Source organism: Nocardioides daejeonensis (genome assembly GCF_003194585.1).
Classification (GTDB): Bacteria; Actinomycetota; Actinomycetes; order Propionibacteriales; family Nocardioidaceae; genus Nocardioides; species Nocardioides daejeonensis.
The window spans coordinates 55,099-169,255 of sequence record NZ_QHKZ01000001.1 but is presented as its reverse complement, the minus strand read 5'-3'; the positions used below and the strand labels follow the sequence as shown (position 1 = coordinate 169,255).

At 69.9% G+C, this 114,157-nt stretch carries 103 protein-coding genes (2 of these 103 running past the window's edge); 26 read left to right on the top strand and 77 right to left on the bottom strand.

Annotation, left to right across the window (positions count from 1 at the left end; genetic code table 11):
* Both ctaD and ctaC read right to left on the bottom strand, forming a co-directional pair.
* Positions 1-1,226: the 5' portion of an aa3-type cytochrome oxidase subunit I gene (gene ctaD, locus DNK54_RS00800; RefSeq protein ID WP_110205742.1), read on the bottom strand. Its footprint begins 460 nt before the window's first position; only the first 1,226 of its 1,686 coding nucleotides appear in the window; the start codon lies at positions 1,224-1,226; the stop codon falls past the left edge of the window.
* Between the two features lie 62 nt (positions 1,227-1,288).
* Entirely contained in the window at positions 1,289-2,155 is an 867-nt protein-coding gene (gene ctaC, locus DNK54_RS00795) for an aa3-type cytochrome oxidase subunit II (RefSeq protein WP_476739113.1), read from the bottom strand.
* Positions 2,156-2,280: 125 nt separating this feature from the next.
* Here ctaC and DNK54_RS00790 point away from each other — a divergent pair, with 125 nt between their 5' ends.
* Together DNK54_RS00790 and DNK54_RS00785 are read left to right on the top strand one after the other, a co-directional pair.
* A complete protein-coding gene (locus DNK54_RS00790) occupies positions 2,281-3,420 on the top strand; it encodes a cysteine desulfurase family protein (protein ID WP_239459836.1) in 1,140 nt (379 codons plus the stop codon).
* On the top strand, positions 3,417-3,656 hold the full coding sequence (locus DNK54_RS00785) for a sulfurtransferase TusA family protein (RefSeq protein ID WP_239459835.1): 240 nt from the start codon (positions 3,417-3,419) through the stop codon (positions 3,654-3,656). The genes DNK54_RS00790 and DNK54_RS00785 overlap by 4 nt, the downstream gene beginning before the upstream one ends.
* Positions 3,657-3,669: 13 nt before the next feature.
* Here the strand turns inward: DNK54_RS00785 and DNK54_RS00780 are convergent, their stop codons facing one another.
* Positions 3,670-4,656, bottom strand: a complete 987-nt coding sequence (locus DNK54_RS00780) for a carbohydrate kinase family protein (RefSeq protein ID WP_110205738.1) — start codon at positions 4,654-4,656, stop codon at positions 3,670-3,672.
* Between the two features lie 64 nt (positions 4,657-4,720).
* On the opposite strand from DNK54_RS00780, the gene DNK54_RS00775 reads away from it, so the two are divergent.
* The gene (locus DNK54_RS00775; RefSeq protein WP_110205063.1) at positions 4,721-4,939 is read left to right on the top strand and encodes a hypothetical protein; all 219 of its coding nucleotides are present in this window, start codon (positions 4,721-4,723) and stop codon (positions 4,937-4,939) included.
* A 76-nt stretch (positions 4,940-5,015) separates the two neighbouring features.
* Here the strand turns inward: DNK54_RS00775 and DNK54_RS00770 are convergent, their stop codons facing one another.
* Both DNK54_RS00770 and DNK54_RS00765 read right to left on the bottom strand, forming a co-directional pair.
* Complete coding sequence (locus DNK54_RS00770) at positions 5,016-5,369, bottom strand: HesB/IscA family protein (protein WP_110205062.1); 354 nt, start codon at positions 5,367-5,369, stop codon at positions 5,016-5,018.
* Between the two features lie 108 nt (positions 5,370-5,477).
* Positions 5,478-6,587 carry a glycerate kinase family protein gene (locus DNK54_RS00765; protein WP_110205061.1) on the bottom strand — a complete coding sequence of 370 codons (1,110 nt, stop codon included), beginning with the start codon at positions 6,585-6,587 and terminating at the stop codon, positions 5,478-5,480.
* 98 nt (positions 6,588-6,685) lie between these two features.
* Here DNK54_RS00765 and DNK54_RS00760 point away from each other — a divergent pair, with 98 nt between their 5' ends.
* Positions 6,686-7,594 (top strand): GNAT family N-acetyltransferase, encoded by a 909-nt coding sequence (locus DNK54_RS00760; protein WP_110205060.1) that lies wholly within the window; start codon positions 6,686-6,688, stop codon positions 7,592-7,594.
* An 89-nt stretch (positions 7,595-7,683) separates the two neighbouring features.
* On the top strand, positions 7,684-8,862 hold the full coding sequence (nadA, locus tag DNK54_RS00755) for a quinolinate synthase NadA (protein ID WP_110205737.1): 1,179 nt from the start codon (positions 7,684-7,686) through the stop codon (positions 8,860-8,862).
* A gap of 93 nt (positions 8,863-8,955) precedes the next feature.
* Here the strand turns inward: nadA and DNK54_RS00750 are convergent, their stop codons facing one another.
* From DNK54_RS00750 to DNK54_RS00725, 6 genes are all read right to left on the bottom strand, one after another.
* Positions 8,956-10,482 carry a flotillin family protein gene (locus tag DNK54_RS00750; protein WP_110205059.1) on the bottom strand — a complete coding sequence of 509 codons (1,527 nt, stop codon included), beginning with the start codon at positions 10,480-10,482 and terminating at the stop codon, positions 8,956-8,958.
* A 35-nt stretch (positions 10,483-10,517) separates the two neighbouring features.
* Positions 10,518-11,006, bottom strand: a complete 489-nt coding sequence (locus tag DNK54_RS00745; RefSeq protein WP_110205058.1) for a hypothetical protein — start codon at positions 11,004-11,006, stop codon at positions 10,518-10,520.
* Between the two features lie 75 nt (positions 11,007-11,081).
* Positions 11,082-11,654, bottom strand: a complete 573-nt coding sequence (pspAB, locus tag DNK54_RS00740; protein WP_110205057.1) for a PspA-associated protein PspAB — start codon at positions 11,652-11,654, stop codon at positions 11,082-11,084.
* Positions 11,654-12,574 (bottom strand): zinc metalloprotease HtpX, encoded by a 921-nt coding sequence (htpX, locus tag DNK54_RS00735; protein WP_110205056.1) that lies wholly within the window; start codon positions 12,572-12,574, stop codon positions 11,654-11,656. The genes pspAB and htpX overlap by 1 nt, the downstream gene beginning before the upstream one ends.
* A gap of 9 nt (positions 12,575-12,583) precedes the next feature.
* Entirely contained in the window at positions 12,584-12,862 is a 279-nt protein-coding gene (gene pspAA / locus DNK54_RS00730) for a PspA-associated protein PspAA (RefSeq protein ID WP_110205055.1), read from the bottom strand.
* Positions 12,859-13,632, bottom strand: a complete 774-nt coding sequence (locus DNK54_RS00725; protein ID WP_110205054.1) for a PspA/IM30 family protein — start codon at positions 13,630-13,632, stop codon at positions 12,859-12,861. The genes pspAA and DNK54_RS00725 overlap by 4 nt, the downstream gene beginning before the upstream one ends.
* Before the next feature lie 149 nt (positions 13,633-13,781).
* Here DNK54_RS00725 and DNK54_RS00720 point away from each other — a divergent pair, with 149 nt between their 5' ends.
* Complete coding sequence (locus DNK54_RS00720) at positions 13,782-14,366, top strand: DUF3043 domain-containing protein (RefSeq protein ID WP_110205053.1); 585 nt, start codon at positions 13,782-13,784, stop codon at positions 14,364-14,366.
* A gap of 25 nt (positions 14,367-14,391) precedes the next feature.
* Here DNK54_RS00720 and DNK54_RS00715 read toward each other — a convergent pair whose 3' ends face one another.
* A complete protein-coding gene (locus tag DNK54_RS00715; RefSeq protein WP_162602254.1) occupies positions 14,392-14,838 on the bottom strand; it encodes a hypothetical protein in 447 nt (148 codons plus the stop codon).
* 72 nt (positions 14,839-14,910) lie between these two features.
* Here DNK54_RS00715 and DNK54_RS00710 point away from each other — a divergent pair, with 72 nt between their 5' ends.
* The gene (locus DNK54_RS00710; protein ID WP_110205051.1) at positions 14,911-15,456 is read left to right on the top strand and encodes a GNAT family N-acetyltransferase; all 546 of its coding nucleotides are present in this window, start codon (positions 14,911-14,913) and stop codon (positions 15,454-15,456) included.
* Between the two features lie 16 nt (positions 15,457-15,472).
* Here DNK54_RS00710 and DNK54_RS00705 read toward each other — a convergent pair whose 3' ends face one another.
* On the bottom strand, positions 15,473-17,065 hold the full coding sequence (locus DNK54_RS00705; protein ID WP_110205050.1) for a M4 family metallopeptidase: 1,593 nt from the start codon (positions 17,063-17,065) through the stop codon (positions 15,473-15,475).
* Between the two features lie 136 nt (positions 17,066-17,201).
* Positions 17,202-17,960, bottom strand: coding sequence for a 4-hydroxy-tetrahydrodipicolinate reductase (gene dapB, locus DNK54_RS00700; RefSeq protein WP_110205049.1), 759 nt, complete (start codon positions 17,958-17,960; stop codon positions 17,202-17,204).
* 80 nt (positions 17,961-18,040) lie between these two features.
* Here dapB and DNK54_RS00695 point away from each other — a divergent pair, with 80 nt between their 5' ends.
* Entirely contained in the window at positions 18,041-18,556 is a 516-nt protein-coding gene (locus DNK54_RS00695; RefSeq protein ID WP_110205048.1) for a class I SAM-dependent methyltransferase, read from the top strand.
* 68 nt (positions 18,557-18,624) lie between these two features.
* Here the strand turns inward: DNK54_RS00695 and DNK54_RS00690 are convergent, their stop codons facing one another.
* The 4 genes from DNK54_RS00690 to DNK54_RS00675 all read right to left on the bottom strand — a co-directional run bounded on the left by DNK54_RS00690 (position 18,625) and on the right by DNK54_RS00675 (position 25,140).
* Positions 18,625-19,998: a M16 family metallopeptidase gene (locus DNK54_RS00690; protein WP_239459834.1), complete on the bottom strand. Its 1,374-nt coding sequence runs from the start codon at positions 19,996-19,998 to the stop codon at positions 18,625-18,627.
* A 3-nt stretch (positions 19,999-20,001) separates the two neighbouring features.
* Positions 20,002-22,245, bottom strand: coding sequence for a polyribonucleotide nucleotidyltransferase (locus DNK54_RS00685; protein WP_110205047.1), 2,244 nt, complete (start codon positions 22,243-22,245; stop codon positions 20,002-20,004).
* A gap of 321 nt (positions 22,246-22,566) precedes the next feature.
* Positions 22,567-22,842, bottom strand: coding sequence for a 30S ribosomal protein S15 (gene rpsO, locus DNK54_RS00680; protein ID WP_110205046.1), 276 nt, complete (start codon positions 22,840-22,842; stop codon positions 22,567-22,569).
* A gap of 147 nt (positions 22,843-22,989) precedes the next feature.
* Positions 22,990-25,140, bottom strand: coding sequence for an MMPL family transporter (locus tag DNK54_RS00675; RefSeq protein WP_239459833.1), 2,151 nt, complete (start codon positions 25,138-25,140; stop codon positions 22,990-22,992).
* Positions 25,141-25,345: 205 nt separating this feature from the next.
* Here DNK54_RS00675 and DNK54_RS00670 point away from each other — a divergent pair, with 205 nt between their 5' ends.
* Both DNK54_RS00670 and DNK54_RS00665 read left to right on the top strand, forming a co-directional pair.
* A complete protein-coding gene (locus DNK54_RS00670; RefSeq protein ID WP_162602253.1) occupies positions 25,346-26,461 on the top strand; it encodes a sensor histidine kinase in 1,116 nt (371 codons plus the stop codon).
* A complete protein-coding gene (locus tag DNK54_RS00665; protein ID WP_110205043.1) occupies positions 26,446-27,090 on the top strand; it encodes a LuxR C-terminal-related transcriptional regulator in 645 nt (214 codons plus the stop codon). Before DNK54_RS00670 ends, DNK54_RS00665 begins: the two co-directional genes overlap by 16 nt.
* A gap of 2 nt (positions 27,091-27,092) precedes the next feature.
* On the opposite strand, the gene DNK54_RS00660 is transcribed toward DNK54_RS00665, so the two are convergent.
* The 9 genes from DNK54_RS00660 to rimP form a co-directional block, all read right to left on the bottom strand.
* Positions 27,093-28,448 carry a cryptochrome/photolyase family protein gene (locus tag DNK54_RS00660; protein WP_110205042.1) on the bottom strand — a complete coding sequence of 452 codons (1,356 nt, stop codon included), beginning with the start codon at positions 28,446-28,448 and terminating at the stop codon, positions 27,093-27,095.
* Entirely contained in the window at positions 28,445-29,389 is a 945-nt protein-coding gene (locus DNK54_RS00655) for a bifunctional riboflavin kinase/FAD synthetase (protein ID WP_110205041.1), read from the bottom strand. Before DNK54_RS00655 ends, DNK54_RS00660 begins: the two co-directional genes overlap by 4 nt.
* Positions 29,390-29,466: 77 nt before the next feature.
* Entirely contained in the window at positions 29,467-37,995 is an 8,529-nt protein-coding gene (locus DNK54_RS00650; RefSeq protein WP_110205040.1) for an isopeptide-forming domain-containing fimbrial protein, read from the bottom strand.
* Positions 37,996-38,209: 214 nt separating this feature from the next.
* Positions 38,210-39,082, bottom strand: a complete 873-nt coding sequence (gene truB, locus DNK54_RS00645) for a tRNA pseudouridine(55) synthase TruB (RefSeq protein WP_110205039.1) — start codon at positions 39,080-39,082, stop codon at positions 38,210-38,212.
* Positions 39,079-39,540 carry a 30S ribosome-binding factor RbfA gene (rbfA, locus tag DNK54_RS00640; RefSeq protein WP_110205038.1) on the bottom strand — a complete coding sequence of 154 codons (462 nt, stop codon included), beginning with the start codon at positions 39,538-39,540 and terminating at the stop codon, positions 39,079-39,081. Before rbfA ends, truB begins: the two co-directional genes overlap by 4 nt.
* A gap of 122 nt (positions 39,541-39,662) precedes the next feature.
* Positions 39,663-42,524, bottom strand: coding sequence for a translation initiation factor IF-2 (gene infB, locus DNK54_RS00635; RefSeq protein WP_110205037.1), 2,862 nt, complete (start codon positions 42,522-42,524; stop codon positions 39,663-39,665).
* A gap of 142 nt (positions 42,525-42,666) precedes the next feature.
* Positions 42,667-42,981, bottom strand: coding sequence for a YlxR family protein (locus tag DNK54_RS00630; protein ID WP_110205036.1), 315 nt, complete (start codon positions 42,979-42,981; stop codon positions 42,667-42,669).
* A 56-nt stretch (positions 42,982-43,037) separates the two neighbouring features.
* On the bottom strand, positions 43,038-44,015 hold the full coding sequence (gene nusA, locus DNK54_RS00625) for a transcription termination factor NusA (RefSeq protein WP_110205035.1): 978 nt from the start codon (positions 44,013-44,015) through the stop codon (positions 43,038-43,040).
* Positions 44,015-44,497, bottom strand: coding sequence for a ribosome maturation factor RimP (gene rimP, locus DNK54_RS00620; protein WP_110205034.1), 483 nt, complete (start codon positions 44,495-44,497; stop codon positions 44,015-44,017). Before rimP ends, nusA begins: the two co-directional genes overlap by 1 nt.
* 115 nt (positions 44,498-44,612) lie before the next feature.
* On the opposite strand from rimP, the gene DNK54_RS20985 reads away from it, so the two are divergent.
* The 3 genes from DNK54_RS20985 (at position 44,613) to DNK54_RS00605 (ending at position 46,280) form a co-directional block, all read left to right on the top strand.
* Positions 44,613-45,128, top strand: coding sequence for a hypothetical protein (locus DNK54_RS20985; protein WP_162602252.1), 516 nt, complete (start codon positions 44,613-44,615; stop codon positions 45,126-45,128).
* The gene (locus DNK54_RS00610) at positions 45,125-45,541 is read left to right on the top strand and encodes a ferritin-like domain-containing protein (protein ID WP_110205032.1); all 417 of its coding nucleotides are present in this window, start codon (positions 45,125-45,127) and stop codon (positions 45,539-45,541) included. Before DNK54_RS20985 ends, DNK54_RS00610 begins: the two co-directional genes overlap by 4 nt.
* 217 nt (positions 45,542-45,758) lie before the next feature.
* On the top strand, positions 45,759-46,280 hold the full coding sequence (locus tag DNK54_RS00605; protein ID WP_110205031.1) for a GNAT family N-acetyltransferase: 522 nt from the start codon (positions 45,759-45,761) through the stop codon (positions 46,278-46,280).
* A gap of 32 nt (positions 46,281-46,312) precedes the next feature.
* Here the strand turns inward: DNK54_RS00605 and DNK54_RS00600 are convergent, their stop codons facing one another.
* Positions 46,313-48,088, bottom strand: coding sequence for a proline--tRNA ligase (locus DNK54_RS00600; protein ID WP_239459831.1), 1,776 nt, complete (start codon positions 48,086-48,088; stop codon positions 46,313-46,315).
* A gap of 72 nt (positions 48,089-48,160) precedes the next feature.
* Here DNK54_RS00600 and DNK54_RS00595 point away from each other — a divergent pair, with 72 nt between their 5' ends.
* Positions 48,161-48,658, top strand: a complete 498-nt coding sequence (locus DNK54_RS00595; protein WP_110205029.1) for an ASCH domain-containing protein — start codon at positions 48,161-48,163, stop codon at positions 48,656-48,658.
* A 1-nt stretch (position 48,659) separates the two neighbouring features.
* Here DNK54_RS00595 and DNK54_RS00590 read toward each other — a convergent pair whose 3' ends face one another.
* From DNK54_RS00590 to dxr, 5 genes are read right to left on the bottom strand one after another with little or no spacing between them, the layout of a single operon-like run.
* A complete protein-coding gene (locus DNK54_RS00590; RefSeq protein ID WP_110205028.1) occupies positions 48,660-49,499 on the bottom strand; it encodes a GNAT family N-acetyltransferase in 840 nt (279 codons plus the stop codon).
* A gap of 41 nt (positions 49,500-49,540) precedes the next feature.
* Positions 49,541-50,692 (bottom strand): flavodoxin-dependent (E)-4-hydroxy-3-methylbut-2-enyl-diphosphate synthase, encoded by a 1,152-nt coding sequence (gene ispG, locus DNK54_RS00585; protein ID WP_110205027.1) that lies wholly within the window; start codon positions 50,690-50,692, stop codon positions 49,541-49,543.
* Between the two features lie 9 nt (positions 50,693-50,701).
* Positions 50,702-51,901, bottom strand: coding sequence for an MFS transporter (locus DNK54_RS00580; RefSeq protein WP_110205026.1), 1,200 nt, complete (start codon positions 51,899-51,901; stop codon positions 50,702-50,704).
* Positions 51,901-53,202, bottom strand: coding sequence for a M50 family metallopeptidase (locus tag DNK54_RS00575; protein ID WP_110205025.1), 1,302 nt, complete (start codon positions 53,200-53,202; stop codon positions 51,901-51,903). Before DNK54_RS00575 ends, DNK54_RS00580 begins: the two co-directional genes overlap by 1 nt.
* The gene (dxr, locus tag DNK54_RS00570; RefSeq protein ID WP_204164373.1) at positions 53,199-54,311 is read right to left on the bottom strand and encodes a 1-deoxy-D-xylulose-5-phosphate reductoisomerase; all 1,113 of its coding nucleotides are present in this window, start codon (positions 54,309-54,311) and stop codon (positions 53,199-53,201) included. Before dxr ends, DNK54_RS00575 begins: the two co-directional genes overlap by 4 nt.
* Positions 54,312-54,394: 83 nt before the next feature.
* Between dxr and DNK54_RS00565 the strand changes: the two genes are divergently transcribed.
* Positions 54,395-55,099, top strand: a complete 705-nt coding sequence (locus DNK54_RS00565) for a lysoplasmalogenase family protein (protein WP_110205024.1) — start codon at positions 54,395-54,397, stop codon at positions 55,097-55,099.
* On the opposite strand, the gene DNK54_RS00560 is transcribed toward DNK54_RS00565, so the two are convergent.
* Positions 55,048-55,602: an acyl-CoA synthetase family protein gene (locus DNK54_RS00560; protein WP_110205023.1), complete on the bottom strand. Its 555-nt coding sequence runs from the start codon at positions 55,600-55,602 to the stop codon at positions 55,048-55,050. The two genes, DNK54_RS00565 and DNK54_RS00560, sit on opposite strands and share 52 nt — an antisense overlap.
* A gap of 182 nt (positions 55,603-55,784) precedes the next feature.
* On the opposite strand from DNK54_RS00560, the gene DNK54_RS00555 reads away from it, so the two are divergent.
* From DNK54_RS00555 to DNK54_RS00545, 3 genes are all read left to right on the top strand, one after another.
* Positions 55,785-56,639: a serine protein kinase RIO gene (locus DNK54_RS00555; RefSeq protein WP_110205022.1), complete on the top strand. Its 855-nt coding sequence runs from the start codon at positions 55,785-55,787 to the stop codon at positions 56,637-56,639.
* 44 nt (positions 56,640-56,683) lie between these two features.
* On the top strand, positions 56,684-57,550 hold the full coding sequence (locus tag DNK54_RS00550) for an LOG family protein (RefSeq protein WP_162602251.1): 867 nt from the start codon (positions 56,684-56,686) through the stop codon (positions 57,548-57,550).
* Positions 57,551-57,618: 68 nt separating this feature from the next.
* The gene (locus DNK54_RS00545) at positions 57,619-58,062 is read left to right on the top strand and encodes a nuclear transport factor 2 family protein (RefSeq protein ID WP_110205020.1); all 444 of its coding nucleotides are present in this window, start codon (positions 57,619-57,621) and stop codon (positions 58,060-58,062) included.
* Here the strand turns inward: DNK54_RS00545 and DNK54_RS00540 are convergent.
* Both DNK54_RS00540 and DNK54_RS00535 read right to left on the bottom strand, forming a co-directional pair.
* Positions 58,043-59,407, bottom strand: coding sequence for a UDP-glucose dehydrogenase family protein (locus tag DNK54_RS00540; RefSeq protein ID WP_110205019.1), 1,365 nt, complete (start codon positions 59,405-59,407; stop codon positions 58,043-58,045). The genes DNK54_RS00545 and DNK54_RS00540 overlap by 20 nt on opposite strands.
* A 1-nt stretch (position 59,408) precedes the next feature.
* The gene (locus DNK54_RS00535) at positions 59,409-60,563 is read right to left on the bottom strand and encodes a glycosyltransferase family 4 protein (RefSeq protein ID WP_110205018.1); all 1,155 of its coding nucleotides are present in this window, start codon (positions 60,561-60,563) and stop codon (positions 59,409-59,411) included.
* Between the two features lie 136 nt (positions 60,564-60,699).
* On the opposite strand from DNK54_RS00535, the gene DNK54_RS00530 reads away from it, so the two are divergent.
* Positions 60,700-61,347, top strand: a complete 648-nt coding sequence (locus tag DNK54_RS00530; protein ID WP_204164372.1) for an NAD(P)H-binding protein — start codon at positions 60,700-60,702, stop codon at positions 61,345-61,347.
* Between the two features lie 30 nt (positions 61,348-61,377).
* Here the strand turns inward: DNK54_RS00530 and rlmN are convergent, their stop codons facing one another.
* Together rlmN and DNK54_RS00520 are read right to left on the bottom strand one after the other, a co-directional pair.
* The gene (gene rlmN / locus DNK54_RS00525; RefSeq protein ID WP_110205017.1) at positions 61,378-62,499 is read right to left on the bottom strand and encodes a dual-specificity RNA methyltransferase RlmN; all 1,122 of its coding nucleotides are present in this window, start codon (positions 62,497-62,499) and stop codon (positions 61,378-61,380) included.
* 36 nt (positions 62,500-62,535) lie between these two features.
* Entirely contained in the window at positions 62,536-63,357 is an 822-nt protein-coding gene (locus tag DNK54_RS00520) for an META domain-containing protein (protein ID WP_110205016.1), read from the bottom strand.
* Between the two features lie 97 nt (positions 63,358-63,454).
* Between DNK54_RS00520 and DNK54_RS00515 the strand changes: the two genes are divergently transcribed.
* On the top strand, positions 63,455-63,877 hold the full coding sequence (locus DNK54_RS00515; protein WP_110205015.1) for a hypothetical protein: 423 nt from the start codon (positions 63,455-63,457) through the stop codon (positions 63,875-63,877).
* Position 63,878: 1 nt separating this feature from the next.
* On the opposite strand, the gene DNK54_RS00510 is transcribed toward DNK54_RS00515, so the two are convergent.
* The 5 genes from DNK54_RS00510 to rpsB form a co-directional block, all read right to left on the bottom strand.
* A complete protein-coding gene (locus DNK54_RS00510) occupies positions 63,879-64,754 on the bottom strand; it encodes a phosphatidate cytidylyltransferase (protein ID WP_110205014.1) in 876 nt (291 codons plus the stop codon).
* Between the two features lie 27 nt (positions 64,755-64,781).
* Positions 64,782-65,336 carry a ribosome recycling factor gene (frr, locus tag DNK54_RS00505; protein WP_204164413.1) on the bottom strand — a complete coding sequence of 185 codons (555 nt, stop codon included), beginning with the start codon at positions 65,334-65,336 and terminating at the stop codon, positions 64,782-64,784.
* Between the two features lie 67 nt (positions 65,337-65,403).
* Entirely contained in the window at positions 65,404-66,117 is a 714-nt protein-coding gene (gene pyrH, locus DNK54_RS00500) for a UMP kinase (protein WP_110205012.1), read from the bottom strand.
* Positions 66,118-66,206: 89 nt separating this feature from the next.
* Positions 66,207-67,019 carry a translation elongation factor Ts gene (gene tsf / locus DNK54_RS00495; protein ID WP_110205011.1) on the bottom strand — a complete coding sequence of 271 codons (813 nt, stop codon included), beginning with the start codon at positions 67,017-67,019 and terminating at the stop codon, positions 66,207-66,209.
* 103 nt (positions 67,020-67,122) lie between these two features.
* Positions 67,123-68,025 carry a 30S ribosomal protein S2 gene (gene rpsB / locus DNK54_RS00490; RefSeq protein WP_110205010.1) on the bottom strand — a complete coding sequence of 301 codons (903 nt, stop codon included), beginning with the start codon at positions 68,023-68,025 and terminating at the stop codon, positions 67,123-67,125.
* A 411-nt stretch (positions 68,026-68,436) separates the two neighbouring features.
* Between rpsB and DNK54_RS00485 the strand changes: the two genes are divergently transcribed.
* A complete protein-coding gene (locus DNK54_RS00485; protein WP_239459830.1) occupies positions 68,437-69,051 on the top strand; it encodes a M23 family metallopeptidase in 615 nt (204 codons plus the stop codon).
* A 1-nt stretch (position 69,052) separates the two neighbouring features.
* Here DNK54_RS00485 and DNK54_RS00480 read toward each other — a convergent pair whose 3' ends face one another.
* From DNK54_RS00480 to rplS, 15 genes are all read right to left on the bottom strand, one after another.
* Positions 69,053-70,000 carry a tyrosine recombinase XerC gene (locus DNK54_RS00480; RefSeq protein ID WP_110205732.1) on the bottom strand — a complete coding sequence of 316 codons (948 nt, stop codon included), beginning with the start codon at positions 69,998-70,000 and terminating at the stop codon, positions 69,053-69,055.
* Positions 70,001-70,125: 125 nt separating this feature from the next.
* Positions 70,126-71,595: an HNH endonuclease gene (locus DNK54_RS00475; protein ID WP_110205009.1), complete on the bottom strand. Its 1,470-nt coding sequence runs from the start codon at positions 71,593-71,595 to the stop codon at positions 70,126-70,128.
* A 127-nt stretch (positions 71,596-71,722) separates the two neighbouring features.
* A complete protein-coding gene (locus DNK54_RS00470; protein WP_110205008.1) occupies positions 71,723-72,181 on the bottom strand; it encodes a hypothetical protein in 459 nt (152 codons plus the stop codon).
* Between the two features lie 362 nt (positions 72,182-72,543).
* On the bottom strand, positions 72,544-72,957 hold the full coding sequence (locus DNK54_RS21785) for a DUF6318 family protein (RefSeq protein ID WP_420846355.1): 414 nt from the start codon (positions 72,955-72,957) through the stop codon (positions 72,544-72,546).
* 304 nt (positions 72,958-73,261) lie between these two features.
* Positions 73,262-74,392, bottom strand: a complete 1,131-nt coding sequence (gene dprA / locus DNK54_RS00465) for a DNA-processing protein DprA (RefSeq protein WP_110205731.1) — start codon at positions 74,390-74,392, stop codon at positions 73,262-73,264.
* Positions 74,389-75,981 carry a YifB family Mg chelatase-like AAA ATPase gene (locus DNK54_RS00460; protein WP_110205007.1) on the bottom strand — a complete coding sequence of 531 codons (1,593 nt, stop codon included), beginning with the start codon at positions 75,979-75,981 and terminating at the stop codon, positions 74,389-74,391. The genes dprA and DNK54_RS00460 overlap by 4 nt, the downstream gene beginning before the upstream one ends.
* The gene (locus DNK54_RS00455; RefSeq protein WP_110205006.1) at positions 75,981-76,334 is read right to left on the bottom strand and encodes a YraN family protein; all 354 of its coding nucleotides are present in this window, start codon (positions 76,332-76,334) and stop codon (positions 75,981-75,983) included. Before DNK54_RS00455 ends, DNK54_RS00460 begins: the two co-directional genes overlap by 1 nt.
* A gap of 113 nt (positions 76,335-76,447) precedes the next feature.
* Positions 76,448-77,437, bottom strand: coding sequence for an NYN domain-containing protein (locus DNK54_RS00450; protein ID WP_110205005.1), 990 nt, complete (start codon positions 77,435-77,437; stop codon positions 76,448-76,450).
* A 29-nt stretch (positions 77,438-77,466) separates the two neighbouring features.
* On the bottom strand, positions 77,467-79,101 hold the full coding sequence (locus tag DNK54_RS00445) for a pilus assembly protein TadG-related protein (protein WP_110205004.1): 1,635 nt from the start codon (positions 79,099-79,101) through the stop codon (positions 77,467-77,469).
* A gap of 80 nt (positions 79,102-79,181) precedes the next feature.
* The gene (locus tag DNK54_RS00440) at positions 79,182-81,008 is read right to left on the bottom strand and encodes a Tad domain-containing protein (protein ID WP_110205003.1); all 1,827 of its coding nucleotides are present in this window, start codon (positions 81,006-81,008) and stop codon (positions 79,182-79,184) included.
* Entirely contained in the window at positions 81,008-81,436 is a 429-nt protein-coding gene (locus tag DNK54_RS00435; RefSeq protein ID WP_162602249.1) for a TadE/TadG family type IV pilus assembly protein, read from the bottom strand. The genes DNK54_RS00440 and DNK54_RS00435 overlap by 1 nt, the downstream gene beginning before the upstream one ends.
* Positions 81,437-81,603: 167 nt before the next feature.
* Positions 81,604-81,912: a DUF2469 domain-containing protein gene (locus DNK54_RS00430; RefSeq protein WP_110205001.1), complete on the bottom strand. Its 309-nt coding sequence runs from the start codon at positions 81,910-81,912 to the stop codon at positions 81,604-81,606.
* Complete coding sequence (locus tag DNK54_RS00425) at positions 81,909-82,697, bottom strand: ribonuclease HII (protein ID WP_110205000.1); 789 nt, start codon at positions 82,695-82,697, stop codon at positions 81,909-81,911. Before DNK54_RS00425 ends, DNK54_RS00430 begins: the two co-directional genes overlap by 4 nt.
* Complete coding sequence (gene lepB / locus DNK54_RS00420) at positions 82,697-83,488, bottom strand: signal peptidase I (protein WP_110204999.1); 792 nt, start codon at positions 83,486-83,488, stop codon at positions 82,697-82,699. Before lepB ends, DNK54_RS00425 begins: the two co-directional genes overlap by 1 nt.
* 54 nt (positions 83,489-83,542) lie before the next feature.
* On the bottom strand, positions 83,543-83,893 hold the full coding sequence (gene rplS / locus DNK54_RS00415) for a 50S ribosomal protein L19 (protein WP_110204998.1): 351 nt from the start codon (positions 83,891-83,893) through the stop codon (positions 83,543-83,545).
* Between the two features lie 296 nt (positions 83,894-84,189).
* On the opposite strand from rplS, the gene DNK54_RS00410 reads away from it, so the two are divergent.
* On the top strand, positions 84,190-86,709 hold the full coding sequence (locus DNK54_RS00410) for a tetratricopeptide repeat protein (protein WP_110204997.1): 2,520 nt from the start codon (positions 84,190-84,192) through the stop codon (positions 86,707-86,709).
* A 49-nt stretch (positions 86,710-86,758) separates the two neighbouring features.
* Here the strand turns inward: DNK54_RS00410 and trmD are convergent, their stop codons facing one another.
* From trmD to DNK54_RS00380, 6 genes are all read right to left on the bottom strand, one after another.
* Positions 86,759-87,949 (bottom strand): tRNA (guanosine(37)-N1)-methyltransferase TrmD, encoded by a 1,191-nt coding sequence (gene trmD, locus DNK54_RS00405; protein WP_110204996.1) that lies wholly within the window; start codon positions 87,947-87,949, stop codon positions 86,759-86,761.
* A complete protein-coding gene (rimM, locus tag DNK54_RS00400; protein WP_204164370.1) occupies positions 87,946-88,494 on the bottom strand; it encodes a ribosome maturation factor RimM in 549 nt (182 codons plus the stop codon). Before rimM ends, trmD begins: the two co-directional genes overlap by 4 nt.
* Before the next feature lie 98 nt (positions 88,495-88,592).
* Complete coding sequence (locus DNK54_RS00395) at positions 88,593-88,832, bottom strand: RNA-binding protein (RefSeq protein ID WP_110204995.1); 240 nt, start codon at positions 88,830-88,832, stop codon at positions 88,593-88,595.
* A 1-nt stretch (position 88,833) separates the two neighbouring features.
* Positions 88,834-89,328, bottom strand: a complete 495-nt coding sequence (rpsP, locus tag DNK54_RS00390) for a 30S ribosomal protein S16 (protein ID WP_110204994.1) — start codon at positions 89,326-89,328, stop codon at positions 88,834-88,836.
* Positions 89,329-89,495: 167 nt separating this feature from the next.
* Positions 89,496-89,984: a glutathione peroxidase gene (locus DNK54_RS00385; protein WP_110204993.1), complete on the bottom strand. Its 489-nt coding sequence runs from the start codon at positions 89,982-89,984 to the stop codon at positions 89,496-89,498.
* 20 nt (positions 89,985-90,004) lie between these two features.
* Positions 90,005-91,075 (bottom strand): amidohydrolase family protein, encoded by a 1,071-nt coding sequence (locus tag DNK54_RS00380; protein WP_110204992.1) that lies wholly within the window; start codon positions 91,073-91,075, stop codon positions 90,005-90,007.
* Between the two features lie 104 nt (positions 91,076-91,179).
* Between DNK54_RS00380 and DNK54_RS00375 the strand changes: the two genes are divergently transcribed.
* A complete protein-coding gene (locus DNK54_RS00375; protein WP_162602248.1) occupies positions 91,180-92,328 on the top strand; it encodes a ScyD/ScyE family protein in 1,149 nt (382 codons plus the stop codon).
* Here the strand turns inward: DNK54_RS00375 and DNK54_RS00370 are convergent, their stop codons facing one another.
* Complete coding sequence (locus DNK54_RS00370; protein ID WP_110204990.1) at positions 92,329-92,697, bottom strand: PIN domain-containing protein; 369 nt, start codon at positions 92,695-92,697, stop codon at positions 92,329-92,331.
* A gap of 70 nt (positions 92,698-92,767) precedes the next feature.
* On the opposite strand from DNK54_RS00370, the gene DNK54_RS00365 reads away from it, so the two are divergent.
* Complete coding sequence (locus DNK54_RS00365) at positions 92,768-93,763, top strand: hypothetical protein (protein ID WP_162602247.1); 996 nt, start codon at positions 92,768-92,770, stop codon at positions 93,761-93,763.
* Positions 93,764-93,821: 58 nt separating this feature from the next.
* Here the strand turns inward: DNK54_RS00365 and ffh are convergent, their stop codons facing one another.
* From ffh to DNK54_RS00310, 11 genes are all read right to left on the bottom strand, one after another.
* The gene (ffh, locus tag DNK54_RS00360; protein ID WP_110204988.1) at positions 93,822-95,378 is read right to left on the bottom strand and encodes a signal recognition particle protein; all 1,557 of its coding nucleotides are present in this window, start codon (positions 95,376-95,378) and stop codon (positions 93,822-93,824) included.
* Positions 95,379-95,447: 69 nt separating this feature from the next.
* The gene (locus DNK54_RS00355; protein ID WP_110204987.1) at positions 95,448-97,745 is read right to left on the bottom strand and encodes a [protein-PII] uridylyltransferase; all 2,298 of its coding nucleotides are present in this window, start codon (positions 97,743-97,745) and stop codon (positions 95,448-95,450) included.
* 107 nt (positions 97,746-97,852) lie between these two features.
* On the bottom strand, positions 97,853-98,191 hold the full coding sequence (locus tag DNK54_RS00350; RefSeq protein WP_110204986.1) for a P-II family nitrogen regulator: 339 nt from the start codon (positions 98,189-98,191) through the stop codon (positions 97,853-97,855).
* Positions 98,188-99,543, bottom strand: coding sequence for an ammonium transporter (locus DNK54_RS00345; RefSeq protein ID WP_239459829.1), 1,356 nt, complete (start codon positions 99,541-99,543; stop codon positions 98,188-98,190). The genes DNK54_RS00350 and DNK54_RS00345 overlap by 4 nt, the downstream gene beginning before the upstream one ends.
* 185 nt (positions 99,544-99,728) lie before the next feature.
* Positions 99,729-100,886, bottom strand: coding sequence for a signal recognition particle-docking protein FtsY (gene ftsY / locus DNK54_RS00340; RefSeq protein ID WP_110204985.1), 1,158 nt, complete (start codon positions 100,884-100,886; stop codon positions 99,729-99,731).
* A 65-nt stretch (positions 100,887-100,951) separates the two neighbouring features.
* Positions 100,952-101,404, bottom strand: coding sequence for an acyl-CoA thioesterase (locus DNK54_RS00335; protein WP_110204984.1), 453 nt, complete (start codon positions 101,402-101,404; stop codon positions 100,952-100,954).
* Complete coding sequence (gene smc / locus DNK54_RS00330) at positions 101,401-105,000, bottom strand: chromosome segregation protein SMC (protein WP_110204983.1); 3,600 nt, start codon at positions 104,998-105,000, stop codon at positions 101,401-101,403. The genes DNK54_RS00335 and smc overlap by 4 nt, the downstream gene beginning before the upstream one ends.
* A gap of 80 nt (positions 105,001-105,080) precedes the next feature.
* Positions 105,081-107,372 carry a ComEC/Rec2 family competence protein gene (locus tag DNK54_RS00325; RefSeq protein ID WP_110204982.1) on the bottom strand — a complete coding sequence of 764 codons (2,292 nt, stop codon included), beginning with the start codon at positions 107,370-107,372 and terminating at the stop codon, positions 105,081-105,083.
* Positions 107,369-108,274: a ComEA family DNA-binding protein gene (locus DNK54_RS00320; RefSeq protein ID WP_110205728.1), complete on the bottom strand. Its 906-nt coding sequence runs from the start codon at positions 108,272-108,274 to the stop codon at positions 107,369-107,371. The genes DNK54_RS00325 and DNK54_RS00320 overlap by 4 nt, the downstream gene beginning before the upstream one ends.
* Positions 108,275-108,340: 66 nt before the next feature.
* Complete coding sequence (locus DNK54_RS00315; protein ID WP_110204981.1) at positions 108,341-109,252, bottom strand: DegV family protein; 912 nt, start codon at positions 109,250-109,252, stop codon at positions 108,341-108,343.
* 30 nt (positions 109,253-109,282) lie between these two features.
* Complete coding sequence (locus DNK54_RS00310; RefSeq protein ID WP_239459828.1) at positions 109,283-109,975, bottom strand: response regulator transcription factor; 693 nt, start codon at positions 109,973-109,975, stop codon at positions 109,283-109,285.
* A 107-nt stretch (positions 109,976-110,082) separates the two neighbouring features.
* Here DNK54_RS00310 and DNK54_RS00305 point away from each other — a divergent pair, with 107 nt between their 5' ends.
* Positions 110,083-111,135 (top strand): hypothetical protein, encoded by a 1,053-nt coding sequence (locus tag DNK54_RS00305; RefSeq protein ID WP_110204980.1) that lies wholly within the window; start codon positions 110,083-110,085, stop codon positions 111,133-111,135.
* 27 nt (positions 111,136-111,162) lie between these two features.
* Here the strand turns inward: DNK54_RS00305 and DNK54_RS00300 are convergent, their stop codons facing one another.
* Entirely contained in the window at positions 111,163-112,983 is a 1,821-nt protein-coding gene (locus DNK54_RS00300; protein ID WP_239459908.1) for a sensor histidine kinase, read from the bottom strand.
* Positions 112,984-113,174: 191 nt separating this feature from the next.
* Between DNK54_RS00300 and DNK54_RS00295 the strand changes: the two genes are divergently transcribed.
* A protein-coding gene (locus DNK54_RS00295; RefSeq protein ID WP_110204978.1) for a permuted SH3 domain-containing protein crosses the window boundary here: on the top strand, positions 113,175-114,157 show its 5' portion. The gene runs 73 nt beyond the window's last position; only the first 983 of its 1,056 coding nucleotides appear in the window; its start codon is at positions 113,175-113,177; the stop codon falls past the right edge of the window.

Genomic DNA, 114,157 nt, shown 5'->3' with positions numbered 1-114,157 from the left:
AGCCAGAAGTGGATCTTGCCGAGACGCTCGTCGAGCATCCGCCCGGTCATCTTCGGCCACCAGAAGTAGAAGCCGGCGAACATCGCGAACACCACGGTGCCGAAGACCACGTAGTGGAAGTGCGCCACCACGAAGTAGGAGTCGGAGACGTGGAAGTCCAGCGGCGGGCTCGCCAGGATCACACCGGTCAGACCACCGAAGAGGAAGGTGGTGAGGAAGCCGATCGACCAGAGCATCGGGGTGTCGAACGAGAGGGATCCACCCCACATCGTGCCGATCCAGTTGAAGAACTTCACCCCTGTCGGCACAGCGATCAGGAACGTCATGCCGGAGAAGAACGGCAGATTGACCTCACCGGTGACGAACATGTGGTGGGCCCACACGGCGATCGACAGGGTGGCGATGGCCAGGGTGGCGCCGACCAAGCCGACGTAGCCGAAGATCGGCTTGCGGCTGAAGACCGGCAGGATCTCGGTCACGATGCCGAAGAACGGCAGCGCGATGATGTAGACCTCAGGGTGCCCGAAGAACCAGAAGAGGTGCTGCCAGAGGATCGCGCCACCATGCTGCGCGTCGAAGATCCGGGCATCGAAGAGACGGTCGGCCTCCAGCGACAGCAGCGCACCACCGAGGATCGGGAAGGCGATCAGGACCAGGATGCTGGTGATCAGCGTGTTCCACACGAAGATCGGCATCCGGAACATGGTCATGCCGGGGGCCCGCATGCAGATGATCGTGGTGATGAAGTTGACCGCACCGAGGATGGTTCCGATACCGGCCATCCACAGACCCATGATCCACAGGTCGCCGCCGATGCCCGGGGAGCGCAACGAGCTCGACAGCGGCGCGTAGCCGAACCAGCCGAAGCTGGCCGCACCCTGGGGGGTGAGGAAGCCGGAGGCGGCGATCAGACCACCGAAGAGGAACAGCCAGTAGCTGAACATGTTCAGCCGCGGGAACGCGACATCGGGCGAGCCGATCTGGATCGGCATGATCACGTTGGCGAACCCGAAGAAGAGCGGGGTCGCGAACAGCAGCAGCATGATCGTGCCGTGCATCGTGAACAGCTGGTTGTAGGTCTCGTCGCTGACGATCTGGTTGCCCGGGAAGGCCAGCTCGGAGCGGATCACCAGCGCCATCAGGCCGCCCAGTAGGAACCAGACGAACGAGGTGACGAGGTACATCTTGCCGATCAGCTTGTGATCGGTGGTGGTCAGCAGGCGCATGACCTGCTGACCGAGCGGCTTGCGACCGGTGAGCTCACTGGTCGCAGGAGTAGCCGTGGCGGTCACTTCTCGCCTCCGTCACTGTGGTGGGACAAGGCCTCGGCCAGACCCTTCTGCGTGGCCGCATCGGCACCGCCGAGCAGCGGCTGCTCCGCGAAGTGGCCCTGGGCCTTCTGGTCTTCGAGGTACTTCTGGTAGTCAGCCTGGCTGACGACCTCGACGTTGAAGAGCATGCGTGCGTGGTAGGTGCCGCAGAGCTCGGCACACTTGCCCATGAACGTGCCCTCCTTGGTGGTGGTCACCTGGAAGGAGTTGCGATCCTCACCGGACTGGCCGGGGATGACGTCCATCTTCATCAGGAAGCCGGGGATCCAGAAGGAGTGGATCACGTCGGGCGAGGAGAGCTTGAACTCGATGGTCTGGTCGACCGGCAGCACGAGCGTGGGGATCTTGGAGGCGGTACCCGCCTCGTAGACGACCTCACCGCCGGGCTCGGCGTCACCGTAGGAATGGTTGAAGGTCCACGACCACTGCTGGGCGGTGACCTCGACCATCACGTCCGGGTTGTCGACCTCATCCAGGACCTTGTCCTGCACGGTGACGGTCCAGTAGAAGAACACGACCACGGCGAAGATCGGCACGATGGTGTAGAGCACCTCGAGCGGCAGGTTGTAGCGCGTCTGGACCGGGATCTCGTCCTCGCTGCGGCGCCGGTAGCGGCCGGCGACCCAGAAGATCAGGCCCCAGACGAGGACACCGGTGACCAGGAGGGCGACCCACGCCCACTTCCACAGGTCGGCGATGTGCTCAGCCTGTTCGGTGCCCGGCGAATTCGCCGGCATGGCCCAACGCTTGGCCTGAGCCTTGTCCTCGGCGTTACAGGCGCCGAGCAAAAGTAGGGTGAGACCAAGCGCCAAACCCAGGCCCACACGTTGGGCACGCTTGGGGAGTTGCAGACCCACGAACGAGCCTCTCTCTCGAACTGCACGGATGAACCGAACATTAGCGGACGCCGGGCCCGGTGTCCGTGGCAGGTGCCCGGTAGGTTCCAGCTGTGATCTTTCCCTCGGCGTCCGCGCCGGTCCATCTGGACGCGGCGGCGGGCGAGCCACTCCACCCGGCCGCACGCGAGACCCTGCTCGCCGCCCTGGACGCGGGGTACGCCGATCCACGCCGTCTGCACCGCGCCGGACGGCAGGCCCGCCTCCTCCTCGACAACGCCCGCGAGGTGGTCGCGCAGTGTCTCGAGGTGCGGCCCGACGAGGTCGTCTTCACACCGAGCGGCACCCACGCCGTACATCTGGGCGTCCTCGGGCTGCTTGCTGGACGGGCGCGGGTCTCCGACCTGCTGCTGCACGGCGCCGTCGAGCACTCCTCGGTGATGCACGCCGCCCAGTGGCACGAGGGCCGCGGCGGTCGGGCAGCAGCACTGCCGGTCGACCGCCTCGGTCGGGTCATCGCGGAGACGCCCGCGGAGCTGGCGGACGTCGTACCGGCCGTGGTCGCCGTGCAGGCCGCGAACCACGAGGTCGGAACCGTGCAGCCCGTCGCCGAGGTGGCGGCGCGGTGGGATGCGCCGCTCTTCATGGACGCCTGCGCCTCCGCCGGACGGCTGCCGTTGCCACCGGGCTGGGCCGCGGCAGCCGTCTCGGCGCACAAGTGGGGCGGTCCAGCCGGGGTGGGCGCCCTCCTCCTCCGCAAGGGCGCTCGCTGGCGGCCGCCCTTCCCCGGTGACGACCGGGTCGACGAGCGGGCCACCGGCTTCGAGAACGTGCCGGCAGCGCTCGCCGCCGCAGCCGCCCTGCAAGCCGTGACCGAGACACGGGATGCAGAGATCGCCTGGCAGCACACCCTCATCGACCGGGTACGCCGCGAGGTCGCCCGGATCCCCGACGTCGAGGTGGTGGGAGATCCCGACGACCGCCTCCCCCACCTGGTCACCTTCTCCTGCCTCTACGTCGACGGCGAGGCGCTGGTCACGGAGCTGGACCGGCTCGGCTTCGAGATCTCCTCGGGCTCCGCCTGCACCGCCTCGACCCTGGAACCGAGCCATGTGCTGGCCGCGATGGGCGTGCTCACCCACGGCAACGTCCGGCTCTCCCTCACCAGGAGCACCACCGAGGCCGAGATCGACGCGTTCCTGTCGGCGTTGCCCGGTGTCGTCGAGCGGCTCCGCGCGGAGGTGGGCATGTGACCGCGCTGGAGGGCCGGATCCTCGACTGCCGGGGCATGCGTTGCCCTGCACCGATCATCCACCTGGGCCGGGCACTGCCCGATGTGGCGATCGGCGAGTACCTCGGGGTCGCGGCCACCGACGTCGCCGCGCGGGTCGACGTACCGGCGTTCGCGCGTATGCGCGGTCAGACGTACGCCGGGGAGACCGTCGCAGACGACGGCGTCCCGGTGTACTGGGTACGCCGGGACGCCTGAGCGGGCGGGCAGGTCAGACGCGCAGGGTGACCAGGTGCGGCTCCACGTCGGCGCGCGCCTCGGGGCCGTACGTCTTCTCGAGCCGGGTCAGGAACGCCTCGCGGGTGAGGGCGTACTCCTGGGTGCCGACCTGCTCGACGACGTGCACGGCGAGGAGGCAGCCGAGCTGCGCGGCGCGGGTGAGGTCCAGGCCCCACGTGGTGGCGGCCAGGAAGCCGGCGCGGAAGGCGTCGCCGACGCCGGTGGGCTCCACGGCAACGACATCGGGGACGGCTGGGACGAAGATCTCCTCCGCGCCCTTCTGCTCGATCCGGACGCCCTTCTCACCGAGGGTGACCACCCAGATCCCGACCCGGTCGAGCACCTCCTCGCGGCTCCAGCCCGTCTTCTGGGTGATCAGGGAGGCCTCGTACTCATTGGAGACGAGGATGGCCGCGCCCTCGATGAGCTGACGGATCAGCGGTCCCTCGCCGAAGGCGAGCTGCTGGGAGGGGTCGGCGACGAAACGGTAGCCCCGCTGTCGGCACTCGTCGGTGTGGCGGAGCATGCCCTCGGGGTCGTCGGGGCCGATCAGCACGTAGTCGGGCTCGCCGACACGGTCGACGATCGGCTTCAGCTCGATCTCGCGCGACTCGCTCATCGCCCCGGCGTAGAAGGAGGCGATCTGGGCCATCGACGCGTCGTTGGTGCAGACGAAGCGAGCCGTGTGCTTGGTCTCCGAGACATGCACGGAGTCGCAGTCGACGTTGTGCCGCTCCAACCAGGCTCGATAGTCGGCGAAGTCCTCGCCGACAGCGCCCACGAGCACCGGGCGGAGACCCAGGTTGCCCAGGCCGAAGGAGATGTTGGCGGCACAGCCGCCGCGGCGTACCTCCAGATCCTCGACGAGGAAGGAGACGCTGATCTTGTCGAGCTGGTCGACCACGAGGGAGTCGGCGAACTTGCCCGGGAACGACATCAGATGGTCGGTCGCGATGCTGCCGGCGATGAGGAGGGACATGTTGCCGAACACTACCGCTCAGTACCGCTCGGAGTACCTGTCAGTAACGCTTAACGTCGAAGACATGAGCCTCACGCAGACCCCTCGACTCCCCTACGCCGACGCCGAGACACCGCATGAGATGTACGCCGACTGCTGCGCCGCGGGTGCCAACCTGCGGGTCCCGCTCCCCCGCGACCACGCCTCCCTGGAGACCGGGCGGCGGCACGGCGTCACCACCTCCTTCCAGGTCTCCGAGGAGGCGGCTCGCCTCGCCGGCAGCCTGCACCTGCACCTGAACTGAGCCAACGCAGCTGCTCAGACGCGAAGGAGCCCCGGCCGATCGGCCGGGGCTCCTTGTCGTCGGTCCTCGCTCGGACTCAGTGGAACGAGTCGCCGCAGGCGCAGGAGCCGGTGGCGTTGGGGTTGTCGATGGTGAAGCCCTGCTTCTCGATGGTGTCGACGAAGTCGATGACCGCGCCGTTGAGGTAGGGGACGCTCATCCGGTCGACGACCACGTTGACGCCGTCGAAGTCGGTGACCACGTCACCGTCGAGCGTGCGCTCGTCGAAGAAGAGCTGGTAGCGCAGACCGGAGCAGCCACCCGGCTGCACGGAGATGCGCAGAGCGAGGTCGTCGCGCCCCTCCTGCTCGAGGAGGCTCGTCACCTTGGCCGCGGCGACCGGCGACAGGTTGATCTGGTCGGAACGCGTCTCGAAGGCCTGCTCGGTCATGCTGAACTCCTGGTCATGGGTGAGGCGGTGTCACTAGCACCAATGGTCGCACACTCGCGGTTATTCCCCACCTGCTCGCCTGGCGACCGGTGGCGCGCCCGGTCGGACTCAGTCGAGCACCCAGCTGCGGGCCACCCGCTCGGCGAGCTCGCTGAGCGCCGCGTAGGGCTCGGCGACCGAGCGCTCGGCGCCGACGAGCTCGCTGACCGAGTACGCCGCCTCGATACCCAGTGCCCGCATCTCCCGACCGCCGACCAGCACCTGACCGGCCAGGGCGATGCACGGCCTCAGCGCAGCAGCGGCGACCGCGGCCACACCGTAGGGCACCTTGCCGGCGCGGCTGGAGAAGTCGAAGGCGCCCTCCCCGGTGACGACCAGGTCGGCCCGGGCAGCCCGGGCGGCCAGGCCGACCGCGTCAGCGACCAGCTCGACGCCGGACTCCCGCCGCGCACCCAGCAGCTGGAGCGCGAATCCGATGCCGCCACCGGCACCCGCGCCCGGTGCGGTAGCCAGCTTGCGGTCGGTCAGCTCCGCGAAGCGCTGCAGCCAGCCGTCGACCTGAAGCTGCTGGGCGTCGTCGAGGCCCTTCTGCGGGCCGAAGGTCTTGGTGGCTCCGACGATCCCGAGCAGCTGGGTCTCCACGTCGGTGGCGACGACCAGCTCCACGCCGTCGACCGCGGCGCGGGCGGAGGTCAGGTCGACCCTGGCGTCAGGGTCGGCAAGGCCCGCTAGACCGGCCGGACCGGCATCGAGGACCGCGCCCTCCGCCGTGGCCCCCAGTGCGGCCAGCAACCCGGCACCGCCGTCGTTGGTCGCGGTGCCGCCGACGCCCACCACGATCCGACGAGCACCCAGCTCGATCCCACTGCGGAGCAGCTCGCCGAGGCCAGCCGAGGTCGCGGTCATCGGGGCGCGCTTCTCCGCCGCGGTGAGGGCGATACCGACAGCCTGTGCCGACTCGATCCAGGCGGTGTCGTCGGCGAGGAGGATCGTCGCAGGGACGCGTTCCCCGTCCGGACCGGTGGTCGTGGTGGCCACCAGCTGACCCCCACGATTGGCGTGGAGCACGTCGACGAACCCGGGTCCGCCATCGGCCATCGGGCAGAGATCCGCCTCCACCTGCGGCGCCCGCCGTGCCCAGCCGCGCGCGATCGCCTCCGCCGCCTCCGGGGCGGTCAGCGTGCCGGCGTACTTGTCCGGGGCGATGAGAATCCGCATGGCCCCATCCTGCCGCCTGCGTGCCTCGTCCTGCCCTCCGGCTGCCCGGCCGACCACGGGGCAGGACCTCATCGACAACGTCCTGCATAGTGGCGGCCATGACCACCACCTCGCAGGACGTCCGGGCGCCGCTCATCCGGCCGATGCGCGAGGACGACCTCCCCGCCGTCGCACTCATCCGCCGCGACGGGTTCCTCGACCTCGACCAGCGGGTCCTCCCCCGGTCGGCGCCCGACCCCCTCGCACCCAGCGAGGAGGCCTCGCTGGGCTGGCAGGAGCGAACCGGTTTCACCCTGCGCCACGACCCGGGCGGCTGCTGGGTAGCGGAGGTCGCCGGTGAGCTGGTGGGCTTCGCCACCTCGAGTGTCCGCGAGCTCACCTGGATGCTGCACACCTACGTGGTGCTTCCGGTCGTGCAGGGTCACGGCGTCGGCAAAGCGCTCCTCGACGCCGCGCTCGCTCATGGCCAGGGGTGCCTGCGCGGCATGCTCAGCGCCTCGCTGGACCCCCGCGCCGTACGCCGCTACCGGCTGGCCGGATTCAGCCTGCACCCGCAGATGACCTTCGAGGGTCCGCTGGACCGGGCCCTGCTGCCCGTGGTCGACAAGGTCCGCGAGGGCAGCGCCGCCGACGTCGACCTCATGAACTCGATCGACAGGCAGCGCCGCGGATCCGCGCACGGCGTCGACCACGAGTGGCTGCTCGGCCACGCCCGGCTGGTCGTCTCCGACACCGGCACCGGAGCCGGGTACGCCTACGTCTCCCCCCAAGGCGGTGCGCAGTTGCTGGCCGCCACCAACCGGCGTACGGCGGCCCGTCTGCTCTGGGAGTGCCTTGCTGCCACGCCACCCGGCGGGTCGGTCAGCCAGCAGCATCTGACGGCAGCCAACGAGTGGGCGATCGACGTCGGCATGGCAGCGCGGCTCTCCCTACGACCAGACGGCTACCTGGCGCTGCGGGGTATGAAACCGCCCATGCCGTACGTCCACCACGGGGTCTTCGGCTGAGACGCTGGGGAATCGACTGCCGGGGATCGGGTGTTCACTGCATGTAGGCCCCCGGAGCGCGGCCCCGAGAGATCCCTAGGATGGTGCTCATGACCACGGTTGACCTGCCCCTTCTCCCCCTCGGCAAGGGCAAGGACCTCGGCGCTGAGCGTGGCGTCGAGTGCCCTGGCGACCTGCCACCGGCCTCCGACCCGGCATTGGTGGAACGCGCCCGAGCAGCCAAGGAGGCGCTCGGCGACAAGGTCTTCATCCTCGGTCACCACTACCAGCGCGACGAGGTCATCCAGTTCGCCGACGTCACGGGCGACTCCTTCAAGCTGGCTCGCGACGCGGCTGCCCGGCCCGAGGCCGAGTACATCGTCTTCTGCGGCGTGCACTTCATGGCCGAGTCGGCCGACATCCTCACCAGCGATGCCCAACAGGTGATCCTGCCCGACCTCGCCGCCGGCTGCTCGATGGCCGACATGGCTCGGCTGGCGCAGGTCGAGGACGCGTGGGACGCTCTCGCCGACGCGGGCGTGCAGGACCTCGTCGTGCCGATCACCTACATGAACTCTTCTGCCGACATCAAGGCCTTCTGTGGCCGCAACGGCGGCGCGGTCTGCACCTCCAGCAATGCCGAGGTGGCCCTGGAGTGGGCCTTCGCCCAGAAGGGCGAGCAGACGAAGGTCCTCTTCTTCCCCGACCAGCACCTCGGTCGCAACACAGCGGTACTGAAGATGGGCTACTCCCTCGACGACTGCGTGGTGTGGAACCCACTGCTGCCGAACGGCGGTCTCACCACCGAGCAGCTGCGGGACGCGAAGATGATCCTCTGGAAGGGTCACTGCTCGGTGCACGGTCGCTTCTCGGCCGACGTGATCGACGAGCTGCGCGCCAAGGACCCGGCGATCAAGATCCTGGTGCACCCCGAGTGCACCCACGAGGTCGTGTCGCAGGCCGATCTCGTCGGCTCGACGGAGTTCATCATCCAGACGATCGAAGCTGCCGAGCCCGGCAGCAGTTGGGCGATCGGCACCGAGCTCAACCTGGTCAAGCGGCTCGCCGACCGGCACCCGGACAAGTCGATCAGCTTCCTCGACCGCAACGTCTGCTACTGCTCGACGATGAACCGGATCGACCTCCCGCACCTGGTGTGGACCCTCGAGTCCCTGGTGGCCGGCACCGCTCCCAACGTCATCGACGTGGACGACGAGACCGAGAAGCACGCGCTCGTCGCCCTGCAGCGGATGCTCGACCTGCCCGCGAAGGTCGCCAAGGACGACTGAGCACGCGCCAGGCCCCCGAGCACACGGAGCCTGAACACACGAAGGCCGTGTCCCGCAGGACACGGCCTTCGTCGTACTCAGCCCTCGTCGTACTCAGCCCTCGACAGCCTCCGCCGCAGGCGCCGGCGACGTCGCGAGCGTACGCTCGTTGATCCCCTCGCCCGCGAACTTGTGCAGCAGGTTGGCGAGATCCACCCCGGTCGTGTTCTTCAGCAACTCCATGGTCTCGACCATGTTGCTGGTGACCTGCTTGGGCAGCTGCCCGGCGCCGTCGGTCGAGACGACCGTGAGCTTGTCGATGCCCGCCATCGGCCGGGCGACCTCGGCGGCCATCTGCGGCAGGATCTGCACGAGCATCTCGAGCACCGCGGCGTCGTTGTACTCCTTGTAGGCCTCCGCCTTCTTGTTCATCGCCTCGGCCTCGGCCTCACCGGTCGCCAGGATGGACGCGGCCTGAGCATCACCCTCCGCACGGAGAGCATCGGCCTCGGCGATACGGCGGGCCTTCTCGGCCTCACCACGCTTGGCGCCCTCGATCGCCTCTGCCTCGGCGAGCGCTGAACGTCGGGACTTCTCGCCCTCACCGGTGAGCCGGTCCTGCTCGGCCTGCGCCTCGGCGTTGGCGATAGCCGCTGCCTTGCGAGCGTCGGCGTCGAAGATCGTGGAGTTGCGGCGCGCCTCTGCCTCGGTCTCGACGCGGTAGCGCTCCGCGTCGGCAGGCTTGCGGACCTCGGTGTCGAGCTGACGCTCCTTCAGCGCAGCCTGCCGGACAGCGACCTTCTCCTGCTCCGCGAGGATCGCCTGGTCCCGATCGGCCTGAGCCAGCGGCCCGGCGGCCGCGGCCGTCGCGCTCGCGGCATCGGTCTCGGCCTTGATCTCGGACTCCTTCAGCGCCAGCTCACGCTGAGCGATGGCGATCTCCTGCTCCGCAGCGATCCGTGCCTGCTCCGCCGCCTGCCTCGCGTTGGCCTCGGCGATGGCCGCGATCTGGCCCACCTTCGCGGCCTCCGGGCGGCCAAGGTCGGCGAGGTAGCTGCCGTCGTCGGTGATGTCCTGGATCTGGAAGGTGTCGAGCACCAGGCCCTGACCGGTGAGCGAGGTCTCCGACTCATCGGCGACCCGCTGCGCGAACGCCGCCCGGTCGCGGATGATCTGCTCGACCGAGAGCGAGCCGACGATCGACCGCAGCGAACCCGCCAGCGTCTCCTGGGTGAAGGTCTCGACCTCGCCCTGCTGGCTGAGGAAGCGCTGCGCGGCGGCACGGATCGAGTCCTCGTTGCCGCCCACCTTGACGATCGCGACGCCGTCGAGGTTGAGCTTGACGCCCTGACCGGAGACCGCTCCGCGGATCTGTACGCTGATCCGCCGGGAAGAGAGGTCGAGGATGTGCAGCTTCTGCACGAACGGCACGACGAACACGCCGCCGCCCATCACGACCTTCTGGCCGGAGAGGTCGGTGGAGACCGCACCCGTCTCGAGGTTGCGCACCGCCTTTCCGCGACGACCAGTGACGATGTAGGCCTCGTTGGGGCCGGCCACCTTGTAGCGCGTAGTGACCAGCGCCGCCAACAGCACGACGAGGACGATGCTGCCGACGACGGCAAGCAGGACCGGGGACATCTGAGCTCCTTGCTCGATGGGACGGGACGTGTCGATCAGGCTCGACGCTCGACGAGCACCGAGGTCGCGGAGAGCACCGCCTGGATCGTGATCGGGGTGCCGGCGGCGAGAGGTTCGGTCGCGCGGGCGTTGAGCTTGGTGATGTTGCCGGCCGCCACCACACTCACCTCGCCGTACCCCTCCGCTGGGATCGCGCTGATGACGGTGCCGGACATGCCGGCCAGGTCGCCGGTACGGACGTTGGCCTCGTCGCCGCCCTGCTTCAGCTGGTACGACGCCCATCCGGCGCCGGCGCCGATCACCAGGCCCGCGACGACGCCGACGACGATGCCGACCCACAACCTGTCACTCACGCTGTAGGCGAGAGCGCCGCCGAAGCCGAAGGCACCCAGGAAGCCGGCCAGCGCCGCACCGGAGAAGAGGTCGCCGCCGAAGTCGAGGAGTCCGTCGAGCAGGTCCCCCACGACTAGGGAGATGACGAGCAGGCCGATGCCGACGGCACCGATGAGCAGGAACGTGATCACGCCAGACACCCTTCCCCGAACTGGTGGCCGCAATCGTAGGCGTTGGCACGACCGCCCGTCTCGGTGACCGCGGGTTCAGAGGCCGGGGGCACCCCAGACCGCAAGCCAGCGCTGCAGGTCCTGCTCCATCGGCAGCTCGGCCTTGAGCTGGTCGCGCACACCGAGCTCCAACAGGTTGTCGCGACGCTGCTCGCCGGTCGGGGCGAACGGATAGAAGGTGCCCTGCTTGTAGAGATAGACCAGTCCCAACCGGCTGCCGTCGGCACCGGCGAAGGGCACCAGCGAGCAGAGCAGCCCGGACCCGAACCCGGCCTCCTCCAAGGTCACATTGACCGCATGCAGATCGGTGCAGAGCCCCGCGACGTCGTCCGCATCACGGTGGACGACCAGCCAGGTGAAGCCGAAGTGGTCCTGGGAGACCTCGACGTCAGGCGCGTCCGGGGCGTCGTTGAGCAGGGCGACGATCTCCTGTTGCACCTGCGCGAACGCCGAGCCGCCGGCCCCGCGGAAACAGACGCTTCCCGAGCCGGTCGGCACGAGGCCCAGTGAGGTCTGCAGCGTGATCGCGGCGGAGGGGACCAGGAAGAGCGAGTCCAGGTTCGCGGCGACCTGTTTGCTGCGTCCCAGGATCGAAGCCCAGAAGCCCATCAGGAGGCCCGACCCAGCTCGGCCTGGATACGGGCCAGCTGCTCGAGACGCTGCTCGAGCGAGGGATGGGTCGAGGAGAGCGTCTTGAGCGACGCTCCGCTGATGGCCGGGGCGATGAAGAAGGCGTTCATGGCCGAGCTCGCCCGCAGGTCGCGCTGCGGGATCGAGGCCATCTCGCCGGTGATCTTCTGCAGCGCCGAGGCCAGCGCCTGCGGCTTCATGGTGAGGTAGGCGCCGGCCCGGTCGGCGCACAGCTCGCGGTAGCGCGAGAGCAGCCGGGTGAGGAAGAAGCTGATCGCGTAGACCACCAGGCTGATGAGCAGGGCGATCAGGTAGGCCGGCAGCGCTCCGTTGTTGTTGTTGCGACCACGACCGCCGCTCAGCAGGCTCAGGCCGCCGTACTGCGCCGACTGGGTGATCATGCCCGCGACGATGCCCGCCGAGGAGGCCACCGTCATCACCAGCACGTCACGATGGGCCACATGGGAGAGCTCGTGGGCAAGCACGCCCTCCAGCTCCTCAGCGTCCAGCGTGCGCAGGATCCCGGTCGTCACGCAGACCACCGCCCGGTCGGGCGAGCGACCGGTCGCGAAGGCGTTGGGAATGTCCATGTCGGCCACCCCGACCCGCGGCTTGGGCATATCGGCCAGCGCGCAGAGACGGTCGATCATGCCGTGCAGCTCAGGCGCCTCCGCAGGTGAGACCTCCCGGGCGCGCATCGCACGCATCGCGACCTTGTCGCTGCTCCACCACTGGTAGAAGGCGATGCCGATGCCGACCAGACCGATGATCGGCGCGAAGCCCCGGAAGAGGAACATCAACGACACGATCAGCGCCACGAAGACGGCGCCGAGCAGGAACATGGTCAAGGTCATCCGGGCGGTGAGGCCTCGGTCCTGGATGAAGCGCGAACGTGCCATGCGTCAGGGTCAGCCCGGGATCAGGCCGTCGTCTTCGAGCAGGTCGCGGACCTCGGCGAGCGACGCACCCTCGTGGGGCAGCACCGCGTCGGAGACGTCGAGCGCATCGGCGGCGTGCGGCGTACCCATCGCACGGACGCCGGCCAGCAGCTCGGTCAGCGCGCTCGCGAACGCCGTCTCGTCGCCGTTGCCCACCGCGGCCTCCAGGGCCGCGTCGAGGGCGTTGAGCCGATCGAGCTCCGACTCGGGGACGTCGTACTGACCCTCACCGAGGATCCGGACGATCATGCCTGCTCCTCGTTCTTCGCCGACTCGGGGTCGAGGATGGCGCCGCTGTCGCCGGACTCGATCGCCTGCGGAGCGGAGCCGCCACCCTTGAGCGCCGCGAGCTCGGCCTCGACGTCGACCTGCGAGCTCAGCGAGTCGAGCTCGCGGGCGATGTCGTCGTTGGGACCAGCGGTCACGTCGTCGAGCGCGCCGGAGGCCAGCAGTTCGTCGATCGCTCCCGCGCGGGCCTGCATGGCCGCCGTCTTGTCCTCGGCACGCTGGATCGCCATGCCGACGTCGCCCATCTCCTCGCCGATGCCGGAGAGAGCCTCGTTGATCTTGGTCTGGGCCTGGGCAGCGGTATAGGTGGCCTTGATGGTCTCCTTCTTGGTGCGGAAGGCCTCCACCTTGGCCTGCAGCCGCTGCTGGGCGAGCGTCAACTTCTCCTCCTCCGCCTGGAGGTTGGAGTGCTGCAGCCGGAGATCCTCGATCTGCTGGTTCAGCCCGGACTTGCGGGTCAGTGCCTCGCGGGCCAGGTCCTCGCGGTTGACCTCGATCGCCTTCTGCGCCTGCTGCTGCAGCTTGCTCTGCTGCTGCTCCAACTGGTTGATCTGCAGCTCGACCCGCTTGCGGCTGGTGGCGACGTCCGCGACACCGCGGCGTACCTTGGAGAGCAGCTCCAGCTGGCGCTGGTAGCTGTAGTCGAGGACCTCGCGCGGGTCCTCAGCGCGGTCCAGTGCCTTGTTCGCCTTGGAGCGGAAGATCAAGGTCATGCGCTTCCATACGCTCATCCGGGAAGTCCCCTCTGCTGGGTCGAGCTCGCCATTCTTGCTGGTGTCGTCACCCTACTAGCAGGCGTGGAGTCGGCTACCGCGGCGGCACAACGGGCTGCGGCTCGATAGGATCGTCCTCACTCGATCCGCACGTCGATAGGCACCCCTTGTTCCGTCGCAAGACCACCGAGACCCCGGCCGAGCCGACCCCTGTCAAGACGAACGGCAAGGGCCGGCCCACTCCGAGCCGCAAGGAGGCCGAAGCCGCCGCCAAGCAGCGGGCGAAGCTCCCCCGCGACCGCAAGGCGCTGGCCAAGCACCAGCGGGAGCTCCGGATGGAGTCGAGCCGCAAGATGCGGGAGGCGCTCAAGTCGGGCGACGAGGCCTATCTGCCGGCCCGCGACCGCGGGCCCGTACGCCGGTTCGTCCGAGACTTCATCGACACCCGGCTCAACATCAGCGAGCTGCTGGCTCCGCTGCTGATCCTCATCCTGATCATCTCGACCGGGGTCTTCGGCGCCAACTCCGCGGCGATCGCCAACACGCTCTGGATGGCGACGATCCTGCTGGTCGTCATCGACGTCTTCTGGCTTCGCTTCCGGGTGCGCCGGGCCGTGCGGCAGCGCTTCCCGGAGGAGCCGCTGAAGGGCATCACCTGGTACGCCGTGATGCGGGCCGTCAACATGCGTTTCCTGCGGCTGCCGAAGCCCCAGGTCAAGATCGGGCAGCCACTCCCCGAGCACTACCGCTGATCGCGAGCCGCCGGGGACGGCGAGCTCAGCGGCGGCGGAGCCAGGAGAGCCCGGGGCGGAGCGCCGTACCGAGGGTGTTGCGGGCCTGGTTGACCGCGTCGCGCGCCGGGCCCGTCATGGGCGCCAACAGCAGCTCGACGTCGACCCGACGGTAGCCGTGCTCGGCGAGCAGACGCTGCAGACCGTCGCAGATCTCCTCGTGCCATGCGGAGCGGGCCGGAGCCGGCGAAAGCTGCACATGTACGTCGCCCTGGTCGTACTCGACCACGTCGAGCAACAGGCCCAGCTCGCCGATGGTCGCTCCACGGGCGGCGGGGGCGGGCAACTGGGCGGCGATACGCCAGGCCCGCGGCCGGGGCACCGGGAGGGTGCCGGGAAGGTCAGTCATCGTCATGTTCGAGATCATCGCCATGGTCGAGGTCAGGTGGACTGCCACGGCGACCACCGGTAGGCGGCCGACGGGCCCGGACACCGTAGCACCTCAGGTGACCCAGATCACTCCCCCGCCGTGGGGGGCGCCGGGGGCGGTTGCAAGGATGGAGCCATGAGCCCTACCGCCGACACGTCCGTCCGGGTGGCTTGGGCCGACGACGCGCCCGCCATCGCCGCCGTCCAGCTCCGTGCCTGGCGCGAGCAGTACGCCGACCTGCTCCCTGCCGAGACCTTGGCGGGCTGGCAGGTGGAGCAGTTCGAGGAGCAGTGGCGCCAGTCGCTCGCCCGCCCTTCAGACGCTCGACAGCGCGTCCTCATCGCTCTCGACCGCGCCCGGGTGACCGGCTTCGTGATGACCGGGCCCGGCGCGGATCCCGACTGCGACCCGGTGGCCGACGGGGAGCTCAACGAACTCACCGTCGACCCCACCGAGCGTCGCCACGGACACGGCTCACGACTCCTCCAGGCGGCTGCAGACACGCTCGCCGCCGACCGGTTCACCCGCGCCGTGACCTGGCTGCCCAGCACCGACGACACCAGGCGCGCCTTCCTTGCCTCGGCCGGCTGGGCACCGGACGGCGCCCACCGCGAGCTGGATCTCACCGGGGACGGCACCTGGCGCGTCCGTCAGGTGCGCCTCCACACCGCCCTCGCCTGACCCGTCGAAGCGCCAGCTAGTTCACGTTCACGGCGCTCCAGGCGGCGGCGACGGCAGCGCGCTGGGGAGAGCTGGCACCGAAGAGGTCCGTGGCGGCGTCGAGGGTCGCCGTACGGGCCTGGGCGTAGGTGGTGCCGGAGGTCATGTAGACGTCGAGCGCACGGAACCAGATCCGTGCCGCCGCGTCGCGGCCGATCCCGGCGATCGTCGATCCGTCACAGGTCGGTGAGGTGTGCGTACGGCCGCCGATCGTCTTCGTGCCGGAGCCCTCTGCCAGCAGGTAGAAGAAGTGGTTGCCGACACCCGAGGAGTAGTGCACATCCACGTTCTTGGTCGAGCTGCTCCAGCAGGAATGCGAGTTGCCGTCCTTGGCCGGGTCGTCCATCCGCCGCAGCCCTTCGTGGCGGACGAGGTCGAACTGCTCGCCGATGAAGTAGTCGGCCGGGTCGGCCGGGTTCGCAGCATGGAACTCCACCAAGCTGCCGAAGATGTCCGAGGTCGCCTCGTTGAGGCCACCGGACTCACCCGAGTAGGTGAGGTTGGCGGTGTGCTCCGTGACGCCGTGGGTCATCTCGTGTCCAGCCACGTCGAGCGAGACGAGCGGACCGTAGTTGACGCCGTCCCCGTCGCCGTAGGTCATCTTCTCGCCGTCCCAGAAGGCATTGACGTACTTGTTGCCGTAGTGGACCCGACTCAGCGTGCCCGTGCCGTTGCCGAAGATGCCCTGACGACCGTGCACCTGCGCGAAGTAGTCCCAGGTCTGCGCAGCCCCGTAGTGCGCATCGACCGCGGCCGACTCGCGGTTGGAGTTGCTGCCGTTGCCGAAGGAGGTGTCAGCGCTCGTGTATGCCTTCGGGGTGGCGCACATGAGGCCGAGGAGGGTGCACAGCACCGAGTCGGTCTTGTTCTGGACGTCGACCGTCTGGCCGTTGCCGTGCACCGGGTCGGTCAGCACATAGCTGCCGCCCGACTGCGTGACCTGGATCGGCACGGTGCCGCTGTAGAGCCCTTGGCCCTGACCCTCGACCGTGTGGATCTGCTCCTCGCTGCGGATGATCCCGCCCTCGCGTGCATCGACGTACGTCGCCAGGCGGCTCGGGGTGCCGTCGGCCCGGACCCCCGAGGTCAGCACCTGCCAGGCGAGCCGCGGTCGCGCGCCGGTGGCGTCGACCACCAGGGTCGGCTCTCCTTCCGCCTTGGCACGGTCGATGCCGCGCTGGTTCTTCGCGGAGAGGCCCCGCCGCTGCGCCCGGCCCTCCTTGACGAGGGGGCGTACCGCGAGGTCGAGTGGCGCCTTCAGCGTCTGGCTCACCCCCTCCAAGGCACCCGCAGGGGCCTGATGGACGACAAGATCTCCACCGACGACCGGCAGGCCGCGGTAGGTGCGCTCGAGGCGCACGTGCCGGGTGCCGTCGGCGTCGCGGAGCGTGCTGCGGGTGTGGAAACGCTGCCCCTCAGTAGCCCTCGCGGCGCCCGGGTGCTGGCCGAGCAGGGCCACCGCACCGGGACGGTCCGCCTGCGGATGGGCGTGCGCCGGGGAGATCGAGGCCGCCAGGCCGATCGACGACGAGACAAGGGCGAGTGCCGCCAAGACTGGCGTGGTGCGCATTGCTGCTCCTGAGTTCCGAGATGGGTTCCCTCCCCGATCGAGCAGACTAGGTCAGCCGCACCACCTCCGAGCCCGCCCGAGCGACGCAGAATCTTGCACTGCAAGAAGTTGCAGTCCTCGCGAGCAGCGACCCCGCTCAGCCGAGGTCGAGGAAGTGCTCCAGGCCGACGGTGAGGCCGGGGTGAGCGCTGATCGCGCGCAGGCCGGCGAGCACACCGGGACCGAACGACGCCCGATCCATCGAGTCATGCCGGATCGTCAGCGTCTCGCCCGGTCCGCCGAGCACGACCTCCTGGTGCGCGACCATTCCGCGGATCCGCAGCGCGTGTACGGGCACGCCGTCGACCACCGCGCCCCGCGCCCCTTCCAGGGAGGTGGAGGTGGCATCCGGCATGGGGCCGCTCCCCGCCTCGCGCCGGGCCGCGGCCACCAGCTCCGCCGTACGCCGCGCGGTCCCCGAGGGCGCATCGGCCTTCGTCGGGTGGTGGAGCTCGACGATCTCGACCGACTCGTAGTGGGGAGCGGCGAGTGCGGCGAAGCGCATCATCAAGATGGCGCCGATGGAGAAGTTCGGGGCGATGAGCACACCGGTCTCCGGAGAGTCGGCAAGCCAGGAGCGCAGCTGCTCGAGCCGCTCGTCATCGAAACCGGTCGTGCCCACGACGGCGTGGATGCCGTGGCGGATGCAGAACTTCAGGTTGCCCATGACCACGTCGGGATGCGTGAAGTCGACGACCGCCCGCGCACCGGCGGCGACCAGCTGCTCGATGTCGTCGCCGGCGTCGATGGCGGCAACCAGCTCCATGTCGGCAGCAGCCTCGACCGCTGCACAGATCTCCGAGCCGACCTTGCCCTTCGCGCCCAGCACTCCGACCGGGAACTTCGTCTGTGTCACAGGAGCCAACCCTATCCCGGTTCGCGCCACGACCCGGTCGGTGACTGACGATCGCCGGTACTGGTGGCAGTCTTGACCCCATGGTGCTCCAAACGATCCCGGCGCGCATCCGGTGGGCGGTGGAGGTCTTCGACGTGCAGCCGGGCGACCAGATCCTCGAGGTCGGCTGCGGTCAGGGCCACGCCGCCGAGCTGATCTGCAGCAAGCTGACCACTGGTCGGCTGCTTGCGATCGACCGGTCCGAGTCGGGCGTCGACCGCACGAAGCGTCGCTGCGCCCGGTTCCTCGAGGCCGGTCGGCTCGTCGTACGCCACATCGACCTGGCGACGCTGCGCGTACCGGTCAAGCGGCTGGACAAGGTCTTCGCCTTCAACGTCAACCTGTTCTGGGTGCGCGAGTGCCAAGACGAGCTCGCGCTGCTGCATGAGCGGCTCTCTCCTGGTGGCACCATCCATCTCTTCTACGACGCCAACCGCGCGGAGTCGGTGCCGGTGATGGCGGAGAAGGCCTCGGACGCACTGCTGCGCGCCGGATTCCGGGTCTCCGTGGTCAACAGCCAGGTGCCCCCGGTCATCGGGTTGATCGGCACGAAGTGAGAGGTGCGGACCCTCTAGGCCGCCATATGCGCGCACTCAACACGTGAAACGCGCGCACTCGACACGGGTCAGGGGGTGGCGGGGCCGACGACGGCCATCACCTCGGGCTGGGTGAAGAGATCGCGGGCGAGCTGGTGCACCTCGTCGAGAGTGACGGCATCGATGCGAGCCAGTACCTCGTCGATGCCGAGCAGCTCGTCGTGGACGAGCTCGGCCTTGCCGAGACGGCTCATCCGTGACCCGGAGTCCTCCAGTCCCAGCACCAGGCCGCCGCGCAGCTGGCCCTTGCCTCGGGCCAGCTCCTCGGCGGTGATGCCGTCGCGGACCACCTTGGCGAGCTCCTCACGGATCACCCGTAGGACCTCGTCGTACTTGCCGGGCAGACAGCCGACCGAGACGCCGACGAGGCCGGCATCGGCGTAGCTGCTGCCGAAGGTGAAGACCGAGTAGGCGAGGCCGCGCGCCTCGCGGACCTCCTGGAAGAGACGGGACGAGGTGCCGCCGCCCAAGGCTGTGGAGAGGACGCCGAGGGCGAAGCGCCGCTCGTCGGTGCGGGTCACCCCCTGCACGCCCAGGACCAGGTTGACCTGCTCCAAGGGGCGGCTGGTGTGTGCCTCGCCGGCGCGGACCCGGCGGACCCGCTCCGTGGTCCGGGGACGCACCGGCTGCTCGTCACCACTGAGGAAGCCGTTGCGCGAGAAGGCCGTGCGTACGTCGCGCACCACGGTCGCGTGGTCGATGTTGCCGGCCACCGCGACCACCATGTTGGCGGCCCGGTAGTGGCTGCGGTAGAAGCGATTGATCTGCGCCCGGGTGAGCGAGGTGATCGACTCCTCGGTGCCGGCGATGGGCCGGCCGAGGGGCGTGTCGCCGTACGCCTGCCAGGCGAAGAGGTTGTGCACCACGTCGTCCGGATCGTCGTCGTGCATCGCGATCTCGTCGAGGATCACGTCACGCTCGGCCTCCACGTCGGCGTCGTCGATCAACGAGCTGGTGATCATGTCGCCGAGCACGTCGACGGTCATCGGCAGGTCGTGGTCCAGCACCCGCGCGTGGAAGCAGGTGTACTCCTTGGCGGTGAAGGCGTTGAACTCGCCGCCGACCGTGTCGAGCGCCACGGAGATGTCCATCGCCGAGCGCTCCCGGGTGCCCTTGAAGAGCAGGTGCTCGAGGAAGTGGGAGCAGCCGTGCAGTGACGGCGTCTCGTGGCGGGAGCCCACCCCCACCCAGACGCCGATGCTGGCCGAGCGGACGCCGGCCATCTGCTCGGTGACGACCCGCAGGCCCCCAGGCAGGACGGTACGCCGGATCGTGGAGATCACGCGCCCGCTCTCGTCGGTCTCCGTGCGCAGGGTCCGGGTGCTGCCGACCTTCTGCACAACGGCCGACCGGCCAGCAGATACCTGCTGACCGGTCGTCCGGATGCGTAGTGGAACGCTCACGCCTCAGTCGTCCGAGTCGCCCTCGGCGGCGTCGCCGGACTCCTGCTGAGCCGACTCGTCCTCGACCACGGGGACCAGCGAGAGCTTGCCGCGGTCGTCGATCTCGGCGATCTGGACCTGGACCTTCTGGCCCACGGCCAGGACGTCCTCGACGGACTCGACACGCTTGCCACCGGCCAGCGAACGGAGCTTGCTGATGTGCAGCAGGCCGTCCTTGCCCGGGAGCAGCGAGACGAAGGCACCGAAGTTGGTGGTCTTCACGACGGTGCCGAGGTAGCGCTCGCCGACCTCCGGCATGGTCGGGTTCGCGATCGCGTTGACCGCCGCCCGAGCCGCCTCGGCGGCCTCGCCGTTGGTGGCACCGATGTAGACCGTGCCGTCGTCCTCGATGGAGAGGGTGGCGCCGGTGTCGTCCTGGATCTGGTTGATCACCTTGCCCTTGGGCCCGATGACCTCGCCGATCTTGTCGACAGGGACCTTCACGGTGATGATCCGCGGGGCGTGCACCGACATCTCGTCGGGCGCGTCGATGGCCTCGTTCATGACCTCGAGGATCGCCAGGCGCGCGTCGCGGGCCTGGGTCAGCGCGGCGGCCAGCACCTCTGCGGGGATGCCGTCGAGCTTGGTGTCGAGCTGCAGCGCGGTCACGAACTCCTTGGTGCCGGCGACCTTGAAGTCCATGTCGCCGAAGGCGTCCTCGGCACCGAGGATGTCGGTGAGGGCGACGTACTGCGTCTGGCCGTCGATCTCACCGGAGATCAGACCCATGGCGATGCCGGCGACAGGCGCCTTCAGCGGCACACCGGCCTGCAGCAGGGAGAGCGTCGAGGCGCAGACCGAGCCCATCGAGGTGGAGCCGTTGGAGCCCATCGCCTCGGAGAGCTGGCGGATCGCGTAGGGGAACTCCTCGCGGCTCGGCAGCACCGGCAGCAGCGCCCGGCGAGCGAGAGCGCCGTGGCCGACCTCGCGCCGCTTCGGGGAGCCGACCCGGCCGGTCTCGCCGGTGGAGAACGGCGGGAAGACGTACTTGTGCATGTAGCGACGGTGCGTCTCGGGCGAGAGGGTGTCGAGCTGCTGCTCCATCTTGAGCATGTCGAGGGTGGTGACACCCAGGATCTGCGTCTCGCCCCGCTCGAAGAGCGCCGAGCCGTGCACCCGCGGCACCACGCCGACCTCGGCGTGCAGGCTGCGGATGTCGGCCAGGCCGCGACCGTCGATGCGGACCTTGTCGCGCAGGACGCGCTCGCGCACGACCTCCTTGTTGAGCGACCGGAACGCCGCGCCGATCTCCTTCTCGCGACCCTCGAAGTCCGCACCGACCTTCTCGAGCAGCGCGGCCTTGATCTCGTCGAGCTTCTCCTCGCGCTCCTGCTTGCCGGCGATCGTCATCGCAGCGGCCACGTCGGCACGCACGGCGGCCTCGACGGCGGCGTACACGTCGTCCTGGTAGTCGAGGAAGATCGGGAACTCCTGGACCGGCTTGGCGGCCACCCCGGCGAGCTGGATCTGCGCCTCGCAGAGCTGCTTGATGAAGGGCTTGGCGGCGTCGAGGCCGCTGGCCACGACCTCCTCCGTGGGCGCCTGGGCGCCTCCGGCGAGCAGCTCCATGGTCTGCTCGGGCGCCTCGGCCTCCACCATCATGATGGCGACGTCACCGGTGTCGGTGATCCGGCCGGCGACGACCATGTCGAAGATGGCCTCCTCGAGCTGGCTGTGGGTCGGGAAGGCGACCCACTGGCCCTTGATCAGCGCCACGCGCACGCCGCCGACCGGGCCGGAGAACGGCAGGCCGGAGAGCTGGGTGGACATCGACGCGGCGTTGATCGCGAGCACGTCGTAGGGGGTGTCGGGGTTCAGCGCCATCACCGTGATGACGACCTGCACCTCGTTGCGCAGCCCCTTCTTGAAGGTCGGGCGCAGCGGGCGGTCGATCAGGCGGCAGGCGAGGATCGCGTCCTCGCCCGGGCGACCCTCGGAACGGAAGAAGGAGCCGGGGATGCGGCCCGCGGCGTACATCCGCTCCTCGACGTCGATGGTGAGCGGGAAGAAGTCGAAGTGGTCCTTCGGCTGCTTGCCGGCGGTGGTCGCCGAGAGCAGCATCGTGTCGTCGTCGAGGTAGGCGGTCACAGAGCCGGCGGCCTGGCGCGCCAGGAGGCCGGTCTCGAACTTGACCGTGCGGGTGCCGAAGGCACCGTTGTCGATCACGGTCTCGACCGCGGAGATGGTGGGTTCTGCCACGTTGGTCATGAAGAGGCGTGTGCTTTCTGTTCGCGGAGCGAACCGCTCACCGCCGTCTGGTTGGCGCTGAGCTTGCGGTGAAGTTCCCGCGAGGATCAGCCGGTCTTCGATCGAGGCCCGCAGCGCCGGCCACCGCCGGTCTGAAGGCCACTACCGAGGACCGAGCCTGACGTGGTGCGGGTCGCTCCTATGGGTTAGGCAGTATTCAGTTGTGCACGGCTGAGCCGTACAGCATCGAGACTAGTCGATGCGCGGGTACGTCGGCCCTCAAGACGCGGCAGAAGCGGCCACCGACGATCGGTGGCCGCTTCCCCACGCGAGACGCGTTGATCAGCGACGAAGGCCGAGGCGCTCCACGATGGAGCGGTACCGGTTGATGTCGGTCTTCTGCAGGTAGTTGAGAAGACGGCGACGCTGGCCGACCAGCAGGAGCAGGCCACGACGGCTGTGGTGGTCGTGCTTGTGCTGCTTCAGGTGCTCGGTCAGGTGCGAGATGCGGTGGCTCAGCAGAGCGACCTGCACCTCGGGGGATCCGGTGTCACCCTCGGACATGCCGTACTCGGCGATGATCTTCTTCTTGGTCTCCGCGTCGGTTCCGATCGACATCGGGCGACTCCTTCCCTCTGGTCCGTTGCGCGGCGCGCCGAGCGGGTTGCTCGGGCTCTCTGGTTCCGCGGCCGTTCTGACGGCATGCCCGTCTCCGGGCAACCGGAGAAGACTAGCAGCGGCACCTCTCCCCCACCCAATCGCTGGTCAGGTCCGGGCAGCGACCAGCGGGCCGGGGACCTCGACGACCTCGCCGCGGGGCGGAACCGGGCGGCGCGGCCACCAGGCGCGCTCGCCCAGCAGCGTGAGCAGCGCCGGCAGTGCGACCAGGCGGATCACCGTGGCGTCGACCAGGATCGCGACCGCCAGCCCCACGCCCATCATCTTCATCTCCATCATCGACAGCACCGCGAAGATCGAGAAGACCGCCACCATCACGGCAGCCGCGCTGGTCACCACGCCGGCGGTGTCGGCGATGCCGCGGCGTACGGCCACCCGGCTGGGCAGTCCGGCGCGCACGTGCTCCTGCACGCGGCTGAGCACGAAGACGTGGTAGTCCATCGACAGGCCCACCAGCACCACCATGACGAAGAGCGGCAACCACTCGATCAGGTAGCCGGGTGCCGAGAAGTCGAGCACGCCGCTCCCCCAGCCGTGCTGGAAGACCAAGGTCATCACCCCGAAGGCGACACCCACCGACATCAGGTTGAGGAGCGCGGAGAGGAGAGCGATGGCCGCGCTGCGGAAGGTGACACCCATGATGACCAGGGTGAGGAGCACGATGAAGCCGACGACCCACGGCATCCGGTCGGTCAGCTGGTGGATCCAGTCGTAGTTCTCACCGGCGGCCCCGCCCACGGCGAACTCGTCGGCGACACCACGCAGGTGGTCGGGGACGACGCTGCTGCGCAGCGCTTCCACGGCCTTCTCCGCCTCCTCGGAGTCCTCGGGGTGGTCGATGCCCAGGGTGAGTACGGCGGTCCGCCCGTCTGCGGAGACCCGGACTGGGTCGCCGGAGACCGGTTCCATGCCGAGGCCGCTCGCCACGGCGGCGTCCTGCACCTCGATGAGCCGCTGCCGCAGCGCCTGTGGGTGCTCGGCCTTCGCGACCACGTCGACGGTGAGCATCTGGCCGGGGAACCGCTCGGCGATCTGCTCGAAGGTGCGTACCTGGGGAATCGAGGTGGGCAGGGTCTCGAGGCCACTGGAGCTCACCTTCATGCCGAGGGTCGGAGCTGCCAGCGCGCCGAGGAAGGCCAGGGAGAGCACGGCAGCGGCCAGCGGGTGCCGGACGACAGGCCCCAGGAGGCGCCGGCTGATGCCGCCCGTGCCCACGCGCCGGTTGAGACGCCACAGCAGCGGGAGACGCGGGCGGTTGACCTTGTCACCGAGCAGCACCAGGAGCGCGGGCAGGACGGTGATCGAGCCGACGACCGCGATCGCGACGACCAGGATGGCGCTGGTGGCCAGCGAGTCGAAGGTAACGCCCTGCACGAGGAACAGGCTGGCCATCGAGGCGATCACCGCGCCACCGGAGACCAGGATCGAGTGCCCGGAGGTGGCTGCGGCGATCTCCACCGCGTCGACCACGCTGCGACCGCGGCTCCGCTCCTCCCGCTGCCGCTTCAGGAAGAAGAGCGAGTAGTCGACACCGACCGCCATGCCGATCAGGACGATCATGCTGGTCACCGTCTGCTCGGCCGGCCACAGGTGCGAGATGGGAGCGATGATCCCGATCGAGGCGACCACGCTGCCGAGAGCGAGCAGCACCGGGATGCCGGCAGCGATGAGCGCGCCGAAGGCGACCAGCATGAGCAGCAGGGTCACCGGGAGGCTGGTGATCTCAGCCGACCGGAGGTCGTCGGCGACCAGTTCGCCGATCGCGTCGTCGATGCTGTTGTCACCGGCCTGGGTGATGCCGAGCGCGGGATGGGCCTCGGCGACCTCGGCCGTCACCTTCTGCAACGGCGCCACGTCGACCTCGGTGTCGGCGAGCTCGACGTCGACCAGCATCGCCGTGTGGTCCGGGTTCCACGCGGCCTGACCCACGGCAGCCACTCCGTCGACGCGGGCCATCTCGCGACGTACCTCCTTCGCGGCCTGCTCGATCTCGGACTCCTGCCCCGTCGAGCCCGTGATCAGCACCGATTCACTGAAGGGCAGGTCGAGGCCGGCCTCCTCGGTCATCCGAGAGGCTTTCCCAGACTCGCCCTGCCAGTAGTCGGAGCCATCGGCCGTCACCGTCGGCACCGTCATCAGGAGGCCGACGGCCACACCGATCAGCAACAGCCAGGTGCCGACCGCTCGCCAGGGGTGCCGGGCGCTCCATCGCGCCGACGACTCGGCCAGTCGGGACACGGGGTTGGACCTCACTACCAGAGGCATCGGGGATCTCCTCGTCAACGGGAGCTCCGCGCACCGGAGCTCGTACTGCCCCCACGCTCCCGGCATCCGCACTTCCGGTCACGGTGGTCAGATCCCCACCGGGGGTGGACCTTTCTCCACCCCCGCGGAGGCACCTGGCCCCACCGCGCGCATGCCTGTGATCGGCGAGGATGGGGCCATGCGCAGTCAGCTCAGCCCGTGGCGCCTCACCGGATACGCCCTGCTCCAGATCCTGCTCCTGCCGTTGACGCTGGTCTTCGTGGTGCTGAGCATCGTCGCTGGGGCACTGGCGGTCATCACGGTCGGCATCCCGCTGCTGCTGGTGACTCTTCCGGTGCTGCGTTGGAGCGCGGACCTGCACCGCCGGATGGCGGCCGCCACCCTCGGCCACCCGGTTCCCGAGGATCGACTCCCGACCGCCGGGCTCGGCGCCATGGCCCGGATCCGGACCTGGGCGATGGACCCCATGACCTGGCGGGAGGTCGCCTGGGCGTTGGTCGGCGTACCCGTCGGCTTCGTGCTCTCGCTGCTGACCCTCGTGCTGCTGGTCGTCGTCGTGACCGGCGCCCTCTGGTGGTACGGAGCCCCGCAGATCATGGGCGCCCGCGCGGGCCTGGACCGGTGGTTCCTGTGCAAGGGGCGGACCGAGCGGCTCGAGGAGCGCGTCGAGGTGCTCACCGAGTCACGCGCGGCGAGCGTCGACCATGCCGCGGCCGAGCTGCGGCGCATCGAGCGTGACCTGCACGACGGCGCCCAGGCACGCCTGGTCGCGCTGGGGATGACTCTCGGAATGGCGGAGCAGAGCGCCTCGACGGATCCCGAGGCGACCACGCGGCTGCTCGCGGAGGCGCGCGAGACGACCACGGCTGCGCTGGGCGACATCCGCTTCGTGCTGCGTGGCATCCACCCACCCGTCCTCGCCGACCGCGGGCTCGTCGGGGCGGTCCAGGCGCTCGCACTCGACATGGCCCTGCCGGTGACGGTGACCAGCGAGCTGCGCGGGCGGCTCACGGAGCCCTTGGAGTCGGCGGTCTACTTCGCCGTTGCCGAGTGCCTGGCCAACGTCGGCAAGCATGCCGTGGCGAGCGAGGCGTGGATCGGCCTCGACGAGACGGACGACCTGCTGCGCGTCGTCGTCGGCGACGACGGCCGGGGCGGGGCCTCGGCCGCCGCCGGGTCCGGACTGCGCGGGGTGGCGCGACGGCTCAGTGCCTTCGACGGCACGATGAGGGTGTCGAGTCCCACCGGGGGGCCGACTCTCATCACCATGGAGGTGCCGTGCGCGTCGTCGTAGCCGAGGACAACGCCCTGCTTCGCGACGGCATGATCCGACTCCTGGAGGCGCACGACATCACCGTGTCGACCGCGGTCGACAACGCCGTCGATCTCGACCACGCGCTGCGGGACACCGAGGCCGACGGCGCCGTGCTCGACGTCCGGATGCCGCCGACCCACACCGACGAGGGTCTGCGCGCAGCACTGGCGGTGCGCAGCCGCCGTCCTGGCTTCCCGGTGCTGGTGCTCTCGCAGTACGTCGAGCAGCTCTACGCCCGTGAGCTCCTGGCCAGCGGCGAGGGAGCGGTCGGCTATCTGCTGAAGGACCGCGTCGCCAACGTCGGCGACTTCATCGACGGCGTACGCCGCGTGGTCGCCGGCGGCACGGTCATCGACCCCGAGGTGATCGCCGCGATCATGTCGCGCCGTCGTCAGCAGCCGATCGACCGGCTCACGCCGCGCGAACGGGACGTGCTGGGCCTGATGGCCGAGGGGCGCTCGAATGCGGCGATCGCAGCTCAGCTGCACGTGACAGAGCGCGCCGTCACCAAGCACACCAACAGCATCTTCACGAAGCTGGACCTGCCGGTCGCCGCGGATGACAACCGGCGGGTGCTGGCGGTGCTGGCCTGGCTGCAGGTCGAGTAGCCCTACCGGCGGGCCGCGTAGCGCGCCAGCGCCTCCAGCCGTTCGCTCGCGTGGTCGAGGATCGGCGCCGGATAGCCCGGCGCTCCCCCGTGCTTCCAGGGCTCGTGGGCAGCACGACCCTGGAGGCCGGCGAGCTCGGGAACCCAGCGTCGCACGTACTCCCCCTCCGGATCGAACCTCAGCCCCTGGGTGACCGGGTGGAAGACCCGGAAGAACGGCGAGGCGTCGGTGCCGGTGCCGGCCACCCACTGCCAGCCGTGGTTGTTGGAGGCGAGGTCGGCGTCGGCCAGGAGATCGAGGAAGTGCCTGGCCCCGACCTGCCAGGGCAGGTGGAGGTCCTTGCAGAGGAAGCTCGCGGTGATCATCCGCACCCGGTTGTGCATCCAGCCGGTAGCGGCAAGCTGACGCATTCCGGCATCGACGATCGGGAACCCGGTACGTCCTGCCCGCCAGGCGGCGAGCGGTTCGGCGGCGTCGGCCGCGTCGTCCTGGGCGATGCCGAGCGCGCGCAGGTCATGCCACGCGCTCCCGGGGCGATGGTGCAGCACGTCGGCGTAGAACTCGCGCCAGGCCAGCTCGTCGACGAGCCGTGAGACGTCCTCCCCCTCGTGCCTGCCCGCCAGGTCGGCGAGCAGCGTGCGGGGATGGATCGCACCCACCTTCAGGTAGGGCGAGAGCCCGGAGGTACCCGCGACATCGGGGCGGTCGCGCGTCTCGGCGTACCCGTGGAGACGCTCATCGAGGAACCGCTGCCACCGCAGGAGCGCCGCCTGCTCCCCTGGCCGCGGCAGTGTGCCGGCCAGCTCGACCGCGGCGCGCAGCGCGTCGAGCGCAGCCGGCTCCGAGGCGCCGGGGGCCAGCCCCTCCAGCGGCGCTGGGGAGGCCGGTGCCGGCCACCCGTGTGCGCGCCAGGCGCGGGCGAACGGAGTGAAGACCTGGTAGGGCGTGCCGCCGCCGGTCAGCACTCGACCGGGCCCCACGGCGTACGGCGAGCCCGTGCGGACCAGCTCCCGTCCCGTGGCCGTGAGCGCCCGCGCCACCGCGGCGTCCCGGCGTACGCCGTATGGCGTCGTCTCCGCGCTGACGTGCACCGATCCCGCACCCACCCGCTCGGCGAGCTCCGGGACGAGCCGCACCGGGTCACCGGCGACGACGGTGAGGCGCCCGCCGAGCCCGTCGCGAAGATCGAGCACGTTGGCAGCCAGCCAGCCGCGCGGCACCCGCCCCGCCCGCTGCCACAGCAGCTCGTCGACCACGAAGACCACATGCACCTGACCGGCCGCCGCCAGGGCTGCGTGCAGGGCCGGATGGTCGCCGCTGCGCAGGTCGCGCCGGACCCACAGCAGCGCAGCGGTCATCGGAGGAGTCCGAGGACCTCGCGAGTACGGGAGACGTCGTTGTTCATCGCCTCGATGAGCTCTTCGAGGCCGTTGAAGCGGAGCATGCCGCGCAGGTGGGCGACGAAGGTGACCTCGACCTCGACGCCGTACAGGTCGAGGTCGGTGCGGTCGAGCACGTAGGACTCGACGCGGCGCTCACGCTCGCCGGCGAAGGTGGGGTTGGTGCCCACCGAGATCGCCGCCGGGAACGTCTCGTCGGTGTCCAGGCGACGCAACCAACCGGCATACACGCCGTCGGCGGGCACGAGCCCGGTGTCGTGCACCGGGACGTTAGCGGTCGGGAAGCCGAGCTCCCGGCCGCGCTGGTCGCCGCGGATCACCGGCCCGCTCACGCGCACTGGGCGCCCGAGGGCCTCGGCAGCACCCTCGACGTCGCCGGTCGCCAGGCAGGTCCGGACGTAGGTCGAGCTCCAGACCTGCGGACCGCCGTCCAGGGCCACGCCCTCGGCCGTGAAGCCGTGGGCGAGCCCCTCCTCGCGCAGCAGCGCGACGTCGCCGGAGGCACGGTTGCCGAAGCGGAAGTTGGCTCCGACGACGACCGCCTTCGTGTTCAGGCTCTGCACCAGGATCCGCTCGATGAACTCGACCGGGCTCCACGCCGCGATCTCGCGGTCGAACGGCAGTACCACGACGTGGTCGGCGCCCGCGTCGGCCAGCAGCGCCGCTCGCTCCTCGACCGTGGTCAGCATGCTGGGCGCATGGTCGGGGCGGAGCACCGCCATGGGATGGGGGTCGAAGGTCACCGCGACCACAGGAAGACCACCGAGATCGGCAGCCACCTCCCGGGCCCGACGCACCACGTGCTGGTGACCCAGGTGGCAGCCGTCGAAGTTCCCGATCGTCACGACGGTGGGCCCGAGGTCGGCCGGCACCCGTTCAGGATTTCGCCAGATCTGCACGGCGGCACTCTTCCATACCGGGGCATGGGAGAGCACCGTCGGGTCGGCCCGGGGAACGGCCGACCCGACGGAGCTGGTCACGCGCGGCGGCGTCGGATCAGCAGCAGCCCGCCGCCGAGCAGCCCGAGTCCTGCCACGAGGATCCACAGCGCAGGACCACCGGCGTTGGGCAGTCCGCTGTCGGTGCCGTCCTCGTCTCCGTCGTCACCGCCGTCCTTGACCGGCGGCACCTTGACGACGGCGTCGTCGTCATCGGTGGTGGGTCCGTCGGTGCCCTCGTCGCCGCCGTCCAGCTGGGCAACGTTGCGGATCGACTCACCCGGCTTGGCGACGATCCGGGCCTCGACCAGGAAGCTGGCCTCCGCCCCTGCTGGCAGCGGGTCGACGTAGGTGCAGGTCACCAGCTGCCCGGCCACGACGCAGCTCCAGCCCTTGCCGTGGGCCGCGACGTACTCGAGCCCCTTCGGGAGCCGGTCGGTCACGACCAGCGGCGCGACGGTGGCGCTGGGACCGCCGTTGCGCACCGTGAGGCGATAGGTCACCAGGCCGCGCTTCTGCGAGGCGACCGACTTGTCGAGCGAGAGGTCGACGGTCGGGGTGACGTCGCTCTCCACCTCGTCGGTGTCGTTGTCCGGATCCTTGTCCTCCGACGGGGTCTCGACCCGCGCCTGGTTGAGCACGCCCGGCCAGGCCGACGGCTCGACGAGGACGATCACCTCGACGATGCTGGTCTCCCCAGCAGCCAGGCCGCCGGGCCGGGTGCAGGTGACAGTGCCGCCGCTCTCGGCGCAGTCCCAGCCGTCGCCGGCCGCGGACCGGTAGGCCAACCCTGCGGGGAGGACGTCGGTCAGGGTGATCTGCTCCGGGTCGTCGGTCGGACCGTTGTTGGTGACCGTGAGCCGGTAGCGGCCCTCCTGACCGACCACCAGGTCGCCGACGAGCTCCTTGGTGACCGCCAGGTCGACCAGGGCCGGCACGTCGACCGGATCGGTGTCGCGGTTGTCCTCCGGGTCCGTCTCCGGGGTGCTGCTGCCCACCTCGGCGACGTTCTGGACCCACGGGTAGGCAGCCGGCCGGACGACGGTCACCACAGTGATCGGCGGGGCGTCGGCGCCGCTGGCCAGACGTCCGGCCAGGGTGCAGGTCACCACGCCGTCAGCGGCTGTGCAGGTCCAGTCCGTGCCTGTGGCGGAGACGAACTCCAGGCCGACCGGAAGCGTGTCGGTGACCACCACGTCGCGGGCGGTCGAGGGACCCTCGTTGTGCACCGCGATGGCGAAGGACAGCTCGTCGCCGATATGCGCCGTACCCGTGTGCGACTTGGTCACCCGGAGGTTCGTCGCGCGGGTCACCGGCACCGTCTCGTCGTCGGTGTTGTTGCCCGGCTTGTCGTCGGTGGTCGGCGACTCGACGTGGGCGGAGTTGGTGGCCGGGGCGCTCTCCGCGTCCGCCGCCACCATCACCGACATCTGCAGCGCAGGCGCCGTCTGGCCGGCCACCAGGCCCTGCGCAAGCGTGCACGTGACCGTCTGACCGGTCGGCGGGGCGCAGCTCCACGGAGCTCCGGCCGACAGGTAGCTCATCCCGGCGGGAAGGGTGTCGGTCACGGTCAACGGAGCGATGGCGTCCGAGGGACCGTTGTTGACGACCGTCAGCGTGTAGTCGGTCGGCGTTCCAGCGACGACCGGTGCGCCGCTGTGCTTCTTCTCCAGCGCGAGGTCGGCCACTGCGACGACGTCGACGTCAGCGTCGTCCTCATTGTCAGCCGGGTCGTCGCCCGGGGTGGCCGTCGTGGCCGAGGCCTCGTTGGTCAGCGTCGTGCCGTGCGGCACGCCGCTGGCGACCCGTGCCTTGATGGTCAGCGGTGGTGCCGGCGTGCCGGGGACGATGCGGTCGATGGTGCAGACGCCCGCCGAGGTGCAGGTCCAGTCGGTGCCGATCGCCGACACCAGCGTCATCCCGGTCGGGAGCACGTCGGAGACGACGACCTGGCGTGCGTCCGACGGTCCGCTGCTGGTCACCCGGATCTCGAAGGTCGCGACCTCGCCAGCCCGCACCGGGTTGTCGCCGACGTTGGTCTTGGTCAGCTTGATCTCGGTGTCCTCGGTGACCGGCGTGTCCTCCGGCTCGTTGTTGTTGTTCGGGTTCGGGTCCGGGTCCGGACCGTCGACCGACGCCGTGTTGACCAGGGTCTGGGCCCCGATGCCGCTAGCGATGAGCGCCTTGACCGTGATCACGGGTGCGGTGGCGCCGGAGGCCAGCACACTGTTGCGCTCGCAGGTGATCGTGCCGCCGGCATGACCACAGGTCCAGCCGGTGCCGACCGCAGAGACGAAGCTCAGGCCGCTGGGCAGCACGTCGGCGACCTCGATCGGCGCCTTCGACTGGCTGGGACCGTTGTTCTTCACCGTCAGCTCGTAGGTGATCTCCGTGCCAGCGATGACGTCCGCGACCGGGGTGGTCAACGTCTTGGTGATCTGCAGGTCCGCCTTGACGTCGGCCGAGGTGCTCGAGTCGTCGTCATCCTCGTTGTTCGGCGTCACGGGGTCGGGAGTCGGGCTCGTGACCTCGGCCCGGTTGACCACCGATCCGGTCAGCGCCTGGTCGATCTCCACGTCGATGGTGAAGGTCGCCTGGTTGGCGTTCCCCGCGGTCTGGGCGACCAGACCGGCGGGCCGGGTGCAGGTGAGCACCTGGCCCGCGGGGGTGCAGGTCCAGCCGCTGGTCGCCGAGCCGGCGACGTAGGTCAGGCCGGCGGGCAGGTCGTCGACCAAGGTGAGCGGTCCGGCCGCGTCGGACGGGCCATGGTTGGTGACGGTGAACGAGTACGTGTCGGTCGTCCCGGCCGTCATCGGACCCACGTGGGTCTTCTCCAGGCTGAGGTCGGCGCTCGGCGCCGGCGTGCTGGGAACGTCCTTCGAGTCCGGCTCCTCCGGTCCGGAGGTGGGGTCGGTCGGCTCCTCGACGGTCACCCTGTTGGTGACGGCCGTGGTGAGGCTGCTGGCCACCGACGCGGTCACGTTGATCACCGGCAGCGCGCCGATGCCCACCGGCTTCGCTCCGTCCCAGACGAACGTGAGCACCTGACCGCTCTGGTTGTCGAGCTTCCACCCCGTGCCGGTGAAGGACTTGTAGGTGAGGCCCGCCGGGAGCGTCTCGGTGACGGTGATCGCGCCCTGCGAGTACGACGGCCCGTGGTTCGTCACGGTGATGGCGTACGTCGCGTCGCGCCCGGGCACGAGGGTGCCGTTGAGCGCCTTGTCGATGCCGAAGTCGGCGATGGTGGTGACCGTCGACCTCTCGTCGTCCTTGTTGTTGTCCTTGTCCGGGTCGTACGTCTCCGCGCTCACCGTGGCGTTGTTGGTGATCTCGGTGCCGGCCACCAGGTCGGCGTCGAGCGTGCCGGTCACGGTGATCGGTGCGAACGAGGCGTCCTTGGCGAGGGTGCCTGTGCGCTCGCAGGTGAACTCCGACGGCGTAGCGGGGACCGGCGGGTGGCAGGTCCAGCCGCCACCGTCGGCGGAGACGAAGGTGACGCCGTCCGGCAGCGTGTCGGTGACGGTGAACGGACCGACCGCGACGTCGCCGCCGTTGTTGGTGACGGTCAGCGTCCACGAGAAGTCGTCGCCGGCCACCGGCTTGGCCCCCGACGGGGTCACCGCCTTGACGATCTGCACGTCGGCGGAGTCGATGCGCGTCTGGGCATCGTCCTCGTCCTCGGTGACCACGACGCCACCCTCGAGGTCCTTACCCGAGGTCGCCGCCGTGTTGACGTGCGCGGTGCCCGAGCCGACGGCAGCCGAAGCGCCCGGGATGGCGATCAGGTCGATCACGATCGACTCGCCACCGGCGAGATCGGCGAGATTCGTCCAGGTCAGCGCCTGACCGGAGATCGCGGGATTCACCTGGGTCGCTGCGGCGCCCTTGATCGAGACCATCGCCGAGTCGTCGTCGTAGGTCCACCCCGCGGGCAGCGTGTCGACGATGTCCACATCGTGCGCGGTCGGCGCGCCGGCCTTGTTGGTGACCTCGATCCGCCAGCGCACCGGCTTCCCCCGGTAGGCGGGCGCCGGGTCGAGCAGCGTCTTGCTCACGGTGAGCTCGGGCAGCGCCGGCGTCACGGTCGCGTCGTCCTCGGGGCCGTCGTACGTGCGTCCGCCGCCCTCGTTGCTCGGCAGCGAGTGGTACTCGGTGATGTCGACGGTGTTGGTCTGGCCGGTCTTCGTGCCGGAGACCAGCGTGCCCTTGTAGGTGAGCGTGATGGAGTCGCCCGCGGCCAACGGACCGAGGTCGGACCAGGTGATGGTGCCGCCGCCCGTGGCTCCGCCGTTGAGCGCACCGCCGCCGCTGATCGATCCAGCCGTCACCTTGACGCCGGCCGGCACCGTGTCGGTGAGGTCGATGTCGTGCGCCGTCGACACGTTCGCACCGGTGGCGTTGGTGACGGTCACCGTGTAGGTGAACTCCTCGCCGTGGACCGGGTTGGCCTTCGACACGGCCTTGGTGATGCTGAGGCGAGGCTCAAGGACCGTAGCGGTCGAGGTGGCGGGGCCGGTCTGCTTGTCGGTCGTGTCCCCGGAGGCCGACTTCCAGAGGAAACGCACACTGTTGGTCAGCGTCTCTCCGGCATCGTTCTGGGCCTGCGGGCTGCCGAACGTGTCGCTTCGTACGACGGCCGTGTAGGTGACCTGCAGGGTGCGGTTCGCACTCGAGGTCGGGATGTGCCCGAAGCTCCAGGTGACGACCTGACCGGCAGTGGAGCTGGTCGGCGTCGGCACGGTGCAGGAACCCCCGCTGTCGGTGCACGTCACGTCCACGTCCTGGAGGGAGGCCGGGTCGATCCCGGCCGGCAACGTGTCGACCACGCGGGCGTCGTAGAAGTGCGCGTCTCGCGGCAGCTCGACGTCGACGGTGAACGTCACCCGATCGCCCACAGGCGCACGGGTGGGGGTCACCGACTTGGTGATCGTGCTGCTCGGGACGGTCAGCGTGGCATCGTCGGTGGCGGCGTAGCTCTTGTCGCCCGGAGGGGTGCCCGGCATCGAGGTGCCGGTCTCGGTCACCGTGTTGACGTAGGTGGCAGCGGAGCCTGCGGCGGGGTCGACCGTCGCGGTGTAGGTGAGCGTCGGCCAGGGCTGCGTGTTGGGCAGGTCCCCGAGTGTCCACTCGATCCGGGTCGCGCCCGCGGCACAGCCCGGGCTGGCGACGACGGCCGCGGTGCCACGGCTGGGAGTGATGCTCCCGGAGTCGACGTTGATGCCTGCGGGCACGCAGTCGACGAGCACCGAGTCGTGCAGCACCGGCTGGCGGTTGTTCTTGGCCGTGATCGTGTAGGTGACCGACTGGCCCGCACCGGGGTTGGTCGGCGTCACGGTCTTGTCGACCACCGGCTGCGGCTCGACGAGCGTGATCGTTGAGGTGTCGGTGACCTGCGTGAGGCTGCCGCCGGCCTGGTTCGTCGAGTCGAATCGGGCGGTGTTCACGCGCGTCTGGTTGTGGACGCCTGTGCTGCCCACGTCGATGTGGGTCCGCACGGTGAGCCGCACCCACTGGTCCTCGGCGCCGATGACCAAGGGCGTGGCCAACGTGGCGGTGAGGACCTTGGTCGCCGCGACGTAGGTGGGGGTACTCGGCACCACGGAGGCGGGCGCGGTCGCCCATCCGCCGGCGCCCACCTTGTGCTCGACGGCCACGAGCTCGTCGAAGACGACGTGGCTCGGCAGGGCGTCGGTGATCTTCCCGCCGTAGACGGTGGTGTTCTTCGGCAGCTTGGCCTCGATCGTGTAGGTGACCGTCTCCCCCGGCACCGCGTAGTTGGTGGTGCCCGGGTTCGCTCCCTGCAAGGCGTCGTCGACCGACGTGTCGTTGGACTTGTCGAGCTCGACCTTCGGCACGGTGACGGTGTGGTTGTCGTTCGCCGGCGGAGCATCCTGCTCGTCGGCAGGCACCGTCGTGTCGACGTTCTCCTTGGGGTAGTGGGTCTCGATCACACCGAGGTTGTTCTCGGTTCCGTAGTCACGCACGTGCGCGGTGTTCGTGTACGACGCTCCCGCAGCGATGGTCGCCGGATAGGTGACGCGGTAGGTGATCGCGGCGTTGAGCGTGGCTCCGGGCGCGATCCGCACGGTGTCGGGCAGCTCCCAGATCACCACCGAGCGGACGCCGTTGCCGGCGTACGTGGGTCGACCCGCGGAGGTCGGGTCGAAGCACTGGCGCGGGGCCGTTCCGACACCGGAGACCAGATCGGCGCAGGCGATGCCCTGGGGCAGCACGTCCCACACGGTCGGGCCGACGATGTCGACAGCGTTGCCGTTGGCCGCGTTCCCGTTGTTGCTGAGCGCGATGCTGAAGTCGACCTGGTCACCGGCAACCACGGAGGTCGCGGACGCCGTCTTGTCGATCGCGATCGGCGGCGGTGACGGGACGCGGAAGTCCTCCTGGTCGCGGAGGAAGCTGACCTTGCCCTTGGTGTCGGTCCAGGTGAGCTTCGCCAGGTTGCCTGGCACGTCGACCTCACCGGGCGCTGCCGGCGTGTTCACGATCGCCGAGAGCACATAGACGAAGCGCCCACCCTGGGTCACGAAGCGGCCGCCCGACTTGGTCTCACCGAGGGTGAAGACGGGTCCGGCACTGGGCATGGTGATGGTGACCTGGCCGGCGGGCAGGTTGTTGCCGCCGGCGGGCTGCGCGGAGCCCGCCTCGTAAGTGAGGTTCTCGGGCAGGAAGTCCTTGAGGACCGGGTTCTTGGTGTCGGTCCCCGTGGGGAAGGTGACGTCGAGCAGGAAGCAGACCCGCGACCCCTCGGCGAAGGTCACCGAGGCGCGCTCGGCCGCAGAGCCCGTGAGCAGGGCCGCGGTGTCCTTGTAGTCGCCCGCGGGCTTGGCACACGTGTACGGCGTGCTGCCGTCCTGGGGCAGGATCCGCTTATCAAGCTTCACCTCGCCGCCGGTGAGGGTCGCGCGCGACTCGTCCTCGACCGCCTGGGTGCCGCTCTCGTGGCCCAGTCCGTTGACCGAGGTCGTGGTGCCGGTCAGCGAGACCGTGTTGACGTAGGAGTCACCGGCCACGGTCGGGGCACCGGTCTGCCGGTACGTGGTGCCCATGAGCGCCTGGAAGGTGACCGTGTGGGTGCCGCTCTCCGGCATGGTGACGGGCGTGAAGACGATGGTGTGGGTGCCGTCGGCGTTGGCCGTCACGGTGTCGTAGCTCGCCCCGGTGGGCGCCTGGGAGCCGGCAGCGGTGCACCCACTGATGCCCTGCCCCTCGGCACGCAACGGGCAGAGGCCGTCAGGGAGCACGTCGGTCAACACGATCTGGTCGGCGCGGGCGTACTCGCCGGTCTGCAGCTCGAAGGTGAAGGTCGCGATGCCGCCGTGGGTGAAGGTCGTCGGCGACACCGACTTCTGCACCGCGAGGTCCTCCGCGGTGACCGTCAGCGTGTCCTCGTCGGCCACCCTGGTCGAGCCACCGCCCGCCACGGGACCGGCGTAGTCGGCACTCACCCCCACGTGGTTGGTCAGCCCCTGCTCGCTGTCGGTCTCACGGGTGGAGGCACCGGTGTTGTTGTCGAGGTTGGCCCCCTGCTCACCGCTGGTCGCAGACGGCTCGGCGCCCTCGGGGAAGAGCTGGTTGGCCCGCATCGGAATGCCAGCCAGGTACCTGACCGTGGTGGTGTCGCCCGGCGCGAGGTCGGCGAGGTGCCACTCGACGCGGGTGTAGACCCCGCCCGGGTAGCCCGCCGGATCCTTGACCGTCGTCACCGAGAAGGGCGTGGGGCAGTTGGCGGTGAGGTCGGCGACCGCGTCGAGCCGTGGGGCGCCGGCGTACTCGACGTCGGCGCCGGCGGTGTTGTCGACGTCGCCGCAGCCGAGGAACTCGAGCTGCGCGGGCAGGTAGTCGACCAACACCACGTTGCGGTCCGCGTAGTGACCGTTGTTCGTGACCTTGAGGGCGTACGTCGTGGGGTGCTCGTGGACGCCGCGCACCAGCTCGTGCTCGGGACTCGGCTCGCTCTTCTCCACCTTGATCGCGGAGACGCTGGTCCGCTCCTGCGGAGCGGTCCCCTGGTTGTCGGCTCCCGTGGTGTAGGTGCCGCTCCCGTTGAACTTCGGCACCGTGCGCTCGTTGGTGTTGGTGTAGGCGGAGGCGTCCGTGGGGATGGTGCTGCCGACGGGGAAGACGTCCTTGTCGGGCAGCACCCGGAAGGTGAGGGCCTGGGTCGCCGCGAGGGGAAGGTCGGAGACGTTGCTCCAGATCAGCACCGTGCCGCCGCCCGGTGCCGGGAGGTTGATGATCTTGGGCTCGCCGAGGGCCGCGTTGCTCGAGCCCGGGACGTAGGTGACGCCCGCCGGCAGCACGTAGCGGAAGGAGAGGTTGTACTGATCGACGCTGCCGGTGTTGCGTGCGGTCACCCGGACCTCGGCCGCTTCACCGAGCAGGACGTTGCCGGTCACCTCGGCACTGACCTCGAGGTCGTTCGGCGGCGCGGCGGCGGCCGGCGAGCCGGGCACCAGCGCCAGGGTCGCCAGGACCAGAACAAGCGCCGCTACCAGCCGAAGGGCCACGGATCCCGGCTTGCCGATGACTGCATGAAAACGCGTAGACATCACACACTCCCCGCGGAGCCCACGCCCCGCATTCCCCACCAGCCACGGCCACACGTCGCCGCCGTGGTCGGAGCAGCCGACTCCCACATCGCCGCTCACCGCTTCGAGGTTAAACGATGACGCGCCCTGCTACCGAGGGATGCTTCGGAAACATCCGAAATCCACCGTGACTTCACCCACGTCCTGGGACCTTCGTCCTAGAACGGAGGACCGATCAGCCGACGAAGACGGTCAGCGGACGTGACCCCCGCGCGGCCGGCTCGTAGAGCGCCAGGAACTCGCCGTCCGGGCCGAAGACCGCCGTGATGCCCGCCAGTTCCAGATCGAGGGGGCGCCCGAAGCGAACCGCCGCCGCGTCGGCCTCGCCCAGGTCGGCGGCCGGGAAGGTACGCCGAGCGGCCTCGGCGATGGGGAGCAACCGGAACTCGTCCTCCAGCTGCTCCAAGGTCTGGGCGACGTCGAGGTCGAACTCCCCGACCTCCGTTCGACGTAGGGCCGTGAGGTGCCCACCCACGCCGAGCTCGGCCCCGAGGTCGCGGGCGATCGCACGGACATAGGTGCCGCTGGTGCAGTGCACCGACACGTCGAGGTCGACGAAGTCGCCGACAGCGCGGACGTCGTCGACCGTCAGCTCGTGCACCGTCACCGTGCGCGCCTTCAAGACGGGCTGCTCGCCCTCGCGCACGAGCTGGTGCGCGCGTTTGCCGTCCACCTTGATCGCGGAGACGGCGGTCGGCACCTGCTGGAGCTCCCCGACGAACCGGGCTGCCGCCGTACGGACCTGCTCCTCGGAGAGATGGCTGGCGGGGACGGTCGCGGTGACCTCGCCCTCGGCGTCGTCGGTGTGCCGCGTCTGCCCGAGTCGGATCGTCGCGTCGTAGCGCTTCTCGGTCAGCATCAGGTGGCCGAGCAGCCGGGTGGCCCTGTTGACGCCGAGCACCAGGACACCGGTGGCCATCGGGTCGAGGGTGCCGGCGTGCCCGACCTTGCGGGTGCCGGCAAGGCGGCGCACCCGCGAGACCACGCCGTGCGAGGTGATCCCGCCTGGCTTGTCGACGACGACCAGCCCGGAGTCGAGCGGACTCACTCCCCGTCCCGCTCCTCGGCCCCCGCCTCGTCGTCGAGGATCTCGCGCGGCTTCTTGTAGGGGTCCTCCCCCGCGGCGTACGTCGCGCCGGCGGCGGTCGCGGCGACCTGGGCGTCCTGCTCCTTGGCCCGGGCCAGGACCTCGTCGAGCTGGCGCGCGGTCTCGGGCAGCGCGTCGTGGATGAACTCCAGGCTCGGCACGTGTCGCATGCCCAGCTGCTTGCCCACCTCGGAGCGGATCAGTCCCTTCGCCGACTCGAGCGCGGCGGCGGTGCCTGCCAGCTCCTCCTCCTCGCCGAAGACGGTGTAGAAGATCGTCGCCTGCTGCGTGTCGCCGGTGAGGCGGACGTCGGTGACCGTCACGAACCCGAGCCGCGGGTCCTTGATCCGCCGCTCCAGCATCTCGGCGACGATGACCTTGATCCGGTCCGCGATCTTGCGGACCCGTGGGCTTGCCATGGGGTGCTCCTACCGAGTTCAGTCCGCGGGGCGACCGCGGGTGTTTGAGTCTAGTGGCGAACGCCGAACGCGAGGCGGGTCCGGCCCTCTCGGACCGAACCCGCCTCGTCAGCGCTTGCGGATCAGCTCCGCGGGATCTCGCGCATCTCGAAGGCCTCCACGACATCGCCGATCTTGATGTCCTGGAAGTTCTTCAGCACCATGCCGCACTCGAAGCCCTCGCGGACCTCGGCAGCGTCGTCCTTCTCGCGGCGCAGCGAAGCGAGGTCGAGGTTGTCGGCGATGACCGCACCGTCGCGCAGCACCCGGACCTTCGCGTTGCGGCGGATGACACCGGAGGTGACCATGCAGCCTGCGATGTTTCCGGTCTTGGAGGAGCGGAAGATCTCGCGGATCTCCGCCTGGCCCAGCTGGGCCTCCTCGTACTCCGGCTTGAGCATCCCCTTGAGGGCCGCCTCGATCTCCTCGATCGCCTGGTAGATGACCGAGTAGTAGCGGATCTCGACGCCCTCCTTCTCCGCCATCTGGCTCGCCTTGCCCTGCGGGCGGACGTTGAAGCCGATGATGATGGCGTCGGAGGCGGCGGCCAGGTCGACGTTGGTCTCGGTGATCGCACCGACACCGCGGTCGATGACGCGCAGCGACACCTCGTCGCCGACGTCGATCTGGGCCAGCGAGTCCTCGAGGGCCTCGACCGAACCGGACACATCGCCCTTGAGGATGAGGTTGAGCTCCTGGCTCTCGCCCTTCTCCATGGAGGCCATGAAGTCCTCGAGGGTACGACGCACCCGGCGCTTGGCCTGGCTGGCCGCACGCTCGCGCGCCTCGCGCTTCTCCGCGATCTGGCGTGCCATCCGGTCGTCCTCGACCACGATGAAGTTCTGGCCGGCGCCGGGCACCGAACTCAGACCGAGCACCATCGCAGGACGGGACGGGTCAGCGACCTCGAGCTCGCTGCCGTGCTCGTCGAGCATGGCACGCACCCGGCCGTGAGCCGGACCGGCGACGATCGAGTCACCGACCCGCAGGGTGCCGCGCTGGACGAGGATCGTGGCCACCGGGCCACGACCGCGGTCCAGGTGGGCTTCGACGACGAGGCCCTGGGCGTCCTGGTTGGGGTTGGCGCGCAGGTCGAGCGACGCGTCCGCCGTCAGGATGACCGCCTCGAGCAGGTTGTCGAGGTGGAGTCCCTCGCGAGCCGAGACGTCGACGAACATGGTGTCGCCGCCGTACTCCTCCGGCACCAGGCCGTACTCGCTGAGCTGGCCACGGACCTTGGTCGGGTCGGCCTCGGGCTTGTCGATCTTGTTGACCGCGACCACGATCGGCACACCGGCCGCCTTGGCGTGGTTCAACGCCTCCACCGTCTGCGGCATGACGCCGTCGTCGGCCGCCACCACGAGGATCGCGATGTCGGTCGCCTGGGCACCACGGGCACGCATGGCGGTGAACGCCTCGTGACCCGGGGTGTCGATGAAGGTGATGCGACGCTCGGTGCCATCGACCTCGGTACGCACCTGGTAGGCACCGATGTGCTGGGTGATGCCACCGGCCTCGCCCTTGCCGACCTCCGCGTTGCGAAGCGCGTCAAGCAAGCGAGTCTTACCGTGGTCGACGTGACCCATGACGGTCACGACCGGCGGCCGGGCCTCGAGTGCCTCTTCGCCACCCTCGTCGGAGCCGAACTCGATGTCGAAGGACTCGAGCAGCTCGCGGTCCTCGTCCTCGGGCGAGACGACCTGGACGACGTAGTTGAGCTCCTCGCCCAACAGCTCCAGGGTCTCGTCGTTGACGGACTCGGTCGCAGTCACCATCTCGCCGAGCGAGAAGAGCATCTGCACCAGGGCCGCGGGATCAACGTTGATCTTCTCCGCGAAGTCGGTCAGCGAGGCACCGCGGGCAAGACGCACGGTCTCGCCGTCACCCTTGCGGACCCGCACACCGCCGATGGTCGGGGCCTGCATGGCCTCGAACTCCTGGCGACGTGCCCGCTTCGACTTGCGGCCACGACGGGACGGACCACCGGGACGCCCGAAGGCACCCTGGGTCTGGCCACGCTGACCAGGACGGCCACCGCCACCGGGACGGCCGCCGCCAGCGGGGCCGAAGCCGCCGCCACCACCGGGACGGGCACCGCCGCCACCGCCGCCACCGGGACCACCACGGCCCGGAGCACCGGGACGACCCGGCGCACCGCCGCGACCGCCACCGGGGCCACCACGGCCCGGAGCACCGGCGCGACCGCCGGGACCGGAGCCGAACGCGGCCGGGGACTTCGGCATCATCGCCGGGTTGGGACGCGGCATGCCGGGGCGACCGGCACCCTCACGAGCGGCCGGGGGACGCGGGGGACGCTGGTCGCCCGCACCGCCGCCGCCGGCGGGCGCGCCCGGCTGGTTGGTGGGAGCCGGACGACGGCCCATGCCCTGGCTGGGCGCGAACGGGTTGTTGCCCGGACGCGGCGTGCCGCCCGGACGACCCACCGGACGCGGCGCAGGTGCGCGCGGCGCCGGCTTGGGTGCTGCCGGAGCACTGGCTGCCGGCGGCGTCGCAGCGGGTGCTGCAGGCGCTGCGGGGGCAGGAGCCTCGGCTGCCGGCGCCGAAGCTGCCGGCGCCTCGGGGGCCGGGGGCTCCGGAGTCTCGGGTGCCTTGGGAGCGCGGGGGCCCGGACGCGGACCGGGGCGCGGCGCGGTCTTGGCGCCGGACTCCTCCGCAGCGGGCGTGGACTCAGCCGGTGCGGCGGCCTTCTTGGCCGGCGCCTTCTTCGCCGGGGCCTTGGCGGCCTCGGCGGGTGCGGCTGCAGCGGAGCCGCCGGCAGCCTTCAGCTGCTCGCCGTACTCCTTCTTGAAACGCATCGCGACCGGGGGTTCCACGGTCGAGGACGCAGACTTGACGAACTCACCCATCTCCTTCAGCTTTTCGAGAACGAACTTGCTCTCGACGCCGAACTCCTTGGCGAGTTCATGGACTCGGGGCTTGGCCACGCTTCTCCTTCTGGCCCCGAGCCCTTGCCCTGCGCAGACTGCAGGGTGGTGCGACGAAGCCGTTAGTGGTTGTGCATGCTCATCGGGAAGTACTCATCGAGTGCTCATGAGCTGCTGCTCCAGTTTCTGTCGGTCATCACGGTCAGGTGCAGAGCAAGGCGATGTGGTCTTCGACGGCGCCGACCTCCGCCTTCGCATCGAGCCGCAGGGCTCGGGCGAACGCACGGCGTCGAACCGCCAGTTCCAGGCACTCGGTCGTGGGGTGCAGGTGTGCGCCGCGACCGGGAGCCGAGCCGCGCGGATCCGGTACGACGGCTCCTGCCGTCGTCCCCGAGCCCTTGACGACTCGCAACAACTCGCTCTTAGTGGCCCGCTCCCGGCATCCGATGCAGGTCCTGACGGGACCCGTGAGGGAACCCTGGTCAGGGCATGCGGAAGGACGGCGTTCTCGAACCACTGTGGTGAAACTCTACTCCCCCAGCCCCCGGAATCACGAACCGGTAGCGCCCGCGCTCAGGCGTCGCTGCCCGGCTCGTCCGAACGGATGTCGATGCGCCACCCCGTGAGGCGGGCCGCGAGGCGGGCGTTCTGACCCTCCTTGCCGATCGCGAGGGAGAGCTGGAAGTCAGGCACGGTCACCCGCGCCGACCGCTCGGCGAGCGAGACGATCTCGACCTTGCTCACCTGCGCCGGGGAGAGCGCGCTGGCGACGAGCTTGGCGGGATCGTCGGACCAGTCGACGATGTCGATCTTCTCACCGGCGAGCTCGGCCATCACGTTGCGGACCCGCTGCCCCATCGGGCCGATACAGGCACCCTTGGGGTTGACTCCCGAGACCGTGGAGCGCACCGCGATCTTGGTGCGATGGCCGGCCTCGCGGGCGATGGCCGCGATCTCGACGGTGCCGTCGGCGATCTCGGGCACCTCGAGCGCAAAGAGCTTGCGCACCAGGTTGGGGTGGGTGCGCGAGAGCGTGATCTGCGGTCCGCGCATGCCCTTGCGGACGGAGACGACCATGCACTTGATCCGGCTGCCATGCTCGTACTTCTCCGTGGGCACCCGCTCTCCCAGGGGCAGGATCGCCTCGAGCTTGCCGAGGTCGACCATGACGTCGTCGGGGTTGCGGCCCTGCTGGATCACTCCGGAGATGATGTCGCCCTCACGACCGGAGAACTCGCCGTACCGGATCTCGTCCTCGGCGTCGCGCAGCCGCTGCAGCATGATCTGCTTCGCCGTGGTGGCGGCGATCCGGCCGAAACCGTCGGGAGTGTCGTCGTACTCACCGACGACCTCGCCCTCGTCGTCGAGCTCCGCCGCGAGCACGCTCACATGGCCGGTCTTCTGGTCCAGGACGACCCGAGCGCGGCTCTGCGCTCCCGGGCTCTTCTGATAGGCGGTGAGCAGGGCCTGCTCGATCGCCTCCACAAGCACCGAGAACTTGATCTCCTTCTCGTGCTCGAGCGCACGCAGGAGGTTGAGGTCGATGTCCATCAGGCTGGCCCTTCGGGTCGGTTGAACTCGATCTGCACGAGGGCCTTCGCGATGTCGGCGTAGGGCACCTCGCGGGTGTCGTCACCCACCTGGAGGGTGACGGTGTCGTCGTTGGAGTCGAGGACGCGACCGGTGACCTGGCCGCCTTCGACGAGCGCCGCCTTGACCAGGCGCGTCCGGTTGCGACGCCAGTGCCGCGGCAGGGTCAGGGGGCGGTCCACGCCCCGGGAGGTCACCTCGAGGGTGTAGGGCTGCTCGCCCATGACGTCGGAGGCGTCCAGTACGTCGGAGACGACGGTGGTCGCCTCCGCGACGTCGTCGAGGGTGACTCCGCCGTCCTTGTCGACCGCGATCCGGAGCACCCGGCGCTTGCCTGCGGGCGTGAGCTCGACGGCTTCGACATCCAGGCTCAGTGCTGCCAGGGGGTCGGTCAACTCGGTCCGAATCCGGTCCGGGACGGCGTCAGATCTGGCGCTGCTCATAGACGAGACCTCCTTGTGCTGTTGTCGCGCACCACCATAGCCCGCCCGGCGGGGTACGGCGCGCATCGAGGTGGGCGGCGGGACCCGTCGCCGCGGCTCGTCTAGAGTGCGCGGCGTGCCCGCACCCCCGTCCGCGTCCTCGCCCCGCGCCTCCGGGCGCGGACCCGCCCTCTCGCGCCGGGGTGCCGTCGTCGCCGTCCCGCTGACACTGGCGCTCGCCGGCTGCCGCTGGGGCCCCGAGGCCGACGGCGCCGGCGAGCCCGTCTCCGGGACCACCCCACCCCCACCGGACGCCGACCGCGTGCTGGTGGATCAAGCGACAGCCCTGATCGGCGACACGGCAGCCCTGGTGGCTGCGGCGGTCGCAGCCCGGCCCCGACTCGGCCAGCAACTGGCCGCCTTCGCCACTCTGCACGACGCACACCTACGGCACCTGGCCGCCACCCCGGTCACCACCTCCGCCGGAGAGGCACGGGCGCTGGCCGGCGTGCTGAAGGCCGAGCGCCGGCTCCAGGAGGGCCTGATCGACCTGGCCGGCCGGGCCGGCAGCGGCATCCTCGCCCGCAGCCTCGCCTCCATGGCCGCCGGCGTGGCCCAACATGTCGCAGTCGCCTCGGAAGGAACCCGATGAGCACCGTCGACGACCTGAACACGGTGCTTGCCGGAGAGCACGCGGCGGTCTACCTATTCGCGACGTTGGGGGGCCGCACCTCGGCATCGGCGGAGCCGACGCTCGCGGCAGGGCTGCGCAGCGCCCATAGCATCCACCGGGCTCGCCGCGACCAGCTGGTCCGGATGGTCCTCGACCTCGACGGCAGCCCGGAGGCCGTGGCCGTCGGCTACGAGCTGCCCAACGCCTCGCGCACCCCGACGCAGATTCGCCGCGGAGCGCTCCAGGTCGAGAGCCGGTGCACCGCCCTCTACTCCGACCTGGTGGCCCGGACGCAGGGCGCGGACCGGAGCTGGGCGATGCGGGCGTTGGTCGACTCCGCCGTCCGCCAGCTCGGCTTCGGCGGCCTCCCGAGCGATCTGCCGGGCACCTGAGTCGTCCCCTACCGGCCGGAAATACGAACGGCGCGTGGGTAGTCCCGAGATCCACCCACGCGCCGATCGCTCCACGAACCGCCAATCCATCCTGCACTGAACCGGCAGCGAGTTCCTACCCACTCCGCCTGCAGGTTCTTGCACTGCACAAACTTGCAAATGCCCGGCGCTGGTATTCGATTCGCCGGCAGGGGCGGGGTCTTGATCTGATAGCTCCATGCACCTGCGCTCCCCGGACTTCGACCGCTTCGCGGACTTCTGCGCCATCGTCGAGGAGTTCGCCGGTGCGGGTCTGCACGGCTCCGGCTTCTGGGGCGACCACCAGCCGGTGCTGACCGAGTCCGGCTACGCCGCCTGGGTGCAGGGTCTGCTCGACGAGGGCGACGAGACGCTTCCTCCGCAGGAGGGGCGGGTGAAGTGCTCCTACTTCTGGATCATGGACGAGGACGGCGCCTGGGTCGGGTTCCTGGCGCTCCGCCGCAGTCTCAACGACTTCCTGCTCGAGGAGGGCGGCCACATCGGCTACTCGGTGCGTCCCAGCCGACGACGTGAGCGCTTCGCCACCCGCGCTCTGGCTGCAGCACTCGGCGAGGCCGCGGCCCTCGGCATCGATCGGGTGCTCGTCACCTGCGACGAGGACAACATCCCCTCGGCACGCACGATCGAGGTCAACGGCGGCCTCTACGAGGACTCCCGCAACGGCAAGCGCCGCTACTGGATCCCCACGAATCCGCGATAGCCGCGGGTTCGCGCGGGACGTAGCCCGGTGCCTCAGCCCTTGAGCTGGGCGACGACCGCGGCGAGGGGCACGTCGGCCCGGTCGCCGGTACGCCGGTCCTTCACCTCGACGACGCCGTCGGCGAGGCCCTTGCCGACCACGACGATGGTGGGCACGCCCATCAGCTCCGCGTCCTTGAACTTCACCCCCGGGCTGACCTTGCCGCGCCGGTCGTCGTAGATCACGTCCAGTCCGGCCGCACGCAGCTCCTCGGCGAGCGTCTCCGCGGCCGCGAAGAGCGCCTCGTCCTTGCCCGCGGCGACCAGGTGCACATCGGCCGGCGCGATCTCGGCCGGCCAGCACAGACCCAGCTCGTCGTGGTTGCCCTCGGCGATAGCCGCGACGGCGCGGGAGACGCCGATGCCGTAGGAGCCCATGGTGACGGTCACCAGCTTGCCGTTCTCGTCGAGCACCTTGAGGTCGAGCGCCTCGGCGTACATGCGGCCGAGCTGGAAGATGTGGCCCATCTCGATGCCGCGGGCGGAGACCAGCCGACCGTCCTCGGCTCCGGCACAGCGCGGGCAGGCGTCACCGTCACGCACCTCGGCTGCCTCGATGGTGCCGTCGGCGGTGAAGTCGCGGCCGGCCACCAGGTCCAGCACGTGCTGGCCGGCGACGTCGGCGCCGGTGACCCAGCGGGTGCCCTCGACCACGCGCGGGTCGAGCAGGTAACGGATCCCCGAGGCCGACTCCTCGCCGAGCACGCCAGGCCCGATGTAGCCCTTGACCAGGGCGGGGTGCTTGGCGAACTCGGCCTCGTCCATCGCCTCGACCTCGATCGGCTCCAACTGGCCCTCGAGGCGCTTCTGGTCGACCTCGCGGTCGCCGGGAAGGCCGATCGCGACCGGCTCCCGGGTGCCGTCGGGGTGCTTGAGCACCAGCAGCACGTTCTTCAGCGTGTCGCCGGCGCGCCAGGGGCGGTCCTCGCGCGGGAACGTCGCGTTGAGGTGGTCGACCAGGGTCTCGATGGTCGGGGTGTCGGGGGTCTGCTCCGCGTGCGCAGCCGGCGCGCCGTCGTACGAGAGGGCGGCAGGGGCGGGCACCGTCACCGCTTCGACGTTGGCGGCGTAGCCACAGGCGTCGCACTGCACGAAGGTGTCCTCACCGACGGCGGAACGCGCCAGGAACTCCTCGGACTTCGAGCCGCCCATGGCGCCGGCGGTCGCCTGCACGATCACGTAGTCGAAACCGAGCCGGTCGAAGGTCTTGATGTACGCCGCCCGGTGGGCCGCATAGGAGGCGTCCAGCCCCGCGTCGGTGGTGTCGAAGGAGTAGGAGTCCTTCATGACGAACTCGCGACCGCGGAGCACACCGGCGCGCGGACGCGCCTCGTCGCGGTACTTGTTCTGGATCTGGTAGAGCCAGACCGGCAGGTCCTTGTAGGAGGAGTAGAGGTCCTTCACCGTGAGGGTGAACATCTCCTCGTGGGTGGGGCCGAGCAGGTAGTCGGCTCCCTTGCGGTCCTTGATGCGGAAGATGTTGTCGCCGTACTCGGCCCACCGGTTGGTGGCCTCGTAGGGCTCGCGGGGCAACAGTGCCGGGAACTGGAGCTCCTGGGCGCCCATGGCGTCCATCTCCTCGCGGATGATGCCCTCGACATTGCGCAGCACGCGCAGTCCGAGCGGAAGCCAGGTGTAGATGCCCGGCGCCGCGCGACGCACGTAGCCCGCCCGGACGAGCAGCTTGTGGCTCGGCACCTCGGCGTCCGCCGGGTCGTCCCGCAGGGTACGGGCGAACAACGTGGACATACGGAGGATGCGGGCACTCATGCGGGCAAGGCTATCGGGGGTACGCCGCCGCGCCGACGTCGGCTGGCGCGACCGGATCCGTAGAGTCGGACCATGTCGAACGACGAGTGGATCAAGGCCTTCTGGCAGGACGCCCAGGTGCACGCGAACCTCAACCGCCTACGGGTCTACCTGGGCCAGAACTCCACCGAGGCGCTGCCGCCACCCGCGTGGTCCTTCGGCATCGAGCCGGGGCCAGCCGACGAGCTCCTGTCGTTGGTGCTCGACGGCACCAAGACCGCGACCGCCTCGGCGGTGCGCGACTACGTCGGAGAGGAACTGCCGCGCAAGGGCAACCTGTCGATCGTCACCGAGAGCTCCGGGCGGCCCCGGGCGCTGATCGTGACCACCGGGGTGCGGGTGGTGAGGTTCGGCGAGGTGGACGCCGAGCACGCCCGTCGTGAGGGCGAGGGCGACCTGAGCCTCGAGCACTGGCGCGCCGAGCACCGCAGGTTCTTCGCCGAGACCGCCGAGCTCACCGGCCAGGATCCTGCGGTGACCGACGACCTCGACGTGGTGCTGGAGGAGTTCGAGGTGCTCTGGAAGCGCTGACCTAGAACATCACGGTCATGAAGCGCTCGGTCTCCCGGAAGCCGACCCGCTCGTACGCCGTCCGGGCAGCGACGTTGAAGTCGTTGACGTAGAGCGAGGCCACCGGGGCGATGTTGCGGCGGATCAGCTCGACGACGGCCGCCATCCCACGGGTGGCGAGCCCTTCGCCGCGCCGGTCGGGGACGACGTACACGCCTTGGACCTGGGCTCCGTGGCTGGTGGCGCAGGCGACCTCGGCCTTGAAGACGACGCGCCCGTCCTCGATCCGCGAGAACTGCCAGCCGCGCGCGATCAACTGGGCGACCCGGGCCCGATAGAGGTCTCCCCCGCCCCCCTCCTCCGGCGAGATGCCGACCTCTTCGGTGTACATCGCCACACAGGCGGGATACACGAGGTCGATCTGGTCGCGACTGGTGACGACGACCTCGGGGTCCGGGGGGATCGAGGGCGCGGCGCCGATCTCCAGATGCGGCTGGTGGCTGCGGATCTCGCGCGCTGGCCCCCAGGTCGGCTCCAGCAGGCGCCACAACTCGGCGACCGCAGCCGCCGGGCCGACGATGGTCGCCACGCTGCGGCGCGACCAGAGCGCGTGCTTGACGAAGGCGGCGACGTCGTCGGGGCCGCACTGGATCGGCACCAGGTTGGCGCCGACGTGAAGAGCGGCGACCAGGCGGCCGTCGAGGAAGCGGCCCCACACCTCGCCGCCGAGCCAGCGCGGCTCCAGGGTGGTGAGGCGCGCCCGATGCTCGGCGAAGACGTTGACGACCGGTGACCGGTCGGTGAGCAGGAGGAAGTCGGTGAAGTCGGCCGGGCCCAGCACCCGTACGGTCTCGTTGCTCACGGCCGGAACACTAGTGGGTGCCGCCACCCAGCGGTCCGCGGTCAGCCGACGGTGACTTCGGCGCCCGCTCCGGGCTCGGCCTCCATGCCCTCGGCGATCCGCAGCGCCTCCTCGATCAGGGTCTCCACGATCTTCGACTCCGGGACGGTCTTGATGACCTCACCCTTCACGAAGATCTGGCCCTTGCCGTTGCCCGAGGCGACGCCGAGGTCTGCCTCTCGAGCCTCGCCTGGCCCGTTGACGACGCAGCCCATGACCGCGACCCGCAGCGGCACCTCGAGGCCGTCGAGCCCGGCAGTGACCTGCTCGGCGAGGGTGTAGACATCGACCTGGGCGCGGCCGCAGGAGGGGCAGGAGACGATCTCCAGGCGGCGGGGCTTGAGGTTCAGCGACTCCAGGATCTGGATGCCGACCTTGACCTCCTCCACCGGCGGGGCGGAGAGAGACACTCGGATCGTGTCGCCGATGCCCCGGCTGAGCAGCGCACCGAAGGCCGTGGCGGACTTGATGGTGCCTTGGAACGCCGGCCCGGCCTCGGTGACGCCGAGGTGGAGCGGCCAGTCGCCGCGCTCGGCCAGCATCTCGTAGGAACGCACCATCACCACGGGGTCGTTGTGCTTCACCGAGATCTTGAAGTCGTGGAAGTCGTGCTCCTCGAAGAGGCTCGCCTCCCAGACCGCCGACTCGACGAGCGCCTCCGGCGTCGCCTTGCCGTACTTCGCGAGCAGCCGCTTGTCGAGCGACCCGGCGTTGACACCGATCCGGATGCTGGTGCCGTGGTCGCGCGCGGCGGCGGCGATCTCCTTGACCTGGTCGTCGAAGGCACGGATGTTGCCCGGGTTGACCCGGACGGCGGCACACCCCGCCTCGATCGCCGCGAAGACGTACTTCGGCTGGAAGTGGATGTCGGCGATCACCGGGATCTGTGCCTTGCCGGCGATGGCGGGCAGCGCCTCGGCGTCGTCCTGGCTCGGGCAGGCGACGCGCACGATGTCGCAGCCCGCGGCGGTCAGCTCGGCGATCTGCTGAAGGGTCGCGTTGACGTCGGAGGTCAACGTCGTGGTCATCGACTGCACCGAGATCGGGTGGTCACTGCCCACCCCGACCTTGCCGACCTGGATCTGCCGGGTCTTGCGTCGAGGGGCCAGCACCGGCGGCGGGGCCTGTGGCATGCCGAGGGAGATCGAGGTCATGGGGTCAGTCTACGGACCCGCCGGCGCCGTCTCCCGGGCCGTCAGCCAGGGCAGCACGGCCAGCAGGGAGATCGCCCCGGTCATCGCGAACGCCCAGTCGTAGCCGACCTGGTCGGCGATCACACCGATCAGGATGGGGCCGCCGATCGCCCCCGCGTCGCTGGCCATCTGGAAGGTGGCCAGCACCTTGCCGCCGGAGCGCTCCTGACCCACGACGTCGGCGACCGCAGCCTGCTGCGCCGGGTTGAGCAGGCCCGCCCCCACTCCGGAGAACGCGGAGAGGACCAGCAGCTCGGCGAGCCCCGTCACCAGGCCGATGACACCGAGGCCTACCGCGGTCACCACCAGGCCCGCGACCACCATCGGCCGACGACCGACCGTGTCGGCGAGCCTGCCGCTGAACTGCAGGGTGATCGCGGTGCCCACCGCAGCACAGGCCAGTGCGACACCGGCGACCCAGGTGTCGTCGTGGATCGCCACCGCGAACTGCGGCAGCACCGCCACCCGCACACCGAAGTTGCACCACCCGTTGGCGAAGGAGGAGGCGAGCGCCGCTCGATAGGTGCTGGAGCCGAGCGCCTCGGCAAGGCGCATCGGCGGGCCGGCCAGGCCCGTCTCGCTGGGGCGCAACCGTGCGCCCGAGAGTCGGACGCCGACGACGACGGCAGCCACCACCAGGGCTCCGGCGTACACGACGAAGGGGACCCGGAGGCCGAACTCCGCCAAGACACCACCGGCCAGCGGTCCGATCATGCCGCCGATCAGGAACGCGGACGCGTATGCCGAGCTGACGCGACCGCGGATCGACGGCGGGGCCAGGCGCACCAGCAGCGCCATCGCCGAGACGGTGAACATCGTGGAGCCGATGCCGCCGAGGCCACGCAGGATCAACAGCTGCGCGTAGGACTGCGCGAAGGCCGTGGCCAGCGACGACGCTGCGACGATCAGCAGTCCGGAGAGGTAGACGGGCCGCTCCCCCAGGCGGGCCACCAGTGCACCGCCAGCCGGTGCGAAGACGAGCCGGAAGAAGGCGAAGGCCGACACGACGACGGAGGCGGCGGCGACCCCGACATCGAAGCTGCGCGCGTACGCCGGCAGGACCGGGGAGACCAGCCCGTAGCCGATCGCGATCACGAAGGCGGCGGCAACCAGGACCCAGATCTCACCGGGAATGGCGACGCGCTGCGCGGAGGTGGCGGGGCGCCCCACTAGGAGATATGGATCGGGACGACGAGATCACCGACGATGAGCACCAGGCTCATCACCAAGAACGCCCCTGCCACCACGTAGGCGACGGGCAGCAGCTTCGCAACGTCGACGTGGCCGGGGTCCGGACGCCGGCGCAGCCGAGCCCATCCCCGGCGTAGCGCCTCCCACAGCGCACCGGCGATGTGGCCACCGTCGAGGGGCAGCAGCGGCACGAAGTTGAACATGCCGATGAAGAAGTTGAACCCGCCGATCAGCATCAGCAGGAAGACGACCTTCTCCTTGACAGGGAACGCCTCGTGGGAGGTGGTCTCGCCGGCGAGCCGGCCGCCGCCGACCACACTCATCGGGCCCTCGGGATCGCGTTGCTCGAGGCCGATGATCGCCTGGCCGACGTCCCAGACCTTCGACGGGAGACTGGCCAGCGACTCGACCGTGCGCACGGTCATGTCGCCCATCTGGTCGAGCGTGTAGAAGAGACCGCCGCTGCCCAGCTCCGTGGTCGGCCCGACACCGAGGAATCCGACCTCGGCAAGGTTGTCGACGTCGCCGTCGACCGGGCGCGGCGTGACGAGCGTGTTGGTCTGCAGCGGAATGAGGACGCCGTCGCGGCGGACCGTGATCTCGGCCTCGCCGCTGGCGTTCTCACGGATCAGGCCGGAGAGCTGCGGCCACGAGGAGATGTGCGTGCCGTTGAAGGCGACGATCTCGTCACCCTCCTGCAGACCCGCTCGCTTGGCGGGCGCCACCGGGTCCTCCGAGGTGCAGGCTCGTTGCGACTCCGAGACCGGCAGCACACAGTCGCTGACGCTGCTGACCACGGGCAGGGTGCGGACGTCGCCGGGGTTGCCGTAGGTGGCGAAGACGCCGAGGAAGATGAAGAGCGCGATGACGATGTTGACCATCGGGCCCGCCGCCATCACGGTGACCTTCTTCCACCAGGCCATCTTGTAGAACAGCCGCGGCTCGTCATCGGGCCCGACCAGCTCCCACTCGGCTGCGCGGGCGTCGGAGACGAGTTGGGTGAAGAGGCCGGTGTTGCTCTGCCTCAGGTGCCCCTCACGGTCGGGCGGGAGCATGCCGATGATCTTGACGAACCCGCCGAGCGGGATCGACTTGAGGCCGTACTCGGTCTCCCCCACTCGTCGGGACCAGACGGTGCGTCCGAAGCCCACGAAGAACTGGGTGACCTTGCCGCCGAAGCGCTTGGCCCAGTACATATGGCCGAGCTCGTGCAGCGCGATGGAGACGACCATGGCGAGCACGAAGACCAACACCCCGAGGGTGTAGTAGAGCACGGTCATCGGTCGACTCCCCGGTCCAGGCGCTCGACCAGCCGGGAGGCGGTCTCCCGTGCCCAGGCGTCCGCGGCAAGGACGTCGTCGAGCGTCAGCTTCTGCTCCGAGCCTACGGGGTGCTCCGACAGTACGTCGGCGATCACGTCGACGATGCCGGGGAACGGCAGGCGGCCCGCATGGAACGCGTCGACGCACACCTCGTTGGCGGCGTTGTAGACGGCTGGCGCGGTGCCGCCCCGAGTGCCGGCGACACGGGCCAGCCGTACGGCCGGGAACGCCACGTCGTCGAGCGGCTCGAAGCGCCAGTCGGACGCCCTCGTCCAGTCGACCGGGGCCTCCGCACCAGGCACCCGATCGGGCCAGGCCAGGCCCATCGCGATCGGCACCAACATGGTGGGCAGACCGATCTGCGCCACCACGGCGCCGTCGACGAACTCCACCATCGAGTGGATGAACTGCTGCGGATGCACGACCACGTCGATCGCCTCGAACGGCACGTCGAAGAGCAGGTGCGCCTCGATCACCTCCAGCCCCTTGTTGACCAAGGTCGCCGAGTTCGTGGTGATCACGCGGCCCATCGCGAAGTTGGGGTGGGCGAGCGCCTGCGCCGGGGTGACCTCGGCGAGTTCCTCGCGGGAGCGGCCCCGGAACGGTCCACCGCTGGCGGTCAGCACCAGGCGGCGTACCTCGGCGGCGGAGCCGCTGCGCAAGCTCTGGGCGATCGCACTGTGCTCGCTGTCGACCGGCACGATCTGGCCGGGCCGGGCCCGCTCCTTGACCAGCGGTCCACCGATGATCAGCGACTCCTTGTTGGCGAGCGCGAGGGTGCGGCCCGCGTCCAGCGCGGCCAGCGTGGGCCGTAGCCCCACGGCGCCGGTGATGCCGTTGAGGACCACGTCACACGGCCGCGCGGCGGCCTCGACGCTCGCCTCCTCCCCCAGCCCGGAGTACGCCGGAGCGAACTCGGCGACCTGGCTGGCGAAGAGCTCCGGGTTGCCGCCTCCCGCGGTCAGGGCGACCACTCGGAAGCGGTCGGGGTTGGCCCGGACCAGGTCGAGCGCCTGCCGGCCGATCGAGCCGGTGGAGCCGAGGATCACCACGTCACGCGAGTTCACCGGGACATTCTCGCAGGCGGGTGGATCAGCGCCGCAGGTCGTAGCGCCGGCTCGCGTCGGTGGGGCATGGCACGATGCCGGGCATGAGCGATGCCCGCCCCGCGTTCAGCCCGCCGCTGTTCGGCTTCCTGGTGCTTTCCGTAGTGCACCTGGTGGCGCAACTGGTCGATGGCGAGGCGGTGGCCGCCGGCACCCAGATGGTGCTGATGCCCCTCCTCGCGTGGCTGTTGCTGGTGCGCGGCGTGGCAGCGCCGCAACGTCTGGTGCAGTGGGCGCTGGCCGCGCTCTTCTTCTCCTGGCTCGGCGACTCGCTCCCTCGCTTCGCCACCGGTGACACCGCCTTCCTGCTGATGGTCGGCGGCTTCCTGCTCGCCCAGTGCTGCTACGTCGTCGGCATGTGGTCGTGGCGCAGTCGATCTGTGCTGCGACAGCCCGCGCGGGTCGCGCCGTACGCCGTCGCGCTGGTCGTGCTGCTGGTACTGCTGGTGCCCGGCGCGGGCGTGCTCGCTCCTGCTGTCGTGCTCTACGGTCTCGCGCTCACCGCAACCGGGGTGCTCGCCACGGGTCTCGGCCGCCTGGCCGGCCTGGGCGGGGCGCTCTTCATGGTGTCGGACTCGTTGATCGCGATCGCGGCCTTCCGCGACTGGGAGCTTCCCGCCCACGACGCGCTGGTCATGCTGACCTATCTCCTGGCCCAGCTGTTCCTCGTTGTCGGCGTGATCAACGCCCGCAGCGTTCAGACCTCGACCGGACGCCCGGCAGCGAAGTCGCGCAACCAAGCGGCGTAGCGGTCGTCCGCGCCGAGCGCCTCGCCTACGGCAACCGGGCCGTCCGTGATCCAGGCGATCGACGCGGCCTCGACCGCCACGCTGCCAGCGGGATCGGAACGGCCGGCCCGCATGGCGAGCTCCCACGGCAGGTCACGCACCGGGTCGACCACCTCGGGTCCCCGCAGCACCACGGCCCCGGGGGCATGGCCCCCGAGATCGAGGAGTCGATCGGTGACCACCGCGTGCGGTCGGTGCTCGGCCAGGCGCTCGCCGCGCAGCTCGACCAGGGTGCCGCCGATCCTGGCGGTGGCCAGCAGCACCAGCAGCTCGGCGTACGGCTCGGCAAGCTCGACGCCGACCGGCGTGCCCGCCTCGACGCCAACACCGCGGAGCAGCCCGGCGAAGGCGCCCACCTCCTCCAGGAGGTGGGCATGGTCGCGCTCCACGGCGCCCCGGATCGCCGGCAGGTCGGCCTCTCCGAGGATGACGCGCTTGTCGAGGGCGTCGAAGCAGAGGTTCATGGGCTCCTCATCGGCTGGAAAATCGGTTGCCCGGGCGTGCTCGGCACCCCGAGACTGCAACCGTACGACGTGCTCCGTGCCGGAGCCGTGCTGCCCCAGAGAGAGGAGTCGTGACGTGACGACGACTGTCGCCGGCCTGCCCGCAGACCGTTCCTCTTCTCTCCTTGGGAGTACCCGCACCGATGTACGACACCTCTTCCGGGCAGCAGCCCACCCCTGACCTCTCCTTCGACTGGGTCCTGCACGACGACCCCGACGAGACCGACCAGCGCTGGTCGACCTGGCACGACGTCGAGCCGCTCTGCCGTGGTCCGCAGCCACGCCCCTCCTGGGTGGTGACCGACCGCGCCGCCATCGACACCGAGCTCGGCATCCTGAAGACCGGCAAGGAGGCCGAGGTCCACCTCGTCGAGCGCGCCGTGCCCCACGGCGGCCCCTCGGTGGTCATGGCCGCCAAGCGCTACCGCTCCCGTGAGCACTCCTCCTTCCACCGCAGCGCGACCTACACCGAGGGCTGGTCGACCAAGCGCTCCCGCGACGCGCGAGCGATCAAGGCGAAGAGCACCTTCGGCCGCGAGGTCGCAGCCGGCCAATGGGCGCAGGCCGAGTGGCAGGCCTTGACCCGCTTCTGGTCGGCCGGTGTGCCGGTGCCCTATCCGGTCCAGATCGACGGCACCGAGATCCTCATGGAGTACATCTGCGTCGACGGGCAGCCGGCACCGCGCCTCGCGCAGACCCGACCCGAGCCCACCCTGCTGCGCGAGTGGTTCGAACAGCTGCGCGAGGCCATGGCGGCGCTGGCCGCGGCGGGGGTCGCCCATGGTGACCTGTCGCCGTACAACATCCTCGCCGCAGGCGAGCGGATCGTGGTGATCGACCTGCCGCAGGCCGTCGACCTGGCCGGCAACGCCCAGGGCTTCGACTTCCTGCACCGCGACTGCGTCAACGTCTGCACCTGGTTCCGCCGCCGAGGGCTCGACCCCGAGGTCGCCGACGAGGAGGCGCTCTTCGCCGAGCTGCTCGCGCAGGCGTTCTGAGTGCGCGACCCCAGATGCCGACGCCTCTCCTCTACCGTGGCGGGGTGGACGACGAGATGGCCGGCGCTCCCGGCTTCCGGGACCGGCTCTACGCGCCGTACGACCTCTACGACGCGCTCCGCACCGGTGGTGCGTACGCCGACACCACCGACGCGCGCACCTACGACTGGTCGCTGCGGCCCACCACCCCGGAGACCGCCCTGGCCAAGGCACTGCACGACCACACCATCGACCAGCTCCTGGCGACGTGGATCGCCGGGCGGGACCTGGTCGGGGTGATGGGCGGGCATGCGCTGCATCGCAACGACGGTCGCTACCGGGACGCAGCCCGGCTGGGCCGCTCGCTCGGCGCGGGGCTGACCGTCTCGACCGGCGGTGGCCCCGGCGCCATGGAGGCGGCCAATCTCGGCGCCTGGCTGGCGGGCCACGACCCGGCGGCGCTGGAGGATGCCCTGGACCGGCTGGCCGCCGTACCGCACTTCGCCCCCGACATCGGGGCCTGGGCACGCGTCGCGCTCACGGTGCTGGAGGAGCTCGGGCCGGGGCGGGAGTCACTTGCGATCCCGACCTGGCACTACGGGCACGAGCCGCCGAGCCCCTTCGCGACCGCGATCGCCAAGTACTTCCGCAACTCGACGCGCGAGGCGATCCTGCTGCAGATCTGCAACCGCGGGATCGTCTTCCTCCCCGGGGCAGCGGGCACCGTGCAGGAGATCTTCCAGGACGCCTGCGAGAACTACTACGCGGCGGAGTCGGCGGTCGCTCGCATGGTGTTGGTCGGTCGCCGGTACTGGACCGAGGAGCTGCCCGCCTGGCCTCTCCTGCAGGCGTTGGCCCGCGGCCGGGTGATGGAGCACCGGGTCCACCTCGTGGAGACGATCGAGGAGGCCGTAGGGCTGGTCGGCTCCTGAACTCACACCGGCCCGCTCGGCGGGACGAGCCACACACGTGCCCGGGCTCAGCGGGCAGACTCGGCGGCATGGACGCCGCGACCCATATCGCCAACCTCCTCTACCGGTACGCCGAGCTGCTGGACAGCGGCGATCTCGAGGGCACAGCGGCGCTCTTCGCGAAGGCTCGCCTGCGGATGGGCGGCGGCCGGGTGCTCGAAGGCGCCGAGCCGATCCTCGCCATGTGGCGTGCCAACGTACGCATCCACGAGGACGGCACGCCGCGCACCAAGCACGTGATCACCAACCCGATCATCGAGGTCGACGACGAGGCCGGCCGGGCCACGTGCCGCTCGTACTACACCGTCTTCCAGGCGACCGAGACCCTGCCCCTGCAGCCGGTCGCGCAAGGTCGCTACCACGACACCTTCGTCTGCGACGGTGGTCAGTGGCGCTTCGAGGAACGCGACTACTCGCTCTTCGACGCGGCCGGCGACCTCAGCCAGCACCTGCTCAGAGCGCCGCGTTCCTGATCGGGGTAGCAGGCGCGGAGTGACGTCGGGTGCCGGGCCTGCGGACGTCCCAGCCGGCGTCCCGCCAGCGCTCGGCGTCGAGCGTGTTGCGAGCGTCGATCAGCACTCGGTTGCGCACCACCTCCCCGACCTCGGCCGGGTCGAGGGCGGCGAACTCCGGCCACTCGGTGAGGTGCAGGACGACGTCCGCCTTGCGGCAGGAAGCAAGCGGGTTGGCGGCGTAACGGAGCGCGGGAGCCACCGTGCGAGCGCGGAGTGACGCCACCGGGTCGTGCACCGTCACCTGCGCGCCGGCGGCGTGCAGGCGGCTCGCGACCTCGAGCGCCGGCGAGTCCCGGACGTCGTCCGAGTGGGGCTTGAAGGCCGCGCCCAGGACGGCCACCTTTCCGCGCCGCCAGCCAGGTACGTCGGCGAGCACCCGCAAGGCCTCGGCCACCACGCGGTCGCGGCGCCGCTGGTTGATCTCCTCGACACCGCGGAGGAACGACACCGACTCCCCGGAACCGAGCTCCTCGGCCCGTGCGAGCAGTGCGCGCACATCCTTGGGAAGGCACCCGCCGCCGTACCCGAGCCCGGCGCCGAGGAACCGGCGCCCGATCCGCTCGTCGTGGCCCAGCGCCTCCGCGAGGGCGAGCACGTCGGCATCCGCGACCTCGCACAGCTCTGCCATCGCGTTGATGAAGGAGATCTTGGTCGCAAGGAAGGCGTTGGCAGCGACCTTCACCAGTTCAGCGGTCGGCAGGTCGGTGACCACGACAGGGGTCCCGCCTGCGGCGATCGGGGTCGCGTAGACCCGGCGCAGTGCTCGTTCGGCCTGGTGCGTGTCGACGCCGAAGACGAGGCGGTCGGGGTGGAGCGTGTCGTGCACCGCGTGGCCCTCCCGCAGGAACTCCGGGTTCCAGGCGAGGTCGACGGTGACTCCCTCGGGCCGCAGCGCCTCGATCCGCGGAAGCAGCGCCTGCGCGGTGCCGACCGGGACCGTGGACTTGCCGACCAGCAGCGTCGGGCGCCGCAGGGAGGGGACCAACCCCTCGACCACGGTGTGCAGATGACTCAGGTCGGCAGCGCCGCCCGGCCCCTGGGGCGTACCGACACAGATGAAGTGCAGGTCGGCTAGCTCAGCAGCCTCGGCGAGCGAGGTAGTGAAGCGGAGCCGCCCGCTCCGCACGTGGGTGGCCAGCAGCTCGGGCAGGCCCGGCTCGTGGAAGGGCACCAGGCCGGCCGCGAGAGCGGCGACCTTCTCCGCATCGGCGTCGACGCCGAGCACCTCGAAGCCGAGCTCCGCAAGTCCGGCGGCGTGGGTCGCACCGAGGTAGCCGGTGCCGATCACTGCGATCCTGGTCATTTCAGCCCACCATCCGCAGCACCGGCCGGGCCGCAGCGACGACCTCTCGGTAGTGCTGGACGAGGACGCGGTTGACGGCGTCCCACGAACGGTCGACGACAGCCGGGCGGGCCTCCGCGGCGAGGGCCGCACGACGTAGCGGTTCGGAGACGAGGTCGTGGACGGCGGTGACCAGCGCCGCGCCGTCGCCGGGATCGTAGAGCATCCCGGCGGTCGGCGGCACGACGTCGACCGGACCACCGGCCCGTGGGGCGACCACGGGCACACCGGAGGCAAGCGCCTCCTGCGCTGCCTGGCAGTAGGTCTCGTGCCGGCCGGTGTGAACGAAGAGGTCGAGGCTCGCATAGGCGGTGGCGAGCTCCTCGCCGTGGAGGACCCCGAGGAAGGCAGCTCCGGGAAGGCGGCGCTTCAGCTCGAACTCCTCGGGGCCACCGCCGACCACGACCAGACGGGTGCCGGGCAGGGCACGCAGGTGGGCGAGCAGCCCGAGCTCCTTCTCGGGCGCCAGCCTGCCGACGTACCCGAGAAGCAGTTCGCCGTCGGGAGCGAGCCGGCTGCGCAGCTCGTCGCTGCGTCGGGTCGGGCCGAAGAGGTCGAGGTCGACGCCGCGCCCCCAATGGTGCAGTCGCGCGATGCCGAGCCCGGCCAGCTGATCACGGCTCGCCGCCGAGGGGACGAGCGTGCGGTCCACCTGGGTGTGGATCCTCCGGGTGAGCGCGGCAGCCGCGCGGGTACCACCCGGGAGGTCGTACCGCTCGGCGAAGCCGACCAGGTCGGTCTGATAGATCGCGACCACCGGGATGCCCAGCTCGGCAGCCGCGCGCACGGCCTGGTGGCCGAGCATCGCCGGCGAGGCGACATGGATCACGTCGGGGGCGAACTCCTCCATCACGGAGCGCAGTCGGCGTCGGGTCTCCAGCCCGATCCGGAACTCCTTGTAGAAGGGAAGCCGGGCGCCGCGGGCGTGGCGCACGCGGAAGCCGGCGTAGGTCTCCGGCCCGGTCGGCGCGACCACCTCCGCGTGATGCCCCGCCGCAGCCAGATGGTCAAGCACCCGGCAGACGGAGTTGGTGACCCCGTTGACCTGGGGCAGGAACGACTCGGTGACGACCAGCACCCGCAGCGCGGGCAGACCGTCTCGTGCTCGTACGGACATCGCTGCTCCTCGAACTCCTCGTGGAAGCCTGTCGCGTCGGACGCTAGAGAGAGCAGGTCAACACCAGGGGCCTGGCGCGGTGGACGACACGTGAACACTGGGTCACCGCTCAGGCGTCGTCGGTAGCGTGGAGGATGTGACTTCCTTGCTGCTGACCGGAGCAACCGGTGCCGTCGGTGCCCGCGCGCTGACGCTGGCGCTGGCGGACCCACGCGTGGAGCGTGTCGTCGCGCTGACGCGGCGACCACTCGCCGATCCGGACCCGGAGACGCGGGTGGTCCTCGACAACCGGGTGGTCGACTTCCAGGCGCTGCCCGAGGACGCCGACTGGTGGCAGGTCGACGCCGTCGCCTGTGCGCTGGGCACCACCCGGAAGCTCGCCGGCAGTCCCGATGCGTTCCGCCGCATCGATCACGACCTCCCGGTACGCGTCGGTGAGCTCGCGCGGGCGGCCGGGGCGACGTCGTACGCACTGGTGTCGTCGGTCGGTGCCGATGCCGGGTCGCGCAACCTCTACCTGCGCGTCAAGGGCGAGACCGAGCGCGATCTGCGTGCCTGTGGGTTCCCCTCGTTCACCGCCGTGCGGCCCTCCGGCCTGTACGGCGGCACCCGGACCCGCCAGGAGAACCTCGGCGACCGCCTGGCCGGGGCCAGCCGCGTCCTCTCCCCGGTGCTCCCGGCCCGTTACCGGCCGGTGCACGTAGACCTCGTGGCACGCGCGCTGCTCGACGCCGCGATCTCCGCCGTGCCTGGCGAGCACGTGCTGGAGTCCGAGACCTTGTGAGGCTGCCGACCTACTTGTGAGGCTGCCGACCTACTCGACAGCTGCCAGCTGCCCGCAGGCGCCGTCGATGTCGGAGCCTCGGGTGTCGCGGACGGTCGTGGAGATGCCCTTCGCCTCGAGGCGGCGCACGAACTCCCGCTCATCCTCGGGGTCGGACGCCGTCCACTTGCTGCCCGGCGTGGGGTTGAGCGGGATCAGGTTGACATGCACCCAGCCACGCCCCCGCTCGTTGAGCACGTCGGCGAGAAGGTCGGCGCGGTGGGCCTGGTCGTTGATGCCCCGCATCATCGCGTATTCGATCGACACCCGGCGTCCGGTCTTCGCGAAGTAGGTGTGCGCGGCGTCGACGGTCTCGGCGACCGAGAAGCGGGTGTTGATCGGCACCAGCTCGTTGCGCAGCTCGTCGTCGGGGGCGTGCAGGCTCAGCGCGAGCGTCACCGGGATCCCCTCGTCGGCGAGCTGAAGGATGCGGGGCACCAGGCCGACGGTGGAGACGGTCACGTGGCGCGCCGACATGCCGAGGCCAGCGGGGGCCGGGTCAGTGAGGCGGCGGACGGCGCCGATCACGGCCTTGTAGTTGGCCAGTGGCTCCCCCATCCCCATGAAGACCACGTTGGAGACGCGGCCGACGCCACCGGGCACCTCGCCCCGCGCCATCACCCGGGCTCCGGCGACGACCTGTTCCACGATCTCGGCGGTCGACATGTTCCGTTGCAGGCCACCCTGACCGGTCGCACAGAACGGGCAGGCCATGCCGCAGCCGGCCTGGCTGGAGACGCACATGGTGGTGCGGTCGCGATAGCGCATCAGCACCGACTCGACCAGCGCCCCGTCGAAGAGGCGCCACAGCGTCTTGCGCGTGGTGCCCTTGTCGGCCTCGAGCGTGCGGATTGGCGTCATCAGCTGCGGCAGCAGTGCGCCGACCAGCTCCTCGCGCTGCGCCGCCGGCAGGTCGGTCATCTCCGCCGGGTCGTTCACGAGGCGGCCGAAGTAGTGGGTCGAGAGCTGCTTGGCCCGGAACCCGGGCAGCCCGGCGTCGACCAGCAACTGCTTGCGGCCCGCCTCATCGAGGTCGGCCAGGTGCCGCGGCGGCTTCTTGCGGCCGCGCGGCTCGTCGAAGACCAGGGGCAGGGGGTTCGGGTTCACACTCATGGCACCCCCAGTCTCCCATCGCCGTGTGAGGGAGCGTCAATCCGCGGCGGTGAAGCCCAGCGCGGTGCCGTCCGGACTCGTGAGGGTCAGCCGGCGCTCCACGATCTCCACCCCGACCTTCCCGGTGAGTACGGCGAGCACCTGCCTCTCGACCTCTCCGCGGTCATCGACACAGCCGAGCTCCGTGACCGACAGGTCGGAGATGGTGAGAGTGCCGTCCTCGAAGGTGGCGGTGCCCGTGCCGTCGTTGCAGGGACCCTTGAGCCGGAGCCGCGTGCCGTCGTACTCAAGCCACGCCTTGACCCCACGCGGGACCGAGCTGACCGCCTGGTCGTCGATGAGGCTGTCGAGCTGCCACCGATGCCCGCTCAGCTGCAGGTCGGGCGAGACCCGCTCGCGGTCGTCGACGCTGAAGACCACGTCGCCCGCCGTCAGGGTGCCGTCGCCGACGGTGAGGGGCTTCTCGAGGGTGCTGCGCAGCCAGTCCTCCTGCGCCATGCGATCAGGGTCGCAGGCCATCATCGTGCCCATCAGCGGGCCTACGGTGACCGTGTCGCCGGCCCGGTCCCAAGTGCCGCCCAGGCCGTTGCAGCCAGAGTCGATGTGGAGTTGCGTCGCGGCGAAGGCGAACCGCACTTGGGTGCCGGCGGCGACCTCGCGAGGCTCGCCGTCGACCGTGATCCCGGTGACCACGAGGGTGCGCCCGGCTAGGTCGCCGAGGTCCGTCGGGAGCGCATCGGTGCGATCTGCGGCCCGAGCATCGTCGGGCGCCGCATCGTCGGCCTTCTCGGTGCCGCAAGCGCCGAGCAGGAGCAGGGCGGCGATCGGCAAGACGGCCAGGCGGGCAACGGGATGCATGCAGAACTCCTTCAAGAGCGGGTGATGCCCATAGGACTCGCCAGTCCCCGCGACGGTTCCGCTCCCCAGGGCACCGATGACGTGTGACAGTGGTCGCATGGACATCTTCATGAACGGCAAGCGTTTGAACAGTGCCGACGAGATCCCGGAGGAATTGCGCGAGCGCCTCCGCGGGGTGCTTCCGGATGACGATGGCGACGGGATCCCTGACATCCTGCAGGGCCGCATGAACCTGGCCGACTTCAACGGTGCCACCGTGATGCAGTCGGTCGAGATCAACGGCAAGACCGTGAGCAGTTTCGACGACGTGCCACCGCAGTTCCGACAGATGCTCGAGCAGTTCATCGGCACTCCCCCGGCGGCGGCCCAGCAACCGGCGGCGACGGCCCATCAGCCCGCGGCGACGACCCCCGCGGAGCCGACGGTGACCGACCAGGTGATGCTCAACGGGCAGCTCGTTGACAGCCAGTCCGCATTGGGCGGCGTACCGGAGAGGAAGTGGTGGCAGTTCTGGAAGTAGGTCAGAACACCAGGTAGTGCAGGAGGAGCCAGATCGGGGCGATGGTCGCCAGCAGCGAGTCGAGCCGGTCCATCAGGCCGCCGTGGCCCGGGATGATCTGCGACATGTCCTTGATGCCGAGGTCACGCTTCATCACCGACTCGCAGAGGTCGCCGAGCGTGGCCATGACCACCGCGATCAGGCCCAGGCAGACTCCGACCCACCAGTCGCCGTCGAGCAGGTAGACCACGAGCGCGGTACCCGCCGCGACGCAGGCGATCGCCGAGCCGGCGAAGCCCTCCCAGGACTTCTTCGGCGAGATCACCGGGGCCATCGGATGCTTCCCGAAGAGCACACCGGCGACGTACCCACCGATGTCGGAGGCGATCGTGACCAGGATGAAGGTGACGATGCCCTTCACGCCGTTGTCCCAGTGCTCGAAGTCGGTCGCGCCGCCCTCGGCGAGCATGAGCGCGACGAACGAGCCGAGGAACGGCACGTAGAAGAGAGTGAAGATCGAGGCTGTAGCGGTCTTCACGAACCCGTCGACACCGCGGCGAAGCAGCCACAGCATCGTGACCAGGCCACTCACCGCGGTGGCGGTGACGAGGGCGTCAGTGCCCCAGAAGTAGGCCACCGTCACCATCACGACACCGCCGACCATCAGCGGTTGCTCCGGCAGGTCGATCTCCTTGGCAAGGAGGCCCCTGCGCAGCTCCCACACGGCAACGACCACGGCGACCGCGACGATCACCATGAACGCGGTCTTCCAGAACCAGAGCGACGCAGCGATCGCCGAGAGCAGCACCACCGCCGAGGCGATGGAGGCGGGCAGATTGCGACCGGCGCGCCCGTAGTCCTTCTTGGGCGCGGCCGGGCTCGCGGAGGTGTCTGTCATCGGGGCAGTTGCCGAGGCGTGAGGTCCTCAGACCTCGAGCAGCTCGGCTTCCTTGTTCTTCAGCATCTCGTCGATGGCGTCGGTGTGCTTCTTCGTCATGCCGTCAAGGCGCTTCTCGGCACCGGTGACGTCGTCCTTGCCGACCTCGCCGTCCTTCTCGAGCTTCTCGAGCGCCTGCTTGGCCGTACGCCGCACGTTGCGCACCGACACGCGTCCGTCCTCCGCCTTGCCCTTGGCGACCTTGATGAACTCCTTACGGCGCTCCTCGGTCAGCTCGGGGAAGACGCAGCGCAGCACCTTGCCGTCGTTGGCGGGGTTGATGCCCAGGTCGCTGTCACGGATCGCCTTCTCGATCGCGGAGATCGCGCCCATGTCGAAGGGAGCAATCATGATGATGCGGGGCTCCGGCGAGGTGAACGATGCCAGCTGCTGGAGCGGGGTCGGGGTGCCGTAGTAGTCGGCCGTGATCCGGTTGAACATGCTCGGGTGGGCACGGCCGGCCCGGATCGCCGCGAACTCCTCGCGGGTCGCCTCGACCGACTTGCCCATCTTGTCGTCGGCTTCAGACAGGACCTGGTTGATCACGGTTTCTCCTGGTGGCGTTGAGATGTGGTTCGAGTGCCTGGATCAGGCGTCGGCACTCCTGCGGTCAGGCGTCAGCGCTGACGAGCGTGCCAATCCTCTCACCTTGGACGACGCGGAGGATGTTGCCCTCGGGCTCCATGCCGAAGACGACCATGGGCAGCTTGTTCTCCCCGCACAGGGCGAAGGCGGTCTGGTCCATGATCCGCAGGCCCCGGCTGATGGCCTCGTCGTAGGTGACCTGGTCGAGCTTCACGGCGTCGGGGTCGAGCCGCGGGTCGGCGGTGTAGACGCCGTCGACGCCGCTCTTGGCGACCAGGACGACGTCGCACTTGCTCTCCAGCGCACGCTGGACCGCGACGGTGTCGGTGGAGAAGAAGGGCATGCCCATGCCCGCGCCGAAGATCACGACCCGGCCCTTCTCCATGTGCCGGATCGCACGCCGCGGGATGTAGGACTCGGCGACCTGGCCCATGGTGATCGCGGTCTGCACGCGGGTGTCGATGCCCATCTTCTCCAGGAAGTCCTGGAGTGCGAGGCAGTTCATCACGATGCCGAGCATGCCCATGTAGTCGGCTCGGACGCGGTCCATGCCGCGCTGCTGCAGCTCGGCGCCGCGGAAGAAGTTGCCACCGCCGGTGACGACCGCTATCTGCACACCCGACTGGGCGACCGCCGCGATCTCGCGGGCGACCTTCTGCACGACGTCGGGGTCGACGCCGACCTGGCCGCCTCCGAAGACCTCACCGGACAGCTTGAGCAGCACCCGCTTGTATGCCATGACCTTCCCTTCCACGAACCACAGAGAAACTTACATGCAGAGGCCGGCACGACGGGCGTCGTACCGGCCTCTGCGGAGGGGTGCCTCGATCAGGCGCCGACCTCGAAACGGGCGAACCGCTTGAGGGTGGTGCCGGCCTCGTCGAGTACCGCCTTCACGCTCTTCTTGGACTCGGTGACCGAGTCCTGCTCGAGGAGGACGATCTCCTTGAAGAAGCCGCCGAGACGGCCTTCCACGATCTTGGCGACGGCAGCCTCGGGCTTGCCCTCCTCCAGGGTCTTCTTCTCCAGGACGTCGCGCTCCTTGGCGACGACGTCGGCGGGGACCTCGTCGCGGGTCAGGAACTGCGCCTTCATGGCGGCCACCTGCATGGCGGCGGCGCGGGCCGCAGCCTCGTCACCCTCGTACTCGACCATGACGCCGACGGCCGGCGGCAGGTCAGCTGCACGCTTGTGCATGTAGACGGCGACCTGGCCGTCGAAGTAGGACACCTCGCCGAGCTCGATCTTCTCGCCGATGGTGATCGCCAGGTCCTGGACGACCTCGCCGACGGTCTTGCCGTCGAGCGGCAGCGCCTTGGCGGCCTCGACGTCGCCCGCCTTGCCCGCGTCGATCGCCTCGGCGATCCGCTGGGCGGCGGCGATGAACTCCTCGTTCTTGGCGACGAAGTCGGTCTCCGACTTCAGCTCGACCAGTGCGCCGCCGTGCGTGGCGACCAGGCCAGCGGAGGTCTCGCGCTCGGCCGCGCGGCTGGCGGCCTTGGCGGCGCCCTTGACGCGGAGCAGCTCGACAGCCTTGTCGAAGTCGCCGTCGGTCTCGGTGAGCGCCTTCTTGCAGTCCATCATGCCGGCCTGGGTCAGCTCGCGGAGCTTCTTGACGTCAGCGGCGGTGAAGTTAGACATGTTGTTCCTCGCAACGTGGGATGGGTGAAGTCGAGAACGGCGGCCGCGCCGCGGATGCTCCGGGCGCGGCCGCCGGTGTGAAGCGGTTGCTTCGCGAGCTGGCTCAGGCCTGCTCGGCGGGCGCCTCGGCCGGGGCCTCCTCGGCGGGGGCCTCCTCAGCGGGGGCCTCCTCAGCCGCGGGGGCCTCCTCAGCCGGAGCCTCAGCGGCGGGCGCCTCAGCGGACTGGGCCGGCGCAGCCTCGGCCGGAGCGTCGAGCAGCTCGCGCTCCCACTCGGCCAGCGGCTCCTCAGCGGCACCTTCGGCACCCTTGGCACCACTGCGGGAGACCAGGCCGTCGGCCACGGCGTCAGCGACGACGCGCGTCAACAGGCCGACCGCGCGGATGGCGTCGTCGTTGCCCGGGATCGGGTAGTCGACGACGTCGGGGTCGCAGTTGGAGTCCAGGATCGCGATGATCGGGATCCGCAGCTTGCGCGCCTCCTCGACGGCGAGGTGCTCCTTGTTGGTGTCCACGATCCACACGGCGGAAGGCGTGCGGCTCATCTCGCGGATGCCGCCCAGGGTGCGGTCGAGCTTGTCGCGCTCGCGCTTCATCTGGAGCAGTTCCTTCTTGGTGCGACCGGAGCCGGCCACGGCGTCGAAGTCGACGTCGTCGAGCTCCTTGAGGCGGTTGATCCGCTGGTGCACCGTCTGGAAGTTGGTCAGCATGCCGCCGAGCCAGCGCTGGTTGACGTAGGGCATGCCCACGCGGGTGGCCTGCTCGGCGATGGCCTCCTGGGCCTGCTTCTTGGTGCCGACGAACATGATCGTCCCACCCTTGGCGACGGTCTCCTTGATGAAGGCGTACGACCGGTCGATGTAGGACAGCGACTGCTGCAGGTCGATGATGTAGATGCCGTTGCGCTCGGTCATGATGAAGCGCTTCATCTTCGGGTTCCAGCGACGGGTCTGGTGTCCGAAGTGGACGCCGCTCTCCAAGAGCTGGCGCATGGTCACGACTGCCATGTCGTTCTTCTTCCTGTTGTGGTCGCGCGGCTCCCAGGTGTGACCACCTTTGCCCACACGGGAGGTGGCCGGGGCCGAAGCGACCGGGTTTTCAGTTCCGCGTCCAACGGGTGCCGGACGCCCTGACGTCCACGCGCGACCCGATCCCCCGGCGGGCCGGGGGAACTGAGGGCCGACGCCCACGAGGCTCGGGCACCAGGTGGGCCCGTCGTGGTGTGCGGACGTGCGAAGTCAACCCACTGATGGGTTGCGATCGACAAGTCTACGCGCCCCGGCGCGCCGGGTCGAAATCCGCTCCAGCCGACAGTCACGTGGACCGCTCTTGTGCGGGTTCCTTGGGGACAACCGGGCTTATCCCCAGGACGGTACGACGACCTCGCCTCCTGCGCCATCCGCGGTGAGGGTGGGCTCGTGACCAAGGCATGGACGTTCCCCCTGATGTTGCTGATCTGCTTGTTCGGCAGCACGGCCCTGCCTGGTCATGCAGCGAGCGGCCGGGCCCCGGCCGAGCAAGGGGTCTGGCCGCTCGCGCCCCGGCCGCCGATCAGGGCACGCTTCGACCCTCCCGCCGCCCCCTGGGCAGCCGGCCACCGCGGCGTCGACCTCGGCGGCCAGCCCGGCCAGGTAGTGCTTGCCGCGCTTCCCGGCACGGTGCGCTTCGCCGGCTCGGTGGCGGGCAAGCCGGTCGTCGTGCTCGACCACGGCACGACGCGGACCACCTATGAGCCGGTCGCCGGGCTCGTCGAGGTGGGTGACGCCGTACCAGCGGGTGCGGCGGTGGGACGCCTGGTCGCGGTGGGATCACATTGCGCACCAGCGACCTGCCTGCATCTCGGCTGGATCCGCAACGCGGACAACACCTATCTCGATCCACTGCTGCTCTTGGGGGTAGGCCCGGTGCGGCTCTACCCCTGGGACGGCCGTCGGGCCGGGAGTCCGCCCATCACCCCGCAGGCCAGAGTGAACTCGCTGTACGGCGACCTGACTCTCGCCGCTCGGCTGAGTGGCCTGCTCGGAGCTATGTGAGTCAGGCGCGGGGGTGCGCCTGGCGGTAGGCGGCGCGCAGCCTCTCGGTGGAGACGTGGGTGTAGAGCTGGGTGGTCGCCAGCGAGGCATGTCCCAGCACCTCTTGCACACTGCGCAGGTCGGCACCGCCCTCAAGCAGGTGGGTCGCCGCCGAGTGCCGGAGTCCGTGGGGGCCGATGGCGGGCGCTCCCGGCACCTGGCGCATCCGATCGTGCACGACCTGACGAACGGCGCGCTGATCGATCCTCCGGCCGCGGACGCCCAAGAAGATCGCATCGCCCGATGCCTCCGTGGCGAGGACCGGCCGCCCTTCGGCCAGCCACCCGTGGAGTGCGTCGGCGGCAGGCTGGCCGAAGGGGATGGAGCGCTCCTTGCGTCCCTTGCCGAAGACGCGAACGACATGGCGGTGGAAGTCGAGGTCGCGCGGGTCGAGCGCACACAGCTCCCCCACGCGCATCCCTGTCGCATAGAGGAGCTCGAGCATCGCGTCGTCGCGAAGCTGGACCGCCCACTGCGCCGCCGTCGCTTGGGTCCCGGTGGCGTCCGCCGTGTCGGCGTACTCTCGGCGTGCGCCGCGGGATCTCCCCTCAAGTGCGGCCGCTGCCTCGTCCTGGCGAAGGACGGGCGGCAGCGAGCGCGGAAGCTTGGGCGAGACCAGGGCAGCGCCCGCGTCCTTCTCCGCCAGCTTCTCCCGCACCAGCCAGGCGGTGAACACCCGCACCGCAGTAGCTCGACGAGCCATGGTGGTGCGGGACTTGCCGGTTGTCTTCTGTTTCGCGAGCCAGCTGCGGAGCACGCTCAGATCCAGATCACCCACGTCGGTGAGCCCGAGTCGGGCAGCATGCTCCAGCATCGACGCGATATCGGCCCGATAGGCACGGACCGTGTGCGCGCTGAGGTTTCGCTCGATCTCAAGGTGCCGCAGATAGGCGCCGAGGACCTGAGCCATCGGCTCGGGCAGCCCATCGCGCTCGTCGCTCACCTCAGTCACTCCAGCCACGCTAGTCGTTCGTTGGCCGGCAACTGAGCATCATGTCGGTACGTCGCGTGCCTTCCTGCCTGTCCTCCCGCTGGTCAGGTGGCAGGCGGCGGGCTGGTGGCACGGTGTTGTCCGGCGGGGGTCCTGGTGGTGATGACGACGGTCCCGTCGGGGGCTGTCATGGCGTGTTGTCGCCAGCCCGGCGCTTGCTTTGCGTGATTGCAGGCTTCGCAGGTGCCTTGGAGGTTGTAGGCGACGGTCTTGCCGCCTGCGACGACCGGTCGGACGTGATCGATGTGACGGATGGGCGCGTCGCACCAGGTCGTGGAGCAGGTCTGGTCGCGCAGGGTGATGAACTTCGCCAGGGCGGGCGGAACGACGCGGCTGCGGGAGTCCATGGCGATCAGTTGCCCGCTGGTCGGGTGGGCGTAGAGGCGGCGAAGCCAGGCGCCGGCGTTGGTGTCGAGAGCCTGTGCGACAAGATCGCGGGCGGCCGCGGCGGGCAGTCCGAAGGTGCCGATGCCGGGTTCCGTGATCCGCGGCTCCGCCAGGGCAGACCCAGTCGCGGTCTTGGCATCGGAGCTGGTGGCGCCGACCAGGTCGTCTGCACTGAGGACGACGTTGATGGCGACCGGAATGTGGTGGGGGTCAGCCTGCCCGGTGAGGCGGGTGATGGCGGCATCGGCCATCAGCGCACCGCGGCCACGACCCGCGGCGGCCGCGGTGCCGTGTAGAGCGTCAGCCTCCTTCTTGAGCGAGGCGTAGGCGGCGACACCTTGGACGAGGGGGACGGTGAGGGTCAGTCGGCTCATACCGTCGGCTGCCGGAGAGATGGTGATGCGGCGGGTGCCGACGGCTCGGCGGCGACGTTGGGCGACCCCAGCGTTGTCGAGGCGAGCGGCCAGCGCAGCAGCGGCTCGGCGGATCTGCTTCTCGCTCTGATGTTCCAGTGCGACGGGGTCGGCAGCGAGGGTTCGGTCGATCTCACAGCGGGCTTCGCGGGTGAGGTCGGCGGTCTCTTGCAGGAGCGCGGTCGCAACTTTCTCGGGGATGTGGCCGGTTCGGAAAGCGTGCCAGGTGTGAGGCATCTCGGCGGGCAGCAGTTTCGCCAGGCTGAGGTGTCGCTGCCCGACCCAGGGAGAGGCGCGCCGCGCGTATCCGAGTTCCCGCGCGACGGCACGTCCTTGCCGGGCCGCGGGGACTCTTTGGATGGCTTCACGGCGGCGGGTGCCGGCGTCAAGCTGCACGGCGAGGGCAGCCTGGGCGGCTTGGGCGGTGGCTTTGAGCTCTTCGAGGGTGCGGATGAGGCCGGTGAGTGCGCCGAGATGCTCCCCCGTCTTCGCCCGAAGCGCCGGCGACTCGTTGTGCGGGTTGGTGACCGCCTCGCCGTTGGGAGCGGTCAATGACTGCAACTCACTCAGGCACGACTCGGTGGTCAGCCTCGCCCAGGAGAGCCCGAGCTCGAACTCCGGGCTCAGCGGCAGCTCCGCCAACGCGTCGAGAGAATCGATCGCGGCTTCGCCAGAGCAGTCTTGGGTGGGTACGTCGTGGAGGGTGGCCGTCATCGGGGCCTCCGTTCAGGGTCCGAGAGATCTCTATCTTAGTCGAACACCTGTTCGATTTCAAGGGATCTGAGCCAACTCCTGAAGCTCACGTTCCGAAGCTCACGACGCCTTCTCGTGCCCAGTCGACTCAGCGGGGAGTGACGAGGACCGGAGTCGCTTCGACGATCTGGAGTCGCTGGCCGGGACCGCGGATGGTGACGGTGCCGTTGACGTCACGCCAGGCGCCGTTGTCGACGCGGAAGCGGGCGGCATACTCGACACTGACGTGCGGTCGAAGAGTGACGTCAGCGTGGGTGTAGGTGTGGGTGAGGTAGCGGTCCATCGCTACCCCGCGGGCGTACGGCCGGCCCGGCGTGTTGCTGCGTTGGGTCGTGCCGTCTCCGTGGTCCCAGACGAAGCTCCGCGGTGTGATCCGCAGGTCGACGCGGCGTCCCAGGATCCGCACCGTAGCCGTGAACGGCTCCGCGGTGGTGGAGAAGATCGTCTCCAGGTTGACCAGCGTCTTCCCACCCGGTGGCTGCACCACCAGCACCGGCTCCGGCACGTCCACGCGCCGCAGGGCCCGCAGCACCATCGCGTTCGTCACCTCCGGCGACTCGGCGGCCGACGCTGCTTGTCCTTCAAGACAAGCGATGCCTCGGTGACGTCGCGTGCCGTCGTCCAGAAGTTCAACGACCCTGAACTGCTTGCCAGTTCCCAGGCACGTGGCGACCTCGTCGCAAACCATCTCGGAACCGATCAAGCAGACTGGCTCGTAGATAAGCCGGGGCTCGTCTGTCCGTCGCGCAGGCTGGGTGTTAGCACTGCTCGCTGAATCATGCAGAGCTTCCATGCCCTCGACGAGAAACATTGTTCCCGTGGAATCCACCGATGTGTCAGCCAGAGCCACCGTGCTTGCAGCATCCAGAAACAGCGCCATCGCAACGACGTGGAACAGCAGGCGGCGGATCACGCCTTCTTCTCCCAGAATTCGACTTGCCATTCGCCCTCGGTGCTCATTGACACCGACAAGCTCACTCTTGCCGAGCTCGCTGCAGCCTTCCTCGTGGTCTCACCCAGTTGGTTCACCACAGACCCCCTGCTCGACTGAAGGCGTGCCGACACCGAGAAGCCGATAGTTCTTCCTCCAGGAACAGCCAGTGGCGTTGCTGCCAGCGCTCGCGCCGCCATGTGACCGCCAACGATCTTGCCGCCCGCCGAGTAGACATCATCGATCCATTCGCGAGCCCCGGTGCACGCTCTGCAATCGGGCGCTTGCACTCGTGCTAGCTGCCGAGTGTCGCCCGTGGCCTGCGCGAATGACGCAACTTGAAAGTAGTACTCCGCGAACGCCTTCGCACCTTCGGCGTCATCCCGCTCCATCGCCGCCGGAGGCACCGGCTCGGACGGCACGGAGGGCTGCGTATCGGTCACCGAGGGTGATACCGAAGCACCAGACGGCGACGGAGAACCTGACGGCCCCGCCTCGTCATCGGAACAAGCACCCACCGACGACAGCACCGCAGCAACAGCGACCACGGCTAGCAACCGACGCACCTGCATCACGACCACCTTCCCGAGAAGGACATCCCGGCCGAAAGACGCCCGAACCCGACCCTAGGCATCCAGACGCGCTCACGGAAGACCCGAACCGAGACCTCGGGAAGCACGGCGCTTCGTTTGGCCTTCACTGTCGTGCCAGGTCGGTGATCCGCCAGCCGTCGTCCACCGACTCGACGAATCCACGGTCGTGCAGCTCGGCGAGCTCTTGACTGACGACGGCGACGCTCAGGCTCGCGGTCCTGGCGATCGCCTCCTCCCCCACGGGCCGACGCGAGGGAACCGCATCGAGCACCCGTGACTGCCGCCTGCTCAACGCGTCGCGCGGTATCTCCGGGCCTCGCGGCACGACCGGCTCCTTCTCTCCCATCCGTGCCAGCAGCTCCAAGACGTCATCCGCACTGGTCACCAAGGTCGCTCCACCCGCACGGATCAGCTCGTTCGTGCCACGCGACGCACCGCTGCCGATCGGCCCCGGCATCGCCATCAAGGGGCGGGAGAGACGCGCCGTCCACCCGGCCGTGTTGAGCGCACCGCTTCGCGCGGCGGCCTCGACCACGACCGTGCCGGACGCCAAGGCCGCGATGATGCGGTTGCGACTCAGGAAGCGGTTGCGCATGGGGGCGTAGCCGGGTGGCATCTCCGACATCACCGCGCCGTGCTCGGCGATGTAGCTGATCAGCTCGGTGTGCGCGACCGGGTAAGGGCGGTCCGCACCCGAGGCAAGCACCGCGACGGTCGTGCCACCTGCTCCAAGCGCGCCCCGGTGCGCTGCCTGGTCGATACCGAAGGCGGCTCCGCTGACCACTGTCACCCCTTGCTGGGCAAGCGCAGCGGCCAGGTCGAGCGCAGCCGTGACGCCGTACGACGTGGCGGAGCGCGACCCGACGATCGCTACCGCTGAGCCCAGGGCGGCAAGCCGCATGGGACCGCGCACCCACACCCCCAGCGGCGCTCCCCCGACGTCGCCGAGCATCTCGGCGACGTCGAGATCGTCGAGCCCCCTCGGCCACTCCGGATCACCGGGGATCACGTAGCGGAGCCCTGTCCGTCTGGCCCGATCCAGCTCTCGCTCCGGCTCCAGCGCTGCGATCCGCTGCGCCACCTCGGACGGGCCGGACCTGCCCCGGTCGGCGGCGAGATGGTCCCGCAGCGCCACTGCGCCGATCTCGTCGACCAGTCCGCGCACCTTGGCGGTGCCTGGCTCGGTCACACGACTCAGCACGAGCCGTGCCTGCCGCTCTGCCTCGCGACTCATCCCGCCTGCCTCGTCCATACCTGGGTCGCAAGCGGTCGCCCGCTCCGCAGTGCCAGTGCGACATCCACCTCGGCGACGCCCGGCCGTCCGACTCTGCTCAGGTCGGCCACGGTCCAAGCCAGCCGATGCACACGGACAGCACCCCGCTGGGTCAACTCTCCGCCGTACACCGCGTCGTCGACCATGGCCGCGGCCTCGGCGGTCAGCGGCCACCGCTCCGCCAGGACCGGCCCCGGCGCGTGCGCGTTGAGCCGCCACGACGCACCTCGGAACCGCTCGGCCTGCCGCTCGCGCGCCGCCAGCACCCGAGCCCGTACGACGTCACTCGGCTCAGGCAGGTCGAACGGCAGATCGACCCGGGGCCGCCGGATCGCCTCCACATGACGCACGATGTCGATCCGATCGGCTATCGGGCCGGAGATGCGACTGCGGTAGCGGCGACGCTGGGTCTCCGGGCAATCACAGCGGGAGAGCCGCGCATCGGCGGAGTAGTTGCCGCACGGACAGGGGTTGCAGGCGAGCACGAACATGCCTCGGGCAGGGAAGGTCGCGGTCTCCTCCCCACGCGAGATCGTCACCTCGCCGGACTCAAGAGGCTGACGCAGTGCCTCGAGGATGTCCGCCTGGAAGAGGGGGAACTCATCGAGCAGGAGCACACCGCAGTGCGCCCGGCTCAGCTCGCCGGGACGGACCCGACCGGTGCCGCCGCCGAGCAGCCCGGCACGCGTCGCGCTGTGGTGCGGCGCGAAGAAGGGCGGCCGCGTCACCAGCCCTTCGCTCACATCGATGCTCCCGGCGAGTGATCGCACGGCGGTCACCTCGAGCGCCTCCTCGACCGACAGGTCGGGAAGGATCGTGGGCATCCGCTCGGCGAGCGACGTCTTGCCCGCACCTTTCGGCCCGCTGAGCATCAGGTGGTGCCCGCCGGCTGCTGCCACCTCGAGCGCGAACTTGGCGTCCTCCATGCCGCGCAGATCGGCCAGATCGACGTCGACGAGCCGGCCCTCGCCCCGCCACTGCAGGAACGAGCTCGCCGACGCCGCCTCGATCGGCGGCGACTCAGGGACCTCCCACCCGGCGAGCAGGGCGATCACCTGGGCGAAGGAGCGCACCCCCAGCACCGTGACGTCCGGCACCAGCGCCGCCTCCGCCACCTGCGTCTCGGGCACGAAGACACGCGAGATCCCACGGGAACGGGCGGTCATCACCATGGGCAGCACGCCGGAGATCGACCGCAGGCGTCCATCGAGGGTGAGCTCGCCGAGGAAGACAGCGTCATCGGTCACCACCGACGCGAGGCGCTCGTGCGAAGCGCACACCACCCCGACGGCGATGGCCAGGTCGAAGTGCGATCCGCGCTTCGGCAGGTCGGCCGGCGAGAGCAGCACGGTGACCCGTCGCGTCGCTGGCCAGGTGAAGCCACTGTTGCTGACCGCCGTGCGGCATCGGTCCCGGCCCTCGCTGATCGCGGCGTCGGCGCGACCCACGAGGTGGGTGCCGACCATCCCCTGTGCCACGTCGACCTGCACCTGGACGAGATGGCCCACCGCACCCTGCAGAGTCACCGTGCGGGTGGTCGCGATGGGCATCAGCCGATCCCTACGACGTGGTCGATCTCCACAGCACCCCGGTGCGGCGCCACGACCGCCACCAGGTCCAGCCGCACGTGGGAGGCATGGACGTCGTGCTCCAGCATCCAACGAGCCGCGAGCCGTCGCAGTCGGGCGAGCTTGGCGGGACCGACCGCCTCGTGCGGCGTACCGCGAGCGATGCTCCGCCGGGTCTTCACCTCGCAGACCACCAGCGTGCGGGCGTCCCGGAGTACCAGGTCGATCTCCCCCAGCTCGCACCGCCAGTTGCGGTCGAGCAGCGCCATGCCCCGACGCCTGAGATAGCGGGCTGCCAGATCCTCGCCGTACGCCCCTAGTGCCTGTGCCGTCATCGTGACCTCCTGACACAGAAGAGTCACGCCGCAGACGATCGGCGACTACTCAGGCGGGCGCAGCTGTGGAGCACAAGCCTGATCCACAGCCCAACACCTCCAGACCGGGCCACTCACCCCTCGTCGTACCGCTCCCAGAAGCGAGAACGGAGGCGATATCGGGTGGCGTCGTTCAGGTCGTAGAGGCCGAGCTCGTCCGACAGGTCGACCAGCAGTGCACGGTCGATTTCACGGGGGATCGAGGGACGGTTCCGGTCCAGCTCGGTCAGCTCCTCGCGCGAGACCGAATGCCGTAGCGAGACCACCACACGATCGACGACCCGGTCGATCATCGGTTCGTCGACCTCCAGGTCGTAGCCCGGAAGCACGCGCGAGCCCTGACCCGTAGATCCCGTGTAGGCGAGCGAGGCGCCCGCGACAGGCACGGCAGCCACCGCCGGCCTCGGCACCGCAGCCAGGTCGCGAGGTGTCGGTCCCACCTTCGCCCCCGTCTCCTGCTGCACGGCTGACACCGGTGCCGGCCTGGTGGGTGGCGGCCCCGGAACAGGCCGGGGAACCTCGACCTTGACGACCGCCGCGTCGATGGCGTCGCCGTCCAACTGGTCGAGATCGTCAGCAGCACGGATGAGATGCCGACTGACACCGTGCGGCTTGCCGTCGATCGTGGGCAGGGCAAGCAGCACCACCTCGACTCCCTGCACCTGCGCCTCCTCGACCGCTTCGGTCAGGTCGTCGTCGCCGGTGACGACGAAGAAGACATCCGAGGCGGCGTTGCGGGCGTGCGCGACAAGGTCGAGGCCGATCCGCAGGTCGACGCCCTTCTGCTGGCCGTCGACGCCGAACCTCCCCAGTCGCAGCTTCACCTTGGGCAGCTCGCCGATGCGCTCCTGCTGGGCGTCGGGGACCCCCTTGTGGGCCGAGTCGTACCAGTGCACCCGCAGCACCGGCAGGCCGGACCGAGCCTCCGCATGCGCGATCAACGCTCCGGTGAGCCGGGCGAAGTCGGTGTGGATCCCGCTGCGCAGCGAAGTCCCGGTGACGCGCGTGGCCGCGGCCGCGAGCAGGTAGCCGGCGTCGATGTAGAGGGAGCACGTTGATCGCATACAGCCATCCTGCCAAGCGGGGGTAGGCATCACCCTCGCAGCGCCGGCTGACCGCACTTCGGCTTGGGCAGGGCGTAGATCTCCGCACCGGAGATCTGGATGCCGAGGAAGCCGAGCAGAGGCGAGAGGAGGTAGCGATCCAAGCCCTGGAGGAGCGGGTTCACCAGGTGCTTGAGGAGCGGGTTCAGGATGTAGTTGAGACCCTCACCCACCGGCAGCCCCAGCAGCTTCAGACGCTTGGCGTCGACCGAGAGCTCCGGGAGGCCGATGTTGCCGCCCCCAGACGCGCCAGGCACGGTGTAGTTCTCGTTGAAGACGTCGATCGTCAGGTCCTTCAGCGGCCCGTAGCGCGAGGCGCGCAGGTCGATGCCGCCTTCCGCGATCTTGATCAGGTCCGCGAGTGCCGAGACCAGCACGTCGAGAGTGATGGTGAGCGTCAGCAGCGAGTCGCCCACGGCAACCACGATCGTGTCGTGGCCCGGGCGGCACGTGATGTCCTTGAGTACGGCGTCGGCCGGCGCCAGCTCGATCAGCACCTTGACCGAGGCCGCCAGGTGGGCGATGCCGATGTTGAGGTCAACGCCCTTGCCGCCCAGCCGGACCTCGATCTGGTTGGAGTGGGCGACCTGGTTCGGCTGTGCTGCTGAAGGGCGGGCCCGACCACAGCCGATGTTGGGCTTCTGGATGATCTTGACCGAGCCGGTCAGCTCGGCAAGTCCCGGTACACCGATCTTCAGGTCCGGGATGCTGACGCCGTTGGTGCCGTTGGCCGCGAAGAGCCCGGTCGTCACCAGATCGAGGACGTTGACCATGCCGTCGAGGCCGGCGCTTCCGCCGGTGCCGAGAGCGAGGATGTCGGCGAGGTTGAGGTTCAGGCCCGGCACCCGGGCGGCGAGCGCCTGCAGGAGGATCACCTGCGCGGTGTTGCCCGCCTCGCGACGCAGTACGTCGGCCATCGCCAGGTAGAAGTCTCCGAGCTTCACGCCGCGCAGCGCGACCAGCTCGTCGAGTGTTCCGACGCCGAGTCCCGCGTGGATGAAGCCCAGGAGGGGGATGTCGACGTTGGCCAGACCGCGCGCGTCGATGAGGCTCAGGTTCAGCTTGGTGCCGAGCAGTCCCAGCAGGGGCTTCAGCAGTGGGGAGTCGTCGGACTTGATGGTGGCGGCGTACGAACCGATGCTGAAGCACGCCTTGGACTCGGCCATCGCGACGGCTGTCCGCGCCGCCGCCCCCTCCCCCGGCTGGAACGAGAAGTCCACGCTCGTGCGGGCCGTCACCCGCACCGCCTGGGGTACGACGCCGCTCCCGACGGGCGCGAACGCGCCGTCGGTGGCCAACACCCCGAGCTCGTAGGTGACGACCGGTTCGTCACCGACAGTGGTCGTCGAGTTGCGCGCCACGCTCAGGTCTCTCGCGGTCGCCATCTCGCCCTGGAGTGCACCTGCGGTGCGTCCGTCGATCCGTCGCGCCATGTCCATCGCCACGATGTCGGCAAGGGCCTGCATGTCGCGGCGGGCCACCCGCTGCATTCCGAGGTCGACTGCGAAGGAGGCGAAGCCGATCAGCAGCACCAACATGAAGGCAACCATCGGCGCGACCGCGCCGCGCTCCTGCTCGGCGTGCTCGTCCTTCTTCTTGCCTGTGCGCGCGCACGCAACAACCACAGCGATCCCTCCCCAGAGACTCCCGGGAGGGACCGTAGTGGGTCAGGCGACCTTCATGACCAATCGGTCTAGACCAGAGGTCACCCTCGGAGAGCAGGCGTGCCACAGGATGGCGTACGGAGCGCAGAAATCCGGGCGCCTGCGACGTCGATGCCCAAGTTGATCAGAACTGTATTCAACTGAGTGTTGAGACTGCTCACCAATGAATTGTTGAGGCCATTGAGCACTGGCGCGACGACCATTCCGAGCATATTCCCGAGCGGGAGCGTGCGGTAATCAGTCGGAACACCAGGAGGCAGAGTCACATTGAACTGACTAGCATCGATACTCGGCAATGTTGGCAGGCCAATGGAGTCCTTCGGGAAGAACTGCGGGACGTCATAGTCACCATCCTTGTCGATCGTGATGACGTGGTCAGTCCACGCGGGCCCAGATCCCGTGTTTGAGACCGTCACAGGTCCACCAACCGTCAGCACGGGAGTCCAAGGGCCCCAGTTATCGCGCCACGGCGAGAGGATCGTTGCTCGCTTCCGCCGCCGCTCTTCAATGCCAACCTTCGCGTTCACCGTCAACGAGATCTCAAGGAGTTGACCACCGGCAACCTTTACGTAGACCTTTCGCTTGTCGCCCACGCACTCCACTCCGGTGAGTCGCGCCCGCGCTGGGACGACTTGAAGGCCCAGGTTGACGTCCACGGACGCCACCACTCTCGGCTCAACCTGTTCAAGCCCGAGGAGACCGGTAAGCACATCCCCCAACACGCCGAGGACCGTGTTCAACAACTGCCCGATGATGCTCTCGCTCACTGGGGCCGACCCACCCAAATTGACTTTCACTTGGGCTGTCTCTGCGAGCGGGTTGTTCGGGTTCTTTCGCTTACCGCAACTCACTTGGGGACGCTGGAGAACAGATACCGTGCCACTCAAGTTGAGAAGGCCTCCCGGTAGGTTAATTGTGGGCGTGAGCGCAAGACCGTTCTCGCCACTTGCGGCCACAAGTCCAGTCGCGACCATATCGAAGACATTGAGCATGGCGTCTGCACCGGCTACTCCAGTGGTGTCCAGTGCGAGCAGGTCACTAACCTTGACCTTCATGTCGCCAACCCGGCCCGAAAGAGCCTCAAGCACGCTGATTGCTGCGGCTGATCCATCCTGCCCCTGGAGCGCATCAGCCATAGCGAGGTAGAAACTACCCAGCCCAATCTGGGAGTTCAGCACCGAATCGAGTGAACCCGCGCCAACTTTGGCACTGAGCAGTTTGAGCAACGAAACATCTGTCGCCACGAGGCTGCCGGCGTCGAGCGCCCCCAAACCGACCTTCGTGCCAAGGAGATCGAGGAGCGGCCCCAATGCGCCGTCGTTCAGATTCGCATCGGCCACGTACGAACTGATGCGGATGCAAGCCCCGTCACCGCCTTCCGCATAGGCCGTCTTCATGACCTCGCCGTTGTCGGCGAAGATCGGAAAAAAGTAGTCGATACTAGTGCGTGTAATCACACGCACATGCGTTGCGGGACTGCTACCGCTGTCGACGAACGTCCGATCGGCCGAGTTGTAGATTCCTGGGGTCGCACAGATTTCTCCGGCACCGATCGAGGCCTGGCCCGCGCTGCAAGAGACTGGCGAAAGCTTCTCTCCCACTGCTCGATCGTCGTTGCGTTCCAGACTCCCAGCCAGGGCAGTCGTCCAGGCGGGGGTGTCATTGAGTTGCTCCGTCGTCTTGCCGTCGAGTTGACGGGCCATGTCCATCGCGACGACGTCGGCCACGGCCTGCATATCGCGGGCAGCCACGCGCTGGTAGCCGAGATCGACCGCAAACGAGGCGAGGCCAACGAGAACGACGAGCAGGATAGCGACGAACAGGGCGACCGCTCCGCGTTCGTCGCGCGGCTTGGCGATGATAGACATCAGTTGACCTCGGCGCTCGAGGTGAAGCTCAGAGTGCTGGGCATCGGGATCAACGGCAGGTTGAACGGATCGAAGGCGTCGTAGTTCAAGGAGACCGTGACCGTCACGCACTTGGCGCTGCCGCCCTGGCAGGCCGCGGGCGGCGTGGCCGTGCAGGTCAGCCCGTTGGTCCCGCAGGAGAGATTGCCGTTGCCCTCAAGGGCCTTGTTGACGGCGTTGGTGGCCGCGCCGGTCGGGTTCGTCTGCGCCACGGCAGCCGCACGGGCACCCTCGGCAGCGGCCTGGGTGAGCGCTTGGCGCACCGAGAACATGTAGGCGTAGGAGATGATCCCGAAGAGGATCAGCACCAGGGGGATCACCACGAGGGCGAACTCGACCGCAGCCGCGCCATCCTCGTCACGACGTCGTCGTACGCGCACTCCACCCATGTCTGCCCCACCCCATGTGTCCCACAACACGCACGTCATCCGACGTACCCGCTCAGGATAGATTCCGTGCGCGGTTTGTGTCCCCTTTTCCCTCAGGACGCGGGGAAAAGTGGTCTAGACGGGTGGGGGGCGAACGACCCGTTCGGGCCATCCCCTCCAGGGGGGCGCTACGACTTGGGGGGTTCGATGTCGGAGGAGGCCAGCTCCTCGACGTTCACGTCCTTGAAGGTCAGCACCTTGACGTTCTTCGCGAAGCGGGCAGGGCGGTACATGTCCCACACCCACGCATCCGACATCGAGACCTCGAAGAAGACGTCGCCCTGCTCGGTCCGGGCCTTCACATCCACCTGGTTGCAGAGGTAGAACCGCCGGTCGGTCTCCACGACGTACTTGAAGATGCCCACCACGTCGCGGTACTCGCGGTAGAGGGTGAGCTCCATCTCGGCTTCGTACTTCTCGAGATCCTCGACGCTCATGGGCCCTCCTTGGCTGACGTTTGCTGGCTACACCGTAGTGGGGTCTCGACAAGCTCGACCAACGGAACCGACTCGACAGGCTCGACCAACGGAGCCGACTCGACAGGCTCGACCAACGGAGCCGACTCGACGCCGGGAAGGTTCCACGAACGCCGGTGGTGCTCCGTAGGGCCATGCTCAGCCAGCGCACGCAGGTGCTCCGGCGCGGAATAGCCCTTGTTGTGCTCCCAGCCGTACGCCGGGAAGGCCGGGGCCAGCTCCACCATCAGGGCGTCGCGCGCGGTCTTGGCCAGGATGCTGGCGGCCGCCACCGCTGCGCAGCGCAGATCCGCCTTGATCTCGGTCCGCACCGCCGGCATCCGTTCGATGAGCGTCGGCACCGGGTCGAGCAGGTCCAGCTGCGGCGGCGGGGTCAGGTAGTCGTGATTGCCGTCGAGCAGCACCAGATCGAGCTCGAGGCCCGTCTCGATCAGTGCCCGGTGCCCGGCCATCCGCAGTGCCGCCATGATGCCGAAGCGATCGATCTCCGCGGGAGTTGCGTGCCCGACCCCGTGGGCGAGCGCCCATCGCCGGATCTTGGGGGCCAGCCGCTCCCGCACCTCCGGAGGCAGCAGCTTGCTGTCTCGGACGCCACTGGGCGCCGTCTTCGTCTTGAGGTCGATCACAACAACACCGATGGTCACCGGGCCGCAGAGCGCACCGCGCCCCACCTCGTCGGCACACCCCAGCAGCAGTACGCCGTCACGCAGGAGGCGACGTTCCAGCCGGAGGGTCGGCGTCACCATCACTGCGGGTCGGGGACGTGCTCGAAGACCTTCGGGCGAGTGAGGTGATCCCAGCGACTGCTCGGCCAGATCAGCGTCCACACCTTGCCGACCACGTTCTCGACCGGCACGAGGCCCCGCGTCGGCGCGCACTGCTGCGCCTTCGGGTTGCGGCACATATGGGCGGTGGAGTCGGCGCTGTGCTCGCGGTTGTCTCCCATGACGAGCAAGAAGCCCTCCGGGATCGTCACCGGTCGCATCCGGCAGTTGAGCATCGGTGCCGCGCACCGACCACCCTTGGCGACGTACTCGCTCTCATCGAGCGCATAGCCGTTGACGGAGAGCCGTCCCTGGTCGTCGCAGCACTCGACGGTGTCGCCCGGAACGCCGATGACCCGCTTCACCAGGTGGCCGCCGGTCGGGAACAGCCCGATCTTGGTCAGGCCCTTGGCGATGATGTTCGTCGGACCGGCGGAGTCCTCGGCGGGAAGCCAGTTGTCGGGGTCCTTGAAGACGACGACGTCGCCACGCTCCGGGCCGTCGTCACCCCAGTAGGAGACCTTCTGGACCAGGATCCGGTCGTTCTCGACCAGTCCGGGCTCCATCGACTCCGAGGGGATGTAGAAGGCCTGGACGAAGAAGGCCTTGATCACGACGGCGAGCGTGAGGGCGATGACCAGCAGCAGGATCGTCTCCTGCCACACCGGCAGCTGCTTGCGGCGCCGGAAACGCGACGACCGCGACTCCCCCGCTGGTGAGAGATCGGTCATGCCGACCTCCTGATCGGGGGTGTCGCGGTCATCAGAAGTCACGCGCAGAGCCTAGCCATCCTCTGGTCGGGCTCTGCAGCCAGCACCAAGCGGTGCTCAGGCCTCGCGGCGCTCCTTGATCTTGGCGGCCTTGCCGCGCAGGTTGCGCAGGTAGTAGAGCTTCGCCCGGCGCACGTCACCGCGGGTGACGACCTCGATCTTCTCGAAGATCGGGGAGTGCAGCGGGAACGTGCGCTCGACGCCCACACCGAAGGAGACCTTGCGGACGGTGAAGGTGCGGCCGATGCCGGAGCCGTGCACCCGGATCACGACACCCTGGAACACCTGGACACGCGAGCGCGAGCCCTCGATGACCTTGACGTGCACCTTGACGGTGTCGCCCGCGCGGAAGTCGGGGACGTCGTCGCGCTTGGCGTCGGCGTTGATCTGGTCGATGACGTTGGTCATAGCAACTCCTCGCAGCACGCCACAGGTCGGCCGCGGCTCAAAGAGAATCAGGTTTGCGTGGACCAGCCGAGGTGCCGGCGCTCCACGCTCCCCCTGTGGCAGGTGCGGGTGCAGTCCCCGGGGCGAACTCCCGGGCGACGTCGGCCGACTGGACCAAGGAGGAATCTTGCCACAACGACGCGGGCCGACCGAAATCGATCAACTTTCGTCGCACGGAGCTTCCGACCTCTGGGCGACGCGAGAGCGCCGCCGCCGAGGTTACGGTCGTGGGTCCGTCCGTCGCCCGAAGGGTCCTCATGTCCGCTCGCTGTGCCCGCCTCCCGTTCGTCGCGCTCGCTGCCCTCGCCCTGCTGCTACCGGTGCTGGCCACGCTGTCTCTCAGCACGCCGGCCCACGCGGCTGCTTCGGTCAAGCTCGCCGTGAGCGGCTCGCCCGTCGCCGGCCAGAAGACCAAGCTCACCGCCACCGTCAAGCCCAAGGCCAAGGGACGCAGCGTCGTCTTCTCCGTCAAGGCCGGCAAGAAGTGGAAGAGCCTCGGCAAGTCCAAGACCAACAAGGGCGGCGTAGCCACCCTGAGTACGACGAAGCTCAAGGCGGGCACACAGACCATCCGGGCCGTGGCCAAGAAGCACAAGGGCAACAAGGAGCGCACCGCCACGAAGAAGATCAAGGTCGCGGCTGCCTCCCAGACCTCCGGCAAGGCCGCAACGCTGGGCGCACCGAGCACGGTGGGCACCGGCTCCGTCTTCGAGTTCACCGTCGAGATCTCCAAGATCGTCGACGGCGTCCTCACCCTCACCGCACCGGCCAAGGGGCGCCAGGTGCGCCGCGCCGGTGATGTGGAGGTCCGTGGTGGCGTCGCGCGGGTCGCGTTGGGCGACGTACCTGCTTCGCAGCCGCGCACGGTCACCGTGCGCTGGCAGGCGCCCAGCAGCGCGACCACCTTGCAGATCCGCGCCGACCTGACGGGCAACGGCGTCCGCGACCGGCTGAGCACCACGGTGCAGGTCGTGAAGGGATCCGTCGACCACCTCCCGGCCCTGGACCACAGCGTCAACATCATGGCAGGAGGCGGGGACCTGCCCCAGGACGGTGAGGACCTCATCGTGCTCTGCATCAACGGGCCGAGCCGCCCCATCCCCTCCTACGCCGAGGCGTTGAAGCAGATCGACGCCTGGGTCGAGACGCAGTTCCTCCCCAACACCAAGTCGCTGTGGAAGAACGCTCCCGAGCTCACCACCTCCTCGGGCGCCCACCGGGTCTTCGCCCAGGCCTACCTCGATGACCGTCCCGCCGCGATGATGGCGGCGGCAATCGCCGGTCGCCGGATCGCCCCGACCGACGCGCGGCATCTCACCAACGCGGCGATGACCGCCAGCATGATCAACCGTCCCGACTGGGCGGTTGCGTTGGCGCAGAAGGCAGCCGGACTCCCCGCCAACAACAGCGGCGGGGTCGCCCAGGAGGCGGTGCGGCTCAACAACCTCGGCCACGCGTGGTCCAAGCTGGGCAACTTCGCGAAGGCCGAGGCCAGCCTGCGCGCCGCGATCCGGCTGCAGCCCGAGAACCCGCTGCTGCACCGCGAGCTCGGTGCGATCCTCTCCTGCGCCGGCCGGCCCGCACAGGCACTCGACCAGATGCACGAGGGCTACCGCGAGTCGACCGCACCGGACGAGGTCGTCGTCCGCGACAGCTACACCCAAGTCGACCCAGAGCGTGCCTTCGACATGTCGCAGGCGGTGGCCGGGGAGCTCAGCCTGTTCGACGTGCCGGGGAACATGGAGAAGCTGATCGGCCTGGAGGGGCGCAACGGCGCTGTCGGCGTCGATGAGGACGCGCTCAACGCACAGAACCTGGCGTTGCACAACCGCAGGCTCCAGCTCGAGGACCAGCTGCGGGAGCGCAACAAGACGCTGCACCCTGCCGAGGTGGAGCGCACCCAGAAGATCCTGGGCCGGATGAACCAGACCGCCAGCAAGCGGGTGCTCGAGCTCTACCAGGAGCTGCGCGACGCATGGAGCGAGCAGGACGTGTGCGGGCTGCCGGCGTTCAGCGGCCACCCGTGGTGCAACGTCAGCGATCCGAAGGTGAGCTGCGGTGAGCATCGGCAGATCGCCAGCACCTGGCTCCAGAAGACATCGGCGTTGCGGCAGGCGATCATCGCCTACCACGAAGTCGCTTGGCCGACCTGGACCGGACTGCAGGGCAACCTGCGTGACCCGATCGCCCACGAGCTCGCGGGCGTCCGGATGGAGCAGGAGATGAACTTCTGGGCCGGAGTGATCACGAACGACCTGCGCGACGCCGCAGAACGGTTCAAGGGCTTCAACTCCTACGCCACGGGGTTGACCCCGGGCGCGACCTGCACCAACCCGGAGCCGCTGCCCCCGAACGCGACCACGGTCTCCAAGGTCGAGGGCGAGGCGCCGCCGCTGTGCAGTGACGCGATGAAGCCGTGGGCGCTGGAGGCGAAGCTCCTGATCGCGACGATGAAGGTCTCCTGCGAGAGGGTGAGCTTCGAGCTCAGCACGCCGCCGATCCTGCTCTCCGCCTTCGCGAAGGTCGACTTCGACTTCAATCCGCAGGGCTGGGTCAAGTCCAGTCGGCTGACCGCCGGCGTCAAGGGCGGCGTGGACGTACCCGGCGCGGGCTTCACCGGCGAGGCGGCGTTCTACCTGGAGCAGGACACGTCGGGGAAGCTCACCGACGTCGGCTTCACCTCGGGCACCGAGCTCGAGATCGGCCACACGATCAAACTCGCCGCCGACGAGGCGAAGTCGAAGTGGTCGTTCATGAGCGCGACGCACGTCTACTGACCCGGTCGCCCGTCGAGACCCACGCGGGGAGGTCTCGGCGGGCGAGGCGTCAGGGCAGGGACCGGATCTTCTTGCTGAGGATCACGACGCCCAGGTCGTCGACACGGCCGACGCGCCGGTAGCCGGCTCGCTTGTAGAAACGCAGGTTCGGGCCGCTCCGCTCCCCCGTCCACAGTTCGTACGACGTCGCCTCCGCAGGAGCCGCAGCCTCGGCGTGCTCGAGCAGCGTCCGACCGAAGCCGCGGCCCTGGAGATCGGGCGCGACCATGAGGCGGCCGATCTCCCAGACCGGTTCGGTCGTTGCCGGGCGTCTCGATACCGCGCTCGACGGCCGGGAGTGGGCACGCACCGACGCGACCAGGCGACCGTCGATCCGCGCCACCCAGGTCTGCCACACCTCGAGCGCGGCACGGACGTCGTCGAGCGACTCGGTCAGCGCGGGAATGCGGAGCGAATCGGCCAACAGCGCCTCCTGCACCCAGCAGGCCCGCTGCAGCGTCAGCAGCTCGCCGGCATCGGCCAGGGTCGCCGGCACCAGGTCCAGCCCCTCCGCAACGGCCGACGGCGGCAGCAGGTCGGGACGACGAGCGACGGTGCGGCGTACGGCCTGGTCGTGGCGCCAGTCGGCGATCAGCCGGTGGTTGCCCGACAGCAGTACCTCCGGGACCTCCTGACCGCGCCAGCTCGCCGGCTTGGTGTAGACCGGGTACTCGAGAAGGCCGTCCTCGTGTGACTCCTCGACCAGCGAGTCGGGGTTGCCCATGAAGCCGGGCAGCAGTCTCACCACGGCCTCGGTGATCGCGAGCGCGGCCACCTCTCCACCGTTGAGCACGTAGTCGCCGATCGAGATCTCGCGGACCGTCGCGACCGTCCCTGCGTGGTCGATCACCCGCTGGTCGATGCCCTCGTACCGCCCGCATGCGAAGACCAGGTGCTCCTCCGCAGCCAGCTCACGAGCCAGCGCCTGGGTCAACGGCCGGCCGCTCGGGGTCGTGAAGACGACCGTGCTCCGCGGTCCGACCAAGGCGTCCAGCGCCTCGCCCCAGGGCTCGGGCTTCATCACCATGCCTGCGCCGCCGCCGTACGGCGTGTCGTCGACCGTCCGGTGCCGGTCGTACGCCCAGTTGCGCAGGTCGTGCACGGCGATGTCGAGCAGCCCCTTGTCGCGGGCCTTGCCCGGCAGGGAGAGGGTGAGCGGCGCGAAGTAGTCGGGGAAGATCGAGACCAGGTCGATCCTCATTCGTCCTCCAGCGGCGTGACCAGGCCGGGCCGGTCGGCCACCACCACGCGCCCTCCCGCGACATCGACTTCGGGGACCAGCGCCTTCACGAACGGCACGAGCGCATCGCGGCCCTCCGGCGTACGGACGACCAGGAGATCCTGAGCGCCCCCGTGCACCAGGCTGCCGACGGTCCCCAGGGCGGCCCCGTCGACATCGTGGACGGCGAGGCCGATCAGCTGGTGGTCGTAGAACTCGTCAGGGTCGTCGGGCGACTCGTCGGCGGCCAGCGTCGCGTGCAGCACCGTGCCACGGTAGGCCTCCGCGGCGTTCCGGTCGTCGATCTCCTCGAAGGTGGCCAGCAGCGTGCCCTGATGCCATCGCGTGCTGCGTACGGTGATCGGCCCAGGTTCCCGAGCAGCACCCCGCGCCGGCACTCCGCGCAGGACGTTGCCGACGGCGAAACGCCGCTCCGGCTCGTCTGTGCGTACGTCGACCGTCACCTCACCCCGGACGCCGTGCGGCTTGCCGATACGGCCGACGACGACCTCGATCTCGCTCTCCACGTCGACGAGGGTAATGGGCGCGCACTGTCGGGGGCGAAATGCGCCAGTGGGCGCGACCCTTGCGGATCGCGCCCACTGACGTTGTGTATCTGTGTCGCTCAGCGACGATCCACGTCGACGAAGTCGACGCGCGCACCGCCCCGGCCGGCGAGGGCCGAGATGACGGTGCGGAAGGCGGACGCGGTGCGACCGCCCCGCCCGATGACCTTGCCCAGGTCCTCCGGGTGCACTCGCACCTCGAGGACGGCACCGCGACGCAGCTGCTTGTCGCGCACGGTCACGTCGTCGGGATGGTCGACGACGCCTCGGACGAGGTGCTCTAGTGCGTCAGCGAGCACGTCAGCCCTCGGTGCTCTCGGCGGCGGGGGTCTCCTCGGCGGAAGCCTCGGCAGCAGGAGCGTCAGCAGCAGGAGCGGCGGCCTCCTCAGCGGGAGCCTCCTCCTTCTTCTCCTCGGCCTTCTTCTTGGTCACCGCAGCGGCCTTCGGCTCGTTCTGGGCGTCCTTGAGAGCCTGGTTGAAGACCTCGAGCTTGTCGGGCTTCGGAGCGGCGACCTTGAGGGTGCCCTCGGTGCCCGGGAGTCCCTTGAACTTCTGCCAGTCACCGGTGATCTTGAGCAGCACCTCGACCGCCTCGGTCGGCTGCGCGCCGACACCGAGCCAGTACTGGGCGCGGTCGGAGGTCACCTCGATGAAGGACGGGTCCTCCTTGGGGTGGTACTTGCCGATCTCCTCGATGACGCGGCCGTCGCGCTTCTTGCGCGAGTCGACGACGACGATGCGGTACTGCGGCACCCGGATCTTGCCCAGGCGCTTCAAACGGATCTTGACGGCCACGTTTGTGGTGTCTCCTCGGAAGTTGTGTGTGGGTGAGACCTCCGACCGCCAGGTGGGGACCGGGGCGGACATCTCCTGGGACCTGCGACAACCGGATGAGAGGGTCCGAGAGCGCAGGACTCAGCGGAGGATTCTGCCAGAGGTCGCAGGCGGGGCCAAAACCGGGCTCATGCGCGCCCGTCGAGCGCTCGCTCGATGTCGCCGCTCAGCTTCGCCGGCTTGGTCGCCGGGGCGTATCGGTCGATCACCTGGCCGTCACGCCCGATCAGGAACTTGGTGAAGTTCCACTTGATCCGGTCGCCCAGCAGACCGCCCTGCTGCTCGCGCAGCCAGCGGTACAGCGGGTGCGCATCCGGCCCGTTGACGTCGACCTTCGCGAACATCGGGAAGGTCACTCCGTAGTTGCGCTCGCAGAAGGCACCGATTGCCTCCTCGTCGCCGGGCTCCTGGTGGGCGAACTGGTTGCAGGGGAAGCCGAGGACCGTCAGCCCCCGCTCGCCGTAGGTGCGGTGCAGCTCCTCCAGGCCGGCGTACTGCGGGGTGAAGCCGCACTTGGAGGCGGTGTTGACCACGAGCACCACCTGATCGGCGTACGCCGACAGCGGCTGCTCCTCGCCGCCGAGAGTGGTCGCGGTGAAGTCGGAGAGGCTGGTCATGTGCTCAGGCTACGCCGAGGTCAGGCGACCACGGCGCCGCGCAGCACCACTCGGACCGGCCGGCGCAGCGTGGAGAGGTCGAGACGCGGGTCAGCGTCGTAGACGACGAAGTCGGCGCTCGCGCCCTCGGTGAGGCCGTCGAAGCCGAGCCACTCACGGGCCTTCCAGGAGGCAGCGGCGACGACGTCCGCTGCCGGGAGCCCCATCGCGACCATCGCCTCGATCTCCCCGGCGATCTCCCCGTGCCGGGCCGCACCCCCGCCGTCGGTCCCGACGTACATGCCGACGCCGGCCTCCCATGCCTGCATGAGGACGTCGCGCCGTCGCGCGTAGAGCTCGTCCATCGTGGCGCTGTAGTCGGGGAACTTCTCCCGTCCGTCGGCGGCGAACTGTGGGAACTTGGCGGTCTGCTGCACCGTCGGCACCAGCGCGACGCCCCGAGCGACCATGGTCTCCAGGTGGTCGGTGCCCAGCCCCGTGCCGTGCTCGATGCAGTCGATCCCGGCATCCAGCAGCCCGGGCAGCACGTCGCGACCGAAGCAGTGCGCGGTCACGCGCGCGCCCTCGGCGTGCGCCGCCTCGATCGCCTGGGCGAAGTCGTCGGACCCGAAGGACGGCGCAAGGTCGCCCTCGTCACGGGAGATCCAATCGCCGACCAGCTTCACCCAGCCGTCACCGCGGCGAGCCTGCTCGCGGACCGCGTCGACCAAGCCGTCCGGCTCAACCTCCGCGCCGTAGTTGCGGATGTAGCGACGCGTGCGTGCGACGTGCCGGCCGGCCCGGACGAGACGGGGCAACTCGTCGCGCCCATGCACCCAGGACGTGTCGGCGGGCGAGCCGCAGTCACGCAGCAGCAGCGCGCCCGCGTCGCGATCCAGCAGCGCCTGGTCGACGATCTCGTCGTCGGCGATCGCCCCGTGGTCCTCCAGACCCAGGTGGTTGTGGGCATCGACGAGCCCAGACACCAGCCATCCGCTCGCGGCTGTCACCGCGCCCGCCTGCGGTTCGTAGGTGATCACACCGTCGACGACATAGACGTCGCGGCTCTCCTCCTCAGGCAACACCGGACCCCGGAAGCGCAAGACAGTCATGGCAGAGACCCTAGCGAGGCTGGTTTCGCCAATCTGGCAGATGCGCACGGGTCCCGGAGGGGTTCATGCTGATTCGGCTGGGGAGACGAACGAGGAGATTCTCCATGACACGACCCGCACGAGCATTCGCCGTCACCGCCTCCTTGGCGCTCGGGGCGACCCTTCTCACCGTCGTCGCCGGCCCGCCCGGCGCAACCGCGGCGCCACAGTCCGGGACTCCGTGGACCGTGGTCGCCCAGGGCCTCGACAACCCGCGGCAGCTGAACCTGCACGATGGCACGCTGATGGTGGCCGAGGCAGGTACAGGCGGGCCTGGCCCCTGCTTCGAGGGCCCCGAGGGTCAGGCCTGCTTCGGAAAGACCGGCGCGATCACCAAGATCACCCGTCACGGCCAGCATCGGATCGCCCGCGGCCTGCCCTCCTTGGCGGGCGCCGACGGCTCGCAAGCGATCGGCCCCGCCGATGTGCTGCTCAAGAACCGGCGCTGGTTCGCCACCATCGGGCTCGGCACCGACCCTGCGGTGCGCGGCACCCTCCCCTCGGCACTGCTCGGCACCGTGGTGACCGGACGGCTCGGACACTCCCACGTGCGGGTGCTGGCAGACCTGGCCGCCCGCGAGGCGGCCCATGACCCGGACCACGCTGGTCCCGACAGCAACCCCACGGGGATGTCGTTCGCGCCCTCCGCGCGTCGGCACGCACGCCATCACCAGCGCACGCCTCGCTTCGTGGTGACCGACTCCGGCGCCAACGCGCTGGTCACGGTCGCTCCCTCCGGTCGGGTGCGGACGTTGGCGGTCTTCGACTCCCCCGGCACGGCTCCGCTGCCGTTCCCGCCGTTCGACGAGGTACCGATGCAAGCGGTCCCGACCTCCGTGGTGCGCGGGCCGGACGGTGCTTGGTATGTGAGTGAACTGACCGGCTTCCCGTTCGCGCCCGGGGCCTCGCGGATCCACCGGGTGACCGCCAGCGGCCACTCGAGTGTGTGGGCGACGGGGCTGACCAACGTCACCGATCTGGCGTGGCGGCACGGACGCCTCTATGCGGTGCAGCTCTCCGACGCCGGCCTCGCCAATGAGACCGACCTCCCGATGGGCTCGTTGGTGCGCGTGGTGCCAGGTGGGCCGCCGGTGACCGTCGTCGGCTCCCTTCCCGCGCCGTACGGCGTCACGACGACCCGGCACGCGGCGTACGTCACGACGTGTTCGGTGTGTGCGGACCACGGAGAGGTGGTGCGGATCCCGCTGCCTTGATCAGAGGCGGTCCAAGAGCCAGGCCGGGCCGAGGGTGAGCGCCCCGAGTCCCTCGACGCGGGCCCGCAGGAACCGGTCGGCGGTCACCACCGTGACACGATGCCCCGCCTCGACCGCGGTCCGGGCCCGGGCGACGATCTCGTCATCCCCGAGGCCCTTGGCGTGCACCGTGCGCACGTGGCCATCCCGCCCCGGCCGGATGCCGCCCTTGGCCGCGCCTTCGAGGACCAGCACGATCTCGTCGTACGTCGTGTCGGCCACCATCAGGTGCTCGTGGAGGCGGCGGGCCGCGCCGGGGCGGTCCTTCCACCAACCGTCGGGCCGACTGCCCACCACGTTGGCGGCATCGACCACGAGGACCGTTCTCATCGGCGCATCACGCGGAAGACGTTAGACGAGAATGTCTCAGCTTCTCCCTGCGGTTGCCGAAGAGTGCCGAATGCACAGACTTTCTCGTCTCCTCGTCGTCGGCGTCAGCGTTGCGACCGTCGCCCTCTCCACAACCGCGCCAGCAGTGGCTGCCAAGACCGATCGGACGGTGGTCGCCTGCGCAGCGAAGAAGTCCGGCGATCTCCGGGTGGTCTCCCGAGCCGCACAGTGCAAGAAGTCGGAGACCGTCCTGAAGTGGCGGGTGAGCTCGAAGGGCAAGGGCCCCGTCGGGATGCCCGGGCCGGCCGGCGCCACGGGTCCGATGGGTCCGATGGGTCCGGCAGGCCCCATGGGACCGGCAGGCGCTGACGGCGCCGACGGTGCCGATGGCGCGCCGGGAGCCACCGGTGCGGCGGGGCAGGCTGGCGCAGTGGGGCCCGCAGGACCGGCGGGCGCGGACGGCGCACCCGGGCCGACGGGCCCCGCAGGGCCTCCCGGACCCGAGGGACCCGCGGGCGCACCCGGGCCGACGGGACTTCCCGGATCCGGCCCCGTGCTCAGTGCCACCAGCGGCATGCCCAGCACCCTCACCACAACGCTCGGCGGCGTGTCCGGCACCCGGGCCGTCCTGCCCCTGTCGGGATCCGGCAACAGCTCCCACAACGGACCTCTTGGCCCGTCGATCGACCTGCTCCCGAACGCCGGGCAGCCCTCGATGATCCAGGTGCTCCCGAGCGACACCACGGTGACCGACATCGCCGCACGCATCAGCACCACCACCGCGCTGAGCCTCCTCGGCTCCACCGTCGAGGTCACTGCCCAGCTCTACACGGACGCCTCGGGCGGCAACCTTCTGTACCCGGTTCCCGGCGCCATCTGCACGATCCCCTCGCTCACGGGGCTCGTCGCCATCGGCGACGTGGGCCAGTGCAGGACCAGCGGCCTCAGCATCCCGATCCCTGCCGGAAGCACCGCGGTCATGGTCTTCACCGCCACCGTCGTCGCAGGGATCGACGTGGCGACGGCCATCGGCGGACAGCTGAGCTCCAGCATCCAGCTGAGCTGAGCCAGCGGCGACTCTGCCGGCATCACTTCGAGGCCGGCATCACCTCAAGCCGGTTTGACTACTTCAGGAACTTGCCGAAGTCCTTCGGGAGCTCCAGGTTGGCGGCCGCCGCCTCGTAGTCGATCCCCGCAGGGTCGCCGAACGGGTTGCCTGCGCTGGCGGCCTTCTCAGCCTGCGCCTTGCGCTGGTTGGCTGCCTTCGCAGGGTTGCCCGAGACCCGCTTGGACTTGCCCTTCTTGGCCTGCTGCTTGGCTCCGGACCGCTTGCCGCCGCCCATGCCGGGCATCCCAGGCATGCCCGGCATGCCGCCGCCACGAGCCATCTGCTGCATCATCTTGCGGGCCTCGAAGAAGCGGTCGACGAGCGTGTTCACGTCGGAGACCTGGGTGCCGGAGCCCTTGGAGATCCGCAGTCGCCGGGAGCCGTCGATGAGCTTCGGATTCTCCCGCTCGGCCGGCGTCATCGACTGGATGATCGCCTGGATCTTGTCGATCTCACGCTCGTCGAAGTTGTCGAGCTGGTCGCGGAACTGCCCCATGCCGGGCAACATCCCCATGATCTTGGAGAGCGAGCCGAGCTTGCGGATCTGCTGCATCTGGGCGAGGAAGTCGGTCAGGGTGAAGTCACCGCCCTGACCGGTGAGCTTCTCAGCGGCCTTGCGCGCCGACTCCTGGTCGAACGCCTTCTCGGCCTGCTCGATCAGGGTGAGCATGTCGCCCATGTCGAGGATGCGCGAGGCCATCCGGTCGGGGTGGAAGAGGTCGAAGTCGGTCATCTTCTCGCCGGCGGAGGCGAACATGACCGGCTTGCCGGTGATCGAGGCGATCGAAAGCGCCGCACCGCCGCGAGCGTCACCGTCGAGCTTGGTGAGCACGACACCGTCGTAGCCGACGCCCTCCTGGAAGGCGAGGGCGGTGTTGACCGCGTCCTGACCGATCATGGCGTCGACGACGAAGAGCACCTCGTCGGGCTGGACCGCGGCCCGGATGTCGATCGCCTGTTGCATCATCTCGGCATCCACACCGAGGCGGCCGGCGGTGTCGACGATGACCACGTCGTGGAGCTTGCGCTTGGCCTCCTCGATGGAGGCCTTCGCCACCTCGACCGGGTTGCCGACGCCGTTGCCCGGCTCGGGCGCGAACACCGGGACGCCGACCCGCTCACCGTTGACCTGGAGCTGGTTGACCGCGTTGGGTCGCTGCAGGTCGCAGGCAACCAGCAGCGGCGTCTTGTCCTGCTCCTTGAGCCACAGCGCCAGCTTGGCCGCCAGCGTCGTCTTTCCGGCACCTTGCAGACCCGCCAGCATGATGACGGTGGGGCCGCTCTTGGCGTAGCGCAGTCGACGGGTCTCGCCGCCGAGGATCGCCACGAGCTCCTCGTTGACGATCTTGACGATCTGCTGCGCCGGGTTCAGCGCCTGCGAGACCTCCTCGCCGCGAGCCCGCTCCTTGATGGCGCCGACGAACTCCTTGACCACCGGTAGCGCGACATCGGCCTCGAGCAGGGCGATCCGGATCTCCCGGGCGGTCGCGTCGATGTCGGCCTCGGAGAGCCGGCCCTTGCCTCGCAGGTTCTTGAAGGTGTCTGCAAGACGATCAGAGAGAGTGGCGAACAAGTCGGTGTCCTAGTTCTGGCCTGACGGATGACGAGGTCCCAGCCTAACCGGCACGGTGCGGCGTACGGATCACGCGTCGGCACTGACTCCTTCCAGGGCCGCCCGTACGACGACAGTCGCCTCCTCCGCGCGCGCAGCGTCCAGCGGTCCGGCGCCCGGCTCCTGGACATAGAAGACGTCCACCGCCTGTGGGCCGAAGGTGTCGACGTGGGCCGAGCGGACCGCCACGCCGACGCCGGCGAGCGCCGCGCAGACCCGATGGACGAGCCCGGGACGGTCCGCCGTCCGGACTTCGAGCACCGTCGCCGTCCTGGAGGCATCCGGATCCACCAGCACGACCGCAGCCGCTCCTCCGCCAGCCGGCGCGGGGGCTCCCACCCGGGTCCGCCCCTCCACCTCCGCCTGGATCCGCTCGCGCAGTACGGCGGCCGCCGGTACATCCTCGGACGTGTGCCACTCGGAGACGCCGACCGCTCCCTGCGGCCAGGCCCGTGCGCCCCGGATCGGGATCCGCAGGTGGGTGAGGACGGCAGCGACGTCGGCGAGCAGCCCCACCCGGTCTCGGGCGAAGACCCGCACGAGTGCGCCGTCGGGCTGCCGCACCACCTCGACCTCCACACGGCCCGGATCCGTCTGCACCGTCGGCGGCACGGTCACGGCGGCGTACTCCTGGTCGGGCTCGGGCGTACGTCGGTGCAGGAGGGCTCGGTCCGCACGTGCGGCGAGGTCGCGGATCAGTCCCGCACGCCACGAGCTCCACGCCTTCACCGAGGTGGCGCGGGCATCGGCCTCGGTGAGGGCGAGGAGGAGAGCCAGCGTCTGCCGGTCAGGCACGCGTTCGACCAGATGCGCCACCGTCCGTGGATCATGCGGGTCTCGACTGGTGGCGGTCTCGGCCAGCAGGAGGTGCCACCGCACCAGCGTCTCGATGACCTCCACGTTCGTGGGCGTGAAGCCGAACCGCATCGCCAGCCTCCGGGCCAGCCGCGCGCCGGAGGCCGCGTGCCCCCCGGGTTCGCGGTCGGCGTCACCTTGCCCGGGGTCCCCCTTCCCCATATCGTGGAGCAGGGCCGCCACCACCAGCAGGTCCGGCCGGGAAACCCGGCTGAGTAGGCCGGCCGCCTCCACGCAGGTCTCGAGCACGTGACGGTCCACGGTGAACCGGTGCACCGCCGCTGCGTGGGGCAGCGAGCGCAGCAGCTCCCACTCCGGGAACAGCCGGGCCAAGGCCCCCGTCTCCTCCAGCGTGGCCCAGACGTCGCGCAGGCCGGGTCCCGCGGCGAGCAGCCGGATCCACGCCGTCCGAACCGCCGCCGGCCACACCGCGGGCAACGGCGCCGCCTCCCGCGCCAGCCGCGCCGCCGTGGCCGGAGCCAGCACCAGGTCACGCTCGGCAGCGCTGGCAGCTGCTCGGAGCAGCAGACCTGGATCACGCCCGGGGGCTGCACCGCGCTCGAGCACGACCTCGCCGCGGGAGATGGCGACACCACCGCCGAGCGCGTGCAGCTCGGGTCGCCGTCCACGCGTCGGACGCGCCAGCAGTGCGTCCACTCGACGCCAGGTCAGCCGGGAGAGGTGGGAGACCCGGCGTGCCGTCTCCCGAACCAGGCGCTGCGCAGCCTCGGCGTCCTTCACCCGCAACGCCACAGCGAGGTCTGCCCAGAGCTCGGGCGTCAGTCGATCGCTGGAGCGACCGGAGAGTGCGTGCACCTCGTCTCGTACGTCAAGCAACAGGCGACGTGCCGGCTCCAGGTCGGCCTGCGGCGCGTCGACGAGCCAGGTCGCGACCAGCGCCTTCACGATGCCGGCATCGCGGAGACCGCCCTCGGACTCCTTGAGGTCGGGCACTGCGACATGCGCCAGCTCGCCGGCCGTCGCGTGGCGACGAGCCATCAGGGCGGCCAGCTCCGGCAGCCGTCGCCGTGCGTCTCGCCGCCAGTCGGCGAGCAGGCGGGTACGTACCCGGAGGGTGAGGCCGGGGTCGCCCGCCACGTGGCGCAGGTCCAAGGCGCCCAAGGCGACCCGGAGGTCGGCCGCGGCTGCCTCGCGCATGCCGGTCTCCGAGCGGACGGCGTGGTCGAGCCGGTGCGGTCCGTCCCACAACGGCATCCAGATCCCCTCGGCCAGTGAGGGCAGCAGCGGGCCGTCCGAGTGCTGGCTCGTCAGGCCTCCACCAGGGGTCGGTGCCAGATCGTCGGCGTGCAGCAACACCAGGTCGAGGTCCGAGCCCGGAGCCAGCTCCCCGCGCCCGTAGCCGCCGACCGCGACCAGACTGACGCCGTACGACGGGGGGTCGGCCTCCTCGAACGCCCGTCGTACCCGCGTGTCGGCTGCCGCGGTGCGCAGCGCCCGTTGGTCGGAGGTCACGACGTGGCTCCTTCGTCCTAGGTCTGTGGCGAGGCGTTACAGCCAGGGTGACGCCCGCCGCACCAGGGTTTGTCTGAACTCACGGTGCGGCGGGCGTCGGGCAAGGATCAGAGCGCCGCGCTGTCGCGATCGCCGGTGCGGACCCGGACGACACTGTCCAGGGCAGAGACCCACACCTTCCCGTCTCCGATCCTGCCTGTCTGGGCGGCCTTCACGACGAGCCCGACGATGTCGTCGGCATCCACGTCGTCGACCACGATCTCGATCTTGATCTTGGGCACCAGAGCGATGTCGTACTCCGCTCCGCGATAGACCTCGGTGTGGCCCTTCTGACGGCCGTAGCCACTGACCTCGCTCACCGTCATCCCGGTCACGCCGAAGGTCTCGAGAGCCTCGCGGACGTCCTCCCACTTGTGCGGCTTGACCACCGCGGTCACCAGCTTCATGCCGGCGCTCCTTCCTTCTCGGTCGTCCGGACGGGTGCGGTCATCGCCGGAGCGCCGCGCCGGGATCCACTCGTGGTGGCGAGGTCGTAGGCGGACTCGCCGTGCTCGACGTAGTCGATGCCGCCGATCTCGTCCTCCTCGTCGATCCGCCAGCCCATCGCCGCCTTGATCGCCAACCCGATGATGAGCGTGAGGACCGCGGTCCAGACCATGGCGAAGAGCGCCACCAGCACCTGGAGCACGAGCAGCTTGGCGCCGTCCCCGTAGAACAGTCCGCCCGAGGTCGCGAGGAAGCCGATGCCGATCGTGCCGACCAGACCGCCGACCAGGTGGACCCCCACCACGTCGAGCGAGTCGTCGAAGCCGAAGCGGTGCTTGAGGCCGACTGCGAGGGCACAGAGCGCACCGGCCACCAGGCCGAGCACGATCGAGCCGACGGGAGAGAGCGATCCGCAGGCCGGGGTGATCGCCACCAGGCCGGCCACGATCCCGGATGCGGCACCCAGGCTCGTGGCCTTGCCGTCCCGCAGCTTCTCCAACAGCAGCCACCCGAGCATCGCGGCACAGGTCGCGACGGTCGTGTTGAGCCAGACCAGTCCGGTCTCGCCCACGAACTGGGTGTACATCGCGTCGGGATCGTCACTGCTGAAGACGATCGACCCGACGTTGAATCCGAACCAGCCGAACCACAGCAGGCCGGCGCCGATCATGGTGAGCGGCAGGTTGTGCGGCTTCATCGGCGTCGTGCCGAAGCCGATCCGCCGCCCGATGACCAGGGCGAGCACCAGGCCGGCCACACCGGCGTTGATGTGCACCACGGTGCCGCCCGCATAGTCGACCGGAGCAACTTGAGCGATCTGCTCGGCACCCTCCCCGACGGTGCCGAAGACCCGCGCAGCCAACCCGTCCGGGTTGCCGCTGAGGAACCCGCCGCCCCACACCATGTGGGCGAGCGGGAAGTAGACCAGGGTGACCCAGACCGGCACGAAGACCATCCAGGCCGAGAACTTCACGCGGTCCGCGATCGCGCCGCTGATGAGCGCGGCCGTGATCACGGCGAACGTCAGCTGGAACGCGACCGTGATGTAGGCGGACGGGTCCAGGTCGCTGAGCCCGAACAGCGTGAACGGGTTGGCGAAGAGGGTCGCGATGTCGTCGTCCCCGTACGACATCGAGTAGCCCCAGAGCACGTAGACGACGCCGACGATCGCGAGCGCGCCGTAGGACATCATCATCATGTTGAGCACGGACTTCGACCGGCTCATGCCCCCGTAGAACAGGGCGAGGCCGGGCGCGGTCATCAGCAGGACGAGGGATGCGGAGATCAGCATCCAGGCGTGGTAGCCATCCACAGGGACCTCCCAGGGATTGGTTCCATCGACGTCCGGCGCGCGACCTCGTCGTCGCGGCCGGTACCGCCTTGACGCCTCAACCCTGGGCGACTCCGGTAACGCCGCGTCGCGCGGCGTGTTTCATCCGTGCAACGTCTGGGTGCGCCGTGTTACGGCTGCGTGACGCCGTGGCACGGCGTTCGGCCTCAGCCGAGCAGCGCGTCGACGAAGGCCTCGGCGTCGAAGGGTGCCAGGTCGTCGGGGCCCTCGCCCAGGCCGACCAGCTTCACCGGTACGCCGAGCTCGCGCTGCACGGCGACCACGATGCCGCCCTTCGCCGACCCGTCGAGCTTGGTGAGCACGATCCCGGTCACGTCGACGACGTCGGAGAAGACCCGGGCCTGGATCATGCCGTTCTGGCCGGTGGTGGCGTCGAGGACCAGCAGCACCTCGGTCACCGGAGCCTGCTTCTCGATGACGCGCTTCACCTTGCCGAGCTCGTCCATCAGGCCGGCCTTGTTCTGCAGCCGGCCGGCGGTGTCGACCAGGACGACGTCACGCGCCTCGTCCACGCCCTGCTTGACCGCCTCGAAGGCGACGGAAGCGGGATCGGAGCCCTCCTCGCCGCGGACCACGGGCACACCGACCCGCTCGCCCCAGGTCGCCAACTGCTCGACCGCGGCAGCGCGGAAGGTGTCGGCCGCACCGAGCACGACCTGCTTCTCCTCGGCGACCAGGATCCGGGAGATCTTGCCGACCGTGGTGGTCTTGCCGGCGCCGTTGACCCCGACGACCAGCACGACACCGGGCTTGCCGTCAGCGCCGGTCACCGCCAGTCGGCGATCCATCTCCGGACCGACCAGGTCGACCAGCTCCTCGCGCAGCACGGCTCGGGCGTCGACTGCTCCCCCACCCTCGACCCGCAGTCGGGTGCGCAGCTTCTCGACGAGCTCCTGTGTGGGGGCAACGCCGATGTCGGCAGTGAGGAGCGTGTCTTCGATGTCCTCCCAGGTGTCCTCGTCGAGACGCTCCCTTGAGAGCAGGGCCAGCAGCCCCTTGCCCAGCGCGCCCTGCGAGCGGGAGAGCCGCTCACGCAGCCGGACCAGTCGGCTCTTGGTGCCTTCCGGGCGGTCGAGGGCAGGAGCAGCCGGCTCCGGCTGAGCCTCCGGCTCCTCCGGTACGACGACCGGCTCGGTCCCCGGCTCCTCCACCTCGGCAGGGGTGGTGGGCGCCGGACGGGCGATGACCTCGGTGCTGCTCTTCGGCGTACCGCCCTTGCGACCGGTGAAGACGAAGCCGAGGGCGACGACGCCGACGACCAGGATGCCGATGATCAGGTAGAGCCAGTCCGACACGTTGTTCATGGTCCAATCCAACCAGAGGTACGCCGCCGCATCCGAAACAGGACCCACCGGTGCCGAGTTGGTGATCAGCGCCGAAGCAGAGGCTCGACGGCGGCCCGGATCGCCTCAGGGATGGGAGTGACCGGGCGGTCTCCGGCGCCACGGGTGTTGTCGACGTACACGTGCACGAAGCGTCCTTCGGCGGCCGCCTCCACGCCATCGCCCTGGAAGAGGCCGATCCGGTAGACGATCGACGAGGTGCCGATCCGCTCCACGACGAGGCCCGTCTCGATGGGCTCGGGGAAGCCGATCTCTCGGAAGTAGCGGCAGGAGGTCTCCGCGACGATGCCGATCTGCGGCAGCTGCCGGATGTTGACGCCGGTGTGCTCGAAGAGGTGGGCGTTGACCGCGGTGTCGAAGAGCTCGTAGTAGGTGGCGTTGTTGAGGTGCCCGTACGCATCGTCGTCACGCCAGCGGGTGGTCACCGTGCGCCATGCGACGTAGTCGGCGCGGGTCGGCAGGGGCGGGCGTTCGGTCATGCGGACTCGTTCTCCCGGAGACGCTGGCTGATGACGGTCGTGACGCCGTCGCCGCGCATGGTCACGCCGTACAGCGCGTCGCCGACCTCCATGGTGCGCTTCTGGTGAGTGATCACCAAGAGCTGCGAGTTCTCCCGCAGCTCCTCGTAGATCTCCAGCAGCCGGCCGAGGTTGGTGTCGTCGAGCGCCGCCTCGACCTCGTCGAGGATGTAGAAGGGCGAGGGCCGGGCCTTGAAGAGCGAGACCAGGAACGCCACCGCGACCAGGGAGCGCTCCCCACCGGAGAGCAGCGAGAGCCGCTTGACCTTCTTGCCTGCCGGGCGAGCCTCCACCTCGATGCCCGTCGTCAGCATGTCGGAGGGGTCGGTGAGGATCAGCCGCCCCTCCCCGCCGGGGAAGAGTCGCTTGAAGACGTGGTCGAAGGCCGTACGGACGTCCTCCCACGCCTCGGCGAAGACCTCCTGCACGCGCGCGTCGACCTCCTTGACGATGTCGAGCAGGTCACGGCGGGTCGTCTTCAGGTCCTCCAGCTGCTCGGTGAGGAACCGGTGTCGCTCCTCCATGGCGGAGAACTCCTCCAGCGCGAGCGGGTTCACCTTGCCGAGCATCGCCAGGGCGCGCTCCGCCGTCTTGAGCCGCTTGACCTGCTCCTCACGAACGAAGGGGATGCCTGCCGGCTCCTGCTGGGCCTGCTCGTCGCCCGGCTCCTCTGATGCCTCCGACGCATCGGCAGCGGCCTCGGGCGCGGTCTGCACCGGGACCAGCTGGTCCGGGCCGTATTCGCGCACCAACGCCTCGGGATCGAGACCCAGCTCCTCCAGCGCCCGCTCCTCGAGCTGCTCGATCCGCATCCGTTGCTGGGTGCGTGCCATCTCGTCACGGTGGGCGGTGTTGACCAGCTCGTCGTACTCGCGACCGAGATCGCGTAGCCGGGCCCGCACCTCCATCAGGGCCTGCTCCCGCCCGGCGCGTGACTCCTCGATGTCGGTCCGGGCACGCGACGCGAGCGCCAGCGAGTATTCGAGACGTTCCAGCACGAAGGCGACGCCGGTCGTGACAGCGGTGGCGGCGCGAGCCTCGCGAGCAGCCCGTTCGCGGCGCTCCACCGCCCGTGCCTGAGCCTCGCGGGCCTGCCGGGCCGCCCGACGCAGTCCGTCAGCACGGCCGTGCAGGGCGCGAGCACGCTCCTCGGCGGTACGCAACGCGAGGCGTGCGTCCATCTCGGCCTGCCGCGCCTCGCGGGCCGACTCCAGCAGGCGCTCCCGCGCCTCCGTGTCCGGCTCCTCCTCCGGGGCCGCCTCGGCAGCGGCCAGCCGGCTCTCCAGCTCGGAGAGACCGGCCAGGTCGGACTCACGGGACTGCTGCGCCTTGAGGATCGCCGCCGCCAGCCGCTCGGCCTCGCCGCGCGCGGCGCGGGCCTGTGACCCGTACTGCCCGAGCTCCTCGGCGATCGCCGCCAGGTTGGCGTCCGACTCGTGAAGTTGCGCCAGAGCCACGTCGACCCGCTTCTGCGCCTCCAGGCGGCGGCCCTCCAGTCGTGAGATCTCGAAGGTCAGCCGCTCGGTGGTGGCGATAGCAGCAGCCAGCGACTCGGTCGCCTCGTCAAGAGCCGCCTGGATCTCGATCAGCGACTGCCCTCCGCTGCTGCCCCCCGAAGCGAAGTGAGCGCCGAGCAGGTCGCCCTCGCGCGTCACCGCCACGACGTCGGTCACCGCCGCGACCACGGCCTGCGCGGCGGACAGGTCGTCGACCACGGCGACCTTGTGCAGGAGCCGGGCGAGTGCGGCGCGAAGCTCCGCCGGGCACTCCACGACGTCGACCGCGTAGCGCGCACCGTCGGGGAGCGACGGCCAGTCATCGCGCTGCCGCTCGGGAGCGCCACCGAGCAGCAAACCGGCCCGACCCAGGTCACCCGACTTCAGGTGGCCCAGGGCCGTGATCGCCGCATCGGTCCCGGTCACGGCAACGGCGTCGGCTGCCTGGCCCAAGGCGCTCGCCACGGCCACCTCGAACCCGGTGTGCACGGTCAGCAGCGCGGCCACCGAGCCGAGAAGCCCGGAGACCTCGCCGTCGGCTGCCAGGAGCGCGCCGGCGCCGTCCTTGCGGGCGAGACCGAGCTCCAGGGCGTCCTTGCGAGCCGCCAGTCCGGTGCGCTCCTGGTCGGCGATGCGGACCTGCTCGCGCGCGGCTGCCAGCTGCTCCTCGATCTCGTCAAGCGCCTCGGTCGCGGCCTCGTGCTCGGCGTCGAGCCCCTCCTCGCCGGCATCCAGACCGGCCACCTTCGTCTCCAGGGCGGTGAAGTCGAGCTGAGCGCGCTCCGCTCGGGCCAGCGCCTCCGTGCGGGCGGACTCGAGCCGGCCGACCTCCTCGTCGGAGGCCGCGGCACGGGACTTCAACGCGTTGACCTGGCCATGCAGCCGGGCCAGACCCTCCCGGCGGTCAGCCGCCGCCCGCTGCAGGCCCGCCACCCGGCGGTCCTCCTCGGCCGCCGCGTCCTCGGCCGCCTTGCGGGCGCTCAGCGCCTCGTTGAGCTGGGTACGGTGCTGCTCGACCTCCGCGTTGATCTGCTCCTCTTGGACGCCGACCTTCTCCGCCTCGGCCTCCAACTGCTCCGGATCCCGACCGCCCTCGTTGTCGAGGGGCTGCGCCTGCTGTGCGTTGCGGAGCCGCTCCGAGGCCAGCGACTCGGTGCCGCGCAGGCGCTCCCGCAGCCCGGAGAGCGCGAACCAGGTGTCCTGAGCCTGCGAGAGCGCCGGCAGGCTCTCCCGCAACGCCGCCTCGTGGGCGGCCTCCTGCTCACGGGCTGCGGTCAGGTCGGCCTCGACCTCCGTGCGCCGCTGCACAAGCAGGCTCTCGTCGGCCATCTCCTGCTCGAGGCTGTTCTTCGCGGTGGCCAGGTCGTCGGCGAGCAGCCGGGCACGCGCGTCCCGCACATCGGCCTGCACCGTCGCCGCCTTGCGCGCCACCTCCGCTTGTCGCCCGAGCGGCTTGAGCTGCCGCCGGATCTCGCTGAGCAGGTCGTTGAGTCGATTGAGGTTGCCCTCAGTCGCGTCGAGCTTCCGCAGCGCCTTCTCCTTGCGCTTGCGGTGCTTGAGGACGCCCGCCGCCTCCTCCACGAAGCCGCGCCGGTCCTCGGGAGTCGCGCGCAGGATGGAGTCCAGCTGCCCCTGCCCGACGATGACATGCATCTCGCGACCGATGCCGGAGTCGCTCAGCAGCTCCTGCACGTCGAGGAGACGACAGGAGCTGCCATTGATGGCGTACTCCGAGCCGCCGTTGCGGAACATCGTGCGGCTGATCGTCACCTCGGCGTAGTCGATCGGCAACGCGCCGTCGCTGTTGTCGATGGTGAGCGCGACCTCCGCCCGGCCCAGGGGCGGGCGCCCCGACGTACCGGCGAAGATGACGTCCTCCATCTTGCCGCCACGAAGCGACTTGGCGCCCTGCTCGCCCATCACCCACGCCAGGGCGTCGACCACGTTGGACTTGCCCGAGCCGTTGGGCCCGACGATGCAGGTGATACCGGGCTCGAGCTGCAGGGTGGTCGCGGACGCGAAGGACTTGAACCCCTTCAGGGTCAGGCTCTTCAGATACACACGCGTCTCCTCTGCTGGACCGCCCCGAGCCTATGACATCCGGTGCCCGCGCCGTCCTACCTGCGACGCCGTGCCGCCGCTCACCGAGCCGTCCGCAGCTCCCCGTCCCGGCGCGTCACCGCCACGTCGCCGTCACGGTCGGTGCGCAGCACCACCACACCTGCCGCGTCGAGTGCCGCCAGGGTCTCGGGCGCGGGATGCCCGTAGTCGTTGTCGACACCGGCCGAGATGACCGCCACCCGGGGACGCAGTGCCAGGAGCAGGTCGAGCTCCTGGTAGCGACTGCCGTGGTGAGGCACCTTGAGCACGTCGACCCGTAGGTCGGCGAGCGTGCGTCGGAGAGCACGCTGAGCGACAGGCTCCGCATCACCAGTCAGCAGGATCCGGGTGCCAGCAACCTCCGCCAGCACGACGAGCGACGCGTTGTTGGGACCATCGGCGAGCAGCGCTGGAGGCGGGCCGATCACCTGGAGCGTCACCTCCCCCGCACGCAACGTCTCGCCGTACGCCGGCACCCGAGCCCGCGCGCCCACCTGGTGCAGCACCCGCCGGGCGGCCTCGGGCGGATCCGCACGTGCGGTGACCAGCACCTGACCCACCGTGCGGCCGCGCAGCACCCCGTCGACGCCGTCCACGTGATCGGCGTGGAAGTGGGAGAGCAGCAGGATCGGCACCTGCTCGATCCCGAGCGCGTCGAGGCACCGACGCATCGACCGGGGGTCCGGACCGGCGTCGACCACCACGCCCGCCTGCGGTCCGGCGCGCAACACCAGCCCGTCTCCCTGACCGACGTCGCAGGCGACCAGCACCCAGCCGGGCGGCGGCCAGCCCGGGGTCGGCAGCGGCACGACCAGCAGCCCGGTCAACAGCAGGACGACCGCCATCGCGAGTCGAGGCCGGGTGAGCAGTGGTCCGGTGAGCGCGACGATGAGGAGGCAGAGGCCGGTCAGGCCGACGAGGGCGGGTGTCGAGGTGTCCCAGTCGATGGCCGGCAACCTCAGCTCGGCGCACCTCCGGGCGACCTCGATGATCCCGGCTGCTGCCCAGCCCGCGAAGCGCCCGACCACCTGCCCTGCCGGAGCCCAGACAAGTGCAAGCAGACCACCGAGCAGGCCCAGGATCGTCGCAGGTGCCACCAACGGCGCGGCGAGCAGATTGGCCAGCACGGCGACCAGGCTGACCTGCCCGGAGATCCCGGCGACGACCGGCGTGCAAGCGAGCTGGGCAGCCAGGGGCACCGCAACCGCCTGCGCGGCCCAGCGTGGCAGCCACACCTCCATCGCCGTCACCCAGCCCGGCGCAAGCAACAGGATTCCGGCGGTGGCCAGTGCACTGAGCGCGAACCCCACCGTGATCGCGAGCCACGGATCCCAGACGAGCAGGCCCAGCACGGCGAGGCCGACAGCGCGGAGTCCTCGATCGCGTCCGTTGTAGGCCAGGCCGAGGAGGGCCGCCGTGCCCATCGCGGCGGCACGGACGACCGAGGGCTCGGTACGAGCAAGCAGGATGAAGCCGACGATCCCGGCGGCGGCCACCGCATAGTGGCCCCGCCCGCGGACTCCGCACCGCCGTCCCACGAGCACGAGGCAGCCCACCACCAGGGTGAGATTGGTGCCTGAAACCGCGAGAAGGTGCGTCAGTCCTGTCGTCTTGAAGTCCGCCTGCAGATCCTCGGGCAGGCCACCGTCGTCACCGTCGACCAGCGCCGGCACCAGGGCTCGCTCCGGATGCCCCGCGGTCGCCACCGCGGTGCGGACCGCGGCACGCACGGCCGCTGCGGCGCGCCACGCCGGGGAGGGTTCGCCCAACAACCTCGGCTCGCCCAACGGCGTAGCGAGGGCAGCCAGCTCGGGGTCGTCGCTCGGAGCGAGGCGCAGTCGCACCCGCCAGCGACCGCCCAGCTCCGCCCGACCCCACTCCCCCTCGCCGAGCAGCAGCACCGGCGACCGCACCTGCCAGACCCGGCCCTCGCTCCCGAGTCGGTCGATCCTGACCGGGACGCCGAACCGCTCCGGTCCACGACCTCCCTGCAGCCGTCGCGGGTCGCCGACGATGCGCAGCTCGACCTCTACGCCGGCACGCGCGGCCGCGAGCCGGGCCACAGCGCCGTCGGCGACCGCCTGCTCCCTCAGCAGCGCACTCGCACCGACCGCCAGGAACAGAGCCAGCCCACCGACGACGAACCAGTGCCGGCCCCGCGCGCTCCAGAGCACCAGCGCCCCGCAGGGCAGGGCCAGCAGCGCCGTCAGTGCCGGTCGGGCGGCCAGGAGAGCATTCAGCCGATCCACCGACCCGACGCCGAGTCCCAGCAGCGCGCCGAGCCAGGCGGCGACCGCGAGGGCCGGCAGACGCAGGTCACGCTCACCGTTCACAGGGTGACCAGCGGCGCCAGGTCGGCCAGCGTCTTCTCGCCGATCCCCTGTACGTCGAGGAGCTGGTCGACCGAACGGAAGCCGCCGTTGGCGTCGCGCCAGTCGATGATGGCCTGCGCCGTGACCGGCCCGACACCGGGCAGCTCGTCGAGCTCGCTCAGGCCGGCGGAGTTCAGGTTGACCAGGCCGACGGGTGCCCCTCCGGGCACCGCCGAAGGAGCGGCCGAGGCGGCCGGGCCAGGAGCCGCGGGAAGGCCGACGACGATCTGCTCGCCATCGACGAGGACCCGGGCCAGGTTCAGGCCGGTCAGGTCGGCACCTCGACGCGCGCCGCCTGCCGCATCGACGGCGTCGACCACACGGGATCCCGGGTCGAGCACCACGATGCCGGGGCGGCGTACCTTGCCGGTCACGTCGACGACGACCTCGCCCGGTGGGTTCGCGCCCGTCGACGAGGAGATCGGCGCATCCGCGGCGGGCGTCACCAGCCCACGGGGCGCGGCGCTCGTCGGCAACGGCTCGCCTGCGTCGTCCTGGAGCACCCACCAGCACGTCACCCCGAGGGCAAGGGCTGCTGCGACTGCCGCCAGCGCGACGTGGGCGGGCTCCAGCGCCACCCGGCCGCGCAGCCCCGAGAGATCCCACCACGCCATCCGGCGCGCCGCCGCGTGGCGTCCCGGCACCGGCACCGGCGGCGGCACCGGTGGCGGGGTGGCCGAGGGCGGCAGCACCGGCTGCCGAACATGCGTGTACTCCTGCCAGCTCTCGTCGTAGGGGCTCCCGGTCTCTGCGCTCTCCTCCCTCGCCGCGGGGACCGGGGCACCGTCGCCGAGCTCAGCACTCAGCTGGGCCAGCCGACGGGCCAGTGCCTCGGAGTGTGCGGAGGGAGAACGGGAGCGCATGCCGAGCACGCTAGGCAGCGCCCCCGACGCCTGACCTCGATGCGACTCCCCTTGTGGAGAACCGCGCTACTCCACAGGCGAGTCGTCCGAGTCAGGCCCACTGGCGGCCGCTACCGCGCCCTCCAGCGCCGGTGCTACGCAGACCGCGACCATGCCGGGACCGACGTGGGCGCCCAGCACAGCACCCAGCTCCGCGATCCGGACCGGGGTCACCAGGTCGAGTCGACCGGCGAGCTTCGCGGCCAGTGCCTCGGCCCGCTCCGGACTGGCCAGGTGGGCCACCGTGACCTCCACCGGCTGCTCGTCGGCGGCCTGCACCGCGTGCTCCTCGAGGCGTGCCAGGGCACGGCCTGCCGTGCGCACCTTCTCGAAGGAGTCGATCTTTCCGTCCGACACGCGCAGCAACGGCTTCACGGCCAGCGCGCCACCCAGCAACGCGGCGGCAGCGCCCACCCGTCCGCCGCGACGCAGGTACTCCAGGGTGTCGACATAGAAGAGGGAGGTCGAGGCCTCCGCCCGCTGCCGCGCGGCGAGCGCTGCCTCTGCGGCGCTGGCACCCGAAGCCACGGCGACGGCAGCGGCCACCGCGCCGTACCCCGTCGCCGGGCCGACCTGGCGCGAGTCCACGGGATGCACCGGCACCACCGCGGTCCGCGAAGCGACGAGCGCGGAGTCGAAGGTGCCGCTCATCTCGCCGGAGAGGTGCACGGAGACGATCTCCTCGTACCCCTGTTCCGCGATGTCGGCGTAGATCTCCAGCATCCGCGCAGGCGATGGGCGGGACGTGGACACCGGGGTGAACTCGCGCAGCGCCTGGGCCACCATCGCCGGGCTTGCGCCCTCGTCGACACCCTCGTCGTAGCTGGTCGCCCCGATGATCACCTGCAGCGGTACGACGAAGATCCCGTGCTCCTCGACGACCTCCTCCGGGAGCGACGCCGGCGAGTCGGTGACGATCGCGATCCGGGGTCCAGGCATGCGCAGAGAATAGCGGTGGGCTCCGCTCCCCTACCCCTCCTGCTCCTCGGCGACGTACTTGTAGCCGACGCCGTAGACGGTGACGAGGCGTTCGGGGCTGGCCGGGTCGCGCTCCAGCTTGCGACGCAGGTTCATCACGTGCACGTCGACGGTGCGCTCGAGCGCATCATGGTCGAAGCCGAACGCCGCCTCCAGCAGACGCTGCCGGGAGTAGACCCGCGAGGGGTGCGTGACCAGCTCCCGGAGGATCCGGAACTCCGCCGGTGTGCAGGGCACCGATCGGCCCGCCTGCGTGACCAGGTGGCGCTCCTCGTCGATCACCAGCGACCCGGCGCGCACCACCGACGCCCCCGGGTCCGGTCGGGTACGCCGCAGCACGGCCTCCACCCGCGCCATCAGCTCACGCGGGCTGAAGGGCTTCGTCACGTAGTCGTCGGCACCGAGGCCCAGCCCCAGGACGAGGTCGTCCTCGGTCGTGCGGGCAGTGAGGAAGATGACCGGCACCTCTCCCTCGGCCCTGAGCACGTGACACACGTCGTGGCCGTCAAGGACCGGCATCATGATGTCGAGGACGGCCAGGTCCGGCTGCCGTCGGCGGCACTCGGCCAACGCCGCTTGACCGTCGTGCACCGTCACCACCTGGTGTCCGGCGCGCTCGAGGTAGGTGCGGACCAGGGCGGCCAGCTTGCGGTCGTCGTCGGCCACCAGAATGCGCGCGTTCACTCGACGATGGTGGCACCGGGCTGCGAAGAAGCTGTGAAGAAGCGCGGGATGCACAGACTCATCGGATCTTGACGACCCCTTCATCGACCGCTGCGACCCTCGCCACCATGCGACCACACCTCACGCGGCACCTTCGCGCTGCCGCTCTCGTCCTGGCAGTCACGCTGGCCTCCGCCGCCTGTGCCGACGATGCCGGCCCCGGCTCGTCCCCCGGCGCGGATCCGGGGAACGGCATCGACCAACCCGGCGACCCTGAGGTCGGCCCGCTGGACGACTACCTCGGCGTCGGCACCCGAAGCATCGAGACGGACGACGCGCTCAACCTGCGGATCGAGGAGGAGCTCGCGCGATGCATGGCGGCTGAGGGATTCGAGTACGTGCCCTACGTCGACGCGGGTTTCGACGCCACGGTGACCGCGGACGGGCGGGTGATGCTGGAGCCGGCCGGATTCCCGGACCTGCCGGCAGACGAGTTCGCCGCGCAGTTCGGCTACGGCATCAGCACCAAGGAGCTCGGCGCCGAGCAGAGCCGCGCACAGAAGAACCCCAACGACGCGATCGTCGCCCGGATGAGCGTGGCGGAGCGCGTCGCCTATCACCAGACGTTCTACGGCCCGCAGATCGCCCTCGACGACGAGGGCTATCTCGCAGGCACCTCGATCTCGAACGCAGACACGTCCTGCTCGGGCCGTGCCTACGCCTTGGAGCCGACCGATCGCGAGCTGGCACGGACGGAGCGCCGGATCGGCCAGGTCGAGGAGAGCTTCGCGAGCCTGCTGGAGCGGGTCCGCGACCTGCGCGACCAGCTGGAGCGTGATCCGCGGGTCGCCGCGGCGACCAGCGCCTGGGCGGCCTGCCTCGCCGACGCGGGGCACGCGGGATACACCGCGCTCGACGAGCCGCAGGCCAAGCTCCGGGCTCGCGCCGAGCGGCTGCTGGGCCCCGACCTCGCGACGGAGGGCGTCGCGGCGGCACAGCTGGCTGACCTGCGTGCGGCGGAGATCGAGCTGGCGGTCGCCGATCAGCGCTGCCGCAGGCCGTGGCGCACGAGCCACGACGCTGTGAAGGTCGATCTGGAGAAACGCTTCGTCCGGGAGAACCTGGCCGAGCTGGAGGCGTTCCGCTCCGCGATGTCGGCTGCGGTCTCCGACGGTCGCTGACCCGCATCCCCTGGGACGTCGCGACGCTCAGCCGGACCCGCCGGGCAGGAGGACGGTGAGGACCGCCCCGCCTCCGACCCGGTGCCCGGCGGCCACGCTGCCGCCGTGCGCGGCGACGAGTCGCTCCACGATCGCCAGGCCGAGACCGCTTCCCCCAGTCTCGCGAGCACGTGACGGGTCGGCGCGGAAGAAGCGCTCGAAGACCTGGGCCAGGTGCTCCGGCGCGATCCCCTCGCCCCGATCAGCGACCTCGATCCGGACCCAGGGGCGGTCGTCGTCTCCCCGCTCCTCTTCGACGGCGACGCTCACCTCCGCGCCGGGCGGCGAGTGCCGGACAGCGTTGGAGAGCAGGTTGGCGAGCACCTGCCGGATCCGGAGCGGATCGTGGGCGGCAGAGGCGACCGGAAGGCCACGGCGTACCAGGGTGACTCCGCGGGCGTCCGCCTGGCCGCGCATCGCGGCCAGGGCGGCGTCGACGGTGACGACGACGTCGCCGGGCAGCCGGCGGACCTCCAGCCGACCCGCGTCTGCCTGGGCGAGCACAGCCAGATCGTCGACGACATGCTGGAGCACGATCGCCTCCTCCAGCAGCGACGCGGTCCAAGCCACGTCGCGCTCCAGGACGCCGTCACGCCCGGCCTCGAGATAGCCCCGAAGATTGGACAGCGGGGTCCGCAGCTCATGAGCGACGTCACTGACCATCCGTCGGCGTTGCTCGTCCGCAGCGGTCAACGCCGCCGCCATGTCGTTGAAGGAGCGTCCCAGTCGAGCCACCTCGTCGTGGCCGACGACGGGCACGCGGGTGGCCAGGTCTCCCGCAGCCATCTCCTGGGTCGCGGCGGTGAGCCGTCGTACCGGTCGCAGCACTCGGCGGGAGGCCAGCAGGCTGGCGAGCACCGCCGCGGCGAGGATCACCAGCAACGCGACGAGGATGCGCATTCCACCGATCCGGCTGAGCAGGCCGCGCTGCACCTCCCGGGTCTCGGTCACGTAGAGCACGGCCGCAGGAGCCACCTCGGGCCGTAGCTGCCGGGTCAGCGACGACGTCGCGCAGTCCTCCCAGGCCCGCTGGTGGGCGGGAGTCAAGCCATCGGGGCCGGCGGCCTCAGGGAGGTGCAGGGTGATCAGTTCGGGTGCCTCGTCTCCGTAGAGGCGGACCAGCGCGGAGGGCACGTCGCGCCGCTGCAGGCACGCACGCTGGTCGAGCGCCACCGCGTTCTGTAGACGTGCGGTCCGCCCGAGCGGTCCGGAACCGGTCTCGGACCGCGTCGGCGGCCGGTCCTCGCAGACGATGACCAGGGCGAACGTCGACGGAAGCCCGTCGGGCAGCTCGCCGTCGGCCGCGGGCAGGCCGGGGCAGACCCCGATCACGTCGTAGTCGCGGCGCAGCGCCGCCCGCAGGTCGGCGCCACCCGGCCGTGCGGTCAGCAGCGACGCCGGAAGGCTCAGGTCGTCGTACGCCGTGGGAGGGTCTGCCATCGCGTCTGCCACCAGCCCCGCCAACGGGTCGAGCACCGCGGTGGGCTCTCCGGCCGCGGCGCTCGGCTGCTCCTGGTCGGAGCCGGCGAGTCGGCGTCCGTCGACATCGGTGACGGCGATCTTCGTCTGCGACGCTCCGGCGAGCTCTCCCAGCAGCCGGCCGGCTCGTGACCAACTCGCCTGGCCACGGCCGTACTCCTCCAGGCGCTCGACGATCTCTCGGTCGATGTGCGCGACACGGACCTCCTCCCGCTCCGCGCTGAGCCGGGCGGCATGGGTGGTGAGGAGAGCCGTTGCCACACTGGCGACCGCGGCAACCAACACCGAAGCAAGGATCGAGCGGCCCAACAGGCCCGGCGGACCGACCATCCGCCTCACCGCGCTCCTCGTCACCCCGCACATCCTGGCACCCGGCTGCCAAGAAGATGTGAAGACGCGAGCTGACCGATCCGTGACCGGTTCTTCACAACTCGTTGCCAGCCTGCCGCCATGCCTCAGCCACGCCATTCGGTCCCCGAACCCTCGCCAGCGCGCCCGAACGGGGCCGCCGGAGCGTGTCGATGAGGCGCTACCGCGCACTCGCCCTGATGGTCGTCGGCGCGTTGCTCTGCGCAATCCTTGGATACGCCGTCGCTCTCGCGATGGCCCCCGCCCGCGAGGGAGGGACGCCGCGGCCGAGCGGACCGGTCACCGCCGAGGTCGAGCGACGTACCCTCACCTCGGCGGTGATCGTCCGCGGCGACGCAGGCTTCTCGGACCCGGTCGAGCTGGTGGTGCGCGCCACGGCGCCCATCCCTGTCGTCACCCGGATCGCGAAGCGGCGCGGCGACACCGTGCACGCCGGAGAGGTCTTCCTCGAGGTCGCCGGGCGACCGGTGATCACGCTGCCCGGCGCGCTCCCCTCCTACCGCGACCTCGGCCCCGGGGACGTGGGTCCCGACGTACGCCAGCTGGAGAGGGCGCTGGACGCGCTCGGTCTGGATCCCGGAGAGGTCGACGACGAGTTCACGGCCGCCACCGGGACGGCGGTGGAGCGCCTCTATGAACGTCTCGGCTACCCGGCCCCGCCGAAGCGGGGTGCGCTGCCGATGAGCGAGGTGGCCTACGTACCGACGCTGCCGCGGCGGGTCGACCGGATGCCGGCCCGCCTGGGCCAGCCACTCCCCGAGGCTCCTCTCCTGCTCTCCGGCTCGCACCTGGTGGTGACGGTCGGCCTGACGACGGCCGACCTGAAGGTTCTGAAAGCCGGGATGCGCGCCGAGATCGACGTGCCCGGCGGAGCGCGCATCCGCGGTCGGCTCGGTGCGGTCACCTCCACCGACACGGGCGGCCGGACCACCGTGCGTCTCGCTCGGTTGAGCGAGGCACGGCAGCGTCGGCTGCGCGGCGCCAACGTGAAGGTGACGGTGCCGCTGAGAAAGACCCGGGGCAGGGTGCTCGTGGTGCCGCTGGCCGCGTTGAGCACCGACGCCTCGGGCACCGTCCGCGTGATCCGGCTCGGGGCGGGCGGCGCTACGGAAGCGATCCGCGTCGCGACCGGCCT

Excerpts from the sequence above, each read along its gene's own strand:
- DNK54_RS00780 (WP_110205738.1), bottom strand. The coding sequence starts at position 4,656 with ATGTCCCTCCTCATCGCCGGCAGCATCGCGACCGACCATCTGATGTCG.
- DNK54_RS00775 (WP_110205063.1), top strand. The coding sequence starts at position 4,721 with ATGAGCCTCACGCAGACCCCTCGACTCCCCTACGCCGACGCCGAGACA.
- DNK54_RS00770 (WP_110205062.1), bottom strand. The coding sequence starts at position 5,369 with ATGACCGAGCAGGCCTTCGAGACGCGTTCCGACCAGATCAACCTGTCG.
- DNK54_RS00765 (WP_110205061.1), bottom strand. The coding sequence starts at position 6,587 with ATGCGGATTCTCATCGCCCCGGACAAGTACGCCGGCACGCTGACCGCC.
- DNK54_RS00760 (WP_110205060.1), top strand. The coding sequence starts at position 6,686 with ATGACCACCACCTCGCAGGACGTCCGGGCGCCGCTCATCCGGCCGATG.
- nadA (WP_110205737.1), top strand. The coding sequence starts at position 7,684 with ATGACCACGGTTGACCTGCCCCTTCTCCCCCTCGGCAAGGGCAAGGAC.
- DNK54_RS00750 (WP_110205059.1), bottom strand. The coding sequence starts at position 10,482 with ATGTCCCCGGTCCTGCTTGCCGTCGTCGGCAGCATCGTCCTCGTCGTG.
- pspAB (WP_110205057.1), bottom strand. The coding sequence starts at position 11,654 with ATGGGCTTCTGGGCTTCGATCCTGGGACGCAGCAAACAGGTCGCCGCG.
- htpX (WP_110205056.1), bottom strand. The coding sequence starts at position 12,574 with ATGGCACGTTCGCGCTTCATCCAGGACCGAGGCCTCACCGCCCGGATG.
- pspAA (WP_110205055.1), bottom strand. The coding sequence starts at position 12,862 with ATGATCGTCCGGATCCTCGGTGAGGGTCAGTACGACGTCCCCGAGTCG.
- DNK54_RS00725 (WP_110205054.1), bottom strand. The coding sequence starts at position 13,632 with ATGAGCGTATGGAAGCGCATGACCTTGATCTTCCGCTCCAAGGCGAAC.
- DNK54_RS00710 (WP_110205051.1), top strand. The coding sequence starts at position 14,911 with ATGAGCCCTACCGCCGACACGTCCGTCCGGGTGGCTTGGGCCGACGAC.
- DNK54_RS00705 (WP_110205050.1), bottom strand. The coding sequence starts at position 17,065 with ATGCGCACCACGCCAGTCTTGGCGGCACTCGCCCTTGTCTCGTCGTCG.
- DNK54_RS00695 (WP_110205048.1), top strand. The coding sequence starts at position 18,041 with ATGGTGCTCCAAACGATCCCGGCGCGCATCCGGTGGGCGGTGGAGGTC.
- DNK54_RS00685 (WP_110205047.1), bottom strand. The coding sequence starts at position 22,245 with ATGACCAACGTGGCAGAACCCACCATCTCCGCGGTCGAGACCGTGATC.
- rpsO (WP_110205046.1), bottom strand. The coding sequence starts at position 22,842 with ATGTCGATCGGAACCGACGCGGAGACCAAGAAGAAGATCATCGCCGAG.
- DNK54_RS00670 (WP_162602253.1), top strand. The coding sequence starts at position 25,346 with ATGCGCAGTCAGCTCAGCCCGTGGCGCCTCACCGGATACGCCCTGCTC.
- DNK54_RS00660 (WP_110205042.1), bottom strand. The coding sequence starts at position 28,448 with ATGACCGCTGCGCTGCTGTGGGTCCGGCGCGACCTGCGCAGCGGCGAC.
- DNK54_RS00650 (WP_110205040.1), bottom strand. The coding sequence starts at position 37,995 with ATGTCTACGCGTTTTCATGCAGTCATCGGCAAGCCGGGATCCGTGGCC.
- rbfA (WP_110205038.1), bottom strand. The coding sequence starts at position 39,540 with ATGGCAAGCCCACGGGTCCGCAAGATCGCGGACCGGATCAAGGTCATC.
- nusA (WP_110205035.1), bottom strand. The coding sequence starts at position 44,015 with ATGGACATCGACCTCAACCTCCTGCGTGCGCTCGAGCACGAGAAGGAG.
- rimP (WP_110205034.1), bottom strand. The coding sequence starts at position 44,497 with ATGAGCAGCGCCAGATCTGACGCCGTCCCGGACCGGATTCGGACCGAG.
- DNK54_RS00610 (WP_110205032.1), top strand. The coding sequence starts at position 45,125 with ATGAGCACCGTCGACGACCTGAACACGGTGCTTGCCGGAGAGCACGCG.
- DNK54_RS00605 (WP_110205031.1), top strand. The coding sequence starts at position 45,759 with ATGCACCTGCGCTCCCCGGACTTCGACCGCTTCGCGGACTTCTGCGCC.
- DNK54_RS00600 (WP_239459831.1), bottom strand. The coding sequence starts at position 48,088 with ATGAGTGCCCGCATCCTCCGTATGTCCACGTTGTTCGCCCGTACCCTG.
- DNK54_RS00595 (WP_110205029.1), top strand. The coding sequence starts at position 48,161 with ATGTCGAACGACGAGTGGATCAAGGCCTTCTGGCAGGACGCCCAGGTG.
- ispG (WP_110205027.1), bottom strand. The coding sequence starts at position 50,692 with ATGACCTCGATCTCCCTCGGCATGCCACAGGCCCCGCCGCCGGTGCTG.
- DNK54_RS00575 (WP_110205025.1), bottom strand. The coding sequence starts at position 53,202 with ATGACCGTGCTCTACTACACCCTCGGGGTGTTGGTCTTCGTGCTCGCC.
- DNK54_RS00565 (WP_110205024.1), top strand. The coding sequence starts at position 54,395 with ATGAGCGATGCCCGCCCCGCGTTCAGCCCGCCGCTGTTCGGCTTCCTG.
- DNK54_RS00560 (WP_110205023.1), bottom strand. The coding sequence starts at position 55,602 with ATGAACCTCTGCTTCGACGCCCTCGACAAGCGCGTCATCCTCGGAGAG.
- DNK54_RS00555 (WP_110205022.1), top strand. The coding sequence starts at position 55,785 with ATGTACGACACCTCTTCCGGGCAGCAGCCCACCCCTGACCTCTCCTTC.
- DNK54_RS00545 (WP_110205020.1), top strand. The coding sequence starts at position 57,619 with ATGGACGCCGCGACCCATATCGCCAACCTCCTCTACCGGTACGCCGAG.
- DNK54_RS00540 (WP_110205019.1), bottom strand. The coding sequence starts at position 59,407 with ATGACCAGGATCGCAGTGATCGGCACCGGCTACCTCGGTGCGACCCAC.
- DNK54_RS00535 (WP_110205018.1), bottom strand. The coding sequence starts at position 60,563 with ATGTCCGTACGAGCACGAGACGGTCTGCCCGCGCTGCGGGTGCTGGTC.
- rlmN (WP_110205017.1), bottom strand. The coding sequence starts at position 62,499 with ATGAGTGTGAACCCGAACCCCCTGCCCCTGGTCTTCGACGAGCCGCGC.
- DNK54_RS00520 (WP_110205016.1), bottom strand. The coding sequence starts at position 63,357 with ATGCATCCCGTTGCCCGCCTGGCCGTCTTGCCGATCGCCGCCCTGCTC.
- DNK54_RS00515 (WP_110205015.1), top strand. The coding sequence starts at position 63,455 with ATGGACATCTTCATGAACGGCAAGCGTTTGAACAGTGCCGACGAGATC.
- DNK54_RS00510 (WP_110205014.1), bottom strand. The coding sequence starts at position 64,754 with ATGACAGACACCTCCGCGAGCCCGGCCGCGCCCAAGAAGGACTACGGG.
- pyrH (WP_110205012.1), bottom strand. The coding sequence starts at position 66,117 with ATGGCATACAAGCGGGTGCTGCTCAAGCTGTCCGGTGAGGTCTTCGGA.
- tsf (WP_110205011.1), bottom strand. The coding sequence starts at position 67,019 with ATGTCTAACTTCACCGCCGCTGACGTCAAGAAGCTCCGCGAGCTGACC.
- rpsB (WP_110205010.1), bottom strand. The coding sequence starts at position 68,025 with ATGGCAGTCGTGACCATGCGCCAGCTCTTGGAGAGCGGCGTCCACTTC.
- DNK54_RS00480 (WP_110205732.1), bottom strand. The coding sequence starts at position 70,000 with ATGGCTCAGGTCCTCGGCGCCTATCTGCGGCACCTTGAGATCGAGCGA.
- DNK54_RS00475 (WP_110205009.1), bottom strand. The coding sequence starts at position 71,595 with ATGACGGCCACCCTCCACGACGTACCCACCCAAGACTGCTCTGGCGAA.
- DNK54_RS21785 (WP_420846355.1), bottom strand. The coding sequence starts at position 72,957 with ATGGAGCGGGATGACGCCGAAGGTGCGAAGGCGTTCGCGGAGTACTAC.
- dprA (WP_110205731.1), bottom strand. The coding sequence starts at position 74,392 with ATGAGTCGCGAGGCAGAGCGGCAGGCACGGCTCGTGCTGAGTCGTGTG.
- DNK54_RS00460 (WP_110205007.1), bottom strand. The coding sequence starts at position 75,981 with ATGCCCATCGCGACCACCCGCACGGTGACTCTGCAGGGTGCGGTGGGC.
- DNK54_RS00455 (WP_110205006.1), bottom strand. The coding sequence starts at position 76,334 with ATGACGGCACAGGCACTAGGGGCGTACGGCGAGGATCTGGCAGCCCGC.
- DNK54_RS00450 (WP_110205005.1), bottom strand. The coding sequence starts at position 77,437 with ATGCGATCAACGTGCTCCCTCTACATCGACGCCGGCTACCTGCTCGCG.
- DNK54_RS00440 (WP_110205003.1), bottom strand. The coding sequence starts at position 81,008 with ATGTCTATCATCGCCAAGCCGCGCGACGAACGCGGAGCGGTCGCCCTG.
- DNK54_RS00435 (WP_162602249.1), bottom strand. The coding sequence starts at position 81,436 with ATGGGTGGAGTGCGCGTACGACGACGTCGTGACGAGGATGGCGCGGCT.
- DNK54_RS00430 (WP_110205001.1), bottom strand. The coding sequence starts at position 81,912 with ATGAGCGTCGAGGATCTCGAGAAGTACGAAGCCGAGATGGAGCTCACC.
- DNK54_RS00425 (WP_110205000.1), bottom strand. The coding sequence starts at position 82,697 with ATGGTGACGCCGACCCTCCGGCTGGAACGTCGCCTCCTGCGTGACGGC.
- rplS (WP_110204998.1), bottom strand. The coding sequence starts at position 83,893 with ATGACCAACGTCATCGACCAGATCAACGCCGACGCCAAGCGCGACGAC.
- DNK54_RS00410 (WP_110204997.1), top strand. The coding sequence starts at position 84,190 with ATGTCCGCTCGCTGTGCCCGCCTCCCGTTCGTCGCGCTCGCTGCCCTC.
- trmD (WP_110204996.1), bottom strand. The coding sequence starts at position 87,949 with ATGAGGATCGACCTGGTCTCGATCTTCCCCGACTACTTCGCGCCGCTC.
- DNK54_RS00385 (WP_110204993.1), bottom strand. The coding sequence starts at position 89,984 with ATGACCAGCCTCTCCGACTTCACCGCGACCACTCTCGGCGGCGAGGAG.
- DNK54_RS00380 (WP_110204992.1), bottom strand. The coding sequence starts at position 91,075 with ATGACTGTCTTGCGCTTCCGGGGTCCGGTGTTGCCTGAGGAGGAGAGC.
- DNK54_RS00375 (WP_162602248.1), top strand. The coding sequence starts at position 91,180 with ATGACACGACCCGCACGAGCATTCGCCGTCACCGCCTCCTTGGCGCTC.
- DNK54_RS00370 (WP_110204990.1), bottom strand. The coding sequence starts at position 92,697 with ATGAGAACGGTCCTCGTGGTCGATGCCGCCAACGTGGTGGGCAGTCGG.
- DNK54_RS00365 (WP_162602247.1), top strand. The coding sequence starts at position 92,768 with ATGCACAGACTTTCTCGTCTCCTCGTCGTCGGCGTCAGCGTTGCGACC.
- DNK54_RS00350 (WP_110204986.1), bottom strand. The coding sequence starts at position 98,191 with ATGAAGCTGGTGACCGCGGTGGTCAAGCCGCACAAGTGGGAGGACGTC.
- ftsY (WP_110204985.1), bottom strand. The coding sequence starts at position 100,886 with ATGAACAACGTGTCGGACTGGCTCTACCTGATCATCGGCATCCTGGTC.
- DNK54_RS00335 (WP_110204984.1), bottom strand. The coding sequence starts at position 101,404 with ATGACCGAACGCCCGCCCCTGCCGACCCGCGCCGACTACGTCGCATGG.
- DNK54_RS00320 (WP_110205728.1), bottom strand. The coding sequence starts at position 108,274 with ATGCGCTCCCGTTCTCCCTCCGCACACTCCGAGGCACTGGCCCGTCGG.
- DNK54_RS00315 (WP_110204981.1), bottom strand. The coding sequence starts at position 109,252 with ATGCCTGGACCCCGGATCGCGATCGTCACCGACTCGCCGGCGTCGCTC.
- DNK54_RS00305 (WP_110204980.1), top strand. The coding sequence starts at position 110,083 with ATGCGACCACACCTCACGCGGCACCTTCGCGCTGCCGCTCTCGTCCTG.
- DNK54_RS00300 (WP_239459908.1), bottom strand. The coding sequence starts at position 112,983 with ATGGTCGGTCCGCCGGGCCTGTTGGGCCGCTCGATCCTTGCTTCGGTG.